The 107,768-nt window shown below is 47.3% G+C and carries 93 protein-coding genes, 4 pseudogenes and 1 riboswitch (1 of these 98 cut by a window edge); of the genes and pseudogenes, 43 read left to right on the forward strand and 54 right to left on the reverse strand.

Annotated features, from left to right (window positions below; genetic code table 11):
- A protein-coding gene (locus tag COW15_RS00735) for a porin (protein ID WP_293628784.1) crosses the window boundary here: on the reverse strand, positions 1-427 show its 5' portion. The gene continues 755 nt to the left of window position 1, outside the view; 427 of the gene's 1,182 nt are visible here — the first part of the coding sequence; its start codon is at positions 425-427; the stop codon falls past the left edge of the window.
- Positions 428-920: 493 nt separating this feature from the next.
- On the opposite strand from COW15_RS00735, the gene COW15_RS00740 reads away from it, so the two are divergent.
- The 3 genes from COW15_RS00740 to COW15_RS00750 all read left to right on the forward strand — a co-directional run bounded on the left by COW15_RS00740 (position 921) and on the right by COW15_RS00750 (position 5,651).
- A complete protein-coding gene (locus COW15_RS00740) occupies positions 921-2,150 on the forward strand; it encodes a dicarboxylate/amino acid:cation symporter (RefSeq protein WP_293628785.1) in 1,230 nt (409 codons plus the stop codon).
- A gap of 252 nt (positions 2,151-2,402) precedes the next feature.
- A complete protein-coding gene (locus COW15_RS00745) occupies positions 2,403-3,521 on the forward strand; it encodes an FUSC family protein (RefSeq protein ID WP_293628786.1) in 1,119 nt (372 codons plus the stop codon).
- 132 nt (positions 3,522-3,653) lie between these two features.
- The gene (locus tag COW15_RS00750) at positions 3,654-5,651 is read left to right on the forward strand and encodes a M14 family metallopeptidase (RefSeq protein WP_293628788.1); all 1,998 of its coding nucleotides are present in this window, start codon (positions 3,654-3,656) and stop codon (positions 5,649-5,651) included.
- A gap of 25 nt (positions 5,652-5,676) precedes the next feature.
- Here COW15_RS00750 and COW15_RS00755 read toward each other — a convergent pair whose 3' ends face one another.
- Positions 5,677-6,444 carry a class I SAM-dependent methyltransferase gene (locus COW15_RS00755; protein WP_293628790.1) on the reverse strand — a complete coding sequence of 256 codons (768 nt, stop codon included), beginning with the start codon at positions 6,442-6,444 and terminating at the stop codon, positions 5,677-5,679.
- A 270-nt stretch (positions 6,445-6,714) separates the two neighbouring features.
- On the opposite strand from COW15_RS00755, the gene COW15_RS00760 reads away from it, so the two are divergent.
- Positions 6,715-7,503, forward strand: a complete 789-nt coding sequence (locus COW15_RS00760; protein WP_293628791.1) for a hypothetical protein — start codon at positions 6,715-6,717, stop codon at positions 7,501-7,503.
- 723 nt (positions 7,504-8,226) lie between these two features.
- Here COW15_RS00760 and COW15_RS00765 read toward each other — a convergent pair.
- From COW15_RS00765 to COW15_RS00775, 3 genes are all read right to left on the reverse strand, one after another.
- Positions 8,227-9,057: an isocitrate lyase/phosphoenolpyruvate mutase family protein gene (locus COW15_RS00765; protein WP_293628792.1), complete on the reverse strand. Its 831-nt coding sequence runs from the start codon at positions 9,055-9,057 to the stop codon at positions 8,227-8,229.
- A gap of 101 nt (positions 9,058-9,158) precedes the next feature.
- Positions 9,159-9,644: a hypothetical protein gene (locus COW15_RS00770; protein ID WP_293628793.1), complete on the reverse strand. Its 486-nt coding sequence runs from the start codon at positions 9,642-9,644 to the stop codon at positions 9,159-9,161.
- Positions 9,645-9,956: 312 nt separating this feature from the next.
- The gene (locus COW15_RS00775) at positions 9,957-10,418 is read right to left on the reverse strand and encodes an AsnC family transcriptional regulator (RefSeq protein ID WP_263170038.1); all 462 of its coding nucleotides are present in this window, start codon (positions 10,416-10,418) and stop codon (positions 9,957-9,959) included.
- A 130-nt stretch (positions 10,419-10,548) separates the two neighbouring features.
- Between COW15_RS00775 and COW15_RS00780 the strand changes: the two genes are divergently transcribed.
- A complete protein-coding gene (locus tag COW15_RS00780) occupies positions 10,549-10,896 on the forward strand; it encodes an NIPSNAP family protein (protein WP_293628795.1) in 348 nt (115 codons plus the stop codon).
- Between the two features lie 337 nt (positions 10,897-11,233).
- Here COW15_RS00780 and COW15_RS00785 read toward each other — a convergent pair whose 3' ends face one another.
- Together COW15_RS00785 and COW15_RS00790 are read right to left on the reverse strand one after the other, a co-directional pair.
- A complete protein-coding gene (locus COW15_RS00785) occupies positions 11,234-11,623 on the reverse strand; it encodes a GIY-YIG nuclease family protein (protein WP_293628797.1) in 390 nt (129 codons plus the stop codon).
- Between the two features lie 10 nt (positions 11,624-11,633).
- Complete coding sequence (locus tag COW15_RS00790; RefSeq protein WP_293628798.1) at positions 11,634-13,769, reverse strand: S9 family peptidase; 2,136 nt, start codon at positions 13,767-13,769, stop codon at positions 11,634-11,636.
- 240 nt (positions 13,770-14,009) lie between these two features.
- Positions 14,010-14,245: riboswitch (FMN riboswitch) on the forward strand.
- Positions 14,246-14,441: 196 nt separating this feature from the next.
- Between COW15_RS00790 and ribB the strand changes: the two genes are divergently transcribed.
- Both ribB and COW15_RS00800 read left to right on the forward strand, forming a co-directional pair.
- Positions 14,442-15,095 (forward strand): 3,4-dihydroxy-2-butanone-4-phosphate synthase, encoded by a 654-nt coding sequence (gene ribB / locus COW15_RS00795; RefSeq protein WP_279774901.1) that lies wholly within the window; start codon positions 14,442-14,444, stop codon positions 15,093-15,095.
- A 401-nt stretch (positions 15,096-15,496) separates the two neighbouring features.
- Positions 15,497-18,730: an EAL domain-containing protein gene (locus tag COW15_RS00800; protein WP_293628803.1), complete on the forward strand. Its 3,234-nt coding sequence runs from the start codon at positions 15,497-15,499 to the stop codon at positions 18,728-18,730.
- 43 nt (positions 18,731-18,773) lie between these two features.
- Here the strand turns inward: COW15_RS00800 and COW15_RS00805 are convergent, their stop codons facing one another.
- Both COW15_RS00805 and ftnA read right to left on the reverse strand, forming a co-directional pair.
- Positions 18,774-19,703 carry a sodium:calcium antiporter gene (locus COW15_RS00805; RefSeq protein ID WP_293628805.1) on the reverse strand — a complete coding sequence of 310 codons (930 nt, stop codon included), beginning with the start codon at positions 19,701-19,703 and terminating at the stop codon, positions 18,774-18,776.
- A gap of 124 nt (positions 19,704-19,827) precedes the next feature.
- On the reverse strand, positions 19,828-20,364 hold the full coding sequence (ftnA, locus tag COW15_RS00810) for a non-heme ferritin (protein WP_293628806.1): 537 nt from the start codon (positions 20,362-20,364) through the stop codon (positions 19,828-19,830).
- Between the two features lie 326 nt (positions 20,365-20,690).
- Between ftnA and moeA the strand changes: the two genes are divergently transcribed.
- The 3 genes from moeA to COW15_RS00825 are packed head-to-tail and all read left to right on the forward strand — an operon-like array spanning position 20,691 to position 23,027.
- The gene (moeA, locus tag COW15_RS00815) at positions 20,691-21,944 is read left to right on the forward strand and encodes a molybdopterin molybdotransferase MoeA (RefSeq protein WP_293628808.1); all 1,254 of its coding nucleotides are present in this window, start codon (positions 20,691-20,693) and stop codon (positions 21,942-21,944) included.
- 9 nt (positions 21,945-21,953) lie between these two features.
- On the forward strand, positions 21,954-22,715 hold the full coding sequence (gene moeB / locus COW15_RS00820; RefSeq protein WP_293628810.1) for a molybdopterin-synthase adenylyltransferase MoeB: 762 nt from the start codon (positions 21,954-21,956) through the stop codon (positions 22,713-22,715).
- A gap of 36 nt (positions 22,716-22,751) precedes the next feature.
- Positions 22,752-23,027 (forward strand): DUF333 domain-containing protein, encoded by a 276-nt coding sequence (locus tag COW15_RS00825; protein WP_293628811.1) that lies wholly within the window; start codon positions 22,752-22,754, stop codon positions 23,025-23,027.
- Positions 23,028-23,069: 42 nt separating this feature from the next.
- Here the strand turns inward: COW15_RS00825 and rlmF are convergent, their stop codons facing one another.
- Positions 23,070-24,176 carry a 23S rRNA (adenine(1618)-N(6))-methyltransferase RlmF gene (gene rlmF / locus COW15_RS00830; protein WP_293628812.1) on the reverse strand — a complete coding sequence of 369 codons (1,107 nt, stop codon included), beginning with the start codon at positions 24,174-24,176 and terminating at the stop codon, positions 23,070-23,072.
- 77 nt (positions 24,177-24,253) lie between these two features.
- A complete protein-coding gene (locus tag COW15_RS00835; protein WP_293628814.1) occupies positions 24,254-24,670 on the reverse strand; it encodes a flagellar basal body-associated protein FliL in 417 nt (138 codons plus the stop codon).
- Between the two features lie 101 nt (positions 24,671-24,771).
- On the opposite strand from COW15_RS00835, the gene COW15_RS00840 reads away from it, so the two are divergent.
- Entirely contained in the window at positions 24,772-25,344 is a 573-nt protein-coding gene (locus COW15_RS00840; RefSeq protein ID WP_293628815.1) for a chorismate lyase, read from the forward strand.
- 58 nt (positions 25,345-25,402) lie between these two features.
- Here the strand turns inward: COW15_RS00840 and COW15_RS00845 are convergent, their stop codons facing one another.
- Both COW15_RS00845 and COW15_RS00850 read right to left on the reverse strand, forming a co-directional pair.
- Complete coding sequence (locus COW15_RS00845; protein ID WP_293628816.1) at positions 25,403-28,207, reverse strand: immune inhibitor A domain-containing protein; 2,805 nt, start codon at positions 28,205-28,207, stop codon at positions 25,403-25,405.
- A gap of 471 nt (positions 28,208-28,678) precedes the next feature.
- Complete coding sequence (locus tag COW15_RS00850) at positions 28,679-29,272, reverse strand: YhgN family NAAT transporter (protein ID WP_293628818.1); 594 nt, start codon at positions 29,270-29,272, stop codon at positions 28,679-28,681.
- A 296-nt stretch (positions 29,273-29,568) separates the two neighbouring features.
- Here COW15_RS00850 and COW15_RS00855 point away from each other — a divergent pair, with 296 nt between their 5' ends.
- Together COW15_RS00855 and COW15_RS00860 are read left to right on the forward strand one after the other, a co-directional pair.
- Positions 29,569-31,182, forward strand: a complete 1,614-nt coding sequence (locus COW15_RS00855; RefSeq protein WP_293628938.1) for a metal transporter — start codon at positions 29,569-29,571, stop codon at positions 31,180-31,182.
- 62 nt (positions 31,183-31,244) lie between these two features.
- Positions 31,245-32,039, forward strand: coding sequence for an NRDE family protein (locus COW15_RS00860; protein ID WP_293628820.1), 795 nt, complete (start codon positions 31,245-31,247; stop codon positions 32,037-32,039).
- Positions 32,040-32,048: 9 nt separating this feature from the next.
- Here COW15_RS00860 and COW15_RS00865 read toward each other — a convergent pair whose 3' ends face one another.
- Positions 32,049-32,498 carry a nuclear transport factor 2 family protein gene (locus COW15_RS00865; RefSeq protein WP_293628821.1) on the reverse strand — a complete coding sequence of 150 codons (450 nt, stop codon included), beginning with the start codon at positions 32,496-32,498 and terminating at the stop codon, positions 32,049-32,051.
- Between the two features lie 147 nt (positions 32,499-32,645).
- Here COW15_RS00865 and COW15_RS00870 point away from each other — a divergent pair, with 147 nt between their 5' ends.
- The gene (locus tag COW15_RS00870; protein WP_293628822.1) at positions 32,646-33,209 is read left to right on the forward strand and encodes a lysophospholipid acyltransferase family protein; all 564 of its coding nucleotides are present in this window, start codon (positions 32,646-32,648) and stop codon (positions 33,207-33,209) included.
- Positions 33,210-33,249: 40 nt separating this feature from the next.
- On the opposite strand, the gene COW15_RS00875 is transcribed toward COW15_RS00870, so the two are convergent.
- Complete coding sequence (locus tag COW15_RS00875; protein WP_293628823.1) at positions 33,250-34,515, reverse strand: mechanosensitive ion channel domain-containing protein; 1,266 nt, start codon at positions 34,513-34,515, stop codon at positions 33,250-33,252.
- Between the two features lie 208 nt (positions 34,516-34,723).
- Here COW15_RS00875 and COW15_RS00880 point away from each other — a divergent pair, with 208 nt between their 5' ends.
- Positions 34,724-35,293, forward strand: a complete 570-nt coding sequence (locus tag COW15_RS00880; RefSeq protein WP_293628824.1) for a TonB-dependent receptor — start codon at positions 34,724-34,726, stop codon at positions 35,291-35,293.
- 48 nt (positions 35,294-35,341) lie between these two features.
- Here the strand turns inward: COW15_RS00880 and COW15_RS00885 are convergent, their stop codons facing one another.
- From COW15_RS00885 to COW15_RS00905, 5 genes are all read right to left on the reverse strand, one after another.
- Positions 35,342-35,866: a protein disulfide oxidoreductase gene (locus COW15_RS00885; RefSeq protein ID WP_293628825.1), complete on the reverse strand. Its 525-nt coding sequence runs from the start codon at positions 35,864-35,866 to the stop codon at positions 35,342-35,344.
- 25 nt (positions 35,867-35,891) lie between these two features.
- The gene (locus tag COW15_RS00890; RefSeq protein WP_293628826.1) at positions 35,892-36,776 is read right to left on the reverse strand and encodes a thioredoxin domain-containing protein; all 885 of its coding nucleotides are present in this window, start codon (positions 36,774-36,776) and stop codon (positions 35,892-35,894) included.
- Between the two features lie 95 nt (positions 36,777-36,871).
- A complete protein-coding gene (locus COW15_RS00895) occupies positions 36,872-38,983 on the reverse strand; it encodes a protein-disulfide reductase DsbD domain-containing protein (protein WP_293628827.1) in 2,112 nt (703 codons plus the stop codon).
- Between the two features lie 150 nt (positions 38,984-39,133).
- Positions 39,134-39,544: a hypothetical protein gene (locus COW15_RS00900; RefSeq protein ID WP_293628828.1), complete on the reverse strand. Its 411-nt coding sequence runs from the start codon at positions 39,542-39,544 to the stop codon at positions 39,134-39,136.
- A gap of 243 nt (positions 39,545-39,787) precedes the next feature.
- The gene (locus COW15_RS00905; protein WP_293628830.1) at positions 39,788-40,537 is read right to left on the reverse strand and encodes a 3-oxoacyl-ACP reductase family protein; all 750 of its coding nucleotides are present in this window, start codon (positions 40,535-40,537) and stop codon (positions 39,788-39,790) included.
- 184 nt (positions 40,538-40,721) lie between these two features.
- Here COW15_RS00905 and COW15_RS00910 point away from each other — a divergent pair, with 184 nt between their 5' ends.
- From COW15_RS00910 to COW15_RS00935, 6 genes are all read left to right on the forward strand, one after another.
- Positions 40,722-41,648, forward strand: coding sequence for a LysR family transcriptional regulator (locus tag COW15_RS00910; RefSeq protein ID WP_293628832.1), 927 nt, complete (start codon positions 40,722-40,724; stop codon positions 41,646-41,648).
- 115 nt (positions 41,649-41,763) lie between these two features.
- Positions 41,764-42,411, forward strand: a complete 648-nt coding sequence (locus COW15_RS00915; protein ID WP_293628834.1) for a DUF3157 family protein — start codon at positions 41,764-41,766, stop codon at positions 42,409-42,411.
- Between the two features lie 359 nt (positions 42,412-42,770).
- On the forward strand, positions 42,771-43,397 hold the full coding sequence (locus tag COW15_RS00920; RefSeq protein WP_293628835.1) for a hypothetical protein: 627 nt from the start codon (positions 42,771-42,773) through the stop codon (positions 43,395-43,397).
- A 109-nt stretch (positions 43,398-43,506) separates the two neighbouring features.
- Positions 43,507-44,832 (forward strand): M48 family metallopeptidase, encoded by a 1,326-nt coding sequence (locus tag COW15_RS00925; protein ID WP_293628836.1) that lies wholly within the window; start codon positions 43,507-43,509, stop codon positions 44,830-44,832.
- A 341-nt stretch (positions 44,833-45,173) separates the two neighbouring features.
- On the forward strand, positions 45,174-45,587 hold the full coding sequence (locus COW15_RS00930; protein WP_293628838.1) for a DUF2000 domain-containing protein: 414 nt from the start codon (positions 45,174-45,176) through the stop codon (positions 45,585-45,587).
- Between the two features lie 21 nt (positions 45,588-45,608).
- Complete coding sequence (locus tag COW15_RS00935) at positions 45,609-46,430, forward strand: AraC family transcriptional regulator (protein WP_293628840.1); 822 nt, start codon at positions 45,609-45,611, stop codon at positions 46,428-46,430.
- Between the two features lie 35 nt (positions 46,431-46,465).
- On the opposite strand, the gene COW15_RS00940 is transcribed toward COW15_RS00935, so the two are convergent.
- The 7 genes and pseudogenes from COW15_RS00940 to hutC all read right to left on the reverse strand — a co-directional run bounded on the left by COW15_RS00940 (position 46,466) and on the right by hutC (position 53,039).
- Positions 46,466-46,792 carry an AzlD domain-containing protein gene (locus COW15_RS00940; RefSeq protein WP_293628842.1) on the reverse strand — a complete coding sequence of 109 codons (327 nt, stop codon included), beginning with the start codon at positions 46,790-46,792 and terminating at the stop codon, positions 46,466-46,468.
- Positions 46,782-47,492, reverse strand: a complete 711-nt coding sequence (locus COW15_RS00945; protein WP_293628844.1) for an AzlC family ABC transporter permease — start codon at positions 47,490-47,492, stop codon at positions 46,782-46,784. Before COW15_RS00945 ends, COW15_RS00940 begins: the two co-directional genes overlap by 11 nt.
- A 105-nt stretch (positions 47,493-47,597) precedes the next feature.
- On the reverse strand, positions 47,598-48,245 hold the full coding sequence (locus COW15_RS00950) for a pyridoxal phosphate-dependent aminotransferase (protein WP_293628846.1): 648 nt from the start codon (positions 48,243-48,245) through the stop codon (positions 47,598-47,600).
- Positions 48,235-48,546, reverse strand: a pseudogene (locus COW15_RS00955) (2OG-Fe dioxygenase family protein); the annotation flags it as partial. The pseudogene COW15_RS00955 and the gene COW15_RS00950, both read right to left, overlap by 11 nt.
- A 383-nt stretch (positions 48,547-48,929) precedes the next feature.
- Positions 48,930-50,471, reverse strand: a complete 1,542-nt coding sequence (hutH, locus tag COW15_RS00960) for a histidine ammonia-lyase (protein WP_293628848.1) — start codon at positions 50,469-50,471, stop codon at positions 48,930-48,932.
- Positions 50,472-50,535: 64 nt separating this feature from the next.
- The gene (gene hutU / locus COW15_RS00965; RefSeq protein ID WP_293628850.1) at positions 50,536-52,206 is read right to left on the reverse strand and encodes a urocanate hydratase; all 1,671 of its coding nucleotides are present in this window, start codon (positions 52,204-52,206) and stop codon (positions 50,536-50,538) included.
- Positions 52,207-52,331: 125 nt separating this feature from the next.
- Positions 52,332-53,039: a histidine utilization repressor gene (gene hutC / locus COW15_RS00970; RefSeq protein WP_293628851.1), complete on the reverse strand. Its 708-nt coding sequence runs from the start codon at positions 53,037-53,039 to the stop codon at positions 52,332-52,334.
- 175 nt (positions 53,040-53,214) lie between these two features.
- On the opposite strand from hutC, the gene hutI reads away from it, so the two are divergent.
- From hutI to COW15_RS00990, 4 genes are all read left to right on the forward strand, one after another.
- Positions 53,215-54,441, forward strand: a complete 1,227-nt coding sequence (gene hutI / locus COW15_RS00975; RefSeq protein WP_293628852.1) for an imidazolonepropionase — start codon at positions 53,215-53,217, stop codon at positions 54,439-54,441.
- Between the two features lie 350 nt (positions 54,442-54,791).
- Positions 54,792-55,343 carry a hypothetical protein gene (locus COW15_RS00980; protein WP_293628853.1) on the forward strand — a complete coding sequence of 184 codons (552 nt, stop codon included), beginning with the start codon at positions 54,792-54,794 and terminating at the stop codon, positions 55,341-55,343.
- Positions 55,340-58,213, forward strand: coding sequence for a prolyl oligopeptidase family serine peptidase (locus COW15_RS00985; RefSeq protein ID WP_293628854.1), 2,874 nt, complete (start codon positions 55,340-55,342; stop codon positions 58,211-58,213). Before COW15_RS00980 ends, COW15_RS00985 begins: the two co-directional genes overlap by 4 nt.
- Before the next feature lie 704 nt (positions 58,214-58,917).
- Positions 58,918-60,573, forward strand: coding sequence for an endonuclease (locus tag COW15_RS00990; RefSeq protein WP_293628855.1), 1,656 nt, complete (start codon positions 58,918-58,920; stop codon positions 60,571-60,573).
- A gap of 365 nt (positions 60,574-60,938) precedes the next feature.
- Here the strand turns inward: COW15_RS00990 and COW15_RS00995 are convergent, their stop codons facing one another.
- From COW15_RS00995 to COW15_RS01005, 3 genes are all read right to left on the reverse strand, one after another.
- Positions 60,939-61,385 (reverse strand): hypothetical protein, encoded by a 447-nt coding sequence (locus tag COW15_RS00995; protein ID WP_293628857.1) that lies wholly within the window; start codon positions 61,383-61,385, stop codon positions 60,939-60,941.
- A 133-nt stretch (positions 61,386-61,518) separates the two neighbouring features.
- The gene (locus COW15_RS01000; protein ID WP_293628859.1) at positions 61,519-61,752 is read right to left on the reverse strand and encodes a hypothetical protein; all 234 of its coding nucleotides are present in this window, start codon (positions 61,750-61,752) and stop codon (positions 61,519-61,521) included.
- On the reverse strand, positions 61,749-62,126 hold the full coding sequence (locus tag COW15_RS01005; protein WP_293628861.1) for a hypothetical protein: 378 nt from the start codon (positions 62,124-62,126) through the stop codon (positions 61,749-61,751). The genes COW15_RS01000 and COW15_RS01005 overlap by 4 nt, the downstream gene beginning before the upstream one ends.
- Before the next feature lie 902 nt (positions 62,127-63,028).
- Between COW15_RS01005 and COW15_RS01010 the strand changes: the two genes are divergently transcribed.
- A complete protein-coding gene (locus COW15_RS01010; RefSeq protein WP_293628863.1) occupies positions 63,029-63,655 on the forward strand; it encodes an FMN-binding negative transcriptional regulator in 627 nt (208 codons plus the stop codon).
- A 306-nt stretch (positions 63,656-63,961) separates the two neighbouring features.
- Here the strand turns inward: COW15_RS01010 and COW15_RS01015 are convergent, their stop codons facing one another.
- Entirely contained in the window at positions 63,962-64,543 is a 582-nt protein-coding gene (locus COW15_RS01015; RefSeq protein ID WP_293628865.1) for a hypothetical protein, read from the reverse strand.
- A gap of 321 nt (positions 64,544-64,864) precedes the next feature.
- Here COW15_RS01015 and COW15_RS01020 point away from each other — a divergent pair, with 321 nt between their 5' ends.
- A complete protein-coding gene (locus tag COW15_RS01020; protein ID WP_293628867.1) occupies positions 64,865-66,748 on the forward strand; it encodes a DUF885 domain-containing protein in 1,884 nt (627 codons plus the stop codon).
- A 176-nt stretch (positions 66,749-66,924) separates the two neighbouring features.
- On the opposite strand, the gene COW15_RS01025 is transcribed toward COW15_RS01020, so the two are convergent.
- Both COW15_RS01025 and COW15_RS01030 read right to left on the reverse strand, forming a co-directional pair.
- Positions 66,925-67,350 (reverse strand): hypothetical protein, encoded by a 426-nt coding sequence (locus tag COW15_RS01025; RefSeq protein WP_293628869.1) that lies wholly within the window; start codon positions 67,348-67,350, stop codon positions 66,925-66,927.
- A gap of 201 nt (positions 67,351-67,551) precedes the next feature.
- Positions 67,552-68,709 carry an alpha/beta hydrolase-fold protein gene (locus COW15_RS01030; RefSeq protein WP_293628871.1) on the reverse strand — a complete coding sequence of 386 codons (1,158 nt, stop codon included), beginning with the start codon at positions 68,707-68,709 and terminating at the stop codon, positions 67,552-67,554.
- Between the two features lie 242 nt (positions 68,710-68,951).
- Here COW15_RS01030 and mtnC point away from each other — a divergent pair, with 242 nt between their 5' ends.
- Positions 68,952-69,632, forward strand: coding sequence for an acireductone synthase (gene mtnC / locus COW15_RS01035; protein ID WP_293628873.1), 681 nt, complete (start codon positions 68,952-68,954; stop codon positions 69,630-69,632).
- 65 nt (positions 69,633-69,697) lie between these two features.
- On the opposite strand, the gene COW15_RS01040 is transcribed toward mtnC, so the two are convergent.
- From COW15_RS01040 to COW15_RS01050, 3 genes and pseudogenes are all read right to left on the reverse strand, one after another.
- Positions 69,698-70,786, reverse strand: coding sequence for a hypothetical protein (locus COW15_RS01040; protein WP_293628875.1), 1,089 nt, complete (start codon positions 70,784-70,786; stop codon positions 69,698-69,700).
- 334 nt (positions 70,787-71,120) lie between these two features.
- Positions 71,121-71,276: pseudogene (locus COW15_RS01045) on the reverse strand (MerR family DNA-binding transcriptional regulator); the annotation flags it as partial.
- Between the two features lie 3 nt (positions 71,277-71,279).
- A pseudogene (locus tag COW15_RS01050) lies at positions 71,280-71,485 on the reverse strand (hypothetical protein).
- A gap of 156 nt (positions 71,486-71,641) precedes the next feature.
- On the opposite strand from COW15_RS01050, the gene COW15_RS01055 reads away from it, so the two are divergent.
- The 3 genes from COW15_RS01055 (at position 71,642) to COW15_RS01065 (ending at position 73,262) form a co-directional block, all read left to right on the forward strand.
- Positions 71,642-72,070: a thioesterase family protein gene (locus tag COW15_RS01055; protein ID WP_293628879.1), complete on the forward strand. Its 429-nt coding sequence runs from the start codon at positions 71,642-71,644 to the stop codon at positions 72,068-72,070.
- Positions 72,071-72,125: 55 nt separating this feature from the next.
- Positions 72,126-72,389 (forward strand): GNAT family N-acetyltransferase, encoded by a 264-nt coding sequence (locus tag COW15_RS01060; RefSeq protein WP_293628881.1) that lies wholly within the window; start codon positions 72,126-72,128, stop codon positions 72,387-72,389.
- A 90-nt stretch (positions 72,390-72,479) separates the two neighbouring features.
- Positions 72,480-73,262 (forward strand): hypothetical protein, encoded by a 783-nt coding sequence (locus tag COW15_RS01065; protein ID WP_293628883.1) that lies wholly within the window; start codon positions 72,480-72,482, stop codon positions 73,260-73,262.
- Positions 73,263-73,330: 68 nt separating this feature from the next.
- Here COW15_RS01065 and COW15_RS01070 read toward each other — a convergent pair.
- The 7 genes and pseudogenes from COW15_RS01070 to COW15_RS01100 form a co-directional block, all read right to left on the reverse strand.
- Positions 73,331-73,878 (reverse strand): annotated as a pseudogene (locus COW15_RS01070) (HPP family protein).
- A 123-nt stretch (positions 73,879-74,001) separates the two neighbouring features.
- Complete coding sequence (locus tag COW15_RS01075; protein ID WP_293628885.1) at positions 74,002-74,412, reverse strand: thioesterase family protein; 411 nt, start codon at positions 74,410-74,412, stop codon at positions 74,002-74,004.
- Between the two features lie 107 nt (positions 74,413-74,519).
- Positions 74,520-76,979 (reverse strand): hypothetical protein, encoded by a 2,460-nt coding sequence (locus COW15_RS01080; RefSeq protein ID WP_293628887.1) that lies wholly within the window; start codon positions 76,977-76,979, stop codon positions 74,520-74,522.
- A gap of 140 nt (positions 76,980-77,119) precedes the next feature.
- Positions 77,120-78,925: a long-chain fatty acid--CoA ligase gene (locus COW15_RS01085; protein WP_293628889.1), complete on the reverse strand. Its 1,806-nt coding sequence runs from the start codon at positions 78,923-78,925 to the stop codon at positions 77,120-77,122.
- Between the two features lie 128 nt (positions 78,926-79,053).
- On the reverse strand, positions 79,054-80,367 hold the full coding sequence (locus COW15_RS01090) for an ABC transporter permease (protein ID WP_293628890.1): 1,314 nt from the start codon (positions 80,365-80,367) through the stop codon (positions 79,054-79,056).
- The gene (locus COW15_RS01095; RefSeq protein WP_293628891.1) at positions 80,364-81,227 is read right to left on the reverse strand and encodes an ABC transporter ATP-binding protein; all 864 of its coding nucleotides are present in this window, start codon (positions 81,225-81,227) and stop codon (positions 80,364-80,366) included. The genes COW15_RS01090 and COW15_RS01095 overlap by 4 nt, the downstream gene beginning before the upstream one ends.
- Before the next feature lie 52 nt (positions 81,228-81,279).
- A complete protein-coding gene (locus COW15_RS01100; RefSeq protein WP_293628892.1) occupies positions 81,280-81,651 on the reverse strand; it encodes a GntR family transcriptional regulator in 372 nt (123 codons plus the stop codon).
- Positions 81,652-81,744: 93 nt separating this feature from the next.
- Between COW15_RS01100 and COW15_RS01105 the strand changes: the two genes are divergently transcribed.
- The 4 genes from COW15_RS01105 to COW15_RS01120 all read left to right on the forward strand — a co-directional run bounded on the left by COW15_RS01105 (position 81,745) and on the right by COW15_RS01120 (position 85,664).
- Positions 81,745-83,358: an alpha/beta fold hydrolase gene (locus COW15_RS01105; RefSeq protein WP_293628894.1), complete on the forward strand. Its 1,614-nt coding sequence runs from the start codon at positions 81,745-81,747 to the stop codon at positions 83,356-83,358.
- Positions 83,359-83,361: 3 nt separating this feature from the next.
- Entirely contained in the window at positions 83,362-84,096 is a 735-nt protein-coding gene (locus COW15_RS01110) for an ATP-binding cassette domain-containing protein (protein WP_293628895.1), read from the forward strand.
- An 82-nt stretch (positions 84,097-84,178) separates the two neighbouring features.
- A complete protein-coding gene (locus COW15_RS01115) occupies positions 84,179-85,318 on the forward strand; it encodes an ABC transporter permease (RefSeq protein WP_293628897.1) in 1,140 nt (379 codons plus the stop codon).
- A gap of 79 nt (positions 85,319-85,397) precedes the next feature.
- On the forward strand, positions 85,398-85,664 hold the full coding sequence (locus COW15_RS01120; protein ID WP_293628899.1) for a hypothetical protein: 267 nt from the start codon (positions 85,398-85,400) through the stop codon (positions 85,662-85,664).
- Between the two features lie 13 nt (positions 85,665-85,677).
- On the opposite strand, the gene COW15_RS01125 is transcribed toward COW15_RS01120, so the two are convergent.
- The gene (locus COW15_RS01125) at positions 85,678-86,712 is read right to left on the reverse strand and encodes a helix-turn-helix domain-containing protein (protein ID WP_293628901.1); all 1,035 of its coding nucleotides are present in this window, start codon (positions 86,710-86,712) and stop codon (positions 85,678-85,680) included.
- A 160-nt stretch (positions 86,713-86,872) separates the two neighbouring features.
- On the opposite strand from COW15_RS01125, the gene COW15_RS01130 reads away from it, so the two are divergent.
- On the forward strand, positions 86,873-87,094 hold the full coding sequence (locus tag COW15_RS01130) for a hypothetical protein (protein WP_293628903.1): 222 nt from the start codon (positions 86,873-86,875) through the stop codon (positions 87,092-87,094).
- Positions 87,095-87,127: 33 nt separating this feature from the next.
- On the opposite strand, the gene mog is transcribed toward COW15_RS01130, so the two are convergent.
- The 6 genes from mog to COW15_RS01160 form a co-directional block, all read right to left on the reverse strand.
- Entirely contained in the window at positions 87,128-87,661 is a 534-nt protein-coding gene (gene mog / locus COW15_RS01135) for a molybdopterin adenylyltransferase (RefSeq protein ID WP_293628905.1), read from the reverse strand.
- Positions 87,662-87,913: 252 nt separating this feature from the next.
- Positions 87,914-89,221, reverse strand: coding sequence for a HipA domain-containing protein (locus COW15_RS01140; RefSeq protein ID WP_293628906.1), 1,308 nt, complete (start codon positions 89,219-89,221; stop codon positions 87,914-87,916).
- The gene (locus COW15_RS01145; protein ID WP_293628907.1) at positions 89,218-89,604 is read right to left on the reverse strand and encodes a hypothetical protein; all 387 of its coding nucleotides are present in this window, start codon (positions 89,602-89,604) and stop codon (positions 89,218-89,220) included. The genes COW15_RS01140 and COW15_RS01145 overlap by 4 nt, the downstream gene beginning before the upstream one ends.
- A gap of 227 nt (positions 89,605-89,831) precedes the next feature.
- Positions 89,832-90,803, reverse strand: coding sequence for a carbohydrate kinase (locus COW15_RS01150; RefSeq protein ID WP_293628909.1), 972 nt, complete (start codon positions 90,801-90,803; stop codon positions 89,832-89,834).
- A gap of 119 nt (positions 90,804-90,922) precedes the next feature.
- Complete coding sequence (locus COW15_RS01155; RefSeq protein ID WP_293628910.1) at positions 90,923-93,331, reverse strand: TonB-dependent receptor; 2,409 nt, start codon at positions 93,329-93,331, stop codon at positions 90,923-90,925.
- Positions 93,332-93,609: 278 nt separating this feature from the next.
- Complete coding sequence (locus COW15_RS01160; protein WP_293628911.1) at positions 93,610-94,830, reverse strand: MFS transporter; 1,221 nt, start codon at positions 94,828-94,830, stop codon at positions 93,610-93,612.
- 270 nt (positions 94,831-95,100) lie between these two features.
- Here COW15_RS01160 and gtfA point away from each other — a divergent pair, with 270 nt between their 5' ends.
- Positions 95,101-96,579, forward strand: a complete 1,479-nt coding sequence (gtfA, locus tag COW15_RS01165) for a sucrose phosphorylase (RefSeq protein ID WP_293628912.1) — start codon at positions 95,101-95,103, stop codon at positions 96,577-96,579.
- Positions 96,580-96,677: 98 nt separating this feature from the next.
- On the opposite strand, the gene COW15_RS01170 is transcribed toward gtfA, so the two are convergent.
- The 3 genes from COW15_RS01170 to COW15_RS01180 all read right to left on the reverse strand — a co-directional run bounded on the left by COW15_RS01170 (position 96,678) and on the right by COW15_RS01180 (position 99,789).
- Positions 96,678-97,709: a LacI family DNA-binding transcriptional regulator gene (locus COW15_RS01170; protein ID WP_293628913.1), complete on the reverse strand. Its 1,032-nt coding sequence runs from the start codon at positions 97,707-97,709 to the stop codon at positions 96,678-96,680.
- A 93-nt stretch (positions 97,710-97,802) separates the two neighbouring features.
- Entirely contained in the window at positions 97,803-99,266 is a 1,464-nt protein-coding gene (locus COW15_RS01175) for an MFS transporter (protein WP_293628914.1), read from the reverse strand.
- A 58-nt stretch (positions 99,267-99,324) separates the two neighbouring features.
- Complete coding sequence (locus COW15_RS01180; protein ID WP_293628915.1) at positions 99,325-99,789, reverse strand: NlpC/P60 family protein; 465 nt, start codon at positions 99,787-99,789, stop codon at positions 99,325-99,327.
- A 486-nt stretch (positions 99,790-100,275) separates the two neighbouring features.
- On the opposite strand from COW15_RS01180, the gene COW15_RS01185 reads away from it, so the two are divergent.
- The 6 genes from COW15_RS01185 to COW15_RS01210 all read left to right on the forward strand — a co-directional run bounded on the left by COW15_RS01185 (position 100,276) and on the right by COW15_RS01210 (position 106,022).
- Positions 100,276-100,896, forward strand: coding sequence for a hypothetical protein (locus COW15_RS01185; protein WP_293628916.1), 621 nt, complete (start codon positions 100,276-100,278; stop codon positions 100,894-100,896).
- Positions 100,897-101,163: 267 nt separating this feature from the next.
- Positions 101,164-102,087, forward strand: a complete 924-nt coding sequence (locus tag COW15_RS01190; RefSeq protein WP_293628917.1) for a pirin family protein — start codon at positions 101,164-101,166, stop codon at positions 102,085-102,087.
- An 82-nt stretch (positions 102,088-102,169) separates the two neighbouring features.
- Positions 102,170-103,216 (forward strand): ATP-binding protein, encoded by a 1,047-nt coding sequence (locus tag COW15_RS01195; protein WP_293628919.1) that lies wholly within the window; start codon positions 102,170-102,172, stop codon positions 103,214-103,216.
- Positions 103,217-103,906, forward strand: coding sequence for a response regulator transcription factor (locus tag COW15_RS01200; RefSeq protein WP_293628921.1), 690 nt, complete (start codon positions 103,217-103,219; stop codon positions 103,904-103,906).
- Between the two features lie 51 nt (positions 103,907-103,957).
- Entirely contained in the window at positions 103,958-104,656 is a 699-nt protein-coding gene (locus tag COW15_RS01205) for a TrkA family potassium uptake protein (protein ID WP_293628923.1), read from the forward strand.
- 1 nt (position 104,657) lies between these two features.
- Positions 104,658-106,022, forward strand: a complete 1,365-nt coding sequence (locus COW15_RS01210; RefSeq protein ID WP_293628925.1) for a TrkH family potassium uptake protein — start codon at positions 104,658-104,660, stop codon at positions 106,020-106,022.
- A gap of 584 nt (positions 106,023-106,606) precedes the next feature.
- Here the strand turns inward: COW15_RS01210 and COW15_RS01220 are convergent.
- Complete coding sequence (locus COW15_RS01220; RefSeq protein ID WP_293628927.1) at positions 106,607-107,428, reverse strand: restriction endonuclease; 822 nt, start codon at positions 107,426-107,428, stop codon at positions 106,607-106,609.
- Between the last annotated feature and the right edge of the window lie 340 nt (positions 107,429-107,768).

Here is a 107,768-nt window from a genome sequence, read left to right on the forward strand (position 1 = left end):
CATGTTCGAGATAAGCTTGTTCTATCTCAACTTCACCCTTTTTCCCTTCACCGGCCAATGCATGTTCAACTTCTAGCTCGGAGAAAAAACGGGTTTTTTCAGTAAATTCATGACCAAAGAACAACACAAAACGATGAAAATCGAACTCTTTTTTGTCAGTGTCTTTAATGTTGTCAGAGATGTTGTTGTAGTGCAGTTCGCCATAACCACCAATGGTCGTTGCACTCTTGCTTGAGCCTGTTTCTTCAACGGCATCGGCGGTTTTTTCTACTCGTTTTTCAGTTTCTTCTAAGCGCTTTTCAAGATCCTGCAGCACTTGCTGTTGCTGCTCAATGACTTTACGCAGTTCTTGTGTTTCATCCGTTGCGAGCGCTTGATGGCTAGCAAAGAGGCCCAATAGCGCGCTAGCGAGTAGTGTTTTTTTCATTATTATCCCCAAAAATGGTCATTATTTGTAAACATATGTAAAAATTTGTGACGATTTTACACACTGGTTTAAATAATGCAAACAATTCGCATTTGAATTTATGATCTAGATCAATTCCTATTTACTAAAATACCACTAAGGTAAGGCTCGATGCCCACAACGCACTTTTAGGTATACCAAGCACCCTGAATTCCCATAAAAATCACAATTCAACAAATTACACGCTAAAAAAACCATAAAAAATAAATTATCCTCATTTTTTATATTTATATTTTGAACATTTACCATTTAACGCTAACCTGATTTAGATTTTGGTTATTTTAAAACCAAGGTTAGTGATGTTTCACAAATCCAATTATGCCAACTGTGATACCTTAAGCGCCCAAAAAACGTGTCAGGGCTGGGCTTTTTACGCTAAAAGCGAGGGCATGCCTGTAGCTAGAACGAGCCATAAGACACAAAAATGCCGCGGTAACTGGGGAGTTTCGCAAGAATGAAGAGCAAGAGTTTGTTAGGCAACATTGGTGTGCAAGTGATTATTGCCATGATTATTGGCGCACTCGTCGGTTTTATCATGGGTGAAAGCGCGAGCATCTTCGCACCGCTCGGTACTATTTTTATCCATTTAATCAAGATGCTAGTAATCCCACTGGTACTGGTTTCTATCATTAGCGGCGCAGCTAGCTTAGGTGATAGTCCCTCGGCGGGTAAGATTGGTGTCGGCACCTTCGGTTTCTTTATTGTCACCTCTGGGCTTGCCGTCGCCTTGGCGCTAGTCATGGGCATTATGTTTACACCCGGCGCCGGTGTCGACTTCACCGCCCATAGCAGCAGTGGTTTGATGGAAGTAACCGCAGAACATGGTGCTCTACCCGGGGTAATAGATACCTTTATTGGCATGATCCCAACCAATGTGTTCGAATCGCTCACTGGCGGAAATATCCTGCAAATTCTTGTGTTTAGCATATTTTTTGGTATCGCACTCACTAAAGTTAAAGGCGATGGTGCTAAACCCATCATGGCGGCGTTAAATACCGTCGTCGATGCCTTTGTGTGGATGATCAACTGCGTGATGATCATCGCGCCCATTGGGGTATTTGGTTTGATGGCCGATTCCGTCGGCACCTTCGGTTTCGATGCGCTAGAGGTCGTGTTTAAGTTATTTGCCGTGTTTGTGGCCGCGATTCTGATTTACGGTTTTGTGTTCTTCCCATTGATGGTGCAACTGTTCTCTAAGGTGTCGGCACGCCAGTTTATTTCGGCGATGAAAAAGCCGCAGGTGATGGCGCTATCGACGGCATCATCTATGGCAACGCTGCCGGTGAATATGGAGACCTGCGAAGAAGATCTAAAGGTCTCTAAGGCAACCACCGCCTTTGTGCTGCCCTTAGGCGCGACGATTAATATGAGCGGCAACGCGATTTATTATGGTTTAGTCGCCATGTTCTTCGCCCAGATGTACAACGTGGATCTGTCGATGACGGCCTATGCCGCGATTATCTTCACCTCCACCTTAGGCGCCATTGGCCAAGCGGGTGTGCCGGGGCCGTCATTTTTAGTGGTCGCAGTGCTATTGGCCGCAGGGATTCCGATCGATGGTTTACCACTGTTATTCGCCCTAGACAGGGTATTTGACATGATCCGCACCGCGCTAAACATCACGGGCGATGCGGCCTGCGCCGTTATTATGGATAAATATACTGCAGAGCAGACCTCGAACTAACTGCGTGAATACACTGATATACCCAGGCTTGAATAGGCTTGCCTATTCAAGCCTTTTTTATGCGCTACGTTTGCCCTTATTGTGCCCATTTACTCGACGTCCAAAACCTTAATGTGATCTTGTCGGCGCCTTGGACTAAGCCCAAGTGGCTTGGCCTCGCAATTCGTATTTCTTTATCAGCCAAGCCATACTGGCACTGAAGCTTTCTGCGATAATGGCTTGGCTATCGTCAGTCCAAAGGAGTGTTGCACTATGTCCGTCTTTGCCCCAGCAAGCCCCTTTGCCGACTTTATCTATCGCCATTTCCGCGCCATACACGCACTTAAACTCGGCCTCGCCCTGCTGATTGCCGTGACCATCAATGCCATTTGGTCGCCGCCACATTTTATTTGGAGCATGGTGACTATTGTGATCATTATGATGAGTCTGCCACAGGTAGGCGGCGCGATTGAAAAGTCCCTGCAACGGGCGGTAGGTACTTGTTTAGGGTCGGCTTACGGCGTGATGTTAGTGGCGACTATCGACAGTTATTGGCTGATTATGGGGCTGTTGATTTTAGGGGTAACACTGATCTGTTTTATCTCGGCGGGACGCTACAGTTACGCCTATCTGGTCGCGGGATTTACCATCATTATCGTCGTTGGCGATGCCAACCATGATACCTCTGAGGCGCTGTGGCGAACGGCCAATATTCTACTCGGCTGTATTATCGCGATTTTGGTGTCGCTATTTATCTTCCCAATTAAAGCTAAACAGGACTGGCGCAGTCAGCTCGCCAATGCCATCGACAGTATGGCCAAGGTGCTCACTCAGCATTTACAGGCGCCAGCCAACCATGATTTAGATTTTCGCGCCGATCTCGAAGCGGCCATGAAGGCGGTATTAACCCAGAAGAAACTGTTTTTCTCCCTCGAGTGGGAAAGCCAAACCCTGAAAAAGCATAAAGTGCTGCTGGCGGAATTAGTCAATAAACAGGTTCGGCTGATCCCCCTACTCGAACTACTGCCCTTAAGTCGCTGGCAGGAAGCCGACAAAGAGGCATACCATCAAATCAACCGCATCGCCGCCGAGCTTACGGCTTATCTTCAGCGTCTTGGCGCATTTGTCGCGGGTAAAACCGCGGCTTTACCGACTTTGCCCAGCGCCCTAGAGCAAGAGTTACAGCAGAGATTACAATTCAGCTTGGCCGCCCAGACGCCAAATTCAGCCCCTTTAGCAAATGAGGTGGCGCAGGGATTTGCCCTCACGGGTTACGGCTGGCTTATCTATCAACTCGCCATCGCCGTCGAAGCGCTTTATGCCGATATCGAGATTATCGAAATCGCCTATAGCGGACAAACCGTGTTACATAAAATCTCAAATCAATCTTAAGCCGTGACGGCGGTCATTGCGGCCAAAAACCGTGACCGTAAACCAAGATAAACCCTTGGCAGCCCTTGCGCTTGCTGGGGGTTTAATGAAAAGATACCGCCCTAATAAAAATTCGATATGTGGACTCTTTTCATGCGCTTGTTTTCCCTTTCCGTTGTCGCAATCGCCTGCTTATCGGCGGGTTCATTATTCACAACCCATTTAGCCGTTGCCGCGAATACCGAAGTCGCGCAACCCGAAGTGACGACTACTGGAGCTGCCAACGCTGAAGTTGCCAACACTGAGGCCACTAAAATCGCCGCGGTTGAAGCCAGCACCGAGAGCAGCGCTTCGCCCGCGACAGAAGCCGCTCCCGAAACCACAGTGACAGCGACACCGACTCGCGCCAATACCTTTGTAAATGACGCCATTTTACCGCCGAGCATCACTTGGCACGGTGCCAGCGAGTCGCTGTTACTCAGCGCAGACAATGAATGGGCGACGCCCTTCGAGCAAAGCAATGGCATCGAAAGCTCAAGCTATGACGATACCATCGCATGGCTCGACCGATTAGCGGCCGAAACCACTAAATTGCAGAAAGTCAGCCTAGGCAAGAGCCCTCAAGGTCGCGATATTTGGATGTATGTCGCCAGTAGCGAAGGCATAAACGAATCGGCGCGCCTTAAGCAAAACACTAAGCCGACGATTCTGGTGCAGGCGGGGATCCACTCAGGGGAAATCGACGGTAAAGATGCCGGCATGATGTTGCTACGCGACATTATTAAGGGCGAGAAAAGCGATCTAATCGAAAAAGCCAACCTGTTATTTGTGCCCATATTTAGTGTCGATGCCCATGAGCGCAGCGGCGAATTTAATCGCGTTAACCAACGCGGTCCAGTGAATATGGGCTGGCGCACCAATGCCAATAACCTCAACCTGAACCGCGACTATGCCAAGGCCGACACCTTAGAGATGCAGCATATGCTGCGGGCCATCAATGTGTGGCAGCCGGATCTGTATATCGATGTGCATGTCACGGACGGCATCGATTACCAATACGATATCACCTTCGGCTACAACCTCGCCCAAGGCTTGAGTCCCGCCAGTTTCCGCTGGCTCGAAAATAGCTACCGCCCAGCGGTAGAAGCGGCATTAAGCGAGCAGGGTCATATTCCCGGCCCGCTGATTTTCGCCGTCGACAATACCGATATCACTAAGGGCATGTCACTGTGGAACCCTAGCCCACGCTTCTCTAATGGTTATGGTGATGCCCGCCATCTGCCCACTATTTTGATTGAGAACCACAGCTTAAAACCCTTTAAGCAGCGCGTACTCGGCACCTATGTGATGCTAGAGCAAACCCTGAAAACCGTTGGCGACCAAGCGACCAAGTTAAAGAGTGCGATTCAAGAGGATAAATACCGCGCCTCGCCGCTAATCACATTAACCTGGAAATCGGCACCACTGGCTAAGGGCTGGGATTTTAAAGGCATAGATTACCAGCTTGAGCAGAGTCCGATTAGCGGCACCGAGGTAGTGCGTTGGACAGGCGAGCCAAAGCTGTACCCCAATTTACCTGTGATTGCCGAAACCGTGCCCGATATTAAAGTCACTCGTCCTAGTGCTTACTATATTCCCGCCCAGTGGACACAAGTGATCGACCGCTTAAATCTACACGGCATCCGGATGACACGTTTAAGTAAACCAACTGAGCTTAAGCTGCAGCAATACGCCTTAAGCAGTCCCGTATTTAATACCAAAGCCTTTGAGGGACGACTGACGGTGAAGGCCGACTCGACACTGGCCAAACTGACCACCACCTTGCCCGCGGGCACAGTGAAAATCAGCACAGACCAACCCTTAGGCGATCTGGCGATTTTACTGCTCGAGCCACAATCACCGGATTCACTGCTGCAGTGGGGCTTCTTTAACCCAATCTTTACCCGTACCGAATATATTGAGGACTATGCGGTAGAGCCGCTGGCCGCCAAGATGCTTAGCGACGACCCTAAATTACAGGCTGAATTTAATAAAGCGCTGGAAAACCCAGAGTTTGCCGCCGATCCCGAGGCACGCCTACGCTGGTTCTATGAGCGCAGTCCTTACTACGATAATCAATATCTTACGTATCCAGTCTACCGCAGCCGTTAATCCTCGCTATTAAAAATGGCAAGAATTACGCAGGCTTACGCGCACTGATGCTATACACCAAGGGCACATGCAGCCCTTGGTGTGTTAACACATAACGACCATCGGTTTGCGCCTCTAGCCCTTCGAAACAGTTATAGGGACTAAACGCAAATTCGTGGAAGAACTCCAGTTCCAAACCCGCCCGCAATAATGCATTGATCACTTCGGACAAACTATGCGACCAGCACATTAAGGTTTGCTGCTCATCACCGGCATTTTCGGTATAAGTGCCTTCCTGCTCAATGTCTGGCTCACCCCGATTAAAATAGCTATAACCATCGAATAGCTGCTGCGCCGGATGAAACTCGGCCATGTAAAACTGTCCGCCGGGCTTTAAACAGCGCGCAATGGTCTGCGCCCAAAGCGTTAAATCTGGCAACCAAACAATCGCGCCATAGGATGTAAAAACAATATCTTGCGGCTCAACTTTGCCCGCAACACTGTAGACATCGCTACAGATAAACTCGGCGGACAACTGCGCCTGCAGTGCCAACTTGTGCGCCTCTGCAATCGCCACCTCGGATAAATCGACCCCAATCACTTTTGCGCCCATTCGCGCCCACGACAGGGTATCTAGACCAAAATGACATTGCAGATGCAGTAAGCTTTTACCCGCCACATCCAGTTCACTCAGCTCGATTTCCGTTAAGGATGTTTTGCCATTCAAAAAGCCTTCAACATCATAAAAATCAGAGGTTAAGTGCACACGAGTGCGGGCATCCCAGGCGATTTTATTGGTCGTTAAGTAATCCATGTGAATCCTTTCAGGTTGCGCTTTTAATCAAGCAGGAATGTTGGGACACACGCTAACCTAATAAATGAGTAATTTCACTAATCAATAGCTAAATCACTTATTCAGCGGACATGTCCACTTAACGCTTGACGGACACATTTACAATATATCAATGATTATTAAGATATTTTAAAATTGGCATAGGATGTGCAATCTCGAGTGATATAAAGTTTATCGCTAACAGTTCAGCACTCAGTCGGTCGTCGAGTGTCGAAAACAAGGAAGAAGAAAATGTCACTACGCCCTTTTTTATTCACCCTAGGATTTGTCGCCCTCTTTACGGTTGGCGTGTCACTCACTGGCTGCATTATCAATGTTAACGCCGCCGGTATGCCGGATTTAGACCACCAGCAGCGTGAACTCACACTCGATAGTCAAGACTTGCAGGAGCTAGTCGCCGAAACCGGTGCGGGCAGTCTCGAGATTATCGGTGTAGAAGGCCTAACTCAAATTAAGCTAGTCGCTGATATCTATAGCAATAATGACAGCAATGACGATAGCAAGGTGATCCTCACCCTTGAGAAAAAGGCCAATAAAGCCATGCTCAAAGCCGATTTTGAGTCCCACGCTAACTTCAGTAATTACTCGCCCTATATCGATCTTAAGCTGCAGGTGCCAGCTGGATTAGCGTTGGATATTGACGATGGTTCGGGTGCAATTTTGATCAATAAGATGACCGCCGATATCAAGGTGAAGGATGGCTCGGGCGAACTGGTTATCCACGGCGGCAATAATGTCAGCATCGACGATGGCTCGGGCGCAATTGAAGTCAGCCAAGTAAATGGTAGCCTCGCGATTATCGACGGATCTGGTGGCATTCAAGTCAATGATATTAAAGGCAGCATTACTATCGATGATGGTTCAGGCGAAATTGCAGTCGCCAATGTGCAAAGCACAGTCACCATCAACGATGGCTCAGGCGATATTAACGTGGTGAACACTAAGGGTTTAACCATTCTCTCGGCAGGTTCAGGGGATGTGAGCTTCGATAAAATCGACGGTCCAGTGAGCATGAAATAACCCGAGTATTGACCTTCTTCCCGGCGTAGAGACTGATGTTGTAACGGTTCCCAACCAAAATGTCAGTCTTCTACCCACCCCTTTTGCGTTACCGTTTCATGGACATGCTTATGCACTTTATGCCACTAACCCCTTGTAGTGGCATCTTTTTTTGCGTCTGAGACTTTCTCAGACTCGATTCAGGTAAATTGCTGGTAACTTTTTACCAATTTGTCTTTTCGGAGCAAAATGTAGCAATGAGTATATAAATAAGGCGTTATTTTGTTTGTTGATATATTTAAAAAGTCAAAGTCGTGGGGCTTCACCCCACACCCGACCAAGGAGGACTGCTCGTCCTATCCTCCTTGCTAATGTTTTCACAAGCAGCCAAGACGCCCCTAGCGAAGTTACATGCATTAGTTACTAGCTTCGTGCTTATTCGAAAATCGCTAGCGCTTCCGATGGTACATCCCCTTGAAGTTAAACTGAGAGTCCGAAAGCTAACTCGGCATCCTGTCTGCATCACGCTCTATCCTTTTAATAAAGAGTCTTCAACGCCCCTCAGCAACTTCGCGGGGGAGATGAACTTCTGAACCTCCGGTGCAGGCTGTTAATCCTAAAAGAGTTTTTCCAGCCCTATCATTCCTGTAAGAAAATTTAACAGTGAGTGTCTAGATAAATTGGTTATTGGTAGCACTTTTTTACGCCAGCCATGCCTTGATGCTGGCTGGCTCTTCCGATGCTTTAGTCGGCAATTTCCAACGAGCCGATCATCTGGTTCATCTCGCCATAACTCAAATGACTCTCAGCAGGTTGCAAATAACCGGTTTGCTGAAATATTTGCATCTGAGCCAACACATGGCTATATGCGGATTCGGCCATGAAGGACCCTGCGCTATAACGTTTGACTCCTGTGGCGAATATTTCGTTGGCGCTTGGCGCACCCGATAATGCCATCACACTCAACGGTGCGTCGATGGCACGGGCGACTTGCTGGCACAGTGTCAAATCGATTAAACCGGGAATAAAAACCCCATCAGCACCAGCAGCAATATAAGATTGAGCTCGGTTGATTAAGCTGTCGGCATCCTTGTTCCCGCCGCGAAGCAATACATCCATCCGGGCATTAATAAATAACGGGTAGCCCAATGCATGGCAGGCGTCACGCAGTTGTTGAATGCGTTGTGCGCCGCTCACAAGGTCGAGCATACTGCCGTCCTGTGTATCTTCCAGATTCACGCCCGCCACTCCAGCTGCCAACAAATCTTGCGCCAAGTCGCTCATATTTTCACCAGTGCTTAGCAAGCCGTTTTCAACGTCGATAGACACAGGCAATTCGGTGCTGGCTACAATTGCGGCCGCATGTTGCATCACACACTTGCGTGGGATGGTATGGCCATCGGCATATCCCATTGACCATGCAACACCTGCGCTGGTTGTCGCAATTGCGGTCGCTCCAGCTTTTTCGGCAAGATGCGCACTCATCACATCCCATACATTATTGAGTAGTAAACCGCCTTGACTGTGCAACTGGCGGAATGTCGTGATTTTGTTTATTAATTTAGTGCTTAGCATGATTTTCCTATATTTTTAAGTGCCAGAGTGGTGGGTTGTTTGGGTATATCCATAATCTACTGCTTGGTTCTTCAACACGATTCGGGTTTGCAACCATAAATTTATTGTCGGAACATTTGCATACGCCAATTCACTTCCCAGGTTTTACCTTGATCAGCAGACATCGCTTGCTCCCAGCGCGGGGTTTCGGTATCAGTATCAAACCATTTATAACGAACCAGAATAGGTTTGCCGTCCAGTTCATCATCACATTCGAAGATGCCAATACCATTTTCAAACTTACCTACGACGGGCGGCATTAAACTACCGGCGCCATCAAGACCCGCGTTGGTATTGTCGAGCCAATAAATACTCCACAATTGCGTTTGCGGATTAAATAAACGCAGCGACATGCCGACAAAACCCGGGCGCCAGGAGGGTGCGAGGAAATCATCGTAGTTGCCGATGCCTCCGGGCAGCAATCGCATCTCTTGGTTCGCTTCGAAATGCTCCCAGTCGTTGGAGTGTTGCAAACGATGACGCAGCCGTTGGTTCTCTATCCGCCAGCGGCCGACGAAAAAATCAAAATCATGTTTAGGGTCATTCACACTTTGTTTTCCTTGACTGAGTGATGGTGTAGAAAGGGCAAGTGCCGAACGAGATCATAAGGTGCCGGTCTCTATCAGGACATAGACAAAACCAAGTAATTAGCCTAGGTGAACCACAGATTTCACAGATTTAAACCGGTTTTACTTTGGATTTCGCACAAGCGGCGAAAGCTTGCTAAATTGCCCCTCAAGTACAGGATTTAAGGTTGAAAAACGTTGCACATTTGTTAGTAACAGGCGGTACTGGTGCTGATTATAGGCGGCGCTGATACTGCAAATAACCGTTAGAAGGCACCCGTTTATGGGTGTACATTAGGAGGATTTCGGCAATTGATCACCATGACAGCGTGGACGGTTTTCAAACTGAGATGACAGCACCATCGAGGTACTGGTTTTACCTATTTTACCCAACGACATTAACACGCCTTGTAAATGTTCCGGCGAGGTGACACCTATGTGCATCAACGCACAGTGGTTACCGGTGGTCGCATGCAGTGCTAACACCTCGGAATGCGCTGCGGCCCAAGCATCTAGGGCAGCATGTGAATCCACCACAATATTGATAAAGGCTTCAAAGCTATAACCCAAGGCGCGCAAATTGACTCGTGTTTGGTAGCCCGTAATCACCCCAGCCTCTTCCAGACGCCGCACCCGCTCTGTCACGGCGGGCGCAGTGAGATGGACTTGCCGGCCAATTTCGGTGTAACTGATGCGCGCATTGCTTTGCAATAGGGCGATAATTTTACGGTCGTAGTTATCAAGTTCAAAAGCCATAGTAAACCTAGTGAAATATCTTGAATTGAGTGGTTATATCGCGGCAAATGCTTGGGATTTGCGCTGTATCGGAACGAGGTTCCCACTTACCATAGTGGCTTGTTTTTACCACTTTAGCAGATGTTCAACCATGAAAAATATCATTGAAATTCGCAGTTACCAATTAAAACCAGGCACTGGGTCAGAGTTCCATCAATTGTTACAGGAAAAATCCTTGCCGCTACTGGCCGCCGCCGGAATTGATGTGGTGCTCGCCACCGCCTCTTTGCAAACCCCAGATGCCTACATGTTAGTGCGGGCTTATCACAGCATAGCGGATTGTGAGCAAAGCCAGCAGGCGTTTTATGCCAGTGCCGCTTGGCAAAACGGGCCACGGACCGCCATTTTAGCCTGCATCGAAAGCTGCAACACCATGATGTTGGCGGCCGATGCTACTTTGCTCAAGAGCTTACGCCAACAGGCCGGACCAACCCTCTGATCAACAATGGCTGGTTCCACAACCAGCCAAGCATTGTAAACCTGTTTGCAGTTGCGTCGGTTTTGTTACTTTTTCCATTGCAGATCGATTTGCCTAAAGAAGTTTATCGAGAAACCCATGGTTAAATTTTGCAACGTAACAACAGAATTCGGATATGTGCAGGCTAACAGAACACTCCGTGGTTAACGGGATTAAGCACTGACATGGAAGTGACCGTCCGTGACATGGCCGCTCTTTCACATCCATGTGATCGCGGCATTCGCACTTCCATATGCAGCAGATGCCACCGTCGAGCCCTCAGGGATGAGTTCATGGCGAGTCACTGGAATGGCTGAGCTTAATCGTTCCCCGCCATCATACCTAACGCTATCAAAGCGAGCTTTTGACTACGGTTTAACTTTTTAACCGCGATTTCACGCTTTAGGGCATCGCTGCGGGTACCGACTGGTTCTCGATACATCAGGGTTAATGGCCCTTTGCCGCGCAGGTATTTTGCCGCCTTGGGGCTGCTTGATTGATGTTCGTTAAATCGCCGTGCGACATCTGTGGTGATGCCTGTGTATAAGTGGCCATTGGCGCAGCGGATAAGGTATAGATACCACATCGAGGCTTGTTCTATCTCTGACCTCGCACCTTGCTCCGAAGTAACAGCTTGCGCTTGGCTAGCCCCTTTTTGGGGGTTAGCCGAGGGAGTTGAACTTGCTGTTTCAAATACTAAATCGGTCACCCGTTGGCGCCTACTTAGTTATGCCTAGCTGGCTTAAGAAGAAGGCATATTCCTGCGCCGTGTCTTGATACTGGCGGTAACGGCCGCTCTTACCACCGTGGCCGGCATCCATATCGACGTCGAATAACAATACCTTATCGTCCAGCTTGTACCACTTATTCTGCACTTCGCGCAGTTTCGCTACCCATTTAGCGGGTTCGAAATACTGCACCTGTGAATCATGCAGACCCGTGGTCACTAACAGATGGGGGTACTCATGGTCGGCGACATTGTCATAGGGCGAGTAGCTGAGCATATAGTCGAAATAGGTCTTCTCATTAGGATTGCCCCACTCGTCGTACTCATTGGTGGTCAGTGGAATCGACTCATCGAGCATAGTCGTTACTACATCCACAAAGGGTACATGGGCCGCGATGGCAAAATACTTCTCCGGTGCCATATTGGCAATCGCGCCCATTAACAGCCCGCCAGCACTGCCGCCCGCGGCGACCACTTTATTCTTATCGCCATAACCTTGCTCGGTTAACGCCGTAGTGACATCGATAAAGTCATTAAAGGTATTCTTTTTATTTAGTAATTTGCCAGCATCATACCAAGGGCGGCCCAACATTTCGCTGCCGCGCACATGGGCGATGGCATACACAAAGCCACGGTCGAGCAAACTGATTACCGACGAAGAAAAGTCAGGCTCTACAGTGTAACCGTATGAACCATAACCATATTGATATAGAGGGTTAGTGCCGTCTTTCTTGAATTTATCCTTACGATACACCAAGGACACTGGCACCTTAGCGCCATCGCGGGCGGTGACAAATAAACGTTCGGCGCGGTACTGGCTGGCATCGAAGCCGCCGAGCACTTGTTCCTGCTTAAGCAGATCGCGTCTATCGGGATTGCTTAAATGGTACTCATAAATCGCCTCGGGCGTAGTCAGGCTCGAGTAGAAAATCCGTAACTTGTCGCTATCTTGCTGGGCGTTAACATCTAAACCTAGCACATAGGCGGGTTCATCGAAACTCAGCTCAAAGGGCTTTTGACCATTGAATGGCATCACTTTTATGCGCGTCAGGCCACTCTCACGGGTTTGAATAATCAGGTAATCCTTAAGCACGAGTTCATCTTCAAGCCGCGCATTGGGATTATGGGCAACCACCTCCTGCCATTTGGACTTATCGGCGGCATCCTTAATCGCCACTTTCATTAAACGGAAGTTGGTCGCCTGCCAGTTGGTCAGAATGTAATAGCTGTCGCCCAGCTTAGAGACGCTGTATTCATGGCCTTCTTCCCGCGCGAGTACGGGTTTAAACAAACTTAAGGGATCGTTGGCATTCAACACCGACACTTCACTGGTGGTGGTGTTCTCGTGGAATAGCACAATTTGAGATTCATCTAAGGTTTTGCCAAGGGCAATATAAAACGAGTCATCCTGCTCCTCATATACCAGCACATCACGGGACTGTGGCGTGCCTAACTCGTGGCGGTACACTTGATAGCCCAGCAGGGTTTGCAGATCCTTGGCGATATAAAACACATGGCGATTATCATTGCCCCAAACGATGCGTCCCTCTGTATTTTCAAGCACATCGGTGATCATGGCGCCGGATTCAATATCTTTAAAGTAGATGTGATACACGCGGCGGCTTAACAGATCTTCACCGAAGGCCAACATGGTTTCATCCGGGCTGACGCTGACACCACCTAAACCATAAAACTCATGGCCCTTGGCGCGTTCATTCACGTCAAGCATCAGTTGCTCAATCCCGTCGCTGCCCTTACGGGCGATCAGCGGATATTCGCTGCCCTCTTGGTAGCGGCGGTAATAGCTGTGCTGGTGCCATTGGTAAGGCACGCTCGACTCATCGGCGACCAAACGCTCGGTCAACTCTTTAAACAGTCCATCCTGTAATGACTTAAGCGGCTTAAAGTAAGCTTGGGTGTAACGGTTTTCGGCATTCAGATGCGCCAATACCTTAGGATCTTGACGTTTATCGTCACGCATCCAGTAGTAATCGTCGGTGCGCGTGACCCCGTGCAAGGTCATCACATGGGGAATTTTTTCCGCAACGGGCGCAGAGACTTGCCCTTTTTGAGTGGAGCAACCGGGTAATAGCATAGCGAGACCTAAAGTAAGCAGCAGAGTGCGCATTTATACGTCCTTGTGACGTTCAAACACCATCGTAAGATACGACGGCAAGCCAATAAATTGATGTGCCGGATATGATATACCCAAGCTAGCGCTTGTTGCGAGTTTCCTAAAGATTGCGCTTGCTTAAGGATCTCAAGGCGTTGTGCGCTTGCGCAAACATTGCCCAATTTATGGCGCGATTTTATTGCCATTCCAACTAAATAGGCGCAACATAACCGCGTTTTTAGGCTAGAGCCTAACAACAATTCTCAGGGCGGGGTGAAACTCCCCACCGGCGGTAAATAGTGTCGTGAGCGTTTTCACTCCCACTAAAGCCCGCGAGCGCCCGAACGCAATTTCGGGGTCAGCAGATCTGGTGACTTAGGTTTTCTCGCCATGGTTAACGCCTAACGAGGTAGCCCTAATATTCCAGAGCCGACGGTAATGGACTGTTTGCAGATAGCGACAGTACTGAGTCCGGATGGAAGAGAATGTAAGACAACACTAGGATAGTTGGCATTAAGCTTTGTCTGAGTATCCCGGCTGTTAGCCTCATATTTTGCAATTACCCGACCTAAGCCATTGCGCTTAAATGGGTCTATTGCTACAGCTAATCCCCTTTGGGGTAATAGCTGTATTTCTGCACGCCCTGATTCTGGAAATTCCCATGTCGTATTTTTAAGGATATTAACCATGAATCAGTCTTTACTTGCTCCTTTTGGTACAGCTATCGAACGCGTTGAAGCGGGTCTTGCTGCCCTGCGCCAAGGCCAAGGTGTGTTGGTCGTCGATGATGAAGATAGAGAAAACGAAGGCGACTTAATTTTTGCCGCCGAGTCACTGACCAATGCTCAAATGGCCATGCTGATTCGCGAATGCAGCGGTATCGTATGTTTGTGTTTACCGGATGAAAAGGTCAAAGCCCTCGAGCTGCCACCTATGGTGGAAAACAACTCAAGCCAATATGGCACCGCGTTTACTGTGAGTATCGAAGCTAAAGTGGGCGTCACCACAGGCGTTTCGGCCGCTGACCGTGTCACTACCATTAAAACCGCTATCGCCGACAATGCTAAGCCAAGTGATTTGGCTCGCCCAGGCCATGTATATCCACTGCGCGCCCAACCCGGTGGCGTGTTAACTCGCCGTGGCCATACCGAAGGCACTATCGATTTAATGCAATTGGCCGGACTTAAGCCTGCGGGCGTGTTATGCGAAGTCACCAATCCCGATGGCACTATGGCGCGCCTGCCAGAAATCATCGCCTTTGGTGCGGAGCACAATATGCCAGTGCTAACGATTGAAGATATCGTGGTTTACCGTAAGTCATTATTAGCCAATGTAGGCTAAGCCTCCAAGCCCATAAGAGGCAATGCTATACAGCCGTTATCCCCAAAGACGCTTGCCACCGCCAGCGTCTTTTTTTATTGCTTTTGCCACTCAAGGCGACTCCTAGCCCATAAGAAAACACACAATGCTCAAATGCCGCTCAATATCACAGACAAATGGTTATTTTGTTTGATAGGAGGGAAATACATAAACAAAAATAACACCTTAGATATATATATAACAAATTGCTTAATTTCGTGACCTAGATTAGATATCCATAAACTAGGGGTCGCGGCACTTCTCTGTCTATGTTAAATATCCATAACCAATGCCAGGTCTTTCACTGCTCAATACCGCATCAAGGCGAACGCCTTGATTTTTTTATGTCTCCCACCTGGCAAATGGAGTAGGAGTAAGTTTGCATGCCATCCACGCTACATCACCTCAGTTTGAAGCAGAAACTCATTCTGTTTTCGCTATTACCCTTGCTGATGATGAGCTTGTTTGTGCTAACACGTATGTATGTTCTTGCGAGGGAATACCACGCCGCGACTCACAATCATCTGGCCATACAAACAACGGTACAGATTACTGAACTCCTCTATCAGCTACATAACGAATACGGCCTAAGTGTTCAGCCGAATCAAACGGCAAGGTCCCAGGATCAAACAGGGTTACTACAGCAGCAACAGCACACGACTAAGACATTGGATGAGTTGCTCAATGGGCCATCTCTCATCGGCTTAATTGCCGCCTTAGATAGTGACCGACTGGGAGCGGCGCAATTGCAGGAGCGGCTCGACGCGCTACGGCTTTCGAGCCACAAACTCATATCGGCCCGTCAGGATGTGTTAAAACAATCTCCTCATGTCTTCAGCAACTTATATAATCAGCTTAATGCCCAGCTATTGCAGCTGATCCAACTGCTACAACTGCAAACCAACGACATTAGCCAGTCCCGCGCCTATGCCGATTTACTAAATCTACTGATGGTACAGGAGCTTGCGGTCAAAGAACGCAGTGCCATTAATCGTATGCTGTTATCAAACTCATTAAGCATCAATGATTATCGGAGCATAAGTACGATAATGTACGAATATGGCCAAGCCATTTTGCATGCTAGTAATGCCTCCATTTCAGATAGGCAATCCCTGACCCGCCAAGTACAAGCTTCGCCAGAAAGCCTACGAATACTCAATATCAGCCAACAGATTGAACAACAGATCCGTGTCAGCACTTTAGTACAAAACATCAATGCCCATCTAGGCTATGGCGGTTTAATCGATAGCTATCAGGACTATTTGCTCAGGGGCGACGCTAACTCACTGGATAAATTCAATCGGGCACTGGCGGTTATTCAACTTAATCTCGACGAACTAAATCATGAGATCCGCAATCTGCCAAGCTTAATCCCCACTGTCAATGTTATCGAAGACAGCATTGGCCAATACCAATTTGGCATGTCTAAGCTACAACAACTGCAACATCAAAGACTTCCCCTCGAAGAGATCACCACCCTCGCCCATGTGAACGACACAGATCTGAGTGGGGCAATAGAAAAACTCTTAATGCCACCCCATCCAGTAAGCAGTAAAGATTGGTGGTCACTGACAACGGATCGCATCAATGAACTGCATGCCATCGGTGATGAGATCACTGAGTCCATGGCGCAGCAGAGCGAAACCCAGCAGAACCAAGCCCTGACGCTTCTCGGCTTATACCTATTTTCCGCCTTTTTTACCGCCACTATCACACTCTGGCTTGGGCGTAAGATTATTCGCAGCTTTATCGACAAAATCACTAAAATTGCCAATAACATGCAGCAGATGGCGGCCGATCCTCAGCTCAATATCAATATGAATGTTTCAGGTTCAGATGAACTCGGCCGTATGGCCCGCGCCATGAACCTGATGATTAGCGAGCGCCAAAAGGCAAACCATGCGCTAAATCGCGCCGCCGCCGTATTCAATTATTCCGCCGAAGGCATCATGGTGACGGATGCGGATAACCATATTGAACTGGTCAATCCCGCATTTAGCCAAATCACAGGCTACACCTTAGATGAAGTGAAGGGACGCAGCCCCTCACTTTTAAGCTCTAAACGCCATTCCCAGCATTTCTACACCGCCATGTGGGAGGCGCTGCAACAGGAAGGTAAGTGGGAGGGAGAAATCTGGAATAAGCGCAAGGATGGCCAAGTGTACCCCGAGTATCTGGCGATCACTGTGGTACGAAACGAGCAGGGGAAGATAATCCAACATATTGGTTTATTTATGGATATCAGTAAACGTAAACAATATGAACAGGATCTTTGGTATCAGGCTAACTTCGATAGTCTCACCGGCCTGCCGAATCGCAAACTATTTAATGAACGTCTGCAGCATGAAATCCATGTAGCGCAACACGACTCACGTAAGCTGGCTATTCTACTGATCGACTTAGATCAATTTAAGTACATTAATGATGTACAGGGCCATGCCACTGGCGATCTGTTACTGCAAGATGTGGCAAAACGCTTAGAAGGGATCGCGGGTAAAACCGATTTTATCGCCCGCATCGGTGGGGATGAATTTGTGCTCATATTGCCACGCCTAACGAACGAACTCGCCATCGAACATATGGCAACCCGCATCATTGAAACCCTATCCGCGCCTTTTATACTGAACGAACGGGAGATCCAGATCTCCGCCAGCTTCGGTATTGGCGTGTATCCCGAAGATGGCCTCGACGTGAGTTCCCTCACCCGCAATACCGAAATGGCCATGTATCAAGCCAAAGATGCCGGACGAAACACCTTCAAGTACTTTACCGCAGGCATGAATCAAACCATGTATGCTCGCATGGAGCTGGAACAACGCCTACGACGCGCCGTAGCACAAAATGAATTTGCCCTGCATTATCAACCCATAGTCGATATGAAAACCGGCCGAGTGTGCAGTGTTGAGGCGCTTATCCGTTGGCAAGATCCTGATTTTGGCTTAATACCGCCGGATCAGTTTATTGCTATCGCCGAAGAGACTGGGCTTATCGAGCCTATGGGCGAATGGGTGCTCAACCAAGCCATGCACGACCTAAGGCAGTGGCAGAAAAGCGGCTTAAATATCAATGTCGCCATTAATGTTTCCAGCCGTCAATGTATCAACACCCGCGGCATGGGCTTCGACCAAGTGCTACAGGAATGCTTTAACCGCCACCATGTGAACCCATGCAATGTGCATATTGAGATCACCGAAAGCATGTTGATGGGCGATGCGAGCCACTGCTTAAGCACCCTAGAGTCCATTCGCCATTTAGGCTCGCAAATCTATATTGATGATTTTGGGACAGGTTATTCCTCATTGAGTTATTTGAAGAAATTCCCTATTTCAGTGATCAAAATCGACCGCAGTTTTGTGGAAAACGCCCTCGATAACAGCTCTAACGCCAATCTAGTTAAAGCCATTGTGATGATGGGCCAAAGCCTTGAAATGGAACTGGTGGCCGAGGGGATAGAAACCGAAGCCCAATGGAAATTCCTCCGCGACTTAGGCTGCCACTACGCCCAGGGCTATTTGATCTCAAAACCTCTGCCATTCGATGAGATAACGCCGCTGCTCAAGGTAAAACTTCCCTTGCTTTTACGTACGAATCAACATGGTGAATGCATAACTATTTGATTAATAAATAAAACTTAGACTTTACTCGACCAATTCTAAGCTGTTAGGTTGCTTGCCCTTGAAGAATAGTCACGAGATAAGCCCCATACAACACCAGCAACAAAACACCTCGCCTGCGTTCAATAACACCTGTACGTGTAGGGTAAGTGAACACCACGGCCATGAAACCGAACATCAATGTCATCGCGACTTCACGCCATGCAACCGTTATGGGATGGATGATGGCCGCAATTGCGATAACCAAAATGCCATTGAGAATATTGCTGCCAAGAATTGTTCCCAAGCCAATCTCGTCATGCCCGCGCAACTTGGCAATGACAGTTGTCGCGAGTTCAGGTACGGACGTACCCACCGCCACAATAGTGGCCCCGATAATAAATTCATCGAGACTAAAGGCGATAGCAATGCCCCTTGCGCCAGCCACAATGAGGTTACCGGCAGTAATAAGAAAGGCAAGGCCAACTACGCATGAAAGAACAACCCGCCATCCCCCATGTTCCCCAAGAACTTCTCCCACAGCGCTTCGTTGTTTTCGTGCTTCGATAATGGTCATTACCAACCAAGCGAGGAACATACTTAACAGCAAAAAACCATCGATTCTGGAAAGCTCACCATCAAGAAATAGAACCGCCGTAATGATGGGGATCAACAATGCCACAGGAAAATCCCGCTTTACACTGTCACGGGGACTTTGGATACCAGAAATGACCAGCGCAAGGGCAAGAATCAGTGCCACATTGACTACGTTACTTCCGAGGGCATCTCCAAGAGCGATTTGGGGTGTCCCTGCCAGAGCGGCATTGATTGAGACCGACAACTCAGGGCTTGATGTGGCGAATGCGGCAACAGTGACACCGATAATACCAGGAGAAATGCGCGCCCAATGGGCGAGACCAACCGTACCGCGCACAAAAAGCTCCCCACCGATGGCGGCGCACACAAGGCCCAAAATCAAAACCGCGTAATCGCTCATTGCAACCCTAGTGGTGTTAGCAGCTCTTCAAGTTTTGCACAGACTTCTGTTTATTGGTTCAAAATAGCAAACAGCTCGCCATAAAAAAGCAGCCTAGGCTGCTTTTTTATCGGATTGGTAAAAGCTAAGCCTGTGGCTGGCTCTGGGGGTTCATAATGCTCTCACCGCCCTTAGAAGCCAATTTAACCAGATCTTTATCAATAAAGAACAAGGCTTTACCGTCTTCACCTACTAAACGGATCTTATCGACAATCGACTTAAACAGCTTTTCTTCTTCATGCTGCTCGGCCACATACCATTGCAGGAAGTTGAAGGTGGAATAATCTTGATTAGAAAATGCGGTATGGGCTAGGGCATTAATTTGGCGAGTGATTAACTGCTCGTGCTCATAGGTCAACTCGAACAAGGCGAGCAAGGATGAAAACTGTGACTGCGGCGCCTCAATCGCGCCTAATAATGGCAGACCACCGGTTTCGCTCACATAGGTGAACAAACGACGCATATGGCCCATTTCTTCATCCGCATGTTCGCGCATAAATTTTGCTGCGCCTTCAAAGCCTTGATCTTCACACCATGCGCTCATTTGCAGGTATAAATTAGAGGAGAAGAACTCCATATTAATTTGTTCATTCAACTTTTCGATCATGGTTGCTGACAGCATAGTAAATCCTCTTTGGCATTCGAACTGAAATCTTGGTCCATTGTCATTAAGGGGGGCAGGAAAAGCAATAAAATTTACCTTTGAACATTTAGCTAACTTAATGATTATTTGATAAAAATGATTTTCATTTGTTCATCGACTCGCGTTTAAGTTTGAGATTTTATGTTAAGGCTATTCAACATAAAGCGCCCACTTTCTTACACTGTGGCAGTAAAAAACGGATTGCCAATCACAGAAACTCGCATGCAGATCATGGCCATCCCCGATCACCGTGGCATAATAAGCCCAATGTTGCCATACAACTCACAGCATATAAGGAAGACCCGATGTCCGTGAAAGCCGATCCTTGTTCGCAACCTAGCTTAATGCATCCCGACCAAGCCATTCCTCTTTTGCTTGAACAGGTTAGCCCAGTGTCAGACACCGAAGTCGTTACACTTCCCCACGCGCTTGGCCGCGTTTTAGCAGAAAATTTGGCCTCTTGTATCGATCTGCCGCCCTTCGATAACTCATCGATGGACGGCTATGCCTTCCGTTTCGCCGACTTACAGCAACAGACAGAGCAAACGGCTCTACGCCTTATCGGCAGCTCCTTCGCGGGGCATGGGTTCCAAGGTGAAGCCCAAGCGAATAGCTGCATACGGATCATGACGGGGGCCCCGGTTCCTGCAGGTTATGACACAGTGCAAATGCAGGAAGAGACCCAAGTCCAGGGTGAATCTATTCTTATCAATCACCCCAAGGGCAAAGGTGCAAACGTGCGTTGCCGTGGTGAAGAACTCACCCAAGGCACCCAAGTCCTCAATGCAGGGATCCAAATCGGTGCCGCCGAACTGGGTGTATTAGCCACCATAGGCGTCAGCCAAGTCAGGGTTTACCGCCAACTTAAAGTGGCGTTTTTCTCTACTGGGGATGAACTACGCCCGGTTGGTAGCGAATTAGCACCGGGGCAGATTTATGATTCAAACCGTTATTCCATCCAAGGCTTACTCAGCCGCGCCAATGTGGAATGGCTGGATTTAGGGGTGATTGCCGACGATCCCGAGGCGATTCGCCACGCATTTCGCCATGCCGCCAGCCAGTCGGATTTAGTGCTAACCTCCGGCGGGGTCTCGGTCGGTGAGGCAGATTTCACCAAGCAAATTCTCGATGAAGAAGGGCAAATCACCTTCTGGAAGCTCGCGATTAAACCGGGTAAACCCTTCGCCATGGGGCGGATTGGTCAGGCGATATTCTGTGGCTTACCGGGCAATCCCGTCTCTTCCATGGTGACTTTTTATAAACTCGTTTGGCCAATATTGAACAAGATGCAAGGTTTAACACCAGTAGAGCCTTTGATGTTAGATGCCACTCTCACCACGCCTGTGCGTAAACAACCGGGCCGCGTCGAATATCAACGGGGGATTTTAAGCCGTAATCCCCAGGGTGAACTCGAAGTGGCCATCACAGGCAGCCAAGGTTCGGGCATGTTAACCTCTATGAGTCTGGCAAACTGTTTTGTGCTATTGGAACAGTACCAGGGCGACGCGCCGGCGGGCACTAAAGTCACGGTTGAACCCTTTAACAGCGTACTCTGCTAAGGCCTCTTCATGAACGAACAAGTAGACATCCTTAGCGACAGCGAACTCACCCGCTACAGCCGCCAGATATCCATCAAATCCATGGATATCGACGGCCAAGAACGCTTAAAACTCGCCAAGGTCCTGATGATCGGTGCTGGTGGCCTAGGCTGCGCCGCGGGACAATACCTAACCGTTGCGGGCGTTGGCGAACTGACCCTAGTGGATTTCGATACGGTCGAACTCTCCAATCTACAGCGCCAAGTACTGCATCAGGATGCTAATATTGGCCAAGCTAAGGTCGAATCGGCAAAACAGAGCCTAAACCAACTTAATCCCCATGTAAAAATCAATATAATCAATGCAGTATTGGATGATCATGAAATTGAAGCCTTAGTTGCCAGCCACAGCATAGTCGTCGATTGTACCGATAATATCAGCGTGCGTGAGCAACTCAATCTCAGCTGTTTTAGGCATAGAGTACCCCTCATTTCCGCCGCCGCCATCCGTATGGAGGGCATGGTCACAGTATTTGACTATCAAGAGCAAACCCCTTGTTATCATTGCTTTAGTTCGTTATTTGGTGAACAACAGCTCAGTTGTGTCGAATCGGGTATTCTCGCCCCCGTCGTGGGCATGGTCGGTTGTTTGCAAGCAGTAGAAACCATCAAAGTCATCACGGGTATGGGTAAACCCCTCGCCGGGCGTATTTTGATGATCGATGCGATGACGATGGAATTTCGCGAGATGAAATTACCTAAGCAGCCCAATTGCTCGGTTTGTGGTCAGTAAGAGCATGAATAAGCACATCAATCCATAGGAAATAGCATGAAATTAGCTTCCCCCATTCTACTCAGTCTATTCATTTGCAGCAGCTTATTAGCAGGCTGTGGGGATAAAACCGAACAGACAGCAAACACTCAAACCGAGGCAAAAGTGCAACTTGCTAATCCAGCATCCGAATATTGTGTGTCCCTTGGCGGCACCTTGGAAATACAGAAAAATGTAGAAGGTGAGCAAGGCATGTGTACCCTGCCCAATGGTGAAAAAATCGAAGAATGGGTACTATTTCGCCGCGATCATCCCCAAGATAAAGCGCGGTAATCACTTTAATTATTGAGCAAACAGGCGCACTATGCGCCTGTTTTATTTAGACGATTTCAATCTCCCACTGCGCCACTGCAAACGTTTCGCCGCTGAATGGAAACTCCACGCCAGCACGCGGGTAATTTTATTGCCCTGCTGCATCTCAATCGTCTTCACTGTATCGACTCCAAGCTTTGCCAACGCCTGATAACAAGGTTTCAGGTTTTCCTTTTTCGACACTAGGCTAGTGAACCACAGGCATTGATCTGCAAACATCTGACTTTCACGGATCATGGTTGCCAAAAATTGTTGCTCGCCACCTTGGCACCAAAGTTCCGCCGCCTGACCACCGAAATTCAGCTTAGCACTTGCAAGCGGAGCCTTTCCCCCTCGGTTCGCAGCAAGATTGCGCACCTTACGCAAAGAGCCTTCGCTGGCCTCGGCAAGCGATGCATGAAAAGGAGGATTGCACAGGGTCAGCTCGAAGCGATCATCGGCCTCGATGATCCCCTTAAACACCGCCTGTTCATCTAGTTGTAATCGTAAACTTATCCGCCCCTGCAGCACTGGGTTTTGCTCGATAATGCGCCGCACATTGGCGAGTGAATGGGCATTGATATCCGAGGCGACAAACTGCCAACCGTACACTTGACTGCCCAATATGGGATAGATGCCATTCGCGCCAGTACCTATATCTAACACCCTAGCGTTACCCAGAGCCCATGACTTATCGCCTTCGGCTAAAAGATCTGCCAAGTAATGCAAATAATCGACGCGACCGGGAATAGGCGGACAAAGCGCACCCTTAGGAATATCCCAATATTCAACACCATAGTGATGCTTAAGCAGGGCAGCATTGAGGGTTTTCACCGCCAGTGGATCGGCAAAATCTATGGATAAAGCACCGTAGGGCGTCGGGCGAACAAAGGCTTTAAGCTTAGGTAATGCCGTGACTAACGCAGAAAAATCATAACCCTTAAGGTGAACATTGCGTGGATGCAGGGCCTTTTTTAACGGATTGCGCCCCCTGTCCGCAGTGGTTATCACCTTTTGCTTCTCCACGGGGTGGCTCTCTGGCGCCACTCGCTCAACATTTGGCCGCCTGTGTACTTTACCCCGAGATGCGGTACTGGGTTTGAGAGTGGATTTAACGGCAGGTTTTGACATAGCGGCTCTAGTGTATAGGGGTTCTGCTAGCGCAGCGGGCCAACATGCGTCGGCCTCCGGTAAAATAGTTGCGCGAGTTAATCGTACAGATAAGAGGTAAAGAGTAGATTCACGATCAAAGGTTTACCCGCTTCTTTGGTAATTAAACTATTGACCATATCGAAACACTCGCGTCGAATTTCTTCACGGCCGGTGAGCGATTTAATCTTTTCTTCCGATTGGTTGCCCAATACCTCAATGATCGCGGCGCGCAGCAACGGGTCGTGGCGCTCAACAATGATGAGATCATCGGGATCCTTCACCATTAATTCGACGCTGATCTTCACAAAGCCAAGCTTTTTGCGGTTCGAAATATAGTTAGTCACTATCTCGGGCTCGAAGCCGTAATAGGCATATTCACTCTGTGTTGCGGGCGGCGCTTCTTTTTCGTCGGCCGCATAAGCATTAAAGGCAAAATTGAGCAAAATCAGGCAGGCTGATAATATTTTTTTCATAGCGGCTTGCGGCTCCCTAAAAACAATAATGGTCGATGGAAGAAACTTCCCAATCTATCTGCTAGACTGCCGACGTTTGCTTATATTGTAACGAGTATTTAATGAATGTGACCAGCTTAAGCTTCCCCTATGGTGAATCTATTCAGTGGTTTTGTGCCGATAGTGCCGATAAACTTCCCCAATCCCCCCTGAAAGATTGGTTGCTCGCGCCGGGCAGCTTGACACAAAAACTAAAAACCTGCTGCAACCAGTTTGAGGTTAAAGTGTTAGGAGAAGGCCAGCTCGCCCCACTCGAAGGCGAATATCCCCAGCAGGGTTTAGTTTGGATCCGTGAAGTTTTACTCTGCCTCGACACTATTCCTTGGGTATTTGCCAGAACCTTGATCCCACAAACCTTACTATCTGAACGACAAGCAGATTTTCTTGGTCTTGGCACTCGCCCACTGGGAGAACTGCTGTTCAGCCAAGATAACTTTATTCCCGGCAGAATTGAAGTCGCCCGCTTCGAAACCTGTAGCCGCCTAGCTCAACTGGCCGCGAGTTTAGATCAAAGTGTCGAGGATGAACTTTGGGGGCGGCGGCGTTATTTTCACCACGGCCACGACGAGATGATCGTCAGTGAGATTTTTCTGCCCGCGGCAGTGCAAGCTATCGAAGCCCTCAACAAACGCTAACAAACAAAAATGCCTCTATTTAGAGGCATTTTATATTTATCGGCTCAACTTAATTGCATTAATGCTGGCGACGCCAAGCGAATAAGCCAAGGAATGCGAGACTTAACCATCCTAAACTTCCCCCGCCTGAACTTTCCTTCGCTGGCGGAGTTACGGGGGCGGTCACAGTGATAGTCTTACTGCTGCTAGCCTGACTATTCTGTTCATCGGTGACCTTCAATGTCACCGTATAGGTTCCCGCTTTCGCATAGGTGTGGCTTGGTGCGACGGCTGAGCTAGTTAAACCATCACCAAAATCCCATGCATAGGTTAAGTTGCCTGAACCACCCGCGGATGTATTAGTGAAACTCACAGTCAACTGATTAGCAGTGTGAGAAAAGTTAACCGTAAGAGGCAGAGTGATCACTAGGGCTTGAGTGGCTGTGGCTTGGTTACCCTTAGTATCTGTGACCGTCAGCGTGATAGTGTAATTGCCTCCATTGGTATAAGTGTAAGTCGTTGAGGCAAGCGTGCTTGAAGCCCCCGCAACGCCGAAGTCCCACGCGTAACTGTAAGCACCTTCCCCCCCTTGGGCAACCGCTGAGACAGCCACAGTTTGACCCGTTTGCACTAAGGTAATCGCGGCTGTTAATGGGGTTAACTCAGGATCGGTATTGGCATTTGCTAAGCGGATCACCGCGGTGCTGTTGTTACTCGCCTGGGATAAGACTTCCATAGTCACCCCCAATTTTTGTAACACCATCCCCGACTGAGGTTGCAGCGGCGCACTGTAATCTAAGCTGTCATCGAATAAGGTGACGGCTGCCAGGTGATTATCCCCAGCATAGGCGGTTTGTTTTACCGTGCTAAAGGCGGCATCGCGGATCTGCTCATCGGTTGAGCGAGTGCCTATCATATTTTGGTCGGCATCAACCACTCCAATCAAGCTATGGCCTGCATGGTCAACAACATTATTGTCGCTGTAACCGTAGTCTTCTAACCACAGTAATACCCCGGGATCATAACCCTCATCTTTCAGTCCCGCATCAATGCCATTATGGCTGCGTAACTGAATGAGGTAGCGGGATGCGGCGCCGGGGCGAGTGTTGGTAATGCGACTATAGCCTGTCAGAGTGGCTTTACCCGCAACTTCGGCATTATCGTCATACAGCTCAGTTGCACCTTGCTTGATGCTGATATTATCGATAGTGATACCCGACTCGGTTGCCGCTTCATCTGTGATGTAGTTGAATTCGACTGTGACGGCCTTGCCCGCATAACTCGATAAGTCATATTCCAAAGCGACCCAAGCATCACTGCCCACCGCAGTCGAAATAGTCGATGATTTATCGGTAATAATATGCCGGGCGCTGTTAATCGTGTTGCTGGACTTAGTGTAGTTGCCCGCAATCGCCGTACCATTCACTTTGACCTGCATATAGTCGTAGTCGGTTTCAATTTCCCAACTCGCCTGCATTGAAAGCGTCAGTTTATCGGTAGTGGCTGGCAGAGTAGTCGTAAAGCTCATGCTATTAGTCAGCATATCCCCTTGGCCAGAATAGTACTGATAACTGCCCTGAAAGGGCGCCTTAAAGGGAATGGGCGCGGCGGGCAATGGAATCGCAATTTGGTTAATAACCTCTTGATTAACCGCTTCATTTAGGGTGATTTCCATTCCGGCGTTAGGGATGCTCTCTAGGGCAATTTCACGCTCATTGAGCCATTTGCCTTTATATTTTTCCTGCAGGTAAGAACGGGCATAGGGACTAAATCCACTGGGCTGTGCACCGGGTATAGTCCCTGCCCAACTGCCACCGGACATTAATGACCAGAGCCCCACTGGCGAGCCGTCTTTACCCTCAGTATCAGAAGTGTCGTACTCATCGGGTAGGCCTAGATCATGGCCAAACTCATGGGTACAAACCCCCGCTGCCGCATCAATAGGTTGAATGGTATAACCAAAGAGTTTTTTGGTTGAACCCGGAATACTGTAACCCTGAGTACTCTGGTCAACGTAATAACGATGGGACCAGATGGCGTTATCCCCTAATTTCCCGCCCCCGGCCTCTTCACCTATGCTGGAGTGGAAGATCATCACATGGTCGATAATACCGTCGGGCTCGTTCTTATTGCCGTTATTGTTTAAATCATACGGATCTTCAACATCATAGCTTGCTAACTCAGTCTCCGACATATTAGCAACGGCTTGGGATACCGCCTCCTTTACCAGTTCAGTCACTTGCGTATCACTGCCAGTGTCTGGATCATTGGCACCATAGTATTCGGCATTTTGACTGGCGCTATACCAACCCTTTACATCCCCAGTGAAAAAGAAACTCTTACCCGAAACCGCTTGATAATACTGATATCCCGAAGTCAGTGTCTGGCCCTGTGGGCCTTCAAATCCCGTCGTTGAAAAGAGTAAACCTTTATAGTGTGCAGTGGGATAGCTGGAGTAATACATGTCGGTATCACTGGCCGTTAACCCATTGTTATTAAATTTTAAGTCCGGAAAATCAATCAGCACTGTTAAGACTTTAACGGTTTTGGTCACATCGGCATCGGCCAACGCACGCTGTGCTGGAGAACGCAGCATCAGGGATGATTGGGTTGTTTGCTGGCGGGCATGTTCGGCTTCAACCTCAATGCGAGGTAACTTAGGTTGTGCGACCATGGCTCGCTGAATATAAGCCTGAACTGCGGCCTGCTTGATGCTCTCACTCGCATCGGCTGACACTTCGCCCCGCTTAATCAGCCAATATAAAATACGATCTTTATTGATAACGCCCGCATCCGCTGGCGTTTGCTGGGGTGCAGCCATACTCGCGCCGCTGATCAATGCCAGCATCAATCCAAATGCCGTCATAGCTTTTATTGTTTGCATCTTCAGTTTTCCTTCCATAACGACTTATGCGCCTCGGCCAAGCAACTCATTAAGGCTAGTGCCCATTGGTAATAAGACAAGTGCGCCTTTATATACGGCAAGATTGAGTTAACTCTTCCAGCCTAGGCAGGAAGAGCAGCCAACATTATCAGCACCACATATGAGTAACAACTTGAACTATTATTTTACAGAGTTGATTTTATATTTTGTCAGCATCCATTCAGCTAACCGTCCATAACCACAGTTCAGGTGTTCAGCCATAAAAAAAACGCATTAACGCTAAGTTAATACGGTTTTTAACTAAATAACTGCTCCTAATTATGCTGCATCGTAGGGTACCGCACACAGGCACGCCATTCACTCTTCCCTGAGGACTCCACCGCGCCATCCATGGCGCAGAGGGTCTGCTTACCGATACCCTACTCGCTCTATAAAGTGATCTACAATTCGAAACGGCTATTTAGGGGCATGTTATCCCGCGGTTTTCATATAATTTGAAACACCATCGAGGAACATTTGCACCGATATCATCACCAGTACCATACCCATAAGACGTTCAACGGCGGTTAACCCCTTTTCACCCAACATACGGGTAAAGAGCTTATAGAACATCAGGATCACCGCACTCGCTCCCCAGGCCGAAACCAAAGCTATGGTCCAGTCTCCCATGCGCGAGCTGTCGGTATGTGCCAGTAGGATCAAGGCAGCTAGGATCGATGGCCCCGCCATTAATGGGATCGCCATAGGGACGATAAACGGTTCTTCACCTGCGGCAAGACCGACTACGCCACCGGGTTGGGGGAAAATCATCCGAATCGCAATCAGGAATAAAATGATGCCGCCCGCAATACTCACGGATTCGGAACGCAGATTTAAGAAACTTAAGATAGCCTCCCCCGCGTAAAGAAAGGCAAGCATGATCACTAATGCAAAGAGTAACTCACGGATCAGTACCCTACGGCGCTTCTTGGGATCGATATGCCGTAAAATCGACGCGAAAATAGGTAAATTCCCGAGGGGATCCATAATCAGAAACAACATAACCGCTGCAGAAAATATATCCATTTAACTTTATCAACGCCTAAGCCAATATGAGCCGATATTGTATAACTTTTTCGCGTTACAGATGTGAAAAATTATCTATAAAATTCCTAATGATGGCCTCAAGCAACAACGCCATTGTCAATTTCATCCCGCTGAACGCTTAGGGCGCAGCAAGATTAAACCTTTGACCGCAAACTTCATTTCTTCGAGCGAAATAACAGGGAAACGGTTGCTTTGGTAAATTGCCAGTAAGTCGCTGCTCATTTTAATTTCAACTGGTATACTATGGCGTTTTTTCAGCAAAATTCGTGGAATCCATGCTCTATCTTCTTGCTAGTTGTATCGCACTCTTAATCGGGCCACTGTTTTATCGCTACTTTTCATCGGGCAGCGGGCTACAGAAGGGGCTCGATGGCTTTATATTCGTCTCCTTAGGCGGATTAGTGCTGATCCATATTTTGCCGGAACTACTGGAACATGGCGGCCTGCTGGCAATCGTCTTTGTCGTACTCGGTTTATGGGGGCCGACGGCCAGCGAACGCTTATTCCATCGCTATTCTGAAATCACCCACAATCTCACCCTATCCCTTGGGATTGGTGGGCTATTACTGCATACCATCACCGATGGTGGGGCTATGGTATTAGCCCAGCAGGACGGAAACTCTAGCCTACTCGCCCTTGGGGTGATTTTGCATCGTCTTCCCGTGGGCCTAGCCATTTGGTGGCTGCTCAAACCTCAGGTCGGCACCCGTTGGGCAAGTTTAGTGCTCACGGCCATGATGCTACTCACCGGCGTGGGTTACTTTGCGGGTGAACAATTATTATCGCAACTCAGCCTAGATAATACCGTCTATTTGCAGGCCTTTGTCACTGGTTCGATTCTACATGTCGTGTTGCATCAACCCCATGGCCAACACGATGCCGATAAGCAGGGTCAGTACGAATATCAGGCTGGCATCGGCAGCTTATTAGGAATTGGGTTGTTAATGGCACTGCTGTTGATGGACTCTGGTGGCCACGAGCATGCCCATCACGACCACAGCACAGAGCAATTAATGAGCTGGCTAATGACCATAGCCCCCGTACTCTTGCTCAGTTATGCCGTCGCCACACTGCGTTTTAAATTTGGATTAACCCCACAGGACAGCAGCCTATTCCGACGCTGGTTCCAACGCTTAGCGGGCCCAGAGGCGCTGGTGATTACTGTGCTATTGCTTGGTCCTTGGTTGGCACTATGTCAGCTACTGGTGGTTTTTATCCTGAGTGCTTATTTGAGCCACAATCGGGTTGAAATCACGGATCCGCACACTAAGTTACCCAGCCATGCCCTGCGTTTTGGTTTTGCCCATTTAGTTGACCGCAGTGCACCCTGGATTTTACTCAGCCTAGTGTTGGTTAATCTGATCGGTCACCCATCTGTGCCCTTAAGCAATCCAATGTTGCAGGTCATAGTGTTATTGTTAGTCTTTTTACCTATGCGCTTCTGTAACTTAGGTGCCGCCGTACTCGCCCTCGCCCTCGCTTACAGCGGTTGGAGTCCAGTGGCCATCATGCTGCCTTTGATTGCCGCACCTGTGCTCAATATCGCCCAGCTCAAATTGATGACATGGGCACAGAGAGGTATTCTGCTGACGATCATTAGCGTCGCTTTAGTCGCGGCGCTGCGTTTGCCTATGTGGTTCTCATTGATCACATTGCCGGAAACTCTCAATCTAGTCGCATTACTCATGCTCTCAGGACTCTTTGCCGCGAGTTTGTTACGCTTAGGTCCCCGTAAATTTTTACGCCGCCTGATGTTGGTCAAACCAGCTCCCCATGGACATGGGCATTCCCACGGCCATCACGCCCATGAACACCCCCATTCCCATCATGTGACCCCAGCATCGGCACAGGAGCAGCAGGCTCGAGCAGATAAACACAGCCACCACTAATACTGTTCATTTGTGGTTAGACAGGCTAAGTTAATTCTATCGTTGAATTAATTTAGCCTATCATGTGCATACTCTTCGTCGCCCTTAATGCTCATCCTCACTACCCCCTAATCATCTGCGCCAATCGCGATGAATTCCACCATAGGCCAACGGCGCCAGCGCATATTTGGCCGCCGGAGCAAAATATTCTCGCGGGTAAGGATTTACAGGCGGGTGGCACTTGGTTTGGAGTGAATAAGCAAGGCCAAGTTGCGGGCGTCACCAACTTGCGCATGCCACAAAAGCACCCAGAAGCCATGCGCAGTCGCGGCGAGCTTATCACTAAAGCATTGAGTTCTGGCTCCTTGATTTGTCCAAACTGGCTCGCCGAACATTGCGATGATTATCAACCCTTTAATTTGGTTTTTGGCCAAGGCACTGATCTGTATTGTTTTAACAGCATCAAGCGGGAAACGGTAAAATTAGCCGATGGTTTCCATGCGATTAGCAATGGTGCCCTCGATGATATTTGGCCTAAAATGGCCAAGGGACAGCAGGCACTAGAAACCCTGATCAAGCAGGCGAGCCAATTGGACGTGCAGGCACTGATCCAACTGATGCAAGACGACTCCCTTCCCCTGGACAGTGAGCTACCCAATACGGGTATAGGGCTCGAATGGGAGCGGCGTTTAGCGGCAATTTATATTCGCCACCCCGACTATGGCACCCGCTCCACCAGTATTTTGCTCGAAGATACATTGGGCGCAATCCACTTTACCGAGGTGAGGTTCGATGGCAAAGGCCGGCGACTCGGGCAGCAGGATTTTCACTTTACCCTGCCAACAGCGTCCGTTGCACCAAAACGTTCACAACCCTGATTTAGCCCGTTAATCCGAACTGTGGTCCATAGTGATCACCCAGCGGTCATCAATTTTTTCCACCAAGAGGGTAAACACCCCTGTCGGGGCATCCTTTTGACGGTGTAAATCCCAACGCCCCACCACCATGGCCGCATAATTGCTGAGCATTTTGATTTCTGCAATAGTGAACTTAAGCTCCCCTAAGGCGGCTTTGTTCGGGTAGTTTTTCTTATAGGCGGCGAGGGTTTCATCCCAGCCGTAACGAAATTTACCATTAGAAACAAATCGCAACTGGCTACTCTTCCAGTAGCCTTGCATATAGGCATCGAGATCGCCGCGGTTCCACGCATCTTCCTGCCCCTTCAGCATTTGGGTGATCTCATCCGTAGGTACCGCACTGGCATAACAGCTCAGTAGTAGTAATAACAGAGTGGAACCCTGCAAAATGCATTTTTGTATCCATCCTTTCTGCAACATCCTTCTTTCCAGCAACATAGTATCGCTCCCCAAGAATCAGGTTAAACTGTACTATAGCGAATTCGGCACAGACTATCTTGTCTAAGCCGATTTATAATTCAAAAAAGCTGATGATATTATTAATTTTTCGACTCTGAGCACTGAACTATGTTTACAAGATTATGTTACTGGCTACTGAAGATTTTGGGTTGGCAGATTGAAGGGGGACTGCCCGCACTGAAGAAATACATTGTGATAGTAGCGCCCCATACCAGTAACTGGGATTTTATTATTGGCGTCCTCGCCCGCGGTGCTTTAAATACTCGAATCCACTTCCTCGGTAAGCATCAGTTATTTATTCCGCCTTGGGGTTGGTTCTTTCGTGCCATAGGTGGTAGTCCGGTAGATAGGCGCAAAAACAACAACTTAGTCGATTCTGCCGTACAGCTTTTTGAGTCAAAACCCGATTACAAGCTGGCGTTAGCCCCCGAGGGAACCCGCAGTCCCGTTAAGCGCTGGAAATGTGGCTTCTACCATATAGCTAATAAGGCTGGGGTGCCGATTGTTCCCGTAGGCCTAGACTTTAGCCGCCGCACTGTGGTGATCCATACCCCACTGCAACCCAGTGGGGATATAGCCCAAGATATGGGTGAGATTTTACATTTTTACCGTAGCATTAAGGGCCGTCATCCGAAAGTTATCCCCGATTATGCCCCTGATGCAAAACACTAACTGTCCAATATCCTTTAGCCCTGATGTTTATCCCAGGGTATTAATCGATCTTAACCGATTTTAAACTGCGGATATCGTTGCCCGTGGGCGCTTGGAAAGCCTGTAGGCCAAACTCGGGCAAGACCGCAAAGATATGATCGAAGATATCCGCTTGTATCGCTTCATAAAATGCCCAGCGGGTATCGTTAGTAAAGATATAAATCTCTATCGGTAACCCCTCGGTCGTTGGCGCGAGCTGACGCACCATTAAGGTCATGTCCTTGTGCACCTTATCGTGACGCTGTAGATATTCCTGCAGGTAAGCGCGAAAAGTCCCCACGTTTGTTAGATGGCGACCGTTAACCATCATATCGAGATCGGAAATCTTAGCATTAGACTCTCGGATCTCATTGATCTTTGCTGGGAAATATTCTTTCAAACAGTTGATTTTACTGAGACGATTTCGCTCTTCCTCAGTCAGAAACTTGATACTGTTGATATCGATATTCACCGCACGTTTGATCCTGCGACCACCCGACTCCGACATGCCTCGCCAGTTACGGAACGCATCCGACACTAAGGCATAGGCGGGGATCATAGTGATGGTTTTATCCCAGTTACGCACTTTAACTGTGGTCAGCGAGACTTCTTCTACCGCACCGTCGGCGCCGTATTTGTCCATCTGGATCCAGTCGCCCTTACTCACCATACGGTTAGCCGCTAACTGAATGCCCGCCACAAAACCTAAGATAGTGTCGCGAAACACTAACATCACAAAACCCGTCGCTACCCCTAAGCCGCTGAGGAAGTACACGGGAGATTGGGCGGCCAGCACTGAAATCGAAACGATAAGCCCCACGAAGAACAGGAATAACTTAGTGAGCTGCACAAAGCTTTTCACAGGTAAACGCCGGCTGACTAAATTTATATCTGAAATTTCATTTACCGCGTCTAGGCCGGCGTAAATAGCGCGGATCATCAGCACCACCAACCAAATGCTCAGTAGGCGATCGACAAGACTACTCAGCACTGGGTGCTCAGTTAATGTGATAGGAACCAATAAATTCAGCACGATAGCCGGGACTAACATGGCGAGCTTTTCGAGCACTCTATAGCGCATAAATACATCGTCCCAAGTCACCTTAGAACGTTGGATCACCATATTCACCGCGCGAATAACCCCGCGACGCATAATAAAGTACGCGATTGCCGCTAACAGTACACATGCCAGCAGCATCACACTGGTCGATATGCCGTCCGAGGGTTGGCTATCAATCCCAAAGCCCGCTAACCATGCCGAAATTTCGAGTCTTATTTCCTGATCCACAATTCCACTCCAACCTAAACGCTAGCGCAACAAAACCATACAAAGGTAACGGCCGAGTTGACCTCGGTTAATATCACCCTAAAAAATACTGATACCCAAACACAATAAATTTACAAACACTTATTTTAAAAGAGATTTTATCATTTTGAATTGACCTGACACAAAGGAAAATGAACAATCTTCAATCTGATCCTAAGGAGCTTATCCCATGTGTCGTTATTCATACCCGCTAACCTGTCTTAGCATTGGACTACTGAGTCTATGCCAACCGCTTCAAGCGGCCGAATATAACACTTCGCAACCATCTGTTATGTCGGATGAAACTGAAAACACCCCTTATATCGCACTGATGCTCGACTACGTGCCCAGCGAGGATAATCTCTACGGCATTACAATAGCACCCTATCATTTCGATAATAATTACCAGCAATGGGGATATTACCTAGGCTATGCTCGCAGTCGTGAAACCGACATTACCGTGCCAGAGCCAGCGCAGTCCCACCGCCAAGAAAGCCTCTGGCGCTTAGGTTTAAGCTACAGTTTAACGGCTGACTTAAGCTTTTATGCGGGCGGCAGTGCCTATATCAGCACCACAGCTTATACCAACAATATTTCCCCCAGAATTGTCGATGGCAAACCCACGTGGGAAGAAGATAAAACCACTCAATGGGGCGCAGAAGCAGGCATTAGATACCGTGTCACCGAACATCTCATACTCAGTGCTGGCTATAACTCCAGCACTGAATCTGCGTTATTTAGCATAGGTTACGCAGGTTAGTGCCAAGTGATTGGATTCGGCAAACTGCGTTCGGTTTCAACATTCTGTTTAACTAAAGAGCATTCGCCACCACATGCCGGGCAGACTCGTAAAGCCCGTCGTGTAGTGTTTTAACTCGGCATCTTTAAAGATCATAATGGTTGGCGTCGCCTGCAATGACCAATCACGGGCAATCTTGCTGTCACTATCGTTAATAGTGTCAAAGCCATAGCCTTGATGTTGAAGATATTTTCTTAGTTTCTCATCCTCACCAGAACCCATGGCAACTGTCACCACGGGGTAATAGGCCGACATTTGATTAACCGCCGGGCTGACATAATTACACACAGGGCACCAAGTGCCCCAAAAGTACACTAATACAGCCTGATCTTGACTAAGTTTTGCGATATCAACCTCAGCCCCAGTCAAAGTCATCCCCTGTAGCGGCGGCAAATTATCCCGCGGGATATCTTTGCCACGCCAAATATCCATCACGCTGGTTACCACTAGGGCTAACAATAACCAGAGTAGTAGCTGCTTAGTCCAGCCCCACATGCGTTTAGGCAAAGAGATCGAAACTTGTTCGGCGTTCATATTCTCAGTTTCCTTTGGCTGCATCTTAACTGCTCTTCTGGGTCTTATCTTGAGCGGCAATCGCGGCTTCAAGCTGCTCTTTTAACACTTCGTAAGGCACTAATCCTGGAATAACAGTGTCGGCCACTATCATACTTGGGGTGCCACCAATGCCTAGCTCATTCATTAATTTCACATTGTCATGAACCATTTTAGCGACACGCTCATCCGTGTTACCCACCCAACGCTCGGTTGCCGTCAGTTTAGCGACCTTAGCGATGGCGGCGGCATCGAGCCCACGCGGACTCGACATCAACATATCCTTCACCTTGAGATACTTTTCAGGCTCATTTAACCAAACCGTTTGGGCAAAATCGACCGCCATTTTGGAACCTTCCCCCTGCAGCGGCACCATTTTGACTATGATTTTTAACTGCGGAAATTCTTCAATCAGTTGGTTCAGCGAAGGCTCGATTTTCTTGCAGTATGGGCAGTTAAAATCGGTGAAGTACACCATCTCAATCTCAGGTGTCGCAGCGCCCTTCCAGGGATCGCTTTTGGTTTCATACATGGCTTGATGATGGGTTGCTAAGCTCGCCTGCATGGCGGTATTAGCGCCCTCTTGCTCCCTTGCTTGCCACGCAATTATCGCCTCTCTCATAAGATCGGGATCATTAATCAAGGCATCTTTAATGATGGCTCGCACTTCTTGCTGCTGCGCCGCCGATAAACTACTGTCCTTGGCATAGGCAGAGGTCGTCAGCGAAGGTAAGGAAACCACTAGCATGGCCATGGCCACACCCGATACGGCAAACATCTGCAACTTATGATGTTTTAAAAAAGAGTTAAATTTTGACATAACTGTGGCGCCAATGACTCGATTGTCCTGCATTGATTTATTTGCGTCTTTCGCTTCAATTGTCTGTTTCATAATGCGTTTTTATTGCCTTAGGTCAGGACTCAACCTGACCGGAATATTTGTTTAGCCTCATTCGGAACGTCCAAATGAATGGCTGTTCGTTGGCGTTATTTCCCTGCCTCTGCGGATGGTTTTCCAGTCGATGCAGAAGCCTGCTCTATCGCAGCAAGCACAAGCTCAGTCGATAGAATTTCCGGCAACTCAATCCCTTGCGGTGCACCCGGGCCGTAAACCACGTTGAATGGCACCCCAAAACGATTATGGCTTTGCAGATAGTGAGTAATAGGCTCAGAAGGCGTGGTCCAATCGCCCTTCATCGGCACTATATGCTGCTGTTGCAACAGGCTATAAACAGGATCTTGCAGGATCACGCCTACTTTGTTGGCCTTACAGGTGATACACCAATCGGCCGTCACATCGACAAACACTGTCTTGCCCTGGGCGACCTGTTGATTGATCGATTCTTGGTTCAATGGCGTCCAAGCAAGATCCGCAGGTAAAGGTTTAGCCCACTGGTTCACCGTCATAAAGGCGATGATTGCCGACAGTACAACCCCGACACCTAAGCAGCTCACAATGGCAATCGCGCCATATTTTTTAGCCATAAACACCATAAATATCAGTGTAATGGTAGCCGCTAATGGCCACAGGTAGAGCACATCAATAAAGCTAGCCAACAGGCTAATCAGCCACAAACTGGTGATCAGCAACATGCCGGAGAAAAACACTTTCACAGTGTTCATCCAACGGCCGGGTTTAGGGAAATAACCCGCCACTTGCGGAAATGCCGCCACAATCAACCAAGGGAACGCCATACCCACGGCCAACGCGGTAAAGATGGCAAACAGGCTCAGTACATCGGCGCCCAAGGCGAAGGCAACCGCGGTACCCAAAAATGGTGCACTGCACGGTGTCGCCAGTAGCGTCGCAAACATACCCTGTAAAAAGTGACCGCTGTTATTATTGCCGCCCGTTGTCGCCAACTTGGTTTGCAGGTTAGAGGGTAGATTAATCTCAAATACACCTAACATATTGAATGCAAACACTGTGGTCACCAGCGCCATAAAGCCGATAAACCAAGGGTTTTGGAACTGCACGCCCCAACCAATCGCCTGCCCCGTGAGCTTAAGCATTAAGATAAAGCCAGCCAATAACCAGAATGAGGCCAATATCCCCAACGCCGATGCGATGAACTGTTGACGGATTTGATTACGTTGCATATCGGGCGCGGCAACCACTGAACTGAGCTTCATGCCAAGCACTGGTAACACGCAGGGCATGACGTTTAAGATTAAACCGCCAATAAGCGCCAGCAAAATCATGCTAAATATCGAGGTACTTTCCTGGGTAATCACCACAGGCTTAACTTCGGCGCTGTATTCCAACGCCCGCTCGCTATCGACGATTGTGACATTCAGCGACTTACCTAAGACTTCGGGCTCACCCAGCCAACTTTGACCAGTGAAAATACCAATCAATTGCTTGCCGTTAGCATCACTTTCACTTGGTTTTAAGCTCACTAGCTTAAATGTGGTATCTGGCTCACCATCGATAATCACGGTTGGACTCTGCCAGTTGGCATCATTGAGTCTGACTTCAAGTTGGCCTTTGGCGGCATCCCAACCCATTGTCATGGCAGGATTTTGGCCCTCTTGGGTCAACACTTTTTGTGGCACAAGCGACACGGCCTTGTTGTAGGCCAACATGGCATCGGTATCCGCTTGCAGCGCATTGGGCGTGAAATCAAGACTAATCTGATAATCCGTCAGCACACAGATAGTGGTGCAGGTCGACAAGGTCACTTTGCCACGCAGCTGAGTCGGGGCAGCGATATCATCGACGTTTAGGGTTAATGGAAAGGTGGTATTGCCTTTGTAACCAAAGGTTTGCAACCCTAATAATGAGAATTCCTCCGGCGCAGGCCATCGCCAATCTACCTGCTGTAGATTGCGAGAGCCATCCCACTTGATGGTCGGCGCAATGCCGCCCTCCCCAGGACTGCGCCAATAGGTTTTCCAATCGCCCTCGAGTTGTACTTCAAGCACAGCGGGCAAAGTATTCGTTGCGGGATCAACTTCGCCCGTCAGCATAAAACGTACTTTAGCTGGCGGGTGATTATCGTTAACTAACCACCCCGTCGATGCGGCCAATAGTGACGGACTCGTCACCATTAGGGCGAGTATCCAGAATTTGGTAAATATGGATTTTAATATACTCATTTTGTTCCCAAAATAGGCATTAACTGTTTGTTATGCCGAGTAAAGGCTTACTTTGCTTCTTAACCATGCTCTAGTGATAAATAGAGTCACGGCTGAAGAAACATCAGCGTGATAGCAGGCTTAATTCAAGAGTGGATAAATACGTTATTTCTATTCTTGAAAGCGGCAGAATGTGAGATGTATTCGCCTAGGCTTCGCCTGATAACCTTGTATGGGTAACAGTGTTATCACGCGGGAAACGCGGGGAAGTAACGGAATTAGGAACAACAAGATCAGCAATGGAATAGTGCTCGGGGTATCGATACAGGCTCGGATCGATTTCTCAGACAATTCACATTTTTTAGACTCACTTTTAACCAACTCAGCACCTGCCGATTGGGCGTCAGCATTGCTAGCCATACTGCTTGAAGCTGAGTCTGTGTTAACGACTGAGTTGGCGCTGACAGCAGCACCCGAAAAAGACGTAGCCGACATCGCCTGCACACTCGACTCATTGAGCAACAAGTTAAGTAGTCCACTGTTTTGAGTTAAACAGAACAAGGTCAGAATGGTAAACACCATCACGCCCCATAGCTTGCCTGTTTTCTTATTCAGTAAGGTAAAAATTTGGCTTTCTCTTCGTCTTAATCTTTGATTGTAAAAATAAACGTCTAATAAAAGCTAACAGCAGATAAGACCGGCGGATCGTAATAATAGTTCATCAACCAGTAAAGTATTTGGGCTTAGCCCGCCAAATCATTCCTTTGGCGGACTTTACGATCAGCAGACTCACACTGTGTGCCTAAATGATATTACAAGCTGAGCTTAAGCTGAAAACCCGCCATCAATCATCAGACTCGCACCAGTGATGTAGCCCGCTTCTGGGCCAGCGATAAAGGCGACAAAGCTGGCGATCTCTTCGGCTTTACCATAACGCCCCAGCGCGCCCATCGCCTTAACTGGCTCAGATGAATCACCGTTATCAGGGTTCATATCTGTATCTACTGGGCCTGGTTGGATGTTGTTCACCGTAATAGCTCGTGGGCCTAAATCCCGCGCTAATCCCTTGGCTAAACCGACTAAGGCCGATTTACTCATGCCGTAAATTGCACCGCCCACAAACGGAATACGCTCAGCATTGGTGCTACCGATATTGATAATGCGGCCGCCGTCATTCATGTGCAGAGCCGCTTCTTGGCTCGCCACAAACACACTGCGCACATTAGTGTTAACGGTTCGCTCCCAGTCCTCTAAGGTCAGATTTTCGATGCTATCCCAAATCAGCGTGCCCGCATTATTCACCACAATATCTAAGCCACCGAAATGCGCTTTGGTCTCGCGAATGGCACGACGAATAGCCTCAGGCTCTGTGCTGTCGGCCTTAATGGCAATAACTCGGCCACCCATAGTAATCACTTCATCAACTAGCAATTGTGATTGGGCTTCTGATGACACATAGGTAAAGGCAACCGCGGCGCCCTCTCTCGCTAATCTTTTAACGATGGCGGCACCGATACCACGACTACCACCTTGTACAAAAGCTACTTTACCTTGCAGATTATTCGACGAATTCATAGTTTGCTCACTCAATAGGGGTCAAGGTTGATTGTATAGAAAAATCTTGTTAATCAATCACAAAATGGCTCTCGCCCGTTGGTTAACACACATTTTCATACTCTGGTCGTAGCTTACGCGATTCACTTCCCCTAATTAAGTCACTAAAATTACCTTCACTAAGTCCTACAGGGAATTAATTGCCGTGATAAATAATCAATTTGTTGAGATACGCCATTTCGTCACAGTTGCCCAGCTCGGCAGTTTTACCTTAGCGGCGCAGGCGTTAGGTATGACGGGTTCTGCACTCAGTAAAAGCATAGTGCGCTTAGAAACCCGCTTGGGCACTAAGCTACTGCACCGCACCACACGGCGCGTGAGCTTAACCAATGATGGCGATTCATACCTAACCGACTGCCAAAATGCCATCGCCATTCTAGAAAATGCCCAGAGCCGACTCGGTAGCGAACAACAAATCCCCTCGGGTCGAGTGCGAGTGGATTTACCCATCACCTTTGGGCGGCGATATATACTGCCAACCCTGTTAGTACTATCGCAAAAATACCCCAAACTCGAGTTATCCATCACCTTCAACGATAGAGTGACCGACTTGTTTAGTGACGGCATTGATTTAGCCGTGCGTGTCGGACAACTCAATGACACTGTGGATTTAATCGCCCGTCGATTGGGGGAGCAGCGACGAGTGATCTGTGCATCTCCCGATTATTTCGCTCGACTCGGTACACCTAAGAGTAAAAAAGACCTCGGCCAGCACCAATGCATTGTCGGCTGGCCACTCGGGCAGCAACATCGCTGGTTACTTAAAAATGAGGATGGGATCACTGAGGCCTATGACATTCCAGTACGTCACGAAATCGCCGATTGTGAAGCCATTTTAGCGGCCACACTGGCGGGAGTAGGTTTAGCACAGGTACCTATATGGCTGGTTGAAGATCATCTTAAAAGCGGTGAACTAATCTCTGTACTGGACGAGCTTGCCACCGAAGATACGCCCATCCACTTAATTTGGTTAAAAACCCCTTATATCCAACCTAAGTTACGAGTCATCATCGAAGCGCTAGTCGAATTAGCCAAAGCACCACGCAGCAGGTTCAAAGCGGCGATAAGCTAAAGGTTCAAAAACCTTTTATTTACCCAAATGCGACTTAGGCAGTGACTAATATGCTGCAAATTGTTTATGTTAGGGCAGAATATTGACTCAGACGGATACCGGAGCCAGAAATCCAATGCAAACCCCATTTCGCCTTAGTGTACTTAGTTCACTCCTGTTGCTTTCATCCTCAGTGGTGGCCGCCGATGTGGCACCTGAAGTCGCAAGAGTCACCCTTGAAAACGGTGCCCAAGTCAGGCTTAAAGACGACTTTACCTGGGAATATATAGTGACAGAAACCAAAGCGGCCGCGGCGGTATTAACCACCCAAGCCGTAGCGCCAGCGGTAAATGCCCCAGTGGTCGCCACTAGCGCCGCCGTTACTGCAGCCACGGTGGCAACTGCCGCACCGATCACTACACTTACCGCCAACGCCATAACCAGACCCGAACTTTTAGGCTCTACCGCCAAAGATGGCATTAAAGTCAGCTTTACCGACAGCCAGTGGAAGGGCGATAAACTCGGCCTTAGCTTCGAACTTGCCAGCACCAGCGGTGAGCATGTGACCTTAGTTGAAGTCGAAGCCAGCTTCTTTGGCGATGATGGTACACTCCTCAAAACCGAAAAACTCGAAGTCTGGGAAGCCATTTTCCGCATGCCAGAGACTTATTTGCGCAAAGGCGAGCAACGTAAGAGCCCTGTTATTTGGGTAGAAGGCATAGATAAAAACCAATGGCAGAAACAACTTATCAATCTCAAAATCACTGAGATCAACTCACGCTGAGTGAACCTGCAGAGGTAAGGAATTGGAAGCAGGCTTTCAATTCCTTGCAAGCAATCCTTTAAGCTGCCTATCCCAAAACAGTCTTAGCGTCCCCGACTTAGCACAGGGTTAACCAGATAAGCGTTAAAAATGATGCCAAGCCGTTAAGGTGCAATTTGGCACACTAGGGCAAAAAAGTGTCCACTGACCGCTCGGACACATTAACGGACACGCACGGCCGCTACACAGGATCCTCACGGACACTCACAAATCTATCCGATTGATAAATAATATAAAAAATTATGGCATAGATACTGAATAGCCACAGATATGCTTAGCAGACGCAAGCAGTCAATCCCCCTTCAACACCAGGAGACACTATGAGTGCAAGCACAAAAATCATTGGCAGCCTGTTTATCCTCGCCTTAGTCCCAGCCACAATTTGGGCTACCCAGCAAACGAACCGAGAAACTCAGCACAGCATTTCAATCATAAGCCAAAACCAAGCTGATTTTTCATGGATCTATGTGCAAAAAAATGGCGAGATGACGGTAGGTGCGGGCCACGACGACGATTGGGAAAAACTCGCACGCCAAGGTAATCCTTACCAGACGGATTATCTGTGGTTCGAGACCGCGGGTACTTCCTATGTGATCACCGATCCTGTATTGGTCGACCAAATCAAAAGCGCCATTATTCCAATGCAGCAACAAGGGAATAAAATGCAGGCTGTTGGCGAACAGATGCAGCAAAAAGGCGATGCCATCGGCGCCCAAACCAACAAACTCTTGCTCAATCTCACCTCTGGCGAAGAAGACCCCGAGGTCAAATCACAAATCGAAAATCTGAGCGAGTCGATGGAAGTTCTCGGCAAGGAGATGGAGCAACTCAGTAAGGTCCATCAACAACTGGTCAGCCAAGCAGAAAAGCAGGTGATAGCCCTCGCCCAAGAAGCCATTCAAAACGGTACGGCGACAACAATACCTGCCAGCAATAAACAGATTTAATTTAATATGTGTACAAATATATTGAATATTTCTGTTTATATTGATTGAATTTCCTAGTGAAATTGACTATTTTCACGCCGTTTGTCACTTCATTAGGAAAAGGATCAACATGGAACAAGTTATTACCGCAGGGAACGATAATCCCATTCAGATGACGGATATTGTCTATTCGAAGGAAAAATCGCTGTTCACCCTATTGGCTGTTATTTCAGGGATCGTCTGGGCCGGATTGATCATAGGCACCTTAGGTGTCGCGCTGATTTATGTATTGGCGTTTTTCATCATCTACCTCTTTAGCCATTCCGCCTTTATCAGTTACTTAAAAGGTACAGCCGTTGAGATCAGTGCAGAGCAATTCCCTGATTTACATAAACAATATTTAGCCTGCTGCGAGCGCTTAGAAATAAAAGAACCACCAAGGGCCTACCTACTCGCCGCCGATGGCATGCTCAATGCGTTGGCGACCCGCTTCCTTGGACGTCACTATATAGTGCTGTTCTCATCCATTGTGGATGCGCTTGAGTCAGATAAAGATGCGCTTAACTTCTATATCGGCCATGAGCTAGGCCATATTCGCCGCAATCATATAGGCAAAGCGCCTTTGTTAGTGTTCGCCACTTGGTTGCCGTTAGTCGGCGCGGCCTATTCCCGCGCCTGTGAATACACCTGCGATCTCCACGGGCTGCGCTGCTGTAATAGTTTACGTTCGGCCACTAATGCCGTTGCCGTGCTGGCGGCCGGGGTTGAGCAATGGAAACGTATGAATGTGGACCAATATATTCGCCAAACCCAAGAATCGAGCGGATTTTGGATGTCATTGCACGAGCTTAATGGCAGCTATCCTTGGTTAACTAAACGTATGGCGAGGATCCAAGCCAAGGCGCAGGGCAAAGATTATGCGGCGCCTTCTCGCAGTGCTTGGGCTTATGTTTTCAGCCTGTTTATGCCGCGTATGGGCACAGCGGGTGGTGGTATGATTATCCTCGCGGCCATTATCGGTATTGCCGCTGCGGTCGCCATTCCCGCCTATAAGGACTACCAAGAAAAGATAGGCGCAAGCATAAGTTATGAGGCGCCAGCAGATCAAACTCAGGCTTTAACTTTGACCGTTCCCGATACCGATGCAGCGGTTAAACACATAAATCAATTACATCAATCATTAACCCCCATTACAGACACCTTAACGGCCTACTACCAAGGCAATAAAGCTTGGCCAACTGAATTGGAAGCCCTAGGGCTCACGGATGCGCAACTGGCCACCTTCAATCTCTACACCGATGGCATAGTCGGGTTTGTGGGCGGTGAAACCCTAGGGGATTACCAAGACTATGAGGTGTACCTATCGCCCAAAGTCGATGAGCAAGACAATGTCACTTGGGTGTGTAGCAGTAGCGGTATTCCGGATGAGTATTTACCCGCAGATTGCCAAGGCTAAGCCTGCGCCAACTCGGTTAGATATCGACTGAAGGAAGCTTTTTCTGAGGAAGTTATTTGTATTTCCTGAAGAAATAGTAAAAGGCACAAACAGAAGTTTGTGCCTTTCCTTATCTTACTAACCCTAACTAAGCCTAACTAAGCCTTAAAAGCCAAACCTAAGCGCCTTCGGTAAGCAGGTTATTGTCTTGATTGACTCATTGTGAGCATATCCACTTTCACTCCACACTTCAGCTTCCACTTCTTTACACTCCGGGGACTCCACCATTCTTGACCCCCTAATGCCTTACAGGCATCATAAATACGCAAAGAAAGTCTCATATTTTATCAAAGCATCAAGGAGTGATTGCATTGAAATATTTTGCAATTATCAACAAAAAAGCCAATATCATTCATCAATTAAACGCACTCGCTCACATGAGTTTAGGTCTTGGGCATCAATTATCCGACGAGTCTAACCACTTCCATGACTATATTGATGGCAGTGGTGGCATTCACCCAAACATTTCAATGTATCCATTTATTATTTACACATCAAAAAACTCAAATCAGATAAAAAGAATAAAAGCTGAACTCATCGCATTAGAATGTCGCCATACTAATTTTTTACACACTATGTTAGAAGGTGGGCACGAAGAGCAAGTAAGGCAAACTCGTGAAATCGATAGTGAAAACTTAGAATATATTGGCTTATGTGGTAGGTCTAACGATGAAAGTGTCTTCGCATTACTGAAAAAGCTATCCCTGTATCGATAAATGGATTATTTGGAGTAGGTAATGAGCACCTTGAAGTACTCTTGTTTTAAAGTAAACCCTATATTTCCTGAGGTCATGACCTCCCTGGGACATAAACTCTCCCATGAATGCTCGCCACACTTTCACCTCGATTATGATTTCACCTTAGTCACATCGGGAATATTAGAATTAAAAGTCGGCAATAAAACACTATTCTATAGTCCTAATCAAATAAGCATCATCAACCCTGGCTATGTGCATTATGGTAAAGGTGTGGGGAAAGAGAGCCTTTCCACCAGAAACGTCAGAATAAGCCAGAGATTTATCCATCAGATAGCGAGAGCAAACCATCCCAACTTCGAGTTTCCTCTTTTATTTTCTGAATCACCCATTTTTAGCACTGCAATGGTGACTTTATTTGAAACTTACTTCGACTTGTCGAGGAGTGATGATAGCCATCCCCAGGAAGTGTCAGAAATGGGTTGGAAACTATTCAACTCACTAATCGACCTATCCAGCGAGGGAAAACCTAATCACTCAGATGACAGAAGGCGACTCAGTAAAAGCATAGAAATAATGGATAGCGATATAGGGACAAAATTGACAGTGGCAGACATAGCGAAAGCCGTTAATTTGTCAGAATATCATTTCATCAAAAAATTTAAGCAGATTTTTGGTTTGACCCCCTATAGCTATTTTATGCAAATGAAATTAGAAAAAGCTTTTAACGAACTGATTAAAGGAGAAAAAGTGAGCGATGTTGCTGTTAAATACAACTACTCAGATCAGGCTCACTTAAGTCGCCTTATAAAAAAACACTATGGCTATACCCCAGTTAAGGTGAAGTCAATCAGCCATAAATGAAAAGCCTAATATTATTCCACTCCGTTTATTTTATATTAGAAAATGAAGTTAACTAATGTCAAATGAACGGCCAAACCAATACCTATCGACGCCAGTGCATTTTTTCGATACCAATAAACTAATAAAACAAGCAGTGCCGATAAAATTTGCGGCACACCATAAGGCTCAATGCTAAAGTCGACATGGATGAAGGAGTAGACCACAAGCAGCGTCATAACACCGACAGGCATTCTCTGTCCAATATATTTAAAATATTGGTTATCAGACAACTGAGCCATCAAAATAAAAGGGGCGAGTCGCAATCCTATAGTGACCGCGGACACTGTTAGTATCACCCAAAGCACATGCGTATCAGATATCATTAATGATCGCCTCTTCTCTAGAGTAAATATAATCTTTACTGATTAAGCTTAGATAACAAATTAAACCAGCTGCTAAAAATGCACTATGAACGACGTAATACTCCATCAAGACCCCAAAGACACTCGAAATGACAGCATATGTGATGGGCTTATTATCCACAGTATGGCGCACAGCATCGATAGCCAATGTCACAAACATAGCGGTTAAGGCAAACTCAAACCCTGTTATTTCAGGAGGGATCAAAGTGCCAATAAGCGCGCCGATTAACGTGGCGCCGACCCACCATAAATGACTAATAACTTGCAGCAGGCTAATCTCAGCTCCTGTCAGCTTCTTACCCTCACTCGTACAAGTTATGCCATAGGTTTCATCGGTTAATGCGAAAATACCATATAACTTTTGCAATGGCGTACGCAGTAACTTAAGCGGAAAAGATAACCCATAAAAAATATGACGAAAATTAACGATTAACGTCGTCCATGCCACAGTCGCCAATGGCAGCCCTGCGAGAATAAAGCTAACGACCAAGAACTCAATTGAACCGGCGAAAATAACCAATGCTGCCACCGGTGCCCAAAACCATTGAACGCCACTCGACACCATAAACACCCCCAAAGCAAGCCCGAGTGGTACATAAGCGGTTGCGATGGGGATCGTCAATTTAGCTATATAAAATATGCGGTTTATGTTCACTACCATCACCTAGCTGAATAAAGAAGATTTAATACCCACGAAATAAAGATTAAGTTATCACTGACATTGAAATAACGGGCTCATTCAACCTGAAATTGCCCGTTACATAGCCTAGAGACGCTCACTCACGGCCAATGTATCCAATATCATATTTAAACATGTCCTGAGCAATTGTTCGTCACGGGCATAGGTCAGTCTAATACCATTTTTTGTTCCAAACACCTCTGCAGGCATCACCAAAAGCTGATGCTGTTCCAGTATTGTCCTGACAAGCTTTGCTGAATCGACCGCATTTTTGGTATTAAACCAGGCGTAAGGTGTTTGATTAGGCGGGATCAGCTCTAAGTGATCTTTCGTCAATTCGGCAAACTTATCGAGCAAGGGACGGCCAATATTAAGATAATTACGGAATCTCTTAATATGCATTTCTTTTTCTGACAACACTTTCTTGGCTATATTTTCCAAGAGCAGTGAATTACATACCGAGGTATAACGCTTATAGTTAACCATATTCTCAATAATATTATCGTTATTCGATACCGCCCATCCAAGCCTTAAAGCTGGTAACCCATATATTTTTGAGAGACTGGATACAGATAACGACAATTCATATTTATTAATGATTGAACCTGAAAAATCGAGTAAATATTCTTCATCGTTCACAATCCAAATATTTTTACGTTTACACAAGAATATAATATTTTGCCACTCTTGATCACTGAGTATTGCACCTGTTGGATTACAAGGACTATTTAACACTACCTATAGGACGCACCAGAGAAATAGCTCCATTAACATTATTGAGAGAGACGCAATGAATCGCGATATAATCGAATCCATCCCGATGGAATCCTTCGGGGGCAGGATAGCCATTAAAGTCATTTTCAGCAGAGATTCGAATTTGATGACAGCCGATCTCATAATCATCTTGAGGGATTTTTGCACTCTTTATCAGTCGATGAACAATAGACTCAATATAATGCTTACTTTCCATAATTAAGGGTTCAAAATGCCGAATGACCCCTCCCATATAACGGTTAAGTTCCTCTGACTGTAGAAAAGTCGTGTTTTCTTTCTAATTTAATCTACTATTGGTGATTGAGCCTACGCTATAGGCGCGATGACGAAATACAGATTTAGACTTTAAATAATTATCTTCCTTAAGCTGATTAAATGAATTAAACGGTGCAAACTTAAACTCTTCCTGTAACTCCAATATATCAATCATCCTACTTACTCCATTATATGCAGGTTTCGGAGAAGCATAATAATTCTATTGAGGCGCGTATTGAAGGATATGGTTAATAACTTTGAAGAATACTGCGATTATTGCATCAGGGTGAGGCTCAACTCAAAAATAGGGCATTAAAAAAGGCACAAAACCAAGGGTTTGTGCCTTTTTTGTATGCATTCAGTGCTTAAGCGAACTTATAATAATGCCCCTTAAAAGCTGGCTAGCGTTCCTGCTGGCAGGTAAGCGTTAAAGCTTGCTGTGTATAACAAATCTGTCGCAGCTTCGATATCCGGTGCGAAGTATCTGTCTTTATCGTAATAGGCAACGACTTCACGTAATTCGGCTTTGGCCTTAGCCACTGCTGTACTTGGGGCTAAAGGTGCGCGGAAATCTAAACCCTGCGCCGCTGCTAACAATTCAATTGCCAGTACACCACGGGTATTTTCGCTCATATCTCGCAGGCGGCGCGCCGCGAAGGTCGCCATAGAAACGTGATCTTCTTGGTTGGCCGAGGTCGGCAAACTGTCAACCGATGCAGGATGGGCGTAGGTTTTGTTTTCAGAGGCCAATGCCGCCGCCGTCACTTGGGCGATCATAAAGCCCGAGTTCACCCCGCCGTTCTTAACGAGGAAAGGTGGCAGTTTAGACAGGCTAGAATCGATGAGCAGCGCGATACGACGCTCAGCAATCGCGCCTAATTCAGCAATCGCAATCGCCAAGTTATCCGCGGCCATGGCGACAGGTTCGGCGTGGAAGTTACCGCCAGAGATAATATCGCCAGTATCTTGGAACACCAGCGGGTTATCGGTCACGCCATTGGCCTCAGTGCCTAACACTTCGGCCGCGTGGCGAATTTGAGTTAAGCAAGCGCCTAACACCTGTGGCTGACAGCGCAGTGAATAAGGATCCTGCACCTTCTCGCAGTTCACATGGCTTAAGCTAATTTCGGACTCATCACCCAGTAGATGGCGGAACACCATGGCTGAATCGATTTGACCTTTCTGACCTCGGGCGGCGTGGATGCGAGGATCGAACGGACTACGGCTACCCATAGCCGCCTCGACGCTCATGGCGCCAATCACTGAACTGGCGGCAAATAAGTCTTCGGCATGGAACAGACCTTCCAGCGCCAGCGCGGTAGACGCTTGGGTGCCGTTAAGCAGCGCTAGACCTTCTTTAGCGGCTAAGTCGAGCGGCTTAAGGCCGGCGATTTCTAAGCCTTCGGCGGCCGAAATAATCTGCCCTTGGTAGCTCATTTCACCTTCGCCCAGCAGCGGCAAACACATATGGGCTAACGGTGCTAAGTCGCCGGAGGCGCCAACGGAACCCTTTTCAGGCACGCAGGGATAAACCTCGGCATTCACTAAGCTAATGAGGAAGTTGATGACTTCTAAACGAATGCCCGAAAAACCACGGCTTAAGGAGTTGATCTTTAACACCATCATCAGGCGCACTGTGGCGTCCTGCATATACTGGCCCGTGCCCGCCGCATGGGATAACACGATAGAGCGTTGCAGTAATTGCAGATCTTCCGGGGCAATCTTAGTGTTGGCCAGCAGACCAAAACCTGTGTTGATGCCATAAACGGTGCGGCCTTCATCCAATACCTTTTGCACGATTTGCGCGCTGGTGTTGATCTCGGTAATCGCCTCTGGCGCCAATTCGAGTGTCAGTTTATGGCGACTGATTTCACGCAGTTGCGCCAGGCTTAGGCTGCCGGGCGTTAATACTAAATGATTGACTGATTTCATTTTTATATCCGTATTCTTCTGGTTGTTTTTAACGGGGCTGTTTTTAACAGTTTGCTTTTCACGGTTAGCCTTTAAGCATGGGCAGATCTAAGCCCTGCTCCTTGGCGCAGTTTTTGGCGATCTCATAACCCGCATCCGCATGACGCATCACGCCTGTCGCTGGGTCATTCCACAGTACGCGGCCAACCCGTTTAGCCGCCGCATCTGTGCCATCACAGACGATCACTACGCCCGAGTGTTGGCTAAAGCCCATGCCTACACCACCACCGTGGTGCAGCGACACCCAAGTCGCGCCACTGGCGGTGTTGAGCAGCGCGTTTAGTAATGGCCAGTCTGATACTGCGTCCGAACCATCCAGCATAGATTCGGTTTCACGGTTAGGGCTGGCGACTGAACCTGAGTCTAAGTGGTCACGGCCGATCACTATTGGCGCCGACAGCTCACCGTTTTTGACCATCTCGTTAAAGGCTAACGCTAAACGCGCACGGTCTTTTAAGCCCACCCAGCAGATACGCGCCGGTAGACCTTGGAAGGCGATGCGCTCGCGCGCCATATCTAACCAGTTGTGCAGGTGTGGATTGTCGGGGATCAGTTCCTTCACTTTGGCGTCGGTCTTGTAGATATCCTCTGGATCGCCAGACAGAGCCACCCAACGGAATGGGCCGATACCTTCGCAGAAGAGTGGTCGAATATAAGCAGGTACGAAGCCAGGGAAATCGAAGGCGTTTTTAACGCCAGTTTCGAAGGCCATTTGGCGAATATTGTTACCATAATCTAAGGTCGCCGCGCCCGCCGCTTGCAGATCCAGCATGGCTTGCACCTGTACCGCCATCGAGGCTTTAGCCGCTTTCACGACTGCCGCTTCATCGGTTTTACGCATGTCGGCTGCTTGCGCCATAGTCCAACCCTGTGGCAAATAGCCATTCAGTGGATCGTGGGCTGAGGTTTGGTCGGTCACTACATCGGGTGTAACACCGCGCTTAACTAACTCGGCAAACACATCGGCGGCGTTGGCTAATAAACCCACTGACACTGGATGACCTGAGTTGTTTGCCTCTTCAATCATGGCGATGGCTTCATCTAATGAAGTCGCCTTTTTATCCACATAGCGAGTACGCAGACGAAAATCGATGCGAGTCTCGTCGACTTCACAGGCGAGCACAGAGAAGCCTGCCATAGTCCCGGCGAGCGTTTGCGCGCCGCCCATGCCGCCTAAGCCGCCAGTGAGGATCCATTTGCCTTTGGAGATGCCATCAAAGTGTTGTTTTGCCACGGCAACGAAGGTCTCGTAGGTGCCCTGGACAATGCCCTGAGTACCGATGTAAATCCAAGAACCCGCGGTCATCTGGCCATACATGGCCAAACCTAACTTATCTAACTCGTTGAAATGCTCCCAATTTGCCCAATGTGGCACTAGGTTTGAGTTAGCAATTAATACCCGCGGTGCATCCGCGTGGGTGCGAAACACGCCCACAGGCTTGCCCGATTGCACTAATAGGGTTTCGTCATCTTCGAGACGTTGTAGCACTTCGATGATTTTGTCGTAGCAATCCCAGTCGCGGGCAGCGCGGCCGATACCGCCGTAAACCACTAAATCCTCTGGGCGCTCGGCCACATCGGGATGTAAGTTGTTCATTAACATGCGCATTGGCGCTTCGGTTAACCAGCTTTTACAGCTTAATTGGCTGCCGTGGGGCGCAATAATGCGGCGGCTTGGGTCGTGTCGCTTATCCATTGAGATGTCCTCTTTCAACCTGTTGAACTCACTCGCCTTACGGCTAAGTGCTATTGTTTTTATTGTGTTTTTGTCGCTAAACCTAAGGTTAAAGGCATAAGCTCTTAACGGGTTTTCGCGAGTTGTTATTTATTGAATGTCAGATGTCCGCCGAGTTTAAAGCGGCTACCCGGGTGTACTAATTTGGCAAAACTCACCACCCCTTGGCGTGACCAAGTGCGGCGTAAAATCTGTAAACAGGGCTCGGTCGCGGGGATCGCTAACCTCTGCTGCAATTCGCTACTGGCAATAATAGCCTCAATCGTATGATGCGCTTCGGTCAGTGGCGCCACCTGAGACAAATATTCATGGGGTGTCTGTTCACTAAAATCCTGCGCCAGATAGTCGGGCGCAAAGGCGGGGTTCACATAACGCTCCTCCACCTGGAGCGGCACGCCCTGCTCGCAATGCACTAATATTGAATGAAATACCGAACTGTCCACTTCGAGCGCCAGTGCGATGGCAATCGGCGCACTAGCATTGACTCGATGGAGTGCTAACTGCTGCACACTGTAACCATGGCCACGGTCTTTGATTTCGTCGGCGATATTGCGAATGGCGAGCATGGAAGATTGCGACTTACGCCCCGCCACAAAGGTGCCAAGCCCCTGTGAACGCTCTAGCACCCCATTGTCTGTCAGTTCCGTCAAGGCACGGCGCGCCGTCATGCGGCTACAGACAAATAGCTCGGCGAGCTGGTTCTCCGAGGGCACGCGGGCATTCTCTTCCCACTCACCGGACTCGATACAGGTGATAATGTATTGCTTAATTTCTGCAAACTTAGGAATAGCCAAAACATTTCCTCGGTATAAGAATCTAAAATCTAGTAGGTGCTAGCCACTCTTTCAAACGTTCGAAATTGCGGCTACAATCCTAGCTTGTATATACAAGTAAATACAAGCTAGCTCACATAACTTTCGATAATAAAGAGTTTGCGGGGCCAAAAAACCAACGCAGCGAGGGATAAAGATGTCTTGGGATCAGGTTTGGATAGACGTTAATTTAGCAACAATGGACCCTTCCATATCAGCACCTTATGGTGCGATTACCGATGCAGCCATTGCAGTAAAAGACGGTAAAATTGCCTGGTTAGGCCCACGCAGTGAACTGCCCACCTTCGATGTGTTGTCCATTCCTGTTTACAGGGGCAAAGGCGGCTGGATCACTCCAGGATTGATCGACGCCCATACTCACTTAGTGTTTGCTGGCAATCGCGCTAATGAATTTGAGCTACGCCTAAAGGGCGCCACCTACGAGGAAATCGCCCGCGCCGGCGGCGGGATTATTTCGACGGTTAACGCCTGCCGTGAGGCCGACGAAGCCGAGTTATTTGACCTCGGTCGCCAACGTTTAAATGCCTTAGCAAAGGAAGGCGTCACTACGGTTGAGATTAAATCTGGCTATGGCTTAGATACCGAAACTGAACTCAAAATCCTGCGCGTGGCCCGCGAACTCGGCCAACATCACCATGTGGATGTGAAGACCACCTTCCTCGGTGCCCATGCGGTGCCACCCGAATTTAAAGACAATAGCGACGGCTATGTCGACTTAATAATCAATAAGATGCTGCCTGCGGTGATTGCCGAAAACCTCGCCGATGCGGTGGATGTATTCTGTGAAAACATCGCCTTTAACCTAGAGCAAACCGAGCGCGTACTGAGCGCCGCCAAGGCTGCGGGTTTACAAGTCAAACTGCATGCCGAGCAATTAACCAATATGGGCGGCAGCGCACTGGCCGCACGTCTTGGCGCTAAGTCGGTTGATCATATTGAATATTTGGATGAAGCAGGCGTAAAAGCCCTAAGCGAAAGCGGCACCTGCGCCGTGCTGTTACCGGGCGCGTTTTACTTTTTGCGGGAAACCCAAAAACCGCCAATCGATTTATTGCGCCAATACAACGTGCCTATGGTGCTCGCCAGTGACTTTAACCCCGGCTCATCGCCCATTTGCTCGACCCTGTTGATGCTGAATATGGGTTGCACCCTATTCCGCTTAACGCCGGAAGAAGCCTTAACTGGCCTAACACTCAATGCCGCTAAGGCGCTTGGGATTGAAGATAACGTCGGCAGCTTAGTGGTCGGAAAACAGGCGGATTTCTGTCTGTGGGATATTTCAACCCCAGCACAACTAGCCTATTCCTACGGCGTCAATCCCTGCAAAGATGTAGTGAAAAATGGCAAGCTTATTCACCAATAAACGGCTTAAGCGTAAGATGGATTATGCCTTGCTGAATTAATTCTTACTTAAATAAAGTCTTTAAACTGTAAACTTAACGGGGATAACTAAAATCCCCGCTTGAATTACCACTTAACGATGGCAGACAAGGTAAGTATCTTCTGAGATCCCACGTATACCTCTCCCCTACATTCGGCACTAAATTAGGGCTCATCCCAACAAATTTATTCCCTATCGCACTTATTGCAGTAATGTAATAATTACGTGTAATGTATGTAGCTCACAATAATAAGCGACTAGCTTGCATAGTTGTTGATTGATTCATCTATAAATCATTTTTAAAGGACATTTGTCGTAAGGATACACTCTTCATGAAGCAATTTTTGCTACTAATCTGTGTCGGCTGGCTGTTAAGCGGTTGCATACAACCCATCTCAAAGTTAAAAAACGATCAAGACAGGCCGCTCGATAGCAACACGGGTTATTTGCTGATGTCGGTGGATACCAATGTAGACTTACACAGCATAATGCTTAGCGGCACTAAGTACCTGCAACTGACTGCACAAGATTTAAAATTTGGCTCTAATTACATCATGGTTGATGTGCCCGCGGGTGACTATGAAATTAGTGATATCAAATTAAATCGCTATCTAAAAATAGGGCTAACAGATGATATGTGGAATTTTCATGTTGAACCTGGAAAAATAAACTATATTGGCCATTTGAGTATTGATGCAATATGGAGTTATTTCTCATTTGATGGCGTTAGAGCTATTTTAGAAAACCAATCAACCAACGCACTCGAGTATTTAGAAGATCATTTCCCTAAAATTTACCAAGTAAGAGAACTACATTACGCAGGCCCAGGGGAAGATCATTTCTTTGAGTACGCCCGTAAAGTTAAAGAAGGGGCTGTACAATGAAAAATCTATTTATACTATTTACTTTTATATTTGGATTAAGTGCGAATCATTCCATTGCATCGCCCATTCCTGCAAATAAATTATTTGCCAACTCAGCATTAAGCAATCTGCAATTTTCACCCGATGAGAAATATATTTCCGGCGAAGTTATTGAGGAAAAAGGTAAGTTTCTATCATTAATTAATGTGGAAACCAATGAATACACGAACATCATTCAGTTAGATGCCGATGAAAGCATTACAGAATATGCTTGGCTAGACAGTAACAGTATCTATGTAAAATATTTGCAAGGGCGGAACAGCTTTCAAGCCGTGCTAGACATCATCCACAAGGATGGCGTTGTACGGTCAAAAACCAATCGATTAACGTTCGAAGGCTCCCTTGTTAGGGTCAAACCTAACTCAGGAACCCTATTATATGGTTATAACAGCCGTAATAGTGAGTATCAAAAGTTATACGAAGTCACAGTAAATGAATTAAAGAACAAGGTATTTTCATCAAAAACCTTAGTTGATGATGATCTTCGAAATGTTTTTGGTTATTTCTTTGATGAAAATAAAGAAATGCTGTTTGCATTAACGCTGGATAAAGATGCAAAAAAAGTTGACTTTCACTATCGATTCCTTACGAATAAAAGATGGCAACACTTGTTTAGTTTGACATCGGACAAAGAAACCTTTATCCCGCAACATATTATCGATAACAATACCATGTATGTGCTTAGTAATCAGAGCACAGACAAAGTCGCGTTGCATAAATTCGATATAAAACAGCAAAGAGTGACCGAACTCGTTTATGAAAATCCAAAATTTGATTTAATAGACAGTACTTTTGATGAAAACAATCAATTGCAGTCCGTATCATTTTACGAAAATGGCCAGTTAAATACACAATATTTTGATCAACAGGCTAATCTCCAACAGGCAGTATTTAAGCATTCATTCCCTAATAAGCATACGGTAGTGACAGCGACCTCACCGAGTGGCAAGTTCAGTGCATTATATGTTTATGCTTCTGATGATCCAGGCACTCGCTACGTTTATAACAATGAGACGAAAAAAGCGTTTTTACTCTCTAAAGTGCTACCCAATCTCGAAGGCTACACCTTAAGTAAAACCGAAGCCTTTACGGTTGAATCCGATACTGGCGTATCCGTGGAGTCATACCTCACACTGCCCCAATCGGATAATGCAAATGGTGTGCTATTAGTTATGCCCCACGGCGGCCCAGTTGGTATCCGCGATTACGATGGCTTTAATCCGGAGAGCCAATACTTCACTAGCAGAGGATTTGCGGTATTAAGGGTGAATTTCCGCGGCTCAGCCGGATATGGAAAAGCCTTTCTTACAGGTGGTGTAGGTCAATTTGGATTAGACATAGAAAAAGATATCACAGCAGCGGTGGAACATGTTCGAGCAAAACACCAATTTAAACGTAGCTGCGCTATAGGTGCCAGTTATGGTGGCTACTCATCTGTGATGCTCGCCATTAAACATCCAGACCAATACCAATGTGTCGTCGGCGCATACGGTATTTACGATCTACCTTTACTCTTTAATTCCAGCAACATCAAAGCAACCGAAGAGTTTCGCCAAATGACGGCAAATGCCGTCGGTAAATACAGCGCTGAATTAAAGGCAACATCACCGGTTTATTTGTCCGATAAAATGAATGCTCCCTTGCTATTGATTGCTGGCACTGAGGATATGACCGCCGAGCTAGAACATAGCCACAGACTTGAATACGTTTTAAAAGCGAGGGGGCGAGCACCGGAAACCTTGTATTACAAGAAAACCGGACACGGGCACACGAATCTCTATTGGTTGCAGCATGAAACGATTAGCACGGCAGATTTTTTACAGCGCACATTAGAGCTGCCTGAGTACGAATCTACAGTCACGGATAAAAAAGCGTTAGCCGCACTCGCCGAAGATTATGTAACCCTTGGTGATGCCCGTAACTGGGAGACTAAGATAGAACTCAATAAAGGGCTAGCCATGGAGTATTACCTTAGGGCAGCTAAAATGGGCAGTGGTCGAGCAAGCTTTCTCGTTGGCATTAAACATTATGATAACGAAGAAAAGCTCGCTTCAATTTCTTGGTTTGAAAAAGCAGCTGAAGCAGATTTTGCGCCAGCTAACTATATGCTAGGACTGATGTTCACTGGTGAAGATGGCATGACCACAGATCTTGCCAAATCCTTCCACTATTTTGAGTTAGCTAATGAGCAAGGTGCCGACGCTAGGGCAAGGCTAATGATGGCCAAAGCGTTATGTACAGGCGCTGGTGTAAGCAAAGACGTAAGTCGCTGTGCAGAACTCCTTGCCTTGTCTGACTTGAAAGCTAAGCCCACTTACTTACAAAAAAATGAAGTCACTAAAGCGAGTTTGTCTTTGCAATCACAGGTAATCGCTGAGATTTTTGCTGAGACTGATTTTAATTCGGGTGAGTTGCAGCTGCTGCAGAATATGATAAATAGCGAACTGAAAATTAAGTTAAAACCTTTAGCTCTCGATGATGTCGCGGCAGGCATTATCATTGATTCCACGGGAAGCAAGGGCAAGAGTGAAATCCAAGTTGCTAAAAACGTAAAGTTTAATCCCGGAGATGTTATCGGGACGGTATTTGCGGTTGATATGGCATCCAAGCAAGACAATGTCGGTCTAACGTGCAACTGGAGTTACCTAGACGCAGAAGGGAATAGCAAATCACTCCATAATCATTTGCTATGGGGCAATAGTGATAATCAGGAGTGGAGCTGTACTCATAAAATACTTCCAGAGGATCAGCCAACGGGGACTTATGTAGTCACCTTACGTGATCTGTCGGATAGTGTCTTGTTAGTAAAAGAATTTAACATGATTCAATAATCGAAAATGACGTGCCTAGGTTAAACACTTAATGATGATCGCATGATGTTCCACAGGGTATAGCACCTAGGTGCGCCTGCGCTTAATCTCATAACAAGCCGTCCTAAAAAGTCCCTCTGAACCACTTAGAAACAGAGGGACTGCTTAGGCCTCACCCGTCCGATAAAGTGAGCGACAATTAGGAACTACCATTTAACTATTTTGCCCTTTTCAGCAACCAAACGAGACTGAAATAAATGCACTTTCAGCCCTAATTCGCATTTTATTCTTCAAACTCACTATTTTGCTGGCACCCTAGAAAACCAGTGTCATTAAATAATCACCAGAATAAAATAAATAAACAACATGGGATGCAATTAATTATTTATAACGCTTGTCACACCATATAAAAATATCAATTTATAGAACGACAAACTGATTAGTACCTGCATAAACACTAAAGACATTTTGAGCCGAAAAAGTTCACTTATTTCGAGAGAATACGCCCGATATGGGCAAGATAAGCCGTTAAAATCGCCCTTTACAGCCGACGCCATACACAAAAAATTAACAGCAATCACACTTTAATGACATTTAGATTGTGGCATAATGCTGCGGTTTTTCTCGATTATCACTCTTTAATCGATTGAAACAAAATCATTCTGGGGTCCAGTATTGGCCGATATAAGGTCAAACTGAAAATAAAATAATAATGAGTAATGTTGATGATAAATAAATCCAAAATCGCAATATCTATGTTTATGGCGGGCTTGGCATTGAATGCCAATGCCGAACTGTTAATTAGTGAAGTACTATATGACACACCCAATAATGACAGTACCGAAGAATATATCGAACTGTTTAATCCAGGCTGCGATGCTATCGATTTAAGCCAGTATCAATTAAATGATAACGGTGCCAGCTTAAATCTCACAGGCACTTTAGCCGCGGGTCACTATTTGACCGTTGCAATCAATGCCGCGGGTTTTAACAACCTCTTTGGCACAACTGCCGATATCGCCCCCATGCCACTCACCTTAGGCAACTCCGGGGACTATGTTCGCCTCACCAAGGGCGCAGATGAAATTGATCTGGTCGCTTGGGAAGGCGGAATCTCAGGCTGGAGTCTCAATGTTCGTGATGTTTCCCTCGTTCGAACGACTAGCCTCAACACTAAGTCTCAAACGGATTGGGCCGCAGCCATCAATGCTGGGACGCCGGGCAGCGGCAACTTAGCCTCACTATGCGATACCAGTGGTGGCTCTACACCCCCAACGACCAATGACAATCTGCTTGAACCAGGCGAGAGCCAGCTCAACCTCAGTGCGGCCCAGGGCCAAGTGCTTAAATTTGTCGCCGATGTGCCAGAAAATGCCACTGAACTGAGCTTCACCATGAACGGTGGCAGCGGTGATGCCGATATGTATGTCCGTTACGGTAACGAGCCAACGACCAGCCAATATGACTGCGCACCTTACCTTTCTGGTAACAATGAATCCTGTCCTATCGCAAACGCAGCGGCAGGACGTTATTACGTCAATCTAGTGGCTTATCAGAGCTTTAGCGGCATTAGCTTAACGGTTAATTACACTATGCCCACCCCCACATATCCCGATAACGGTTCTGGCGGAAACACCGGTGGCACCACACCGGATCCCGATGGCTATAGCTTCAATAGCTATTACGCGAATGCGATAGGGAAAAGTGGTAGCACACTAAAAACCAGTTTAAACCTGATTATTCGAGATCAGACCCAATTCAGCTATGCGCAGGTTTGGGATGGACTGAACTACACCGATGAAGATCCAAATAATAGCAACAATGTGATCCTGTTATATACGGGCCGCTCAGAACCGAAAACCAACCGTGCGGGCATGAGCAGTTCCTTAGATGCTTGGAATCGGGAACACGTCTGGGCCAAGAGCCATGGCTTCCCCAATAGCAGCCAACACGCTTATACCGACCTTCACCACTTACGCCCAGCGGATGTGACAGTCAACAGCACTCGCGGTAACAAGGACTTCGCCTTAGGAGGCACACCGCTGAGCGAAGCGCCGGCAAACAAGACAGACAGCGATAGTTTTGAACCTGCCGATATGGTTAAAGGTGATGTCGCCCGTATGGTCTTCTATATGGATGTGCGTTATCAAGGTGGGGATAACAGTGGAACGCCGGATCTGAGCGTAGCGAAGGGCACGACAGGTGAAGGGGAGCCCTTACTCGGCGATCTTTGTACCCTATTGGGCTGGCATATCCAAGATCCCGTGAGTGATTGGGAACGTCGCCGCAATAATCGCGTTTATGAGCAACAACACAATCGCAACCCGTTTATCGATAACCCACAATGGGCTGCAGATATCTATAGTGCCTCATGTAACTAATCCCGTTACTTAATCCTCCAAGCTAAGCCCGACCTAGGTCGGGCTTATTATTCTCAGCTATTCCCAACCAGCTATATTAAACATTTCCGCCCAATGCGTTATTCCCGCAATGCTTCTACGCGGGTTGTTAAACTTCTGAGTCAGTTCTTAAAAGATTTGATTCATCTGATGAAAAACGTCCTCAAATAGCAACAAATGGGGCGCGAGAGCAGGGTTTAGCGGAGGGCGTGAATCAGCCTGAGATAGAGTGATTTATGGGCACTATTTAAGGTAAAACGACCATAAGAAAATCTATAGCTGACGCCCGCCTAAGGGGCTGGAAACGCCACGCGTTGACAGTCCCTCTTGAGGCGTTTGTTATATGATTAGAGCCCAAAATCGCTTAAAGTCACACCAAAATAAGGAGTCAAAATTTCTAATTCAAATTGTTCGACTTCATGTTCAGGTACACGCGTAAACGTAGAATTATCATTAGGAGTCCACCATTTGTGTTCACCAGAGTAACTACTGCGATTATTGGAAGCAAAGATGAACTTAAACTCTCTTTCTAACCAACCATCACCATACTTTGAAAATAGGTTTGCCGGTCCAATAAACTGACCAAGAAGGTAAATGCCTTCATTCCCATGAGTGAGGTAAAAGTAATCACCAATATTTGCATTAATAAAATCTTCTGCTTGAGATGTAGAGGAAGTACCTTTACCTCGCGTATCTTTATGAACGTAAACCAGTCCAGAATTGATAGATTCAATAAGATCTCGAAATTCAAACTCACGCGTACCTTGAGATAATTTCCAAAATTTAGGTTGCATTATTCATCTCCATTAAAATCAGTCACAAAAATTAAAAAATCACATAACGCTGCCATAAGGGGTGACAGCCAGCGGCTTGCCGCGTCGTGGCTGGCACCCCATGGCGCGAAGCGCCCTTAACGGCTTTGTTAACTTATAACTCGTCCCGCGAAAAATCAGTGATACTATCTCCGAACTGACTGATGGCTCTTTCCTTCAACGGATTTAGTAACAGACGCAGCTCGACCAGATCGTTGCCAACATCAGCAATTTCATCCGGGTCATCTGAAGTTTCGCATGTTTCTGCCATTTGTTGTTCGAGCGCTATGAGGCCCTCGAGCACGTACTTAAGCTCTGACTCTGCAAGTTCAAGCTTGAACTGACTCATACAACTTTTCCTTCTTTCTTAAAAACCCGAGATGCTTTTAGGGCCATTTCCTCAAGAAGTCCTTTGAACTTGTCGACCGGCATATTCCGAGTGGGCGAAATAGAGTAATGATGTGGCTTATCCTGAACCATCTTTAATCCATGAGGCGGCTGGGTGTTCGGTGGAAACCTCCAAACCCAACCGGTCATCGGCGCATTGTTGATACCTTCTTTATCGAACACGCTGATTCCTTTTCCGTTCGCGATGATAACCTTAATTCCATTTACGGTTGTGACATCGACATCGCGAGCTCGAACATTAGATAGACGAGGACTTGAGGCATTTCCAAGACGGAAAAGCTCTTCGGGTAGGATGTAAAATTCCTTTGGGTACATAATGATCTCCATATCGTTGATAAAAAAGTTAACGTCTTAGTATTTATGCGCTGCACTGTTTACCTCATTAGACCAGTAAAAACGCGCATGATTAACTAACTGTATTACAAAGAACTTATCAGCTTTCCATCAAATACACCATCCGCAAAAACGCGCATGCGCGTTTTTCAAACCTATTATCTAACCAAAATAAATTTAAGTAATTAATTTTTAATAATTTTATCTTTACAGGATTGGGATAAAGCGCACGTATATTGACTAAAAAGCACTCAAAACCACGCATTTTTGAATACAACTGTATAACGATCCAGTTTCAGCCACTCATGGTAAATCTGCTGAAAGCAAAACTAGATGAGCATTAATTCAAATGGCCTCAGAAAGCCCCTTTATCGACATCATAACCCAATTCTCCTGGTACCAACGCCACTGCCGCAGTTATTATCTGAATTCTGGCCGCCGCTACCATGGTAGGTTTCAGCATCTAGATTGATGATTTAACTGCAATTAATGCAGGAAAAGTAATTATTGACGAAATCCCCCCAACTAGTGCCCGAGGCTATACGTGAAAATGGATCGCCGTAGGGACTGGCACCTAAGTATTGGATGGTTCCATCTTCAACTTTGAGTCTTGCCAGTAAGATGGCTTCGGTTAAATCCCTTTGTGCTTTAATTAACCTCTTAATATCTTGGCACTTATCGCAACTCTTCCTTGACCATAAACGTCTTAGTATCTATGCGTTACGCTGTTTGCAAGGCATAAACCGCTTGTTCACTCAAACTTAAATATGACCACGGCCATATCAGTGTTAATGGGTAAAAATAATGCCCTAAATTCCCTATCGACACCCTACTTTTTCCTTGTAATATAAAGCCTTTACTATTGTTAAGGGCCAAGAAAGACAATGTATATTCCCAAGAACATGATCATGTCAGGCAATGAGGCCATCACAAATTTTATTGCCCAGAACAGCTTTGGGTTGATGGTTTCTGGCTCACTTAATGCGACCCATATTCCCTTTGTGCTCGATGCGACAGCGGGCAAAAATGGCGTGTTATATGGTCATGTTTCAAGGGCTAATTCGCACTGGCAGGAAATAGCAAACCAGCGAATATTAGTCGTTTTTAGCGGGGCACACTCTTATATTTCTCCCACTTGGTATGATGCTAAACCTGCGGTGCCGACATGGAATTATACGGCGGTACATTGTTATGGGGTTGCACTCTTACTTAATGATGACGAAACCCAAGCCGTTTTAGATAAACTAGTGGCGCAGTATGAACCGAAATTACTGCAAGATAAGCAGCTTATGCCAGATGAGTACCAGCAAAAACTGCGACAGGCCATAGTCGGTTTTAAGATTGTGATTGATGAAATACAAGCGAAGGAGAAGCTCGGTCAACATAGATCCAGTGGCGATCAACAGGGCGTTTTTAGCAGCTTAAGTGCCAGTCCCCATCCCGATGCTAAACAGCTAGCTCAATATATGCTTCAACGCGATATTGGTAGAGGCAATAAATCAGATAACTAACCTAGTTTTACTCAGCTTCCTATCGGTTAACTTCTCTGCATATAGGCTCAAGAAATAGACTCTAGGCAGAGTCACACTAACTAATCAATTTGCGATCAATTTGATAGAAAATACGCCAGAGGCAGAGGATTTAAGTTATCTACCCAGCCTATAATAGCCTCAGCCAGTTTGGAATGGGATTGTGGTAAAAGATAGCCTGCTCTAGGTCGATCAGGCTATCGTTTCTTTTACGCAGTGAGTTAATCTATGCCTTCATTGCAAGCCTAACTGCCTATGGGACATAGTAAAATCTCCAAGAAGACGAAGTTAGTTTAAAACTCTTTCTTCATGGTCATCCACTTGATGATAGAACTTCACTTCTTTAATTTTTTGCTCTGACTCTTCTTCGGTTAACACTTCTTGTTTGACTAGCCATTTGAATTTGTTGATCTCATTGCCCAACTCATTCTCTGGGTTGATATCTGCATACCAATGGGCAAGTTGCACTTTGCGACGCGCCATTAATTCTGCAATCAACGCATCATGGTGTTTGTCTTTAATGATAAAAATGTTGGCGCCTTCAGCTTTAAATACCGTATAGGTCACCTTAGTCATTAATGCCCATGTTAAGCAGGCAGCCCCAATAAATATCCACATGGGGTCAAAGTAAAAGACACCTCGCATAAAACTGCCGTAGCCACTTTGAAAAAGGCCAAGCACTATCCACAACACCCCAACGTTTCTAAGCCAATCATTTTGTTCAATTTGCTCGGAGCGCTTAAGGGGTAAATCACCGTAATAAACTTCAACATCCCCTTTGCCTGAAGCATCTTCATAGGCGTATTGGAACTGCTCTTGCCCCAAACTAAAGGTGTGTTTGTTTTTTCCCTTTTTTTGTATTACTTCCATTTTTTATCCTTTATCACTCATTCATCCAAAACAATGATATTTAAACAACTTATTGGCTTTTGAGTCAACAAATTAGCAACATTTTGATTCAGTTGATAGTGCCACAATACCCAAAGATGTTGAGTGCTAAAAACATGCAAGGCTTAAGCAACGCCAAAAATCCCATTCAACATTAGCAACAAAATTCTTGCGGTTTGGATGCAATAAACTGCTAGGATAACCGCTCAACTTTGAGGTTGATCACATTTATGCATGGTTTAACACTTTAGGTTTCTCTGCCAAACCACGGCTTAACCTGATACCCACCTTATGAGTAATTCGATGAAAAGAATAATAAATAGCTTAATAATAGGTCTGTTAGTCACGGGTTGTAGCGATCCAAACGATACGCCAGCGACTCAAACAACAGCGCAAACTTCGGCGCAAAATGCCACTCAAGCCGTGAGCCTTAAGCAGCAATTATCGGCCATTACCCAGAGGTATTTCGCCCTAAGACCCGAGATTGCCACCTATTATGGCGTGCCCGATGCGCAAGCGGGCAAAGGGGTGATGTCAAAACTCACCGACTACAGTCCATCCGCTGAACAGCATCGCCGTGAAGCCCTTAAAACCATACTGAGTGAGCTGAATGCTATCGATAGCAGCACCCTTAGCGCCTCCGAGCGAGTTAGCCTTAACTCGATAACATCCGAGGTGAAAGGTGCACTACTTCCCGCCGAAACCATAGCCTATGGCACTATGCTCGGCGAGTACGGTGTATGGTTTTTACCCTATTCAGTCAACCATTTATCTGGATTACATGTTGAATTCCCTGGCTATATGGAGGACAAATTTGCCGTCACTAATACCGCCGAGGCTAAGGCTTACCTTAACCGTTTAAGCCTGTATCTCGCGGCTATGGGTACCTTAATCGACAAACTCGCTCAAGATGTGCAGATGGGGGTGATCCCACCGGATTTTATTATCGATAAGACCATAGCCAATTTGCAGCAGCAGTTAGTGCACCATGCCAATGAGCATCCCTTAGTCAGCAGTTTTAACGCTAAGTTAGCCGCCGCCAAGGTGCCTGAAAGTGAGGCTTTAGCCAATTCCGCCGCCGAGTTAGTTGAAACTCACTATTACCCCGCGACTCGCCAGCTGATCTCTGCATTGCAAAGCGTGCGTTTAAAGGCGTCCCATATTGCGGGGATCGGTCATTTGCCCCAGGGCGCTAAGTTGTATCAGGCGATGATTAAGCATCTTGCCAACTCGGACAAAACCGCCGAGGAAATTCATCAACTCGGTCTCGCGGAAGTCGCCCGTATCACGGCTGAAATGGACGCTTTACTGAAAAAAGTCGGCTATCGCAAAGGGACTGTGGGCGAACGTATGCAAACACTGCTACAGGATCCTAAATATCTCTACCCAGATACCGCCGCAGGTAAACAGCAGTTAATGGCGGATATTCAAGCCAACCTTGCGCTAGTCAATGCCAAATTACCCCTATGGTTTGGCCGCTTACCCGATCAACAAGTCGCAGTTGAAGCCGTGCCCGACAGCCGCGCCGCGGCCACCAGTGGCGCATTTTACGATGCACCGTCCCAGGATGGGACGCGTAAGGGGACATTTTGGATAAGTCTGTACGATATGGCGGCGCTGCCATCTTACTCGCTGCAAACCTTGACCTATCACGAGACCAATCCTGGCCATCATCTGCAAACTATTATCGGCCTATCGGATAGCTTACCGCTGCTGAGCACCATTTTTTACTCTAATGCCGCTGGTGAAGGCTGGGCCCTGTATGCCGAGCGTCTTGCCGCGGAAATGGGGATTTACCAGGATAACCCCATCAACAACATTGGCCGCTTACAGTCAGAACTGCACCGCGCCGTGCGTCTAGTGGTCGATACTGGCATGCATGCCAAAGGCTGGAGCCGCGAACAAGCGATTGATTATGCCGTAAAAACAGAAGGCATCCACCACTCCGAGGCAACGGGCGAAATCGAGCGTTATGTGGTTTGGCCGGGACAAGCCTTAGGTTATAAATTAGGCGAGCTTAAAATTATCGAACTACGTGAAAAAGCCAAGCAAACCTTGGGCGATAAGTTTGATATCAAAGTCTTCCATGACAGGCTGCTTGAAAACGGCGCCCTACCATTGGATCTATTAGAGCAAAAGATTGATCAGTGGCTCGAAACGGCAACGGCTCCCGTAACAACGGCTTAGGGCTTTGTAAAATCAGTAAGATAAATTCAGGGGCAGTCAAATACTGCCCCTGAAATTATGCACTAATCGACCTTGATACACCCAAATATCAAGCCCAGAGCCAGTCTGTGTTAGGCCCAACCCCAATAAATGCCGCGATGTTTATACCACAGCCAATTCAACAGCTTCTAAACGGCTCACACGGTTTGTGAAAACCGACGACTACGGCGCTGTAATAACCAAAAAATCATTAAAACACCAAAGGTTGCGGCAAAAAGGGTTAATGCTCTGGCAACACCGTAAAAATTCGTCAGATTAAAGGACACCCCATCGGACCAAAGTACCACTAAACCCAATGGCATTTGCAGTGCAATCGCCGCAAACCAATCGAAGGGTAATCGAGGAAAAAGCCGGTGATATGTAAAAAGTATCAGCCCCGAGAGCAAGATTAACAGCCCGGCATCATGGGCTCCTAAACCCAGATAGACAGGACTGTCATGGCTAAGATTGGCAACACTCCCGAGCAAGGCGTACATATAACCCGCACTGGCAACCAGTGCAAAACTGAGAAAGCTCAATACCGCTAAGAGAATACCTAAGCCAAGTGCGGGTAAATATTTCATAAACTGCCTCATCAATGCTGGGCGCTCAACCTCATCTATAAAACCATCAAGTTGAATAAATTAAGTCGAAAGAGAGTAAAGCTACAATAACAGCCCCAATTTCCCTTAGCTATTAAGACTATAGTCTTATGGCTAGCACATACTTGTGCGCAATATACAGTGAGCAACCAGGCAAAAATGTTCCGCCCACTGTTAATACACTTATTGAGCCGCCTGATATTCAGCTAACTGTTTGCTGTATTTGTTTTGGAAAAATGGATGATCCGTTAATTCAAGCGCTTGCTTCTCATACTTAATGGCCTCGGCCAACTGACCCTGGCTTGCATAGACACTTGCCAATGCATGGCAGACCTCGAAAGCCGTTGGAATCGCTGCTAAGGTTTGCAAATAAATATCGATAGCTTTGGTGGGGTCGGTCGTCTCGAAAGAACTTGCCAACGCGATAAGCGAATCGGTAGCGGGCACATCAAATCCATATTTGTCATTCGACAGGGTTTTATAATGCGCCAAAATGGCTGCTGCGCCCTGGCGTGATATTGCCGAGTCAGGCTTAAGCACTTGGTGTACATCGTTAAAAATCGCTTCAATACCATAAGCCGTCGCCAAAATAGGTTGGGTCATATAGTAAGTGCCATCGAAGCGCTTGATGCGATAGTCGAGTGCATCCGTGGCATTTGCTTTGATGATGGCTTCGAGCTTGGCAAAGTCCGCTAACTGATTTTGTTCGAAATCACTGTCGCTAGTGCTCATAAAAAGGAATCTTGGCTTACCTTGCATCCCCGCGAGCTTCTTAGCTGCATCGGTCATCACAAAGGCGTAGTTATCATCCAGTACCGGACTTGCGGCGATGTACGCATTAAATAAGCTTGGGCGATTCAAAAGTGTGTAGAGACTAAAAGTGGCATTGCCAGTGAAGCCATTGAGGATCCGAAAACCATTCGTGCGATATTGTTTATCGATAGCGGGCAGTAGATCTCGCTCCATAAAATCTAAAAACTGCTGATTTTCTTGCTGCTTAATGGCTAAGCTTTTTAACTCACCCAAGCCAGCATGACCATCTGGTGCCGTCACGATAATCGTTTCCAGCCAAGGCCAGCCGCCGTTATGGCTCATCCAGTCTTCCATTCCAGCGAGATAGCCATGGCTACGAGGGTGTAAATCCACCAATACCACATAGCGTTTATCCGCTTTCGATTGGTAACTGGCCGGTAATGTCACCTTAAAGTCAGCGGGCTCAGTTAACAGGCTCGAACTGACCTTTAACATCTGTGGTTGAGCGGGAAAGGTATTATCGGCATTTGCCGACACATTGAAGAATGCAAAGCTGTAAATCACCAGCAGAATTAATAGCGTACGCATAAATTTCATTCCTTGAAAATCAACTAGATGGGCATAGACCAAAGTTAACATTCGTATTATTGAAAGTAAATCCGGCATGTCGACCTAGCCCTTTAGCCAAACACAGCCTAGGCATCAAACATTCCCATTCTGGCTGTGATAGCTGTGGTAAGAGTCACGAAATCCACTAGCCAATTGTGCCAATAACGCTTAGGATCTAGGTTGCATTTTTAAGCCAACATATTGTGGAGTATCAAAACATTATGGGTATCAGAGCCATAGTCGTAGACACAGCGGGCACCACGACAGACCTAAACTTTATCCAAGATGTACTATTCCCCTATTCTGTCAAAGCCTTGCCAGACTTTTTAGAACAGAACCAACACAATGTATTGGTTGAAAACTGTATTTGTGACACTAAAGATATCGCCCTAGAACCCGAGGCGGACCTTGCGCGCGTGACTGAAATTTTGCAGCAGTGGGTCAGTGAAGATCGTAAAGCGACGCCACTGAAAACCCTGCAGGGGTTAATCTGGAAACAAGGCTATGCCCAAGGCGAATTTAAGGGCCATATCTTCCCGGACTTTATTGAAGCGGTGAAACGTTTTAGCGCGCAAAAACTGCGTATTTACAGCTTTTCATCGGGTTCTGTCGATGCGCAAAAACTGTTATTTAGCCACAGTGCGTGCGGCGATTTAACCGAGATGTTTAACGGTCATTTCGATACCCGTACCGGCAATAAACTGGATAAACAGGCCTATGCGAATATCCTCAACACCATCAGCTTAAGCCCTAAGCAAGTACTGTTTGTGTCTGATGTAGTTGAAGAATTAAAAGCCGCCGAGGCTGCAGGCATGATGACCTACCAGATGGTACGCGACAGCAAACAGCGCACCGGTGAGTTTCGCAAAATCAGCAGCTTCGATGAGCTAGTGATCGAATAACGCCTCCGCCAGCTGACTTAGCCGATAAAATAAAAGCGACCTTCTGGTCGCTTTTATTTGGCTGTTTAGCTGCTCTTCACAACCAACGGAAACGCAGCCGATATGCACTTTTTCACTTCGAAGCGATAACCATAATGCGCTTTTTTATCCGGTGTGATCTGTAACATCTCGTAATCATTCAATTCAATCACATTAGACTCGGCGGGTTTCTCACACCGTGAACGACCATTGGCCTCGAATGTAAAGGCAAAACTCGCTAGCAATTGTCGCACTAAGTGTTGATATTGAGCCCGCACCGATGCATAGGTTTGCTTACGTTCCTCCTCCTCGCGTTCTTCGGTGCTTGGCTCCCGTGCATTAGCACCTTGGTCATTTTCAAGGGTTGGCTTAATCAGAACCAAATCAAGGGCTGGAGCCTTAGTCTCCCCTGTTGTATCCGGTGTCAGCCCTAATACTGGTTCAATGGCACGCTGTTCAGGGGTTTGTTGGCTTGCCGTGATTAAATCGGCATATGACGTTTCAATACTGCCCTCTAAATCGATCAGCAGGCTCAAGTGATACAGCACCACAGACGCTAACACAATGCGGACCAAAAAGGTCGTTTTACGAAATGAGGTATGCGAGGTGAGCCGTAACGATTTGACACCTAAAGGTTTAAGTAAAAAGATCAACACTAAATAAATGGGAATAATCAGCTGCAATGCCAGCAGTAAAATGGCACTCACCATCAAAAACCAAGCGGGCATATAGAGTAAAATCGCTAAGTTATGGGTGTAATCTAGATGACTCGCCGAAACGCCAACCACTTCGTTCACTATGGCACCGGACCAACCTAAGGCAAAGTTGGCAATGATGGCATAAAACAGCAGTAGCACAGCTTTGCCCGCGAGGCTGTGCCAGACCCGCTCGAACACAGGCCAAAACTCGATGGCCATAGCGATCACGGCAACCGAGGCAACTAAGCCCATTCCATTGGAACTAAAGGCGAGTATCAAGGCGATAAGATACAACTTTTGCGCAAAGGATAACTTAGCGACCCCTTGGTTTAAGTAACGCCATAACTTGCTTAATCCTAGCTGGAGCTTGCTAGGCAAAGGCTCAGTGACTTGCCGTAGATGCTGGCGAGCAGATTCAGTGTAACGATCTAAATTCATTATTATTTTAAATTCCGTTTACGATTAAGACGTGCATGAGTTGCCGATATAAGCTGCGAAACCTATGGCGACACTCGTATCACCTATGCCAGTGTAGCGATTAACTTTAGCAATTCGCTAGCAAAACCTGCCGAATCGCCCCTTAGCGGCGAAATGAATCTCCCGCGAGATTCTATGTCGATGATGCGGAACAGAAATACCGTTTAAAGGGATTTGGAAGTATTTCAGTCAGCTTAGCTAAGCCCTGCACATACCTTTGATTACCCATCTTTGACTCCTGTTGGATTGACCACAGAAGCCAGCTTACGCCTTAGAGTTAACTCTAAGTCAACGGTTGATTGATAAACCCAATCCATTGCGCCTCTTTTTCCGCATAGTCGCGGTGCCCGCTCGCATTTCGCACCACAGACTGCAGCAGGCCGATTTTCTCGTAATATCTGAGCGTGTGCGCCGACAAACCAGTGAGTGCAGCAAACTGACCTATATTCATAATCTAACGATCCGCAGGATGGTTAACGCCATCATTCGTGGGCACATTGTCTAGTTCGAATGGATTGACGCCTTCGAGGCAACCAATGTTGTAGCCATACTCATGGGGATTGGAACGCCGCTGGTGATGGGTGTAAATACCACGGCACCGCAATGGCAAGACGCTGTATGTTTTGGTTGAATAAGGGTTTTACCCACTTGTTTAATCACACTCGACTCCTTGTTTCGCTTAATGTTATCGCTAAATGCCCATAACGCTATGGCTTGTCGCTTGTTCTTTATACTGCTAGTCTGACCATCTTAAACGAGCGTTTCAACTCGGATTTTTATATGGGTAATTCAATGCAAAATACATCGGAAAGTACAATGGAAAAATTTCTCGCACAGCATCCCATAGTCACAGAAATACCCGTCGCCTGGGGCGAAATGGATGCCCTGCAGCATGTGAATAATGTCGTCTATTTCCGTTATTTTGAAACGGCGCGTATCGACTTCTTTAACCGCCTCTTCCCGCTAGATGCACTATACAAGTCAGGTATCGGCCCAGTGATCAGCGAGAATCAGGCCCGTTATAAGCGCCCAGTGACCTTCCCCGACACTTTATTGATTAGTGTCAGCATCAGCGATATTCACAGCGATAGATTTACCATGCATTATCAGGCTTTTAGTAAACAGCAGCAGGCTGTTACAACCCTAGGAACTTCGGTCGCAGTCATGTTTAATTTTAAAACTGGCAAGAAAGCCGAACTGCCCGAAGCACTGCTGACCATTCTCAAACAACACGAACTCGCCTAAACTATCCGAGTCCATAGATAAATGACCATTCACTTTAAACCATAGGGAAGCATATATGTCAGATAAAGGAAATATCGAGATAGCCATTGAACATCATATAGATAGACAACGTTTTGTGATCCCCTTCGAAGGCTATGAAGCTGTTCTGGAATACCAAATATCAGGCAAGGATATCGATTTTAATCGCACCTTTGTCCCCAACGAACTGCGCGGCAAAGGCCTCGCCGAACGCTTAGTTCGCCACGGCCTAAAGTGGGCCAAAAGCCAAGATCTCACTATCCAAGCCAGTTGCTGGTATGTGCAGAAGTTTTTGAGATAATAAACAACTTCTGCATAAATATTTTTACATTTAATTATCTAATATTAAAATACTCTACAAATGTGAGTTGTTTTTACGAGCTACCTTAAAATGAATAATGATATGTTGAATGCTAAGACTGAAAAGAAAAACTTCAGGGAGTACATGTCTGACTCGAATACATTAATAAGCTTCTTACTGACATTACTAGCAGTATTAGCCCCCACATTCAGAGGTTCAGACTTTTTAAAACAGCTTATTCAACTAAATATTGATGGATTACTTTTATATCAGGCTATTTTTGCTTTTTTCGCCCTAATTGCTGCATTTGCGATATTATTCACAGTTAATCGACTAGTTAGTCATGCAAAGGTAAGAAATACGTGGCGCAGATATGGATATTACGTTTTTGTATTTGCCATGCTTGGCGCTCTATCTTTAAGCCTGAGAGAGTTTTACGCTCCTTCATCTTCACTTAGTAACTACTTTTTAGAGAAAGAAGAGCGTATCAACTATGCCTCAGTACAAGTAGAAGCTGGTCTAGAAATCGAATTAGAATATTGTTCTAAATCAGGTTCCCAAGTAATCTGCAATCTTGATGTTCGTAATGTTTCAAATGAAGATTTAGAAGTCAGTGGAGTCGGTGACACCAGAATATTTGATCAAGAGAATACGAAAGCCGAATTGGAACGTATACACGTAGCAAATGAGTTCATACGGTCTTACCAAAAAATTTCACTGACCAAAAAGTCATCGACATCTTTGAAACTATTTTTCAAATACCCTACAGAATCCAATCCAACTTTAATTAAAAAACTTAGTTTTAATTTAGATTATTCTGAAGGAAGAAGAGCTTTAGCATTCCGAAACATAGCAATTACAAGCAGTATTTAATCTGAGAAATCAAACTAAATGAGCGCAATAGTTATTGCGCTCATTTATAAGTAATAATGTTAACTTTACTAAATCCAATAAACAGGGTAGTGACGCTTGGGATCGGTGGAGAGATTATTGACCACCAACGCGACCAGCAGAAGCAAGACTGAACCTAAAAATACCGGCATTATGGCGTAGAGGAAGCCGAGTTGATGCACATTTTCACCACCAATCAGGCGATCAATGCCGTTGCACCACCGGGGGGATGAAGGGTGCGAGTCAGGTACATTAATGCGATAGATAGAGATACGGCTAAGGCACAGGCAAGTACCATATAATCGGCAAAGACTTGGTAAACGGCGACTCCAATTAAAGCCGATAATACACTGCCACCAATCAAGTTTCTGGGTTGAGAAAACTCCGCCAGTGGTGCGCCGTACACCAGTACAGCCGAAGCACCAAAAGAGCCAATAACAAACATGGTCCCCATAAAATTGGCATTCATATGAGTCGCTAGGCTGGCAACTAAATAGATGCCACAGAAAGCCCCAATCCATGACCACACAATCTTTTTAAGTGGTTGTCTTGGTGGACAAATATCCTTTGAACGCATGCGGGTAAAATAGAATCTCATGGTTAATCCGAGCCGATAAAAATAAAACGATGCAGATTAAGTGATCTGCATCACAGTTAACGGGTCGAAAAATTAACGCTTTAGCCGCGCAATTGCAATTGCGCTGACCAAGGAGTGCGCAGATTAAGCGCTTTCACCACTCAAATTAGCGAGTATTTCGCGGATATCTTCGGGGATAGGGCGACTTTTTTCACAGCGGTAGTCGTAATGTACTAAGGTGGTTTTCACTTCAGCGGTCTTGTTACCCGCTTGCCAACAGCTTTGGGTCAGCTCGAAGCTACTATTACCGATGCGACTCACATAGGTTTTTATCGTCACACTCTTACCGTAGTAAGTTGGGGCGATAAATGCCACGGTAAAACCCGCAACGATAAGATTCCATTGGTGTAAATCCAGTTCTGGGTTAAAAATCTCGAAAATCGGCGCGCGAGCGGTCTCGCACCATACGGGGATCACTGTGTTGTTAATGTGTCCTAGACCATCAATTTCGGTAAATCTTGGGTGGATTTCTAGGCTGTATTCGGTGGCTGACATACAAACTTCCTTTTTATTATTTTATGAATGGAAGAGCGTGGTGATTATCGCAATTAACCCAAACCATCAAACTCATCCATTATCCTAAGCGAAACGGGTTCTAGCATCTAGAACTGGCAGCTCGCGGTTTCTGCGGTTTGCTTGCCATTAGCATCGTACTTTTTCATACAACCAGCCTTACCCATATCATAGATTGTTTCGTATTTGAGCTTGCCACTGCTGTCGTAGGACTTAAACACGCCATGGCTTTTAGGGTTTTCTAAGTGATAAATTGTGCGTCCTTTGGTGACGTGCGAATAATCGGAAAAACCCGGCTCTTCCTGATAAAGCACCCCTTTGATATAGCGCTTATGGATCACATGCTGTTCATCGATACGCAGCATTTCACTCGATAACTTGCCATTCTGGTCGTAACACACTTTATCCACGGCATAATTACTGTCGAGGTTTTCGATACAATTTATGGCACCATTATCAAAATACTCCCGCTGTATGCCACAGCGCGCAATGGCGTTATCCCAGTAATAAGGTTCACCATTCCACATTTCCCCCTCTTGTTGGCAATAGTTCCAAATATCCTTAACCTGTCCATTAGGATAGAAAGTGTAATGGGGGCCAGAGAGACGGTTATTCACTTGGTGACCATAGCTACGCAGGGAATAACCACCATCGGTGGAATAACGCAGACTTGGGCCGTATTCCTTACCCGCTTGGTAACTGGTGATATCTAATAAACGGCCATTGGAATCAAATTGATATGCTTTATCTAACAGGCCATTAGTGTAATAGGACAATTTATATAAGTTACCGCTGCTATGGTACTCGCGCTGCTCGCCGTGTTTTATCGATGATGTTTCTGTATCTTTTTGATTGATTACCCCTTCACAATCATCTGAGTAGGGATTCTCACGCATAATACATTCGTCGTGCGAGGGCTTAAGCGTCACCGCTGCATTGAATTGATAACTCGTTAATTCAGTCAGCTCACCGCTCTGGGGATTAAAGCGCATTTGCTGGCCATCTAGCTCACCTTGGCGATAGTTTGCGATATAACTCACTACATTCGGACTTGAATACCAAATACTCTGGCCATTGAGGCGGCCTTGATCGTATTGGCTGGCAAGATACATCACATTATCTTTATTGAATGACTTAGACTCACCTTGGCGCAAACCATTAAGGTAACTCACCTCTGTTTTATTACCCTCGGTAAAAGTAAACACCCAAGGGCCAGTGCGTTTGCCCCCGAGGTAACTCCCTTGACCTGTACTATCGCGGTAATGCCCAACCGATATTTGTTCAATCCATGGCCCTTGTTTTACGCCTTTTTCATAGCGACCTTTAGCTCTCCCTTCTTCCAACCATTCTCCATCTTTCACGCCATTGCGATAAATGCCTTTTTCAGACAGCTTCTTCGCACCTTCGGTGCTGGAATCGTAATCTAGCGTATAGATTTCAGTTGGGCCGTCGAGCACATCCTGATTGTAGTGGGCAAAACCAAAGTTATCGGCCTCATCGAATATCGACTGTGCAATCCATTTACCTTGTTTTTTACCATCAAGGTATTCGCCTTCCCAATAGGTTTCTCGGCTGTCGGCTTCCATCCACTTACCGACTTTTTTACCCTGCTTATAATCGCCCGAATACATCACATTGCCATTGCGGCCATCGTAGGCTGCATAAGCGCCATCGAGCACACCTTGGGCATAATGACTTTCACTGGCAAGCCCTGCCCAAGTGCTACCCATGCCCATACTCATAAAATCGTAGGATGGGCCTGTTTTAGGAATGGCGGCACCACCGCTTTTAAGCCAATCAAAATCATCGGCCTCAAAGGCCACGCTCACCAATACAAAACTACCGTCTTCTTCGCTATAGCCACTGCGGTCGAAGGTGGTCACTAGGCTGTATTGACGATCTATGCCTTGGGCATCTTTATCTTTGCGGGTAAGCGGATAGCGCAGCTTATATTCGACTGCGGTCTTCACATCGACGGGGGAGCCTTCGGAATTACGATAACCCACTAAGGTCGGCTTGAGCTGAGTTGAGCCATCAACAATCGCTTTAATGGCAGGATCTTCAATCGCATCAACATCATAAGTCATACGATATTGTTGCGGTGGAATTTGGCTTAATACTTTACGAACGCTGCCCACAGTAAACGAGGTTAAGGTTGGCGCCACCGCATCGAGCACGGTTTGTAGGCGCGGTAACTTAGTCAGTTGGTCACCCTCAAAACCATAACCTCGCAGATGCTGACCCTCTGCATCCTTGAGCATGACGATCACTTCTTTAGTGCCGCCTTTATCAAAGTCGAGATAAAAAACCGCCACGATTTCTGCAGGACCATAATCATCGATACGCACACCGGGCGCATCGCCATAGAGCATTTCGCTCCATACTTGATGATCTTTCTGGTAGAAGTCCAGCCATTGGCCATTGGGTAAATCCACGGGACCGTGGACGATTTTGTCGTAATCCGCCGCCATAGCCGCAGGCAGTACGACAAAAGAAGACAACAACGCCAGCTTCACAGCAGCGCATAAATTACGAATCGAAAGTTCCATTTAACTATCCTTTATACCGACACCTTGCGCCTCGTGCGCACCAGCAAGCGCGCAAATTTTAAGCCAAGACAAGCACTTCAGGAAGTAGTAGAGACAAAAAAGGCCGCGATGGCAGCCTTTCAAGATCAAACATTTAACAATCAATTATTGTACATAGCATTAATTTCATGGGCGTATTTATGGTAGATCATCTTACGACGCAGCTTGAGCGTTGGGGTGATTAGCCCCGCTTCCATCGAGAAGGCTTCAGGCAGTAGAGTGAACTTTTTAATTTGCTCAAATCCCGCTAACTCATGCTGCAATTGTTTTAAACGCTGCTCAAAATGCTCCACCACATGACTGTGGCGCAGCAGATCTAAAGGAGACTCATACTTCAGCCCTTTCTCCTTCGCCCACGCCTCCAGAGACTCAAATGCGGGTACGATCAAGGCGGTCACATAGTTGCGGGCATCGGCAATAATCGCCACTTGCTCGATAAAAGGACAACGACCCACAGTGCCTTCGATCCTTTGCGGCGCGATATATTTACCGTTGGAGGTTTTCATCAGTTCTTTAATGCGATCTGTGATAAATAAATTACCATTGGCGTCAATCCGCCCCGCATCACCGGTTTTTAACCAACCGTCCTCAAAGGCGGCTGCGGTGTCTTCTGGGCGATTGTAATAGCCGCGCATCACAGTCGCGCCACGGACTAAGATCTCATCGTCCTTGCCTAACTTGATTTCGGTTTCTAATAGCGGCTGACCATTCGAGCCAGGCACCCGATTATCTAAGGTATTGCAGGTCACTGTCGCGTTGGTTTCCGTCATGCCGTAACCGCAAAGTACCGGAATACCAATCCCGTGGAAGAAGGCGCCCACATTAACATCTAACGCCGCACCACCACAGGGCATAAACTTCAGGCGACCACCGAGCACAGCTTGCAGCTTGCTGTAGACGAGTTTATTGGCAAGTTGCCATTGCAACGATAACCATAAACTGCCCTTAGCACGGCCCTGACCGACCTCGAACTGACGTTCACCCATGCGCATAGCCCAAGCAAACAGCTTTTTACGACCGTCACTGGACTTAGCCACTTTGTCTTGCACTGCGCTATACACTTTTTCGAGGAAACGCGGCACCACGCACAAGGTATGCGGACGCACGGCACTGATTGCCTCTTTCACTCTTTGGGTGTTTTGCAGGTAGACGTTATGTCCACCACGGCACAGCACATAGAAACTCCAACCCCGTTCAAACACATGGCTCAGGGGTAAAAAAGCTAAGGACACATCGCCCGTGCTGAAGGCCAGTTTTTGATCATGTTGACGCACGGTTGACGCCATATTGCGATAATCCAGCATCACGCCCTTAGGATCGCCCGTAGTGCCCGAGGTATAAATTAAGGTCAGTAAGTCATCGAGATTGGCTGCTTGTAAACGCTGATTAAGCTCGGCTTCTTGTTGGATCTCTTTAGCCGTGCCCGCTAACAGCGCGTCTAAATGCCAATGCCGCTCGGCACTATCGGCAGCCAGAACCACACTCGCATCGAATACAATGATCTGCTCTAGGCTAGGACATAACTTTTGCAGCTCGCAGGCCATAGCGTATTGCTTAGCATCGTCGACAAAAATGATTTTCGCCGCCGCATCATTCACGATAAAGCTCGCCTGCTCGAGGGTACTAGTGGGATAAATCGGCACCACAACGGCACGACTCTTAAGCGTACCTATATCGGCACAAGTCCACTGCGGGCAATTTTGCGCTAGGATAACGCAACGGTCTTGCACTTGTACGCCAAACTCAATCAATAACTGTGCAATCTTGCTACTGATCTGATCGAATGCTTGCCAGCTGACCCTATGCCAAGGTGCAGCCATTTCAAAACCTTCCAGCGCTATTGCGTCCTTTAGGGACTGACTCTGCTGCTGTAAGAGTCGAATTACATGATATTGTTCGAGAGACATAAGTGACTCACCTTTTAGCTTACAAGTGTACCGCTTTTGCAGCATTCTACCCGATGACTAAATAAAAACTAAGAGTTTTTGCTCTAATATTATGCAAATGTCGCCCAAATCACGGGGAAAAGTCCGTTTCAACCGTGAATAACATCACCTTTCCAGAGGGTTCTCTTGCCCCAAATCAGCACGAGATTCCCCAGCAGCATTAATACAAAATCCCAAATAAACCAATCATCTAAATTGCCGCCATCCCGTAAAGATGCAAGGCTAATAGACACCCACAGGGAATGCGCCACGACTATCATCATAGTGAGAGTGATCTGCCAAACTCGGCGACACATACTGCCAAAACCTAAGGTCAATGCGCAGGCCCAATAAGTGCTGAGCACCAGATGGCCAAGTAACGGTATATTCAGATCACCATCGAGCCAACTCAGCAGCAGAGTGCACACCAGCACTATGCCAACCACCACATTCAGCAGCCGTTGCTGCCCACGGCAAAATGCCGCAATGAGCCCCTTTCGACCATCAAACCCAGGCATCAGCAATAGGGTTTCGGTCGAGCGCGAACGCTGCACTCGGCTCCAATGCACCAATCCACAGCTAATCACGCTGAACTGTGCCAACAGCTGTAATACAGGGAAATTCCAATGGAATTGATGCGACAATATCCAAAGCACTATGCCGACTACAGGTAAGAGCAAGAGTAAAATCGTCAGCATAGGGCCGATAAAAAAATTGGTGGGATGCAGATATCGCTCGAAGCGACTTAAGATGCGCATAGATTGCAGATTGGGCAGCCAGAACCAGCCCATCTCGAGGCCATTAAGATAGACTGCTCTCGCCTCAGCACGCCAAGGTAAGGCGCGGCAGACACGGATTATCAACCCACCAAAAACCACCAGCGTCATCATGCTTAACCACAGGGGAATATGGGCCGCAATCGAGGAAATAAACGGCACCAACACAAACAGTAAAAACGACGCGTAAAACCACTGAGTGCTGAGTAAACAAAGCCAAATAAAGGCAAGACTCATCACCAAGGCCAAGACTAAACTGGCTAGGCTCGAGGTTAACTCCAAAGCCAAACAGCACAATACGCCTATGGCAAACACACAGGCTAACACCACCAAGCTTTGGATATAAATATGGCGGCGATAATGGGGAATTAACTGGGAACATTCGCTCGCCATTAGACGGATAAGTTGCCAGGCCACCGCCGCCGAGCTTGAGACTATTCCCATAGAAAACAACAGTTCAACACTGTCACTTTTGCCATTGGCTGCAGCGATACCAGCTAAGATCACTCCCAGTAAGCCGGTACCTAAAAAGCTCACACTGCCGATATCAAAGCACCAAAGGCGCAACATGCCCCTAAAAGGATTTAACCTCTGATGTGCCCTGTTTGTTGTCGCGGCGGGCATAAGGTTAAGCTCAGGCGCACTCATCTGTGTAGCTCCATAAACAGCTGCTCAAGATTTAAGGCTTCATTCTTTAACACACCCGCGATTGGCGCGCCGTGCCCACCTAAATCCACCAGCACTGAATCACCCACACGACTCAATACAGTAACAGATTCGGGCAATACCGCTTCGGGGGCGAGCATGAGTAAGCGCACTTCTTCCCGTAGGGCATCGATTTCCTTAAACAGCACTAACTCACCCTGTTTGATCAATGCCACATGGCTGGCAACCCGTTCGAGATCTGAGGTGATATGGGATGAAAACAGCACAGCAGAGCCAGACTCGAGGGCGAGATCGAACAAATCGACCATAAATTTGCGCCGCACAATCGGGTCGAGACTGGCGACGGGCTCATCGAGGATCAATAGCGCGGGCCGATAGGCCATCGCCATAATCAAGGCTAAAGATTGCCTTTGACCAACAGATAATCGTTGCACCTGTTGGGTCACCTCTAACTCGAAACGAACCAGCCAATCCTGCTCTAATTGCCTGTCCCAATCGGGGTAAAAACTGCGGTGTAGATCGAGGGCTCGCTCGATAGTAAAACCTTCATAACCAAAGGGTTGCTGTGGAACATAGCCAATACGCTCCTTCAGTTGTGACGTTAGATTTTCGGGCGTTGCGCCTAAGGTAGTGATACCGCCAGCATCCGGCGCCAAAATGCCCAAGGCGCAGCGCATCAGGGTCGACTTACCCGCCCCATTTTGCCCCAATAACCCGACGACCATGCCCGCCGTCAGCGTTAACGATAAATCCTTAAGCGCCCATTTTTCACCCGCGCCTTTGCCGCGAAAGACTTTACTCACTCGGTTAAATTCAAGTATTGGGGTATGGGCTTGGTCCATCGAATATCATCCTTTTTATGCTATTTATCGATACGTTACTTGGGGTTGATGACTAACCTTGCCAGCGGTCGTTGATCAATTTCAGTAACTCAACTTGGCTAACGCCTAACTGCTTAGCCTGTGACAACAACGCATCGAGCTGGGGTTCGAGTAGGCTCACCCCCGATGCCATAGCCTCGGTTCGCAGCGCAACCCGAGTCGCTTGGCCACGGCGGCGTTCGAGCCAACCTTGGTCGACAAGCTGCTGAATCGCGCGGGAGACAGTCATGGGATTGACCGCGAGATGCTCGGCAATCTGGCGTACAGAGGGCAACACATCTTCCACCTGCAGTTGGCCACCCACAATTAAACGCACGACTTGCTCGTGTAATTGTTTATAAATGGGTTCACCACTACTGGGGTTGACATTTAAAAGTTCTAACATTAGCCTTTACACACTGTATTAATACATTGATACACCGATACACTGGTATTTAAATTAACACATTCGCCCTGAAATGCAAAAAGGAAAGCGCGCATGAGAGATAGCATGATACACAGGAAGTTAAGCAACGCCGCTCAACGCCCTTCGCCCACTCGGCAACTGCATGGCGCTAAGGCCGCATGGTGCACGCGCATGTTAAGCATAAGCGCACTTATGCTGGCGATGGCAAGTTCGGCAACCTGGGCGAGTGATGTAAAAAGCCAACAGATGACAACAGTAAACAAGACCGACACTTGCTATGTGGAAGGCGTATCGGATCGCCTAAACTGCGGTTTTGTGACTGTGCCTGAAAATCCGAACAAACCCGATGGCAAACAGATCCAAGTGCATTACGTGGTCTTGCCGGCGGTGAAAAATGCCAACCATGAGGAAGCCTTACTCGCCATTGCCGGTGGTCCAGGACAATCGGCCATAGACAATGCGGCGGGTTTCAACGCCATGCTGAGCAAAGTCCACCAGCAGCGGGACATCCTGCTTATCGACCAAAGGGGCACGGGCCGCTCGAATCTATTGCAGTGCGACCAAGGGGCGCAATCTGCCCTGTCCTTCGACGACGACAATGTCGATAGCTTAGCCGAAGCACAAAAATGCCTAGCCAAAATCGATGCCGACGTCAGCCAATACGGCAGCCTCAATGGGATCACAGATTTCGAAGCCGTGCGCCAGCATTTAGGCTACAAAAAACTGCATGTGTACGGCATCTCCTACGGCACTCGCATGGCCCAGCTTTATATGCGCCTATACCCAGAGCACTTAGCCACAGTGACCTTAGACGGCATAGTGCCAATGCAGCAAAGCGTATTAGAAATTGGCGCATCGATTGACCGCAGCTTCGAGTTATTGTTTAAGGATTGCCAAGAAACCGCGGCTTGCCATGCCCAGTTCCCTGAGCTTAAAGCCGAATTCGAACAAGTTGTCGCCTCACTCGCCAACGCGCCGATAACGGAAAATGTCGCCGACCCTGTAACTGGTGAAAAGACCCTCTTGACTATGACGCGGGGTAAGTTCTACGGTTCCATCCGCATGGCGCTGTATCAAACCAATGTGCGCGCCCTTGTACCCCATGCTATTCATCAAGCGGCTAAAAATAACTTTCAACCGCTTCTGGGGCTATATGCCCTCACTATCGACAATGCTGGCATGGCGATGGGCATGCACGCATCCGTTGTCTGTGGCGAAGATATGCACCGGATTACACCCGCCATGCGCGAGCAGGCTAAAAACTCCTTTATGGGCAGAACTATGCTCGAAGGCTTAGAGGCGACTTGTAGCGTGTGGAAAGTCCCCGCGGTGGATACCAGCTTTAGCGAGCCCATTAGCAGTGATATTCCGACCTTACTCTTATCCGGTGAAATCGACCCTGCCACACCGCCGAGTTGGGGCGAGTTAGCGATGGAAAAACTCACCAATGCCAAGCACTTTGTCGCGCCCTATGCGACCCACGGCGTGGCCTATCAATCCTGCGCCAATAACCTTATCGCCGATCTTGTCCGCTCGGGCTCAGTCAAAGATCTCGACGGCGAGTGCTTGAAGAAAGATGTGCGCCGCAGCTTCTATTTAAATGCCAGCTCGGTAGAACCGCTCGATGTGACCAGCATAAAAACGACGACAACAGATGATAACGCCAGTACTGGGGCCAAGGAGTAAGCCATGATCAAAGTATCCCATCTATCCAAACGCATCGGTGACGTGCAGGCGCTCAAGGATTTAAGTTTTAGCGCACAAAACGGCCAAATCACTGGCTTGCTCGGCCCCAATGGCGCGGGTAAAACCACTTGTTTACGCACGATTTTTGGCTTGCTGAAACCCGATAACGGCAAAGCAGAAATCGAAGGCATAGATGTCGCCATCGACCCTATCGGCGCTAAGCAGCAACTCGGGTTATTCCCCGACCCTTTCGGTCTGTACGAGCGCCTAACGCCGCGGGAATATATTCGCTATTTTGCCGAGCTAAGCGGTTTATCATCCCGCGATGCAAAGGAAGCCACCAGCCAAGTAATAGCTAAATTGCGCCTCGAAGATATTAGCGATCGCCGCTGCAAAGGCTTCTCCCAGGGGCAGCGGATGAAAACCGCCCTCGCACAGGCGATTGTCCACAGCCCGAGCAATATTATCCTCGACGAGCCGACTAGAGGGTTAGATGTAATGAGCACTCGCCTGCTGCGTGACATTCTTATCGACCTTAAAAATCAAGGACATTGCGTGCTGTTCTCCAGCCATGTGATGCAGGAAGTCGCCGCACTGTGCGACCAAGTGATCGTCATGGCACAGGGTAGCGTCGTTGCCATTGGCAGCCCTGCAGAACTCTGCGCCCAAACTGGCAAAGCCTCGCTAGAAGATGCCTTTATTCAACTGATCGGCACGGATGAAGGGATAGCGGCATGATGATCCAAGCGAGCAACAACGCGGGCTGTATCTATGATGTACCAGCCCAGACAGGTATGAGCATGGCTAAAGGAATAACAGTATGAATAAGATAATCGCTATGGTTCGCAAGGAACTTATCGATGCCGCCCGCGATAAGCGATCGGTAATGGCGGGGCTCTACTACGCCATAGGCACGCCGCTGATCATGTGCGGCCTATTTTTAGTGTTAATTGGCCAGTTAACCAGCCCAGATGATTTAAAAATCACCATCACCCATCCCGATAAAGCGCCGGATCTCGTCCGCTTTTTATCGAATAAAGGCATTAGCAATGGCGAAACGAAGGACACTGACCTTAAAGCCATAGAGCTTATCATCAGCACCGGCTATGCCGAGCAGATGAACCAAGGTAAAGGCGCCGAGATCACTATCGTTGCCGATAACTCCGATGAAAAACTGCAAAACTCAATTCGTCGCTTAGAGAAACAGTTGCAAGCCTATAGCGCCGAAATGGGCAGCCTACGCTTAATTGCCCGCGGTATCGATCCCCGCGTGATGCAGCCGCTAAAGGTCAATATTCACGACCAAGCGACCACTGACTCTAAGGGCGGGATGATCTTAGGTATCGCGATTTTCACTATGATTTACTCGGTATTTATCTCGGGCATGAACCTTGCCATAGACACCAGCGCCGGCGAGCGTGAGCGTAACTCCTTAGCCCTATTGCTGAGTCATCCACTGACCACTCGCCAATTAGTGCTGTCGAAAATCATCGCCGTGAGTTTGTTTGCCCTCTTGGGCTTAGTGTTGATCCTGCTGGTGTCTAAGATCGCCTACGCCTTTGTACCTTGGCAAGAACTGGGCTTTAGCGTCAATATCACCAGCGAATTTATCGCCTTGATGTTAATCGTCGGCATCCCAGTCGCTTTAATGGCCGCTTGCCTGCAATTGTTTGTGTCTTTTATGGCGAAAACCTTTAAGGAAGCCCAATCCTACCTGACCATAGTGCTATTTGTGCCCTTGGCCCTGTCAATGGCCGCCAGCTACAACATAGCGCCAGACATGCTGCAGTGGCTGCCGGTCTCTGGCCAGCAGCAGGCATTAATGGACTTTATCAAAGGTAAAGACTTGCCCATGTTGCAGTTACTGGTGTCGACCTTAGGCACACTCGCCATTGCGGTATTACTCGCCTTTGGCATGGAAAAGTCCCTTAAGAGTGAAAAAGTGATCTTCGGATTATAGGATGCGTCGATTGATCAGCTTGGGGGCGATAAGCCTATCGTTCCCAAGTTAAAAATCTCAATAGCCACGGGAGTGTGTTATGGAAAACGAATATGTCTTAATGGTGATTATGGTCACCTTCATCATAGGTATGAGTGCCACTGAGATGTTTAAGCACTATCTAAAGGCACGCCAACTGGGATTAGGTGCCATGGATAATGGGCAACTTGAGGATAAAGTGACTCAGCTCAGCCTACAAAATCAAGCCTTGATTGAGCGAGTGCAAGTGTTGGAGCGCTTAGTCACTGAAGCCGATATCACAGGGAGCAATTGCCAGTTAGCGCAGCAAATTGAAGCCTTAAGGTAAGGGCTAACTTGGCTTAAGGCTCACAACAGGCTTCAATATCAAACTCGTATTGCTGGGTATTAAACCTTTGCCTATAGGCCCTAGGTGAGAGGCTCGTTAGCTGAATAAATAATTTGCGAAACGAGCTTACGTCCTCATAACCAACCCGAGCCACGACCTCCTCTAAGGCTAAACTGGTTGTTTCTAATAGGCGTTTAGCCTCATCCACCCTAAGACGCTGCACATAACTGGCGGGCGTTTCATTTAATGCTTTTTTGAAACGCCGGATAAGCGTGCGTTTGCCAAGGGCAAACTTATCGGCGATCTCATCGAGAAGTAAAGGCTCGGTCAGATGATGCTGCATCCACTGCTGAACATTCCAAATCACTTCATCCTTATGGCTCGATGCCATTAATTCCATTGTCATAAAAGGCTGCTGCGATTGACGATTAGGATCAATAAGTAGAATTTTTGCCATCTGGCTGGCGACGTGTTCCCCCACCAAAATATGCACCATATGCAGCGCCAGACTCATATTAGAGGTCGTCGCTCCCGCCGTATGAAGATGCCCATCGGACACCACCAACTTATCCATGCGTAAGTTCACTTTGGCAAAATGGCGCTGAAACATTTCATTCAGCCACCAAACCGTTGTAGCCTCACGTCCATCGAGCAAGCCAGAAGCCGCTAAAATCAAGGTACCAGAACAATAGGCAGCCAGCGGTTTACCCGAGGAAGCATATAAGCGTAGTGGCTCAAATAAGGATTCAAAATCATTAAGATAGTTTTGAAACTCAGCCTTGTTGGTTACCAATGCCGATGCCAAGATCACCGCATCGGATTGGAGAATATCACTGGGTTGCTTAAGCCCAGTTGCTGGTACCTTAATACCTTGATTTGTCAGAATATCACCGCCGTGACTCGACACCACTTGGCACTCAAATAGATCTTGCTCAGCCTGCGGATTCACTCGCCGCCAATAGGTATTGCAGAAGCTAAACACATCGAGAAATCCAATAATCCCACTAGCGACCGTATTATCCGTTGCCAAAATCATAACCCTTTTCATCCCATCCCCTTACTCATTCGCATCGCCAAGAGCCGTTATTAGAGTCTAGTGTATTCGCCAAAATGTCACTACTCACCCTTAAACTGTCAATAATGACACTTAAAGGGCCTTAGCAGAACCTTTAAACTGTGCTCAAATCTCCAGCAACAAGGATGACAACATGACTCAATCCCTTCTAAACGGCCTTTCACTTAATCGACTGTTGGCCCTAGGTTTACTCAGTATCACTTGGACGCTATTGCTGTGGCTCAATTTCAGCATAGCGCCAAACGCCTTCGCGCATTTTGTGGCAATCCCAGTACTCTTTATGGCAACAGGCATATCGGCCCTGCTGATCACCAGCAAACACCGCCCTAAACGAGCAATAAAAAACCCAAGCTAGGCTTGGGTTTAATGGATAAACGGCTAATTGTGCTTACTTTACCTTAGGCCTAAATGGCTTGATCACGGCTTCGTTGCACTCTAAATACGGGCCTTCCATCAAGTCGATGCAGTAAGGTATAGCGGGGAACACCGCATCTAAACATTCACGAATCGATTTTGGTTTGCCGGGTAAGTTCACGATCAAAGAATCGCCCCGTAACCCTGCGGTTTGGCGCGATAAAATGGCGGTGGGAACAAACTTCAATGACTCGGCACGCATCAACTCACCAAAACCTGGCATCATGCGATCACAGACGGCTTCTGTAGCTTCTGGGGTAACATCGCGTTTCGCAGGGCCAGTGCCACCGGTGGTGACAATTAAACAGCAATCCTGCTCGTCGGCCATCTTGATCAAGGTGGCTTCAATCACATCCTGCTCATCGGGGATCACTTGATAAATCGGCTCCCACTCGCTGCTGAGGTAGTCGTTGAGCGTGTCGATAATCGCCTTGCCCGAGATATCCTCATAAATCCCCGCGCTGGCGCGATCGCTGACCGTCACAATACCGATTTTTGCTTTGCCCATAGGAAATCCCCAATGATGTTAAAATAAAAACCTGTCGAAATACACAATGTCGACATAAAGCACGGCAGCCGCCGCTACACCTTCGACCATAAGCCGCAGCTAAAATAGCATAAATGCTCGGGAAAGGGGGCGACTAAAACGTGACTTGGCTCGCGCTATGCGTAGCATTTGTATGTATGGGGGAGCTGCTATGAGTACAAAGGGCAATATTGAAAAACGAACACTTTCAGCTTAGTCAATTGCAGCAAGTTATTATCCAAGCGCTGGCCGGGTCAGAGTGCTTAATCTGGCCGTTATCCTATCATTCATCATTTGTTTAAGCTGCTCACTACCGGGGGCATTTGCAATAACCTTCTCCCGAGCTTTTGCCACTTTTTTGCCAAGGTCATTTATCAGTACTTTTCCTGCTCGTTCGCCCAACCCAATCGCTTCGGCAAAGGCAATAAAATCATGGCCTGTATAGTAACCATAGTGCTCATATGATGATGTACTGAATCCTCTTTCCACCTCTGACTCAAGTAACCAAATACTTAACTCACCCGAATTATCGTATTGCTTATAGGGAGCAACTGAGACCATGTCATAGATGGGGGTGTACCCAGAGGCCCTGTTACTGTCACTGGCACGGCTCAGGGAAATATTTTTCAAATGCAAATCATTGTTGCCAACGATATAGGCCATTAGGACCTGCAGAAAGCCATCTTTGAGCAATTGCACATGGCCACCACTCAATTGATACGCTTCTTTAATCGCTCTTTCATAGGACAATGTATCGCTACTCTTATTCCCCGGCGCAACATTTAGCGCAGATGCCAGATCTTCGATAAATTCACGCCTTCTGCCAGTCTCTCTATCCAGATCAAACCGAGCAGTCACATAGGCCAGTTGCCCGCAACTAAAGGGAACTAAGTGATGTTCAGCAACATTGAAACCAACAGCCTTACACAACTGCATGACCATAAATTCGTTCTCCGCCAACTCTGGAAAGTCGTTGGGGGAAGGTTTGACTATGTATGGCCCCATGCCGACGGCGTTGGTCAGCGTTTTGGGTTTGCCTTTGGCATAGGTCAGAAACATTTTAGGTTGAACACCAGAGATAGAAACGCCCCCTAAGGATTCCATGGCCACTGCGTTAAACTCGCTGCGGGGGAAATCAATCTGGTAACCTTTAAGACTTTTCTTTGGCACAGAAATCAATTCTATCGCCGACGAGATATCATCACCACGATACTCAGTCAGCACGCTAACTGGGCCAATAAGCTCGGCGCCATTTCCCAGTAATAAGCCAAACTTGTCATCTTGATCTAGTCTGGCGATTTTCGCATGATGACGCCTCACCCAACCTTCACTCATCAGGTTAGCAAAAAATGGTAGCAAATGGTTTCGGCGGTATGGCTCATGGGTAATTGGCAGCTTATAACCTATCTGCGGCAGGCCTGACGCAATATACGAGGCCGCATAGGTGAAGCTGTATTCATACCCCGCTGGTGTGTCGTACTCTAGCAGTTCACCGACAAACCGTTTGTTGCTGTAGACATAACCAATCCGATGAGTTCTCATGACTTAGCCTCATTCGAAGCGTTAATTTGCCCACTCACATCCGGTGTTTTCTTACCAATAAATAAATCGAGCCCAATGGTATTGAGCAGTGCCTTTAGGGTGCCAATTTTTACCGACTCAAGCTTGCTCATAATTTTGTAGTAAGTGGCTGGTGCAATATCGGCAAATAAGGTTAGCTCCTTCACTTTAAGCTGCCCCATATGTTCCGCCACCATATCCCGTAGCGTCTGTTGCGTTAGCGGCTGAAATCCATCACGCTTTTGTTTAAGAAGCAGTATTTGCAATTCACTATCTAACGCTGCCATCTGCACAGCTAACTGGTTTCTCATGTTAAGCATCTGGTTTATTTGGGTATCACTTCCTACGTTTTTTATATCAGACATAAGTACCACCTCAAATTGCTAGGTTTCACCACAGGTATTGCACAGCAATAATCATCACTAACGCAGACTTTTTATGATGAAAACAATGAATAGTTACACTATAGCAGTATATTTTTAATATTAATCTGCTTTAGTGATATTTTCAGCATAAAAAATAGATTTAGTGCATTACAGTGAAATATATGTGCAATTTATACCAGGGAGAAGGGACGAATATCGGCTCAAATCTAAAGCAAAAATGAGCTGACCTGCGCCAGTGTGGGCAAAGAAGGAAACGCGCCCTTTTGCCCGCAGGTAATCGCGCCGCAGCGAGTGGCAAATACCACCGCCGCCTCTAAGTGTTCTTTGCTTTCGAGCCTCTGTTTCAAGGTCAAATAGCCTAAATCGTATTGCAGATCTAAACCTAAGGCGAACAGAAAACCTGAGATAAAACTGTCGCCCGCGGCCGTGGTATCGACGGCTGAGATTTTGGGGACGGGTACGCTAAACCTTTGCTGCGCTGTGATGCATTGCACTGGGTTGGCACCATCGGTAACCAAAATCACCTCAACCCCTTGGGCTAAGCAGAACTGCAGATAATCTTCAAAACTCTTATCCCGCACCAGCGCTAAATAGTCCGCTTCTTCACGGCTCATCTTCAGCACTTGGGTGTAACGGAAACACTGCTCAACCCGCTCGGCCAGCAAGGACAAGTCTTGCCACAGGGATAAACGCAGATTCACATCGAAACTCACTAAGGTCGCGAACGCATTGGCACAACGCGCGCCATAGAGGCTAGTATTAAAGATGGCGGTTTCGGTAAAGGTATTCGAGCAAAGGTGAAAGATATCAATCCCCTGCCATGGAATATGGTCGAAATGCTGCTTGCTGTAGCGCATATCGGCGGTGCCATTGCGGTTAAACTCAAAGGTGCGCTCACCCTGCTCATCTAAATTGACCAGTACAGTCGCGGTAGCGGCGCCCGGCACTTCGGCCAAATAATCGGTCGCCACGCCTTGATCCGCTAAGGCTTGCTTTAACATGACACCATAATGGTCGGCACTGATGCCACCGGCAAAGTAGCTCTTACCGCCAAGTTTTGCGTAACCCACGGCCACATTGGCGGGCGCGCCACCGGCAATCGGCTGATGATGTTTGCCCGTGGCATCGGTTGGCAGCAAGTCTACTAACACCTCACCGAAACTGAGTAATACCGTCATTTTCACTCCAACTTTGTATTCTATATTCTGCATTTTGTATCTGACAAAAAGCCCACTTTCATGGGCTGTTTTGGGCTTAGCATTTTTTCTGTATAAACAGTTTCTGTACCAATATCCGCTTAGAACTCGTATTTCAGCGTCGCACTAGTGGTGCGGCCATTAATGGTACGGGCACGAATGATATTGTTATCAGGGATTGAGCCTTCTTCCGCCTCGGTAATACCCGTGACATCAAACAAGTTGTTGACGTTTAAGGACACACTCATGGCTTCGGTCAGATTGTAAGTCGCAAAGGCATTCACTTGGTTGTAGCCATCGAAACTTAAGTCATTATTATCTTGAGCATAAGAATCCGTGGTACCGATTAAGTTAACGCCCACTGAACCTTGGTCAAAGTTGTAACTGCCCATCAAAGAGTAGATAAAATCAGCCTGTCTTCTTGGGGTGTTACCCACCACTTCTGGCGTCAATGCATCTTTAGCAATCTCGGCATCGGTCCAGGTTAGGTTGCCTCTAAAGTCGAAGTCACCGATAAAATAAGCCGACTCGATTTCGATACCTTTGGCTTTGTACTTACGGTCGAAGAAACGTTGGCTGGTGGCTTCAAAGTTTTGCTCTTCGGTTTCAGAGTAGAACGCCGTCGCAAACACAGACAGATCATCGTAACGGTACTTAACACCTAACTCGTACTGGTCAACGATATCAACCGCATCTTCCTTCGCCACCGAACCATCGGCACGCACTTTACCAAATAACAGACGGTCGGCATTGGCGCGGCCACCGTGGCTTAAGCGACCAAAGGCGGCTAAGTCACTGGAAAATTGATAGTTAGCACCTAATGAATAAGAGGTGTAGCTCCAATCGTAATTTACTGGCTGAGGATTCGCATTGTCGATGGAAGACACGCTCTGCTCAGGGATTGAAATCACCCCATCGAGATTCATATCCACTTGTGATTGCACGCTACCGGCGTAGTTACCGCTCGCATCACCACTGTCATAACGCACACTGGCATCGAGGGACAAGTCACCAAAACTCGAGGCTAACGCGAGGTAAGGCGCTTTAATGCTGTAGTCGGTATCGTAATTACGTTGGCAACAATTTCCCCAGTAAGGTACGCCATAAGCATAGAGGCCGTTGTCAGAATACGCCGTACCATCGGCGGCAACCACATCTAATAGCGCGGCATTATCGCCTTTGACTTCCATCAGATAAGAGTTCCACATCCAACTCATGCCGATGTTTTGGGTGGCGTTGTAATAGCCTAAGGTCACGCTGGTATCATCAAAGGTTTTAGTCAATTTCAAATCGTTTACGATTGAGCCAAAGTCATTCATCTGCACATCGAAGGTATTGATACGCATGGCTAAACCATCCATAGGATTGCCCGCATTTGGTCCATTGGCGTAAATCAACTTAGCGCCTGTGCCCGCAATACTGGTGGCGATATCGCTACCGTTGGCCACTTCGGCGGGGAATGGCGCGATGAAGTTACCGCTCACATCGGAGAAACGGAAACGGTTTTCGACCTGCCAATCGTTACCTAAATCGAAGGATGCCTCTAAGCCGACAGAATTCACCACGGGGTTCATGCCATCGCGCATATCGCCGCGGCGACGTTCGCCGTCGGCACCTAAGCTCAAGGTTGATTGGAAATACGCGGATTGAATCGCATCGGATTTAGCATCAAAACCTGGGATTGAACTGCCATCCGAGTACATAGGCATAGGTAAATAACCTATGCTTTTATCGTCTAAATGTTTGAAATACAGGCGAACATAACCTTTATCAAATTCTTTGGTTAAGTTTGCTTTGATCTGGCCGCCTTTGTTGGCGTTATAGCCAGCGTCCCGTGGGCCTTCACCTGTGCGCACAAAACCACCCACATGGAAACGCAGACTGTCGTTGATGCTAGTGCCGTATTCAAAGTCGGTACGGAAGGTATCGTAATCCAGCCCTAGGGTGGTAGCCACACTGCCCGAATCCGAGGTGCCCGTTTTGCTGATCACGTTGATAATACCGCCGGGGGCATTACTGGCCGCCGTCGATGCCGAGCCACCACGGATAGACTCAATGGTTTGCACTGTTGAATCTAAACGTAAAAAGATGTCTGCGTTACCGAAGGCGATATCGCCAAACTGCAGGATTGGCAAACCATCTTCTTGAATTTGCAGGAACTTAGCACCACCAGACGCCACAGGTAAACCACGCACGGCTATGTTAGCGTTACCTTCACCGCCAGTAGACTCGACCTTCATCCCCGGAATAATACGGAATGCTTCGGCCGATGAACGTGGCGTACTCACTTCAAGCTCAGCCAGTGACACACTGCTGACTGACACACTCGAGTCCATAACACGAGTGCCGCGGGCAACCCCAGTCACGGTAATTCTTTCTAAACCAAGCGCATCTTGCTTGGCTTCTGACTTGGCGTCTTGCTGTTGTGGTGCGTCGGCAGCCCAAAGGTGAGAACTCACCAACACGGCCAATGTACTTAACAAGAATTTCTGTGATGTGCTTTTTATCATTTTTATGTCCCCACCCATATTTGAGATGCAACCCACTCTCCCCATGGCTACATCTACCGAATTGTGATTAATCGAAGAACCATCTTAGTGATTACTCAAGGTCATATTGAATTTAACCTCGAATCAACTTAATCGATTAAGTTAACAAGTTAGCAACTTAGCAACAAAAAGCAAGTGCGTTTTTTGCACAATTTTGGTTCGCACTCTGGATGCATTAGGTTAAAGTATTGATTAACAGAAGGAATGTGACAGAAAAATATTTTCTGTCACAGCCAAAATTAGTGCGCATCGAAAGTTAACAAATGACGGGCAGGATCTTTAACGAGATTAAATCCGCTCAGGAGGCATAACAAAATGGCAAAACCAGTGGCAAGGTAGAAGCCATATTTAACATGGCCGAAGATATCGCCCACGAACCCCATCAACAAGGGCCCAACCGCGGCGGACACGGCAGTAAAAAACAGAATCACCCCGGCCACAGAGCCATGCTGATCCACAGGGAAACAGCTAATCCCCTTAGAATTGAGCGTGGGATACATCATCGACATAAACAGCCCAGACAAGGGCAACAAGATAACAGCCGCTTCGATACCGTAGATCATAGATCCAAAATAACAAGCACTTATCGCGAAGCTAAACCAGAACATCACCTGCTGCCAAGGGAAGCGATCGAGCACCCAGCCACCTAAAAAGCGCCCACCCGCACGCAGGGTAAAAAAGATCGTTAGGGCATAAGCGGCCAAGGTGGTGTAATCGCCTTGATAGCTTTGCAGCAAGGTCGGCATCCACACATAAATCGCCACTTCGGTGGCAACATATAAACCTATCGCGAGTGAAAACCCTAATGCATAAGGGTTTTTCATCATCTTAAAAGTGCTGGCAAGGTTAATGGCATCCGTCGAAGAACGTTTGATTTGCGGATAATCCGCCCGATAAGCTAACCAACACAGCACTAAACAGAAGCAACCCGCGCCAAAATACAGATACTTCCAAGAGACGCCGCTGATCAGTAAATAACTGACAATGGCTGGCCCTATCATGGCACCGACACCAAAGTAGCCCTCCACCGTATTCATAGTGCTCGAATGCTGTTTTGAGGAAGTCGAGATATCGCCAATAAGCCCAAGTGCGCCGGTTTTAAAGACGCCAATCGCCGTGCCGACAAAGGCGAGTAGGAACAGGAAATAGTAAAACGATTCCCCCAGCGCGAACATGAAGCAGGCGAGCGCAAATAACAATAACCCCAATAAAATGGTTAACTTACGCCCTATCTTATCCGCCAAGAAGCCTAAAAACAGTCCACTCATCGCGATAAAAATCATCGGCATATAATGGAAAGCACTGGCCTGCGACATGGACAAATCAAACTGGGATATCAGCTCTGGAATAATGACCCCCACGGCATCTGAGGTCATAGCGAACATGAAAAACATTAAATATGTGAGTACCCGAATACGGGTGTGATTGCGGTTATCGCAACCTTTTGAATCACTTACCATACCATTTCACCTTATCGTTATTATACCTACTCACTCTCGGCTGCTAAGTAACCACATGCTGAAAGGGTTTCGGCTTTTGTGTACAGCGGTGAGTCAGCTCCCCCTCCACGCAAGAACAACGTGAGGCTAACTCAAAAATCCAACAAACCACTTGAATAATGTTTCATATTGGTTAAATATACAACTTAATCGATTAAGTTTAGTTGTGCAATCAATTAACGATTGCCATAAACCTTTACTCTAAAAAGACAACTCAAGCGTGGGCAAAGTATGAAAAACCAAGTGCAACTGATCACCTATGTCGACAGAATTACCCATGCCGGGCTCAAGGAGCTTAAAGCGCTGCTCGATGACGAGTTGCAAGGTCTATTCGGCGGCGTACATCTTTTGCCTTTCTATTTTCCCATTGACGGCAGCGATGCGGGCTTCGATCCGATAGACCATGTGCAAGTCGATTCACGCTTAGGCAATTGGGATGACGTTAAACGCATTGGTGATGACTACGACATCATGGCCGACCTTATCGTTAACCATATGTCCGCCGAGTCACCCGAATTTAAAGACGTGCTCCAGCACGGCAAACAATCGGCTTACTGGGATTTGTTTTTAACCAAAGACAAGGTATTTCCTGATGGATTAAGCGAGCAAGATCAAGCCGCTATCTATCGTCCACGCCCGGGCAGTTGCTTTAGCACTTACACCTTAGCCGATGGCTCGACCGAAGAGTTTTGGACCACCTTTACCCGCAATCAAATCGATATCGACGTTCATTCCGCCGCGGGTAAAGATTATTTAAACCGAGTGCTGGCGCGTTTCGACCACAGTAAAGTGAATCTGATCCGCTTAGATGCTGCGGGCTATGCGATTAAAAAGCCCGGCACTAGCTGCTTTATGATTGAAGAATCCTTCGAGTTTGTGGATAAATTAGCTAAGCAAGCCAATGCGTTAGGCATGACAACCCTGGCCGAAATTCATTCGCACCATATGACTCAAGTCGAAATCGCCAAGCGGGTCGACATGGTATACGACTTCGCCCTACCACCGCTCATCTTGCACACCCTGTTTAGCCAAGATTGCCAAGCCTTGACCCATTGGCTCGAAATGGCGCCGCGCAACTGCATTACCGTGCTCGACACCCACGACGGCATCGGCATTATCGACGTCGGCCCTATGGATGGCCTACACGGATTATTGACCGAAAATCAAATCGATAATCTGGTTGAAACCATACATGGCAACAGTAAGGGCGAGAGTCTACAAGCCACAGGCGCGGCAGCCAGCAACGTCGATTTGTATCAAATCAACTGCACCTATTACGATGCCCTCGGTCAGAATGACCTAGATTATTTGATGGCACGGGCGATTCAATTTTTCGCACCGGGTATTCCGCAGGTGTATTACGCGGGTCTGCTGGCGATGCCGAACGATATGGAGCTGCTCAACAGAACCCATGTCGGACGCGACATCAATCGCCCTTACTTGAACCGTGAAAAAGTGCAGCAAGCCATGCAGAAACCTGTCGTTAAGGCGCTAACGAAGCTGATTAAACTGCGTAATAGCAGCCCAGCCTTCGATGGCCGCTTTACTATGACAGCGAGTAAGCAAACACTGACGCTATCCTGGATCTCAGCCGATTCCCAGGCGAGTCTCACCCTCGACTTTGCCAATAAAGAGGGTCAAATCATCCTTTTAGATAAGCAAGGTAAAGAGACACAAATGACCTTGTCTAGCCTACTGGCTCAAGCATAAGCTTGCGTTCCTGTTCGGGTTTGAGTTTAGGCTCAAGCCAAATTTAAATAGCAAAAAGGCGCATTGAATGCGCCTTTTTTAGTTAAAAGATGTAGCGATTAGCAGCTCTTACCGAGACGTAATTCATAGCCCAAAACTTCCGCATGCACAGCATCACTAACAAACATTTGTGCCGCTTTGCGGCCCTTCTGCTCAGAGTATTGATAGACGGTCGTTAACGGCGGGGTTGAACGTGTGGCTTCATCTATGCCATCAAAGCCCACCACGCGCACATCTTCGGGAACACTCAGCCCCATAGCCTGCGCCTCACCGAGCACACTCAAGGCGATTAAATCACTCATACATAAAAACACATTTGGCCGCGGTGTCGAGTTCAGCGCTTCTTTTGCCGCAATCCGCGCATATTCCGCATTACTCTCGGGAATATTCCAAATGCGATCATTGCCAAGTGTAACACCCGTTTCTTCAATCGCTTGCAAGTAACCCTGTAGCCTCTGGTGGGCAATAGACATATCGATTTCGAGCAGATCTAAATCATACACTCGGCACGTTAAGTGGGTATCGAGCAAACGTAGCCCCAAAATGGCCACATTGTCTGCGGGCGACTGCAATGCCAGTTTCGCCACTTCATAGGCGGCTAACTTATTGTCTATGCTCACAGATGCATTGCGGTGGATATCAAAATCGACCGTGACGACCTTTTTCTTGACCTGCTTTAACTGCTCGGCCAACAGCGCATTACGCGGGCGACCATAACAGATAAAACCATCCACAAAGTCGGCCACCGCATTCACGCTGTCCGAACTGCCCGAAAACAGCAGTAAATTGAGTTTCTCTTGCTCCAAGACAGAGGCCACGCCCTTCATAAATTTACTGGCGACGGGGTCGGACACCATGTATTCCACGCTGTCCGACAGCACTAAGGCGACAGTATCAAACTTGCCCTTACGTAGGGATTGAGCCGCTTTATTTGGCCCGAAATACCCAAGCTTAGTGCAGGCGGCCAAAATGTCGTTACGACGTTTTTCCGATAATTGGTCGGGGCGATTAAACGCGTTAGAAACAGTGGCGTTAGAGACACCCAACTCGTTGGCAATGCTCTTTAGGGTCCAGTGTTTTGTTGTTGTCATGCTTATGTCCTGGAATCGAATAAAGGCCACAAAAATACGGTTCAGCGCAAATAGTACACGGCTTAAATTCGCCGTGCACCTGCAAATCTAGGCTTAATGCGCAGTTTCGCTATCGTGATCTTTTAATGCCGTTGCAGGGGATAAAAAACCGACTATCGCGGCACACAATGCCACGGTTGACGCGGCGATAAAACCGTATTGGAAAGCCGCATGCACCGATTCGGTGGGTAATTGCTTCATCGCTTCAATTCCGACTTCCTCCCCCTTAAATGGCAATAAGCCGTAGAGCAACAAACTAAATAATGCCGTTCCAATCGCCGCCCCCATAGAACGGCATAATGACACCATAGCCGTGATCTGGCTGAGTCGCGCCTTACCCGACACGCTCTGCACTACTAGTTGCACACTGGGCATCACAGTGCCTAACCCTACGCCCACCAGCACTCCTAAGCCACCAATCAGATTGGCATTGGGCGGCACTAAACCGATCAACAACAGGCCGACAAACGCCAGTGCCATGCCAAAGGAGGGTAACCATTTAGGTGCCACATCTTTACTTAATAGCCTACCCGCGAGAGTTGAGCCTGTGACTATGCCAAAGGTCATTGGCATCAGTAATAATCCACTTTTGGCGGGATTGGTGTGTAAGCCCACTTGCAGATAAATCGGCAGGAAGAAAATCATCGCAAACAGGCAGGCCGCAAACAGTGCAGCGGTTAACAGTGGCATATAAATGGCTTTCTTCGCCAGTAAATCTAACGGCAGAAACGGGCTCGCCAACCGCCGCTCCCACAACAACAGGCCTAGAATGCCTACCACCACAAAGACGGCAAAACCAAAGCTGGTCGCAGAAAGCCAAGCAAACTCCTGCCCCGCGGCCGATAACCAATATAAGAGTGCGGTGATAATGGTCGGGAACAAGACCACGCCCAGTAAATCAAACCGTCCCTGACGCACGGGTTTAACGCTGCGTTTATGCAAACCGTTAAGTCGCCATACCGCCAGCATGGCCAGAGGAATATTCGCCCAAAATAGCCAATGCCACGAATAGGCATGCACCACAAAACCGCCAATCACAGGGCCACCGACACTCGCTAGGGTAAACATAGCGGCAAAATACCCTTGGAAACGCGCCCGCTGCCGAATGGGGACTAACTCCCCAATCAAGGATTGGGACAAACTCATCAAACCGCCACCGCCCATGCCCTGCAGAATTCGCCCCGCTATCATATGGTCCATAGTGCCCGCACTCGCCGAAACGATGGAACCCAGCGCAAACACAACTAAGGCGATCATCAGGATTTTCGCGCGGCCGAAGTTATCCCCTAACCAGCCATAAATCGGCACAGAAGCGGCCATCGCCAGCATATAACCGATAGTGATCCACGAGGCTTGGCGCAGGCCGCCAAGATCTGCAACTATGGCTGGCGTCGCCGTCGCGAGTAAGGTTTGATCGACCGCCGCCAAAAACATGGGCAAGAATACGGCCGAGAAAATGGCGAGAAAAACAGAAGTTGGTAGAGGGTCACTCTGGGATAACGCAGGCTTTAAGGGCATATTGTCTCCGCTAACTCATCAGCCCAAGTGCAAAAAGAAAGTGTATAAAGAAGATGTGCTAAATTCGCCGTGCATTCCAATACTTAGACGCCCAATAACTGTTATGCAGGCTCGAGATCTTCACCCCTTGGCTAGTGGAAACATGGAGGAAATTATCGTCGCCCACATAGATGCCGACATGGTGCGTACTCCAACCTGTCTTGAAAAACACCAGATCGCCCTTACGCAGTTGATCTCTCGGCACGGGTTTACCTAGGGCTTGCTGTTCTTCAACCGTGCGCGGCAGCGTCATACCCAACATCTTTTGATAGGCGACGGACACAAAAGCCGAGCAATCTATGCCCCGCTTAGTGCCACCGCCTAAACGATAGGGCACACCGCGCCACTCGGAATGTAACTCGGAGATATTGCTATCGCTCCACACCGAGACGGGTTCAACTTGCTTTACCACAGGCTTAGGTTCTGGCGCGCTCGCACAAGCGCCAAGACCTAAGGCTAAGATAACTATCAGTAATCTCTTCATAAACGTCACACTCATCAAGGGCAGGTTTTACATTAACGTAATTTGACGTTTTTATCAGGTGAATTTGATGCAAATAGAGCACAAAAACGACACAATAGCACTCCTAAATAATTGCTCCTAATTATACCCAGAACGTGTCCCCTATGGCGTTGAGAGGCTCTCCGTTCCTACCTATCAAACAATTTACAATTCTGAACCGTTATTTATCCTAAAGTATAAAAATTTGAAACTGATTACATGATTTATATTTAAAATTGATCGCCACGTATCTATTCATTACAATTTCGCCCCATAAGTATAAAGATGTTACGTTTTCACTTCTTTATACTTTGACTAGCTAATAAATGGATTTAGCCAACCATTAATAGAACAAAATTTGTTCACCCATGTTAAATGGTTAATCCAACTTGATTCTTTTCTTCAATTTAAATTAGTTCTCTCCCACATAAAACTGGGCAAACCGAACCTTAATATAAGGATTATATTGTGTTCAAAAATACAACAAAATGCTTCGCGATTCTATCTGTGTTATTACTTTCAGGTTGCGCACAAATCTTAACCGCTGAACAATCAGCCCCTGAGATCAATTTCAGCACAACCGAAAAACCACTCACTATTGCAGTGATTGATAAACGTGAATACGTAGTAAATAATGATAAAACCCCCGCTTTTGAAGGACTAATCAGAAGTGGTTTCGGTATTCCTTACTCTTATAATACCCCCACAAATGAAGCCATGTCTGTCTATCTAACAAACAGACTCTTAGCGGGTTTTAGCAAAAGAGGGATTAAAGCCGAATCGGTTGAAACATCACCCAATATGAGCATAGACAGCGCCGTCACTCAGGTGAGCAAGAATGGTAGTAAATCAATTATTTTTGTATTAAATGAATGGAAATATGACTACCACGCCCTATCTGATAATTCTTGGTACAACCTTGACCTGATGATTATCGATGAAAATGGCAATGAGAAGCTTGTCAAAAATTTTACGGGTGAAAATGATATCCCCGGTGGGGCCATAGTAAACGAAATGCAGCTTATTTATAAGCAACGTTTCGAAGCAATATTTAAAGATGCGGAAGTCATTCAAGCATTAAGTTTATAAATTTGGTTTGAGATTTGATTAAAGTCCGAAGCCATGTGGCTTCGGATTTTTTGTTTTAGCAGTTGGCTAAAGAGGAAAAACTTAGCGTGCGCCTATGCAGGTTCTGCCGCCATGTTCACTAAGCAAGGTGACAATCGCGCCGATTTGCAAAATCCATAGGAATACACGAAGCTAAAACCTTCGACGCGAATGCAAGATGGGATCTAAACCCTTTCTGCATCCCAGACTAACACTCTGTGTGTCCTAGCAAAGGAATAGGGAGCGAACATGAGCGAACAACAAGCACAGTTTTATGGTGGCCCTAAGGAATGCCCTATTGAAAATGGCCGCATTCAGGTCCAACGCCTTGCCTCAAAAATCGGTGATGTCGGCGGTATTCCCGTGGCACGGGCAATACCACAAAAAGCGCGTCGTCTTATCGGTCCTTGGTGTTTCCTCGACCATATTGGCCCTGTCACCGACGGCCCACTGATGAATGTCGGCCCGCATCCGCACATTGGGCTACAAACCTTTACCTGGATGCTCGAAGGCGAAATCATGCACAGGGACAGCCTAGGTAGCGCCCAAGTGATCCGCCCAAAACAAGTTAACTTGATGACAGCCGGACACGGTATCGCCCACACCGAAGAGTCCGTCGAAGGTCATCCCACTATGCACGCGGCGCAGCTATGGATTGCCCTGCCGCTGGAGCACAAAGATACCACTCCCAGATTCGATCATTATCCCGCATTGCCAATATGGCACGAGGCCGGTGTCGACTTCACCCTATTAATTGGTGCTTGGCAGCATAAGCAGGCGCCCACATTGCACTTTTCCCCCATAGTGGCCATGGATTTATTTGCCACAAAAGACACAGAGCTAACCCTACACCTCAACCCTAGCTTCGAATATGGGCTTATGCCGCTGGAGGGCAAATTCCAAATCGAGGACGAAAACTTCGATAATAACGATCTCGCCTATCTGGGTATGTTGCGTGAAACCGTGACGGTAACACTCACTGCCGCTTGTCGCATACTGCTGATTGGCGGCGCGCCACTGGCTGATCCTGTCAATATTTGGTGGAACTTTGTCGGTCACAGCAAAGCGGAAATTGCCCAGGCCCAAGCCGACTGGGAAGCCGAAGATAAGCGCTTTGATACTGTCCCCGGCTATGTTGGCAAACGATTAGTGCCACCGCCAATCCCTTGGTAATCAATTTTACGGATTTTTTACGCGCTATCTAAAAATGCCTTTGTTAGAGTAGCGCTAATTCCGGCAAGGCTATCTTTACCCCATGACATTTGCAAAGACAGTTTCCATGACCCAATACTGGCGCTCACAACCCACTTTGTTTACTGGCACAGTATTGGTGGCAGCCATTTTCAGCAGTTTTTTCATCGATCGCTTTCTAGGCTCAACGATTGCCGTACTGCTGATTTTACAGCTGGCCGTGGTACTCATAGCGTTGCAATGTAATGCTAATTTTGCCTATTTCTCCGCCGTGTACGAGGCTGCCAGTTACAACTTTTTATTTACCACGCCACGCTATTCACTACAGATGTTCCATCTTGATGACATTCTTAACTTAGCCGTATTTCTTATCGTTGCCCTCACCACCAGCAAGCTGGCCGAACACTATCGCCGTCAGCAAGATGAACTCAAACAGGCAAACTTAAGCAACAGCATTTTGCTCTCGGTCTCCCATGATTTACGCACGCCGCTCTCGACCATCATAGGCACACTGACGACACTGAAGGAATACATGCCTAAGCTCAGCCAATCGCAAAAAAATGAGCTGATAGATAGTGCGGCCGCCGAGAGCCATCGCCTGCACCAATATATCGAAAACCTATTGCAGGCCACTAAGTTACAACATGGTGCACTCAAATTCAGTTTGAATGAAGACACCATCACCCATGTTTTACATCAGGCTATCGGTCGTTTTCCCACCACACAGCCGCGGATTATCGTCGAGAGTCAACCCAATCTCCCCACGGTGATGATCAGCAGTTCATTGATTGAGCAGGCTATTTTTAATGTGCTGGATAATGCACTGCGTTACTCACCCCAAGATAAAAAAGTCACCGTTAAGGTGTATCGACACGAAAAGATGCTGAGGCTGGATATTCAAGATCGGGGTAGCGGTATAGCAGCCGCAGATAGAGAAGCCGTTTTCGATCTCTTTTATCGCCAACATCCCTCCACGGATGGCGGGGCAGGCCTTGGGCTCGCTGTCGCTAAAGGCATCATTACTGCCCATGGCGGCCTGATCAGTGCCGAATCTGCGGCAAAGGGTAGCCTTATCCGCATTGCTCTACCGATTAACAGGGGCGAGAAATAAATGCCATACAAAATCTTGGTCGTGGATGATGAAGCCCAAATTCACACTTTTATGCGGATCTCCCTAGAAGCGGAAGGATTTGAATATATTGGTGCATTATCAATTGCATCGGCGTTAACACAATATCATGCACAGCAGCCACACTTACTCGTACTCGACCTTGGCCTTCCAGACGGTGATGGCATGGAATTACTACAAACCCTGCGCTCGAGTGACAAAATCCCCGTATTAGTGTTAACCGCCCGCGATCAAGAGGCAGAAAAGATCCGCCTACTAGAAGCGGGGGCCAATGACTATTTAAGCAAGCCCTTTGGGATCAGAGAATTAATTGCTCGCATTAAGGTATTGCTCCGCGATCTCGTGGACGAGTCTGCAACGGGTGATTTACTGCACTTTGGCCCGCTTAAACTGCAAAAAAGCACCCACCAGCTATGGCTCGCACAACAGGAAATGGCCTTAACCAAAAAAGAATTCGCCCTGATGGAAACCTTAATGTCCCACCCGGGAAAATTAGTCACACAAACCGAATTACTGCGCAATATCTGGGGGGAAACCCATCAGGAAGATAGCCACTATCTACGGATTTTAGTTAGCCTGTTGCGTAAAAAACTCAATGATAGCAACGAGCAACAACTGATTAAGACAGAAGTCGGCTTAGGTTATCGCTTGACTGACCCGAGCCTGCAATGACTCTTATCGCAATCTAAAAAACTCTCAGCAAAATCTCGAAAGGATATTGGTATGGCACATTTTACTGTCATCGGATTAGGCCGCTTTGGCGTTGCCGCGAGTCTCGAACTCATGCACTTAGGCCACAGGGTAACAGGTGTCGATAGTGACCCAAAAATCATTGAAAAATATGTAGAAAGCTTGACCGAAGCCGTCATTTGCGACTGCGCCGATGAAGCGGCGCTACGGGAATTAGATCTGGCCAGTAGCGAAGTTGTGCTTGTCGCTATCGGTGAGGATATGCAATCGAGCCTGCTCTGCACGCTGGCGCTAAAAAATCTCGGCGTGCAAACGATTTGGGTCAAAGCCAGCACTAAGGCGCACCATACCATAGTGTCTAAACTCGGGGTCGCTCGCATCATTCACCCAGAGGAAGAAATGGGTATTCGAGTCGCCCAGTCGCTGAACTATCCCATGGTCAATAACTTCCTCACCCTTGGTGACGGACTCTATATTGTTGAAATCCATATTAAACCGCACTTACATCAAACGACAGTTGGCCAACTACTGGGGAGCTTGCAGGATAGCGGCAACGATGAACAAACCAATGTCGCCCGCAGCCCCAAGGGCAAAGTGGCGGTGCTAATGGTAAAACGCGAGCTAACGGTGTTTAGCAAGATTGATAGCGATTTTATCCTGCACACGGATGACGCCCTATTCCTCTGTGGTAGCCGTGCCGAGTTAAAACACCTAGCACCAAGGTTGGTGTAAGGTGGTTCAGTGGCATCCCTCCATCATGGTAATCGAGCATCACCCCAGATCCGATAGAAAGCTGTTAGGCGCCCCACCTTTTATCTTAAGTGCGAGCTTTGCGCTGCTGATCCTCCTCGGCACTTGCTTACTCAAACTCCCCATCGCCACCGAGTCACCCATCACTTGGTTGCAAAGCCTATTTACCGCCACCTCGGCGGTGACGGTAACTGGGCTGGTCGTTGTCGACACTGGGACGGTATTTACCTCCTTCGGGCAAATCGTTATCGCACTGTTAATCCAACTCGGTGGACTCGGGCTGATGACCTTTGCGATTGTCACCCTTATCGCCCTTGGAGGTAAGATTGGTTTCTTGCAACAAACCGTAGCGAAAGAAGCATTTAATCAAACAGATACATCAACGCTGGTTTCAACCGCAAAAGCCGTATTGCTATTTTCCCTATTGGTTGAAGCCATAGGCATGCTGATTTTATCTGTTTATTGGAGCCATGAACTCGGTTGGCAAACCAGCCTATTCCACGGTTTTTTCTATACCATTAGCGCCTTTAATAACGCCGGTTTTGCCCTCAGTGCCGACAGCCTAATGCCCTATGTGGCCGATCCTGTTGTCAACCTAACGATTACGGGATTATTTATCGTTGGCGGCCTTGGGTTCTCGGTGTGGATTGACCTTCGACGCAATAGACGTTGGTCAAAACTCAGCGTTTACAGCCGGATGATGATCACAGGCACTATGCTTATCAATGCCGTGGCCGTGATTGCGATTTACTTGATTGAGTACAACAACCCCAACACCCTCGCGCCCTTAAGTGAACTCGGCAAATGGTTAGCCTCATGGTTTCAAGCCGTTACCCCGCGCACCGCAGGCTTTAACACCCTAGCCATAGACCAACTCGAAGACGGCACGACGCTACTTATGCTGATATTGATGTTTATCGGCGGTGGATCCCTCAGTACCGCCAGCGGGATTAAGGTAGTGACCTTTATGGTGCTAATCCTCGCCACCTATGGCTATTTGCGCCGCGACGAAGCCATTTATGTGTTTAAACGGGAAATCCCTAAAGATACCGTCAGCAAGGCCTTGGCGCTGACCATGATCTCCATCGGTGTGACTTGGCTAGCGATTTTCGCTTTAGTGTTAACCGAAAAAGCGCCATTAATCGATATCGTCTTCGAGGCCGTATCAGCACTGGGTACTGTCGGTTTATCCCGCGGATTAACTGGCAATTTATCGAATGCAGGCCAAGGCATTATCATCTTTATGATGTTTATGGGACGACTCGGCCCACTGATGCTCGCCTACTTCCTTGCCAATCCAAGGGTAAAAAAGCTGCGCTATGCAGAAACCAAATTGGCAATTGGGTAAGGATTGATTGGTGGTGGCACACCAAATTTACTGATCATCAAATAGGAATGATGTTGAGCAAGCGAGGTAATTGAGTTGGCTATGGAGGCGCTGACTTATAGGCGAACCATGGCATTTGCTCTACGACACGGTGAATAGAAACCTTGGGTTTCTAAGCTTATGAACGAGAGCCATGGATGGCGAACTGGCCGTTAAACACGGATGTTGTTCAAGTCCATCCGTGGATGCTCGACCGCCCCGTCTGATGTGAAAGGATTCACAAATGCCGCGATGGCATGGATACCAAAAAGCGGCCATGGGGCGGACGGTCGTCTCACTAATCACCGTGACTATTCTGTTTAACATCGGTGTAGCCTGTTTGTTTTGAAAGAAGATTAGTAACTCGTTTATGGGACATTTTCGAGTTAAAGCCTTAACTCTAACGCGTCTGTTTTGGATAAAAATATCTATGGAGATAACGCCCAATTAAGGTGTGAGGCACGCAATACCGATGCCGCCGCATACCGCCTTAATCACTTAAACCAACGCATAGTAAAAATGCCACGCGTGCCGAATCACTCTTAAATTGTTTGTTATACCCGGAGTTAGTCGTCTGTAAAGTAATCAGTATCAACTCTGAAAGTTGCGTAGCTTTTTACCGAAGTGACACCTACCCCGTGGGTTAGCATGAGATCACAAAGAAGATCACCATCAATTAAAACTATACTTTTTTGTTGCTTTTCAACATATGTTTCAGCAGTTTTAGCAAATGATGACGTTGTAATAAAAACTCCTTTCTGAACATTCTCCATCGCACCAACAAACTGTTGTAGGTCTGGACGACCTATTTTATTAGACGTGTAGCGTTTTGCTTGGATATAAATCTTATCCAAACCTAGTTTGTCTTCTTTGATAACACCGTCAATGCCCCCGTCACCCGGAGAGCCACTTACAAGCCCAGCTCCTGGGAAGTCACCTCCATATCCCATAGCTAATAATAAATCGACAACTAAGCGTTCAAAGAAAGCTGGCTCTGAAGATAATATCTGCTCCAAAAGTTGGTTTTTAACGCCCGCACGATGCTCAAGATATGCGTCATACAGCTTTTCTTCTGGAAGTCTATCGTTTGAAACTTGTACTGATTTTTCTTTTTGTTTCTGAGGCTTTGAAGTCAGTTGCTGGTCAAGCAAATAGTACTTTGTAACTTTTCCATTTTTACTATCAATAACAAAATGCTTGGCAGGACTAGCTGACGGAAAATCCAACCCGAAGCAATGCTTGCGAAGTTTGCTGTTTACAATTGCTTCTGGAACCTTAGCACCAAATTCATATAAATTGCGGCTGATTATTTCATCGTATATTTCTTTGTATGTAAGAGGTTTTTTCAATGTCGAAAGAACTTCTTTTATCACTTCAACAATTGTCACTGAACTTTCCTTTTATATATTAGGGTATAACGTCTTAGTATTTATGCGCTGCGCTGTTTGCAGGGCATAAATCGCTTGTTGACTCAATCTTAAATATGGCCACAGCCACATCCATGTCAATTGGTATAAATGATGCTATAGGAATTTGCTTTTTTGCGGTAGCGGTTTTTTATACAGTTTGATGGGTAATCACTTGATATTGTTTTACCTTTCTCGTTCTTTCACGCTTATTTTTTTGCTGATGAATCGCTATCTAACGACTCAAAACTCCAAGGAATACACCTCCCCTCGGAGTTGCCGCAGGGCGAATAGACAAATTGCGTGAGTCTCGCCATGGATG

Source organism: Shewanella sp. CG12_big_fil_rev_8_21_14_0_65_47_15, from assembly GCF_002783505.1.
Taxonomy (GTDB): domain Bacteria; phylum Pseudomonadota; class Gammaproteobacteria; order Enterobacterales; family Shewanellaceae; genus Shewanella.

Coding starts and splice junctions, on each gene's coding strand:
- COW15_RS00990 (WP_293628855.1), top strand. CDS start 58,918: ATGATAAATAAATCCAAAATCGCAATATCTATGTTTATGGCGGGCTTG.
- COW15_RS00890 (WP_293628826.1), bottom strand. CDS start 36,776: ATGAAACAGACAATTGAAGCGAAAGACGCAAATAAATCAATGCAGGAC.
- COW15_RS01090 (WP_293628890.1), bottom strand. CDS start 80,367: ATGAGTGCGCCTGAGCTTAACCTTATGCCCGCCGCGACAACAAACAGG.
- COW15_RS00790 (WP_293628798.1), bottom strand. CDS start 13,769: ATGCGCACTCTGCTGCTTACTTTAGGTCTCGCTATGCTATTACCCGGT.
- hutH (WP_293628848.1), bottom strand. CDS start 50,471: ATGAAATCAGTCAATCATTTAGTATTAACGCCCGGCAGCCTAAGCCTG.
- COW15_RS01125 (WP_293628901.1), bottom strand. CDS start 86,712: ATGAAAAGGGTTATGATTTTGGCAACGGATAATACGGTCGCTAGTGGG.
- COW15_RS00755 (WP_293628790.1), bottom strand. CDS start 6,444: ATGGATTACTTAACGACCAATAAAATCGCCTGGGATGCCCGCACTCGT.
- COW15_RS01065 (WP_293628883.1), top strand. CDS start 72,480: ATGAATAATGATATGTTGAATGCTAAGACTGAAAAGAAAAACTTCAGG.
- COW15_RS01025 (WP_293628869.1), bottom strand. CDS start 67,350: ATGAAATATTTACCCGCACTTGGCTTAGGTATTCTCTTAGCGGTATTG.
- COW15_RS01140 (WP_293628906.1), bottom strand. CDS start 89,221: ATGAGAACTCATCGGATTGGTTATGTCTACAGCAACAAACGGTTTGTC.
- COW15_RS00750 (WP_293628788.1), top strand. CDS start 3,654: ATGCGCTTGTTTTCCCTTTCCGTTGTCGCAATCGCCTGCTTATCGGCG.
- COW15_RS01095 (WP_293628891.1), bottom strand. CDS start 81,227: ATGGACCAAGCCCATACCCCAATACTTGAATTTAACCGAGTGAGTAAA.
- COW15_RS01200 (WP_293628921.1), top strand. CDS start 103,217: ATGCCATACAAAATCTTGGTCGTGGATGATGAAGCCCAAATTCACACT.
- COW15_RS00895 (WP_293628827.1), bottom strand. CDS start 38,983: ATGAGTATATTAAAATCCATATTTACCAAATTCTGGATACTCGCCCTA.
- COW15_RS00765 (WP_293628792.1), bottom strand. CDS start 9,057: ATGCTAAGCACTAAATTAATAAACAAAATCACGACATTCCGCCAGTTG.
- COW15_RS00760 (WP_293628791.1), top strand. CDS start 6,715: ATGTCACTACGCCCTTTTTTATTCACCCTAGGATTTGTCGCCCTCTTT.
- COW15_RS01040 (WP_293628875.1), bottom strand. CDS start 70,786: ATGAATTTAGATCGTTACACTGAATCTGCTCGCCAGCATCTACGGCAA.
- COW15_RS00775 (WP_263170038.1), bottom strand. CDS start 10,418: ATGGCTTTTGAACTTGATAACTACGACCGTAAAATTATCGCCCTATTG.
- COW15_RS00825 (WP_293628811.1), top strand. CDS start 22,752: ATGAAATTAGCTTCCCCCATTCTACTCAGTCTATTCATTTGCAGCAGC.
- mtnC (WP_293628873.1), top strand. CDS start 68,952: ATGGGTATCAGAGCCATAGTCGTAGACACAGCGGGCACCACGACAGAC.
- COW15_RS01180 (WP_293628915.1), bottom strand. CDS start 99,789: ATGAAGAGATTACTGATAGTTATCTTAGCCTTAGGTCTTGGCGCTTGT.
- COW15_RS01175 (WP_293628914.1), bottom strand. CDS start 99,266: ATGCCCTTAAAGCCTGCGTTATCCCAGAGTGACCCTCTACCAACTTCT.
- COW15_RS01120 (WP_293628899.1), top strand. CDS start 85,398: ATGGAAAACGAATATGTCTTAATGGTGATTATGGTCACCTTCATCATA.
- COW15_RS01115 (WP_293628897.1), top strand. CDS start 84,179: ATGAATAAGATAATCGCTATGGTTCGCAAGGAACTTATCGATGCCGCC.
- COW15_RS00920 (WP_293628835.1), top strand. CDS start 42,771: ATGAGTGCAAGCACAAAAATCATTGGCAGCCTGTTTATCCTCGCCTTA.
- COW15_RS00885 (WP_293628825.1), bottom strand. CDS start 35,866: ATGAACGCCGAACAAGTTTCGATCTCTTTGCCTAAACGCATGTGGGGC.
- ftnA (WP_293628806.1), bottom strand. CDS start 20,364: ATGCTGTCAGCAACCATGATCGAAAAGTTGAATGAACAAATTAATATG.
- COW15_RS00995 (WP_293628857.1), bottom strand. CDS start 61,385: ATGCAACCTAAATTTTGGAAATTATCTCAAGGTACGCGTGAGTTTGAA.
- COW15_RS00865 (WP_293628821.1), bottom strand. CDS start 32,498: ATGTTGCAGAAAGGATGGATACAAAAATGCATTTTGCAGGGTTCCACT.
- hutU (WP_293628850.1), bottom strand. CDS start 52,206: ATGGATAAGCGACACGACCCAAGCCGCCGCATTATTGCGCCCCACGGC.
- COW15_RS01080 (WP_293628887.1), bottom strand. CDS start 76,979: ATGGAACTTTCGATTCGTAATTTATGCGCTGCTGTGAAGCTGGCGTTG.
- COW15_RS01005 (WP_293628861.1), bottom strand. CDS start 62,126: ATGTACCCAAAGGAATTTTACATCCTACCCGAAGAGCTTTTCCGTCTT.
- COW15_RS01010 (WP_293628863.1), top strand. CDS start 63,029: ATGTATATTCCCAAGAACATGATCATGTCAGGCAATGAGGCCATCACA.
- COW15_RS00985 (WP_293628854.1), top strand. CDS start 55,340: ATGAAAAATCTATTTATACTATTTACTTTTATATTTGGATTAAGTGCG.
- COW15_RS00940 (WP_293628842.1), bottom strand. CDS start 46,792: ATGATATCTGATACGCATGTGCTTTGGGTGATACTAACAGTGTCCGCG.
- COW15_RS00945 (WP_293628844.1), bottom strand. CDS start 47,492: ATGGTAGTGAACATAAACCGCATATTTTATATAGCTAAATTGACGATC.
- COW15_RS00900 (WP_293628828.1), bottom strand. CDS start 39,544: ATGGTGTTTACCATTCTGACCTTGTTCTGTTTAACTCAAAACAGTGGA.
- COW15_RS00840 (WP_293628815.1), top strand. CDS start 24,772: ATGAATGTGACCAGCTTAAGCTTCCCCTATGGTGAATCTATTCAGTGG.
- COW15_RS01130 (WP_293628903.1), top strand. CDS start 86,873: ATGACTCAATCCCTTCTAAACGGCCTTTCACTTAATCGACTGTTGGCC.
- COW15_RS00915 (WP_293628834.1), top strand. CDS start 41,764: ATGCAAACCCCATTTCGCCTTAGTGTACTTAGTTCACTCCTGTTGCTT.
- COW15_RS00835 (WP_293628814.1), bottom strand. CDS start 24,670: ATGAAAAAAATATTATCAGCCTGCCTGATTTTGCTCAATTTTGCCTTT.
- rlmF (WP_293628812.1), bottom strand. CDS start 24,176: ATGTCAAAACCTGCCGTTAAATCCACTCTCAAACCCAGTACCGCATCT.
- COW15_RS00780 (WP_293628795.1), top strand. CDS start 10,549: ATGAAAAATATCATTGAAATTCGCAGTTACCAATTAAAACCAGGCACT.
- COW15_RS00740 (WP_293628785.1), top strand. CDS start 921: ATGAAGAGCAAGAGTTTGTTAGGCAACATTGGTGTGCAAGTGATTATT.
- COW15_RS01060 (WP_293628881.1), top strand. CDS start 72,126: ATGTCAGATAAAGGAAATATCGAGATAGCCATTGAACATCATATAGAT.
- COW15_RS01170 (WP_293628913.1), bottom strand. CDS start 97,709: ATGACAACAACAAAACACTGGACCCTAAAGAGCATTGCCAACGAGTTG.
- COW15_RS01205 (WP_293628923.1), top strand. CDS start 103,958: ATGGCACATTTTACTGTCATCGGATTAGGCCGCTTTGGCGTTGCCGCG.
- COW15_RS00800 (WP_293628803.1), top strand. CDS start 15,497: ATGCCATCCACGCTACATCACCTCAGTTTGAAGCAGAAACTCATTCTG.
- COW15_RS00855 (WP_293628938.1), top strand. CDS start 29,569: ATGCTCTATCTTCTTGCTAGTTGTATCGCACTCTTAATCGGGCCACTG.
- COW15_RS01055 (WP_293628879.1), top strand. CDS start 71,642: ATGGAAAAATTTCTCGCACAGCATCCCATAGTCACAGAAATACCCGTC.
- COW15_RS01085 (WP_293628889.1), bottom strand. CDS start 78,925: ATGTCTCTCGAACAATATCATGTAATTCGACTCTTACAGCAGCAGAGT.
- mog (WP_293628905.1), bottom strand. CDS start 87,661: ATGGGCAAAGCAAAAATCGGTATTGTGACGGTCAGCGATCGCGCCAGC.
- COW15_RS01150 (WP_293628909.1), bottom strand. CDS start 90,803: ATGACGGTATTACTCAGTTTCGGTGAGGTGTTAGTAGACTTGCTGCCA.
- COW15_RS01075 (WP_293628885.1), bottom strand. CDS start 74,412: ATGTCAGCCACCGAATACAGCCTAGAAATCCACCCAAGATTTACCGAA.
- ribB (WP_279774901.1), top strand. CDS start 14,442: ATGAATCAGTCTTTACTTGCTCCTTTTGGTACAGCTATCGAACGCGTT.
- COW15_RS01020 (WP_293628867.1), top strand. CDS start 64,865: ATGAAAAGAATAATAAATAGCTTAATAATAGGTCTGTTAGTCACGGGT.
- COW15_RS01110 (WP_293628895.1), top strand. CDS start 83,362: ATGATCAAAGTATCCCATCTATCCAAACGCATCGGTGACGTGCAGGCG.
- COW15_RS01100 (WP_293628892.1), bottom strand. CDS start 81,651: ATGTTAGAACTTTTAAATGTCAACCCCAGTAGTGGTGAACCCATTTAT.
- COW15_RS00870 (WP_293628822.1), top strand. CDS start 32,646: ATGTTTACAAGATTATGTTACTGGCTACTGAAGATTTTGGGTTGGCAG.
- COW15_RS00805 (WP_293628805.1), bottom strand. CDS start 19,703: ATGAGCGATTACGCGGTTTTGATTTTGGGCCTTGTGTGCGCCGCCATC.
- COW15_RS00860 (WP_293628820.1), top strand. CDS start 31,245: ATGTGCATACTCTTCGTCGCCCTTAATGCTCATCCTCACTACCCCCTA.
- COW15_RS01145 (WP_293628907.1), bottom strand. CDS start 89,604: ATGTCTGATATAAAAAACGTAGGAAGTGATACCCAAATAAACCAGATG.
- COW15_RS00845 (WP_293628816.1), bottom strand. CDS start 28,207: ATGCAAACAATAAAAGCTATGACGGCATTTGGATTGATGCTGGCATTG.
- COW15_RS01160 (WP_293628911.1), bottom strand. CDS start 94,830: ATGGTAAGTGATTCAAAAGGTTGCGATAACCGCAATCACACCCGTATT.
- COW15_RS00925 (WP_293628836.1), top strand. CDS start 43,507: ATGGAACAAGTTATTACCGCAGGGAACGATAATCCCATTCAGATGACG.
- COW15_RS01000 (WP_293628859.1), bottom strand. CDS start 61,752: ATGAGTCAGTTCAAGCTTGAACTTGCAGAGTCAGAGCTTAAGTACGTG.
- COW15_RS01015 (WP_293628865.1), bottom strand. CDS start 64,543: ATGGAAGTAATACAAAAAAAGGGAAAAAACAAACACACCTTTAGTTTG.
- COW15_RS00905 (WP_293628830.1), bottom strand. CDS start 40,537: ATGAATTCGTCGAATAATCTGCAAGGTAAAGTAGCTTTTGTACAAGGT.
- COW15_RS00745 (WP_293628786.1), top strand. CDS start 2,403: ATGTCCGTCTTTGCCCCAGCAAGCCCCTTTGCCGACTTTATCTATCGC.
- COW15_RS00850 (WP_293628818.1), bottom strand. CDS start 29,272: ATGGATATATTTTCTGCAGCGGTTATGTTGTTTCTGATTATGGATCCC.
- gtfA (WP_293628912.1), top strand. CDS start 95,101: ATGAAAAACCAAGTGCAACTGATCACCTATGTCGACAGAATTACCCAT.
- COW15_RS00980 (WP_293628853.1), top strand. CDS start 54,792: ATGAAGCAATTTTTGCTACTAATCTGTGTCGGCTGGCTGTTAAGCGGT.
- COW15_RS00880 (WP_293628824.1), top strand. CDS start 34,724: ATGTGTCGTTATTCATACCCGCTAACCTGTCTTAGCATTGGACTACTG.
- COW15_RS01105 (WP_293628894.1), top strand. CDS start 81,745: ATGAGAGATAGCATGATACACAGGAAGTTAAGCAACGCCGCTCAACGC.
- COW15_RS01155 (WP_293628910.1), bottom strand. CDS start 93,331: ATGATAAAAAGCACATCACAGAAATTCTTGTTAAGTACATTGGCCGTG.
- moeA (WP_293628808.1), top strand. CDS start 20,691: ATGTCCGTGAAAGCCGATCCTTGTTCGCAACCTAGCTTAATGCATCCC.
- COW15_RS01190 (WP_293628917.1), top strand. CDS start 101,164: ATGAGCGAACAACAAGCACAGTTTTATGGTGGCCCTAAGGAATGCCCT.
- COW15_RS00935 (WP_293628840.1), top strand. CDS start 45,609: ATGAGCACCTTGAAGTACTCTTGTTTTAAAGTAAACCCTATATTTCCT.
- COW15_RS01030 (WP_293628871.1), bottom strand. CDS start 68,709: ATGCGTACGCTATTAATTCTGCTGGTGATTTACAGCTTTGCATTCTTC.
- hutI (WP_293628852.1), top strand. CDS start 53,215: ATGTCTTGGGATCAGGTTTGGATAGACGTTAATTTAGCAACAATGGAC.
- COW15_RS01195 (WP_293628919.1), top strand. CDS start 102,170: ATGACATTTGCAAAGACAGTTTCCATGACCCAATACTGGCGCTCACAA.
- moeB (WP_293628810.1), top strand. CDS start 21,954: ATGAACGAACAAGTAGACATCCTTAGCGACAGCGAACTCACCCGCTAC.